This window comes from Caloranaerobacter sp. TR13 (assembly GCF_001316435.1).
GTDB lineage: Bacteria > Bacillota > Clostridia > Tissierellales > Thermohalobacteraceae > Caloranaerobacter.
In genome coordinates this window covers 57,672-173,014 of sequence record NZ_JXLL01000001.1, presented here as the reverse complement: position 1 = coordinate 173,014, position 115,343 = coordinate 57,672, and the positions used below count along the sequence as shown (strand labels likewise).

114 protein-coding genes, 2 tRNA genes, 1 pseudogene and 1 other annotated feature (2 of these 118 cut by a window edge) are annotated in these 115,343 nt (G+C 28.5%); of the genes and pseudogenes, 20 read left to right on the top strand and 97 right to left on the bottom strand.

The window, feature by feature from the left end:
- From lepA to gpr, 5 genes are all read right to left on the bottom strand, one after another.
- Positions 1 to 827, bottom strand: the 5' end (the start) of a protein-coding gene (lepA, locus tag TR13x_RS00795; RefSeq protein WP_054869978.1) for a translation elongation factor 4. Its footprint begins 985 nt before the window's first position; 827 of the gene's 1,812 nt are visible here — the first part of the coding sequence; its start codon is at positions 825 to 827; the stop codon falls past the left edge of the window.
- A gap of 92 nt (positions 828 to 919) precedes the next feature.
- On the bottom strand, positions 920 to 1,270 hold the full coding sequence (locus TR13x_RS00790) for a hypothetical protein (RefSeq protein ID WP_054869977.1): 351 nt from the start codon (positions 1,268 to 1,270) through the stop codon (positions 920 to 922).
- A 45-nt stretch (positions 1,271 to 1,315) separates the two neighbouring features.
- Positions 1,316 to 1,849, bottom strand: a complete 534-nt coding sequence (lepB, locus tag TR13x_RS00785) for a signal peptidase I (protein ID WP_054869976.1) — start codon at positions 1,847 to 1,849, stop codon at positions 1,316 to 1,318.
- A 67-nt stretch (positions 1,850 to 1,916) separates the two neighbouring features.
- The gene (gene spoIIP, locus TR13x_RS00780) at positions 1,917 to 3,209 is read right to left on the bottom strand and encodes a stage II sporulation protein P (RefSeq protein WP_054869975.1); all 1,293 of its coding nucleotides are present in this window, start codon (positions 3,207 to 3,209) and stop codon (positions 1,917 to 1,919) included.
- 110 nt (positions 3,210 to 3,319) lie between these two features.
- On the bottom strand, positions 3,320 to 4,294 hold the full coding sequence (gpr, locus tag TR13x_RS00775; RefSeq protein ID WP_054869974.1) for a GPR endopeptidase: 975 nt from the start codon (positions 4,292 to 4,294) through the stop codon (positions 3,320 to 3,322).
- A 207-nt stretch (positions 4,295 to 4,501) separates the two neighbouring features.
- Here gpr and rpsT point away from each other — a divergent pair, with 207 nt between their 5' ends.
- Complete coding sequence (rpsT, locus tag TR13x_RS00770) at positions 4,502 to 4,765, top strand: 30S ribosomal protein S20 (RefSeq protein WP_054869973.1); 264 nt, start codon at positions 4,502 to 4,504, stop codon at positions 4,763 to 4,765.
- Between the two features lie 57 nt (positions 4,766 to 4,822).
- Here rpsT and holA read toward each other — a convergent pair whose 3' ends face one another.
- Entirely contained in the window at positions 4,823 to 5,863 is a 1,041-nt protein-coding gene (gene holA, locus TR13x_RS00765) for a DNA polymerase III subunit delta (protein WP_054869972.1), read from the bottom strand.
- 25 nt (positions 5,864 to 5,888) lie between these two features.
- Positions 5,889 to 8,216 carry a DNA internalization-related competence protein ComEC/Rec2 gene (locus TR13x_RS00760; RefSeq protein WP_054869971.1) on the bottom strand — a complete coding sequence of 776 codons (2,328 nt, stop codon included), beginning with the start codon at positions 8,214 to 8,216 and terminating at the stop codon, positions 5,889 to 5,891.
- 182 nt (positions 8,217 to 8,398) lie between these two features.
- Here TR13x_RS00760 and TR13x_RS00755 point away from each other — a divergent pair, with 182 nt between their 5' ends.
- From TR13x_RS00755 to TR13x_RS00745, 3 genes are all read left to right on the top strand, one after another.
- Positions 8,399 to 8,878 (top strand): hypothetical protein, encoded by a 480-nt coding sequence (locus TR13x_RS00755; RefSeq protein WP_054869970.1) that lies wholly within the window; start codon positions 8,399 to 8,401, stop codon positions 8,876 to 8,878.
- A 192-nt stretch (positions 8,879 to 9,070) separates the two neighbouring features.
- On the top strand, positions 9,071 to 10,348 hold the full coding sequence (locus TR13x_RS00750) for an ArsB/NhaD family transporter (protein ID WP_054869969.1): 1,278 nt from the start codon (positions 9,071 to 9,073) through the stop codon (positions 10,346 to 10,348).
- An 11-nt stretch (positions 10,349 to 10,359) separates the two neighbouring features.
- On the top strand, positions 10,360 to 10,542 hold the full coding sequence (locus TR13x_RS00745) for a hypothetical protein (protein ID WP_054869968.1): 183 nt from the start codon (positions 10,360 to 10,362) through the stop codon (positions 10,540 to 10,542).
- A gap of 40 nt (positions 10,543 to 10,582) precedes the next feature.
- On the opposite strand, the gene TR13x_RS00740 is transcribed toward TR13x_RS00745, so the two are convergent.
- The 5 genes from TR13x_RS00740 to TR13x_RS00720 form a co-directional block, all read right to left on the bottom strand.
- Positions 10,583 to 11,317, bottom strand: a complete 735-nt coding sequence (locus TR13x_RS00740) for an MBL fold metallo-hydrolase (protein ID WP_054869967.1) — start codon at positions 11,315 to 11,317, stop codon at positions 10,583 to 10,585.
- Between the two features lie 102 nt (positions 11,318 to 11,419).
- The gene (locus TR13x_RS00735; RefSeq protein WP_054869966.1) at positions 11,420 to 12,208 is read right to left on the bottom strand and encodes an ECF transporter S component; all 789 of its coding nucleotides are present in this window, start codon (positions 12,206 to 12,208) and stop codon (positions 11,420 to 11,422) included.
- 113 nt (positions 12,209 to 12,321) lie between these two features.
- On the bottom strand, positions 12,322 to 12,618 hold the full coding sequence (locus TR13x_RS00730) for a hypothetical protein (protein WP_054869965.1): 297 nt from the start codon (positions 12,616 to 12,618) through the stop codon (positions 12,322 to 12,324).
- A 25-nt stretch (positions 12,619 to 12,643) separates the two neighbouring features.
- Positions 12,644 to 13,213: an N-acetylmuramoyl-L-alanine amidase gene (locus tag TR13x_RS00725; RefSeq protein ID WP_054869964.1), complete on the bottom strand. Its 570-nt coding sequence runs from the start codon at positions 13,211 to 13,213 to the stop codon at positions 12,644 to 12,646.
- Positions 13,214 to 13,390: 177 nt separating this feature from the next.
- Positions 13,391 to 13,582: a DUF4177 domain-containing protein gene (locus tag TR13x_RS00720; RefSeq protein WP_054869963.1), complete on the bottom strand. Its 192-nt coding sequence runs from the start codon at positions 13,580 to 13,582 to the stop codon at positions 13,391 to 13,393.
- Between the two features lie 187 nt (positions 13,583 to 13,769).
- On the opposite strand from TR13x_RS00720, the gene TR13x_RS00715 reads away from it, so the two are divergent.
- Positions 13,770 to 14,117: a hypothetical protein gene (locus tag TR13x_RS00715; RefSeq protein WP_054869962.1), complete on the top strand. Its 348-nt coding sequence runs from the start codon at positions 13,770 to 13,772 to the stop codon at positions 14,115 to 14,117.
- Between the two features lie 25 nt (positions 14,118 to 14,142).
- Here TR13x_RS00715 and TR13x_RS00710 read toward each other — a convergent pair whose 3' ends face one another.
- Entirely contained in the window at positions 14,143 to 15,825 is a 1,683-nt protein-coding gene (locus tag TR13x_RS00710; protein WP_054869961.1) for a response regulator, read from the bottom strand.
- 94 nt (positions 15,826 to 15,919) lie between these two features.
- Positions 15,920 to 17,182, bottom strand: coding sequence for a glutamate 2,3-aminomutase (eam, locus tag TR13x_RS00705; protein WP_054869960.1), 1,263 nt, complete (start codon positions 17,180 to 17,182; stop codon positions 15,920 to 15,922).
- A 317-nt stretch (positions 17,183 to 17,499) separates the two neighbouring features.
- On the opposite strand from eam, the gene TR13x_RS00700 reads away from it, so the two are divergent.
- The gene (locus TR13x_RS00700; protein WP_054869959.1) at positions 17,500 to 18,504 is read left to right on the top strand and encodes a hypothetical protein; all 1,005 of its coding nucleotides are present in this window, start codon (positions 17,500 to 17,502) and stop codon (positions 18,502 to 18,504) included.
- A gap of 10 nt (positions 18,505 to 18,514) precedes the next feature.
- Positions 18,515 to 18,994, top strand: coding sequence for a hypothetical protein (locus TR13x_RS00695; protein ID WP_054869958.1), 480 nt, complete (start codon positions 18,515 to 18,517; stop codon positions 18,992 to 18,994).
- A gap of 27 nt (positions 18,995 to 19,021) precedes the next feature.
- Here the strand turns inward: TR13x_RS00695 and TR13x_RS00690 are convergent, their stop codons facing one another.
- A complete protein-coding gene (locus TR13x_RS00690; RefSeq protein WP_054869957.1) occupies positions 19,022 to 20,653 on the bottom strand; it encodes an amidohydrolase in 1,632 nt (543 codons plus the stop codon).
- Between the two features lie 136 nt (positions 20,654 to 20,789).
- Between TR13x_RS00690 and TR13x_RS00685 the strand changes: the two genes are divergently transcribed.
- The gene (locus TR13x_RS00685) at positions 20,790 to 21,245 is read left to right on the top strand and encodes a phosphatidylglycerophosphatase A (RefSeq protein ID WP_200905810.1); all 456 of its coding nucleotides are present in this window, start codon (positions 20,790 to 20,792) and stop codon (positions 21,243 to 21,245) included.
- Between the two features lie 35 nt (positions 21,246 to 21,280).
- On the opposite strand, the gene TR13x_RS00680 is transcribed toward TR13x_RS00685, so the two are convergent.
- The 7 genes from TR13x_RS00680 to TR13x_RS00650 all read right to left on the bottom strand — a co-directional run bounded on the left by TR13x_RS00680 (position 21,281) and on the right by TR13x_RS00650 (position 37,932).
- Positions 21,281 to 22,429, bottom strand: coding sequence for a YARHG domain-containing protein (locus TR13x_RS00680; RefSeq protein ID WP_054869955.1), 1,149 nt, complete (start codon positions 22,427 to 22,429; stop codon positions 21,281 to 21,283).
- Between the two features lie 54 nt (positions 22,430 to 22,483).
- A complete protein-coding gene (locus tag TR13x_RS00675) occupies positions 22,484 to 23,725 on the bottom strand; it encodes an aminopeptidase P family protein (RefSeq protein WP_054870439.1) in 1,242 nt (413 codons plus the stop codon).
- Positions 23,726 to 23,808: 83 nt separating this feature from the next.
- Complete coding sequence (locus tag TR13x_RS00670) at positions 23,809 to 27,309, bottom strand: SbcC/MukB-like Walker B domain-containing protein (protein WP_161802917.1); 3,501 nt, start codon at positions 27,307 to 27,309, stop codon at positions 23,809 to 23,811.
- Positions 27,287 to 28,513: an exonuclease SbcCD subunit D gene (locus tag TR13x_RS00665; RefSeq protein ID WP_054869953.1), complete on the bottom strand. Its 1,227-nt coding sequence runs from the start codon at positions 28,511 to 28,513 to the stop codon at positions 27,287 to 27,289. Before TR13x_RS00665 ends, TR13x_RS00670 begins: the two co-directional genes overlap by 23 nt.
- Positions 28,510 to 32,097 (bottom strand): helicase-exonuclease AddAB subunit AddA, encoded by a 3,588-nt coding sequence (gene addA, locus TR13x_RS00660; RefSeq protein WP_054869952.1) that lies wholly within the window; start codon positions 32,095 to 32,097, stop codon positions 28,510 to 28,512. Before addA ends, TR13x_RS00665 begins: the two co-directional genes overlap by 4 nt.
- Complete coding sequence (addB, locus tag TR13x_RS00655; protein ID WP_054869951.1) at positions 32,090 to 35,491, bottom strand: helicase-exonuclease AddAB subunit AddB; 3,402 nt, start codon at positions 35,489 to 35,491, stop codon at positions 32,090 to 32,092. The genes addA and addB overlap by 8 nt, the downstream gene beginning before the upstream one ends.
- Positions 35,492 to 35,583: 92 nt before the next feature.
- A complete protein-coding gene (locus tag TR13x_RS00650; protein ID WP_054869950.1) occupies positions 35,584 to 37,932 on the bottom strand; it encodes an ATP-dependent DNA helicase in 2,349 nt (782 codons plus the stop codon).
- A 195-nt stretch (positions 37,933 to 38,127) separates the two neighbouring features.
- On the opposite strand from TR13x_RS00650, the gene TR13x_RS00645 reads away from it, so the two are divergent.
- On the top strand, positions 38,128 to 38,565 hold the full coding sequence (locus TR13x_RS00645) for an Hsp20/alpha crystallin family protein (protein ID WP_054869949.1): 438 nt from the start codon (positions 38,128 to 38,130) through the stop codon (positions 38,563 to 38,565).
- Between the two features lie 45 nt (positions 38,566 to 38,610).
- Here the strand turns inward: TR13x_RS00645 and TR13x_RS00640 are convergent, their stop codons facing one another.
- The 4 genes from TR13x_RS00640 to TR13x_RS00625 all read right to left on the bottom strand — a co-directional run bounded on the left by TR13x_RS00640 (position 38,611) and on the right by TR13x_RS00625 (position 41,729).
- Positions 38,611 to 39,255 carry an HAD family phosphatase gene (locus TR13x_RS00640; protein WP_054869948.1) on the bottom strand — a complete coding sequence of 215 codons (645 nt, stop codon included), beginning with the start codon at positions 39,253 to 39,255 and terminating at the stop codon, positions 38,611 to 38,613.
- 150 nt (positions 39,256 to 39,405) lie between these two features.
- Positions 39,406 to 40,014, bottom strand: coding sequence for a hypothetical protein (locus TR13x_RS00635; RefSeq protein WP_054869947.1), 609 nt, complete (start codon positions 40,012 to 40,014; stop codon positions 39,406 to 39,408).
- Positions 40,015 to 40,361: 347 nt separating this feature from the next.
- Positions 40,362 to 40,868 carry a GNAT family N-acetyltransferase gene (locus TR13x_RS00630; protein ID WP_054869946.1) on the bottom strand — a complete coding sequence of 169 codons (507 nt, stop codon included), beginning with the start codon at positions 40,866 to 40,868 and terminating at the stop codon, positions 40,362 to 40,364.
- 69 nt (positions 40,869 to 40,937) lie between these two features.
- Complete coding sequence (locus tag TR13x_RS00625) at positions 40,938 to 41,729, bottom strand: hypothetical protein (protein WP_054869945.1); 792 nt, start codon at positions 41,727 to 41,729, stop codon at positions 40,938 to 40,940.
- Between the two features lie 192 nt (positions 41,730 to 41,921).
- Here TR13x_RS00625 and TR13x_RS00620 point away from each other — a divergent pair, with 192 nt between their 5' ends.
- Positions 41,922 to 42,314 carry a hypothetical protein gene (locus TR13x_RS00620; protein WP_054869944.1) on the top strand — a complete coding sequence of 131 codons (393 nt, stop codon included), beginning with the start codon at positions 41,922 to 41,924 and terminating at the stop codon, positions 42,312 to 42,314.
- 346 nt (positions 42,315 to 42,660) lie between these two features.
- Here the strand turns inward: TR13x_RS00620 and TR13x_RS00615 are convergent, their stop codons facing one another.
- Positions 42,661 to 43,749 carry a PRK06851 family protein gene (locus TR13x_RS00615; protein ID WP_242851704.1) on the bottom strand — a complete coding sequence of 363 codons (1,089 nt, stop codon included), beginning with the start codon at positions 43,747 to 43,749 and terminating at the stop codon, positions 42,661 to 42,663.
- A gap of 188 nt (positions 43,750 to 43,937) precedes the next feature.
- On the opposite strand from TR13x_RS00615, the gene TR13x_RS00610 reads away from it, so the two are divergent.
- The gene (locus TR13x_RS00610; protein ID WP_054869943.1) at positions 43,938 to 44,168 is read left to right on the top strand and encodes an alpha/beta-type small acid-soluble spore protein; all 231 of its coding nucleotides are present in this window, start codon (positions 43,938 to 43,940) and stop codon (positions 44,166 to 44,168) included.
- Positions 44,169 to 44,191: 23 nt separating this feature from the next.
- Here the strand turns inward: TR13x_RS00610 and TR13x_RS00605 are convergent, their stop codons facing one another.
- From TR13x_RS00605 to TR13x_RS00540, 14 genes are all read right to left on the bottom strand, one after another.
- Entirely contained in the window at positions 44,192 to 45,577 is a 1,386-nt protein-coding gene (locus tag TR13x_RS00605; RefSeq protein ID WP_054869942.1) for a hypothetical protein, read from the bottom strand.
- Positions 45,578 to 45,664: 87 nt separating this feature from the next.
- A complete protein-coding gene (locus TR13x_RS00600; protein WP_054869941.1) occupies positions 45,665 to 45,940 on the bottom strand; it encodes a YkvA family protein in 276 nt (91 codons plus the stop codon).
- A 19-nt stretch (positions 45,941 to 45,959) separates the two neighbouring features.
- On the bottom strand, positions 45,960 to 46,436 hold the full coding sequence (locus TR13x_RS00595) for a DsrE/DsrF/DrsH-like family protein (RefSeq protein ID WP_054869940.1): 477 nt from the start codon (positions 46,434 to 46,436) through the stop codon (positions 45,960 to 45,962).
- Positions 46,437 to 46,514: 78 nt separating this feature from the next.
- Positions 46,515 to 46,898 carry a universal stress protein gene (locus TR13x_RS00590; protein ID WP_054869939.1) on the bottom strand — a complete coding sequence of 128 codons (384 nt, stop codon included), beginning with the start codon at positions 46,896 to 46,898 and terminating at the stop codon, positions 46,515 to 46,517.
- Positions 46,899 to 47,066: 168 nt separating this feature from the next.
- Positions 47,067 to 47,163 (bottom strand) — tRNA-Sec (locus tag TR13x_RS00585).
- Positions 47,164 to 47,217: 54 nt separating this feature from the next.
- On the bottom strand, positions 47,218 to 48,102 hold the full coding sequence (locus tag TR13x_RS00580) for a GerMN domain-containing protein (RefSeq protein ID WP_054869938.1): 885 nt from the start codon (positions 48,100 to 48,102) through the stop codon (positions 47,218 to 47,220).
- Between the two features lie 15 nt (positions 48,103 to 48,117).
- On the bottom strand, positions 48,118 to 49,569 hold the full coding sequence (locus TR13x_RS00575) for an ATP-binding protein (RefSeq protein WP_242851703.1): 1,452 nt from the start codon (positions 49,567 to 49,569) through the stop codon (positions 48,118 to 48,120).
- Positions 49,541 to 50,233, bottom strand: coding sequence for a response regulator transcription factor (locus tag TR13x_RS00570; RefSeq protein WP_054869937.1), 693 nt, complete (start codon positions 50,231 to 50,233; stop codon positions 49,541 to 49,543). Before TR13x_RS00570 ends, TR13x_RS00575 begins: the two co-directional genes overlap by 29 nt.
- A gap of 97 nt (positions 50,234 to 50,330) precedes the next feature.
- A complete protein-coding gene (selB, locus tag TR13x_RS00565) occupies positions 50,331 to 52,238 on the bottom strand; it encodes a selenocysteine-specific translation elongation factor (RefSeq protein WP_054869936.1) in 1,908 nt (635 codons plus the stop codon).
- A gap of 83 nt (positions 52,239 to 52,321) precedes the next feature.
- Positions 52,322 to 53,749, bottom strand: a complete 1,428-nt coding sequence (gene selA / locus TR13x_RS00560) for an L-seryl-tRNA(Sec) selenium transferase (protein ID WP_054870436.1) — start codon at positions 53,747 to 53,749, stop codon at positions 52,322 to 52,324.
- 31 nt (positions 53,750 to 53,780) lie between these two features.
- Positions 53,781 to 54,821 (bottom strand): selenide, water dikinase SelD, encoded by a 1,041-nt coding sequence (gene selD / locus TR13x_RS00555; protein ID WP_082394724.1) that lies wholly within the window; start codon positions 54,819 to 54,821, stop codon positions 53,781 to 53,783.
- Between the two features lie 14 nt (positions 54,822 to 54,835).
- On the bottom strand, positions 54,836 to 55,465 hold the full coding sequence (locus TR13x_RS00550) for a helix-hairpin-helix domain-containing protein (RefSeq protein WP_054869934.1): 630 nt from the start codon (positions 55,463 to 55,465) through the stop codon (positions 54,836 to 54,838).
- 51 nt (positions 55,466 to 55,516) lie between these two features.
- Positions 55,517 to 58,603 (bottom strand): M28 family metallopeptidase, encoded by a 3,087-nt coding sequence (locus tag TR13x_RS00545; protein WP_054869933.1) that lies wholly within the window; start codon positions 58,601 to 58,603, stop codon positions 55,517 to 55,519.
- Positions 58,593 to 59,927 (bottom strand): hypothetical protein, encoded by a 1,335-nt coding sequence (locus TR13x_RS00540; RefSeq protein ID WP_054869932.1) that lies wholly within the window; start codon positions 59,925 to 59,927, stop codon positions 58,593 to 58,595. Before TR13x_RS00540 ends, TR13x_RS00545 begins: the two co-directional genes overlap by 11 nt.
- Positions 59,928 to 60,321: 394 nt before the next feature.
- On the opposite strand from TR13x_RS00540, the gene TR13x_RS00535 reads away from it, so the two are divergent.
- Positions 60,322 to 61,641, top strand: coding sequence for a D-alanyl-D-alanine carboxypeptidase family protein (locus TR13x_RS00535; RefSeq protein ID WP_054869931.1), 1,320 nt, complete (start codon positions 60,322 to 60,324; stop codon positions 61,639 to 61,641).
- Positions 61,642 to 61,688: 47 nt separating this feature from the next.
- Here TR13x_RS00535 and TR13x_RS00530 read toward each other — a convergent pair whose 3' ends face one another.
- From TR13x_RS00530 to TR13x_RS00420, 24 genes are all read right to left on the bottom strand, one after another.
- Entirely contained in the window at positions 61,689 to 62,069 is a 381-nt protein-coding gene (locus tag TR13x_RS00530; RefSeq protein WP_054869930.1) for a RidA family protein, read from the bottom strand.
- A 20-nt stretch (positions 62,070 to 62,089) separates the two neighbouring features.
- Positions 62,090 to 64,564, bottom strand: coding sequence for a leucine--tRNA ligase (gene leuS / locus TR13x_RS00525; RefSeq protein ID WP_054869929.1), 2,475 nt, complete (start codon positions 64,562 to 64,564; stop codon positions 62,090 to 62,092).
- Positions 64,565 to 64,669: 105 nt separating this feature from the next.
- Positions 64,670 to 64,849: a binding site (T-box leader), on the bottom strand.
- A 30-nt stretch (positions 64,850 to 64,879) separates the two neighbouring features.
- Complete coding sequence (gene rsfS / locus TR13x_RS00520) at positions 64,880 to 65,233, bottom strand: ribosome silencing factor (protein WP_082394723.1); 354 nt, start codon at positions 65,231 to 65,233, stop codon at positions 64,880 to 64,882.
- Between the two features lie 51 nt (positions 65,234 to 65,284).
- Positions 65,285 to 65,809, bottom strand: coding sequence for a bis(5'-nucleosyl)-tetraphosphatase (symmetrical) YqeK (yqeK, locus tag TR13x_RS00515; protein WP_255351298.1), 525 nt, complete (start codon positions 65,807 to 65,809; stop codon positions 65,285 to 65,287).
- 58 nt (positions 65,810 to 65,867) lie between these two features.
- Positions 65,868 to 66,542 carry a nicotinate-nucleotide adenylyltransferase gene (nadD, locus tag TR13x_RS00510; protein ID WP_082394722.1) on the bottom strand — a complete coding sequence of 225 codons (675 nt, stop codon included), beginning with the start codon at positions 66,540 to 66,542 and terminating at the stop codon, positions 65,868 to 65,870.
- Between the two features lie 103 nt (positions 66,543 to 66,645).
- A complete protein-coding gene (locus TR13x_RS00505) occupies positions 66,646 to 66,960 on the bottom strand; it encodes a hypothetical protein (RefSeq protein WP_054869926.1) in 315 nt (104 codons plus the stop codon).
- The gene (locus TR13x_RS00500) at positions 66,960 to 67,661 is read right to left on the bottom strand and encodes an N-acetylmuramoyl-L-alanine amidase (protein WP_054869925.1); all 702 of its coding nucleotides are present in this window, start codon (positions 67,659 to 67,661) and stop codon (positions 66,960 to 66,962) included. Before TR13x_RS00500 ends, TR13x_RS00505 begins: the two co-directional genes overlap by 1 nt.
- An 85-nt stretch (positions 67,662 to 67,746) precedes the next feature.
- Positions 67,747 to 67,947: a hypothetical protein gene (locus tag TR13x_RS00495; protein ID WP_054869924.1), complete on the bottom strand. Its 201-nt coding sequence runs from the start codon at positions 67,945 to 67,947 to the stop codon at positions 67,747 to 67,749.
- 41 nt (positions 67,948 to 67,988) lie between these two features.
- Complete coding sequence (locus tag TR13x_RS11080; RefSeq protein WP_161802916.1) at positions 67,989 to 68,165, bottom strand: hypothetical protein; 177 nt, start codon at positions 68,163 to 68,165, stop codon at positions 67,989 to 67,991.
- Positions 68,166 to 68,221: 56 nt separating this feature from the next.
- The gene (gene yhbY, locus TR13x_RS00490; RefSeq protein ID WP_054869923.1) at positions 68,222 to 68,512 is read right to left on the bottom strand and encodes a ribosome assembly RNA-binding protein YhbY; all 291 of its coding nucleotides are present in this window, start codon (positions 68,510 to 68,512) and stop codon (positions 68,222 to 68,224) included.
- Positions 68,513 to 68,523: 11 nt separating this feature from the next.
- Complete coding sequence (locus TR13x_RS00485) at positions 68,524 to 68,706, bottom strand: hypothetical protein (protein WP_054869922.1); 183 nt, start codon at positions 68,704 to 68,706, stop codon at positions 68,524 to 68,526.
- 24 nt (positions 68,707 to 68,730) lie between these two features.
- On the bottom strand, positions 68,731 to 70,011 hold the full coding sequence (gene obgE / locus TR13x_RS00480) for a GTPase ObgE (RefSeq protein WP_054869921.1): 1,281 nt from the start codon (positions 70,009 to 70,011) through the stop codon (positions 68,731 to 68,733).
- 120 nt (positions 70,012 to 70,131) lie between these two features.
- Positions 70,132 to 70,890 (bottom strand): Spo0B domain-containing protein, encoded by a 759-nt coding sequence (locus TR13x_RS00475; RefSeq protein ID WP_054869920.1) that lies wholly within the window; start codon positions 70,888 to 70,890, stop codon positions 70,132 to 70,134.
- A 96-nt stretch (positions 70,891 to 70,986) separates the two neighbouring features.
- Positions 70,987 to 71,280: a 50S ribosomal protein L27 gene (rpmA, locus tag TR13x_RS00470; RefSeq protein ID WP_054870434.1), complete on the bottom strand. Its 294-nt coding sequence runs from the start codon at positions 71,278 to 71,280 to the stop codon at positions 70,987 to 70,989.
- A 5-nt stretch (positions 71,281 to 71,285) separates the two neighbouring features.
- Complete coding sequence (locus TR13x_RS00465; protein WP_082394721.1) at positions 71,286 to 71,633, bottom strand: ribosomal-processing cysteine protease Prp; 348 nt, start codon at positions 71,631 to 71,633, stop codon at positions 71,286 to 71,288.
- Between the two features lie 8 nt (positions 71,634 to 71,641).
- On the bottom strand, positions 71,642 to 71,953 hold the full coding sequence (rplU, locus tag TR13x_RS00460; RefSeq protein WP_054869918.1) for a 50S ribosomal protein L21: 312 nt from the start codon (positions 71,951 to 71,953) through the stop codon (positions 71,642 to 71,644).
- Between the two features lie 178 nt (positions 71,954 to 72,131).
- Complete coding sequence (locus tag TR13x_RS00455) at positions 72,132 to 73,466, bottom strand: GntP family permease (RefSeq protein ID WP_054869917.1); 1,335 nt, start codon at positions 73,464 to 73,466, stop codon at positions 72,132 to 72,134.
- A gap of 30 nt (positions 73,467 to 73,496) precedes the next feature.
- The gene (locus TR13x_RS00450; protein ID WP_054869916.1) at positions 73,497 to 74,627 is read right to left on the bottom strand and encodes a glycerate kinase; all 1,131 of its coding nucleotides are present in this window, start codon (positions 74,625 to 74,627) and stop codon (positions 73,497 to 73,499) included.
- Between the two features lie 125 nt (positions 74,628 to 74,752).
- The gene (locus TR13x_RS00445) at positions 74,753 to 75,901 is read right to left on the bottom strand and encodes a sugar diacid recognition domain-containing protein (RefSeq protein ID WP_054869915.1); all 1,149 of its coding nucleotides are present in this window, start codon (positions 75,899 to 75,901) and stop codon (positions 74,753 to 74,755) included.
- A gap of 21 nt (positions 75,902 to 75,922) precedes the next feature.
- Positions 75,923 to 77,428 carry an Rne/Rng family ribonuclease gene (locus TR13x_RS00440; RefSeq protein WP_054869914.1) on the bottom strand — a complete coding sequence of 502 codons (1,506 nt, stop codon included), beginning with the start codon at positions 77,426 to 77,428 and terminating at the stop codon, positions 75,923 to 75,925.
- 11 nt (positions 77,429 to 77,439) lie between these two features.
- Positions 77,440 to 78,150 (bottom strand): TIGR03936 family radical SAM-associated protein, encoded by a 711-nt coding sequence (locus TR13x_RS00435; RefSeq protein WP_054869913.1) that lies wholly within the window; start codon positions 78,148 to 78,150, stop codon positions 77,440 to 77,442.
- The gene (locus TR13x_RS00430) at positions 78,150 to 79,991 is read right to left on the bottom strand and encodes a TIGR03960 family B12-binding radical SAM protein (protein ID WP_054869912.1); all 1,842 of its coding nucleotides are present in this window, start codon (positions 79,989 to 79,991) and stop codon (positions 78,150 to 78,152) included. The genes TR13x_RS00435 and TR13x_RS00430 overlap by 1 nt, the downstream gene beginning before the upstream one ends.
- A gap of 36 nt (positions 79,992 to 80,027) precedes the next feature.
- Entirely contained in the window at positions 80,028 to 80,912 is an 885-nt protein-coding gene (locus TR13x_RS00425) for a M50 family metallopeptidase (RefSeq protein WP_054869911.1), read from the bottom strand.
- 11 nt (positions 80,913 to 80,923) lie between these two features.
- Positions 80,924 to 81,637 carry a murein hydrolase activator EnvC gene (locus TR13x_RS00420; RefSeq protein WP_054869910.1) on the bottom strand — a complete coding sequence of 238 codons (714 nt, stop codon included), beginning with the start codon at positions 81,635 to 81,637 and terminating at the stop codon, positions 80,924 to 80,926.
- A 147-nt stretch (positions 81,638 to 81,784) separates the two neighbouring features.
- On the opposite strand from TR13x_RS00420, the gene TR13x_RS00415 reads away from it, so the two are divergent.
- Together TR13x_RS00415 and TR13x_RS00410 are read left to right on the top strand one after the other, a co-directional pair.
- Positions 81,785 to 83,380 carry an MDR family MFS transporter gene (locus tag TR13x_RS00415; protein ID WP_054869909.1) on the top strand — a complete coding sequence of 532 codons (1,596 nt, stop codon included), beginning with the start codon at positions 81,785 to 81,787 and terminating at the stop codon, positions 83,378 to 83,380.
- A gap of 11 nt (positions 83,381 to 83,391) precedes the next feature.
- Positions 83,392 to 83,820, top strand: a complete 429-nt coding sequence (locus tag TR13x_RS00410; RefSeq protein ID WP_054869908.1) for a MarR family winged helix-turn-helix transcriptional regulator — start codon at positions 83,392 to 83,394, stop codon at positions 83,818 to 83,820.
- 24 nt (positions 83,821 to 83,844) lie between these two features.
- On the opposite strand, the gene mgsA is transcribed toward TR13x_RS00410, so the two are convergent.
- The 27 genes from mgsA to TR13x_RS00275 form a co-directional block, all read right to left on the bottom strand.
- Entirely contained in the window at positions 83,845 to 84,258 is a 414-nt protein-coding gene (mgsA, locus tag TR13x_RS00405) for a methylglyoxal synthase (RefSeq protein WP_054870433.1), read from the bottom strand.
- 28 nt (positions 84,259 to 84,286) lie between these two features.
- Entirely contained in the window at positions 84,287 to 84,574 is a 288-nt protein-coding gene (minE, locus tag TR13x_RS00400; RefSeq protein ID WP_255351291.1) for a cell division topological specificity factor MinE, read from the bottom strand.
- 18 nt (positions 84,575 to 84,592) lie between these two features.
- On the bottom strand, positions 84,593 to 85,387 hold the full coding sequence (gene minD / locus TR13x_RS00395; RefSeq protein ID WP_054869906.1) for a septum site-determining protein MinD: 795 nt from the start codon (positions 85,385 to 85,387) through the stop codon (positions 84,593 to 84,595).
- 20 nt (positions 85,388 to 85,407) lie between these two features.
- A complete protein-coding gene (gene minC, locus TR13x_RS00390) occupies positions 85,408 to 86,055 on the bottom strand; it encodes a septum site-determining protein MinC (protein WP_054869905.1) in 648 nt (215 codons plus the stop codon).
- Between the two features lie 100 nt (positions 86,056 to 86,155).
- A complete protein-coding gene (locus TR13x_RS00385; protein WP_054869904.1) occupies positions 86,156 to 89,491 on the bottom strand; it encodes a penicillin-binding transpeptidase domain-containing protein in 3,336 nt (1,111 codons plus the stop codon).
- Positions 89,492 to 89,509: 18 nt separating this feature from the next.
- Positions 89,510 to 90,001, bottom strand: a complete 492-nt coding sequence (gene mreD, locus TR13x_RS00380) for a rod shape-determining protein MreD (protein WP_054869903.1) — start codon at positions 89,999 to 90,001, stop codon at positions 89,510 to 89,512.
- A 10-nt stretch (positions 90,002 to 90,011) separates the two neighbouring features.
- Positions 90,012 to 90,854, bottom strand: coding sequence for a rod shape-determining protein MreC (mreC, locus tag TR13x_RS00375; protein ID WP_054870432.1), 843 nt, complete (start codon positions 90,852 to 90,854; stop codon positions 90,012 to 90,014).
- 28 nt (positions 90,855 to 90,882) lie between these two features.
- Positions 90,883 to 91,914 carry a rod shape-determining protein gene (locus tag TR13x_RS00370; protein ID WP_054869902.1) on the bottom strand — a complete coding sequence of 344 codons (1,032 nt, stop codon included), beginning with the start codon at positions 91,912 to 91,914 and terminating at the stop codon, positions 90,883 to 90,885.
- 26 nt (positions 91,915 to 91,940) lie between these two features.
- Entirely contained in the window at positions 91,941 to 92,636 is a 696-nt protein-coding gene (gene radC / locus TR13x_RS00365; protein ID WP_054869901.1) for a DNA repair protein RadC, read from the bottom strand.
- A gap of 15 nt (positions 92,637 to 92,651) precedes the next feature.
- On the bottom strand, positions 92,652 to 93,236 hold the full coding sequence (locus tag TR13x_RS00360) for a nucleoside triphosphate pyrophosphatase (RefSeq protein ID WP_054869900.1): 585 nt from the start codon (positions 93,234 to 93,236) through the stop codon (positions 92,652 to 92,654).
- Positions 93,237 to 93,244: 8 nt separating this feature from the next.
- Positions 93,245 to 93,496, bottom strand: coding sequence for a DUF4321 domain-containing protein (locus TR13x_RS00355; RefSeq protein WP_054869899.1), 252 nt, complete (start codon positions 93,494 to 93,496; stop codon positions 93,245 to 93,247).
- Between the two features lie 17 nt (positions 93,497 to 93,513).
- Complete coding sequence (locus TR13x_RS00350; protein ID WP_054869898.1) at positions 93,514 to 94,020, bottom strand: Gx transporter family protein; 507 nt, start codon at positions 94,018 to 94,020, stop codon at positions 93,514 to 93,516.
- Positions 94,021 to 94,034: 14 nt separating this feature from the next.
- The gene (locus TR13x_RS00345) at positions 94,035 to 94,418 is read right to left on the bottom strand and encodes a NusG domain II-containing protein (RefSeq protein WP_054869897.1); all 384 of its coding nucleotides are present in this window, start codon (positions 94,416 to 94,418) and stop codon (positions 94,035 to 94,037) included.
- Between the two features lie 183 nt (positions 94,419 to 94,601).
- Positions 94,602 to 95,579 carry an RnfABCDGE type electron transport complex subunit B gene (gene rnfB, locus TR13x_RS00340; protein ID WP_082394717.1) on the bottom strand — a complete coding sequence of 326 codons (978 nt, stop codon included), beginning with the start codon at positions 95,577 to 95,579 and terminating at the stop codon, positions 94,602 to 94,604.
- Positions 95,580 to 95,591: 12 nt separating this feature from the next.
- Positions 95,592 to 96,173 (bottom strand): electron transport complex subunit RsxA, encoded by a 582-nt coding sequence (rsxA, locus tag TR13x_RS00335; RefSeq protein WP_054869896.1) that lies wholly within the window; start codon positions 96,171 to 96,173, stop codon positions 95,592 to 95,594.
- 13 nt (positions 96,174 to 96,186) lie between these two features.
- The gene (rsxE, locus tag TR13x_RS00330) at positions 96,187 to 96,789 is read right to left on the bottom strand and encodes an electron transport complex subunit RsxE (protein WP_054869895.1); all 603 of its coding nucleotides are present in this window, start codon (positions 96,787 to 96,789) and stop codon (positions 96,187 to 96,189) included.
- Positions 96,790 to 96,814: 25 nt separating this feature from the next.
- Complete coding sequence (locus TR13x_RS00325; protein ID WP_054869894.1) at positions 96,815 to 97,396, bottom strand: RnfABCDGE type electron transport complex subunit G; 582 nt, start codon at positions 97,394 to 97,396, stop codon at positions 96,815 to 96,817.
- Positions 97,389 to 98,336: an RnfABCDGE type electron transport complex subunit D gene (locus TR13x_RS00320; RefSeq protein WP_369813260.1), complete on the bottom strand. Its 948-nt coding sequence runs from the start codon at positions 98,334 to 98,336 to the stop codon at positions 97,389 to 97,391. The genes TR13x_RS00325 and TR13x_RS00320 overlap by 8 nt, the downstream gene beginning before the upstream one ends.
- A gap of 15 nt (positions 98,337 to 98,351) precedes the next feature.
- Entirely contained in the window at positions 98,352 to 99,680 is a 1,329-nt protein-coding gene (rsxC, locus tag TR13x_RS00315) for an electron transport complex subunit RsxC (protein ID WP_054869892.1), read from the bottom strand.
- 177 nt (positions 99,681 to 99,857) lie between these two features.
- Positions 99,858 to 100,415: an ATP-binding protein gene (locus tag TR13x_RS00310; protein ID WP_054869891.1), complete on the bottom strand. Its 558-nt coding sequence runs from the start codon at positions 100,413 to 100,415 to the stop codon at positions 99,858 to 99,860.
- The gene (locus TR13x_RS00305) at positions 100,412 to 101,137 is read right to left on the bottom strand and encodes a PHP domain-containing protein (protein ID WP_054869890.1); all 726 of its coding nucleotides are present in this window, start codon (positions 101,135 to 101,137) and stop codon (positions 100,412 to 100,414) included. Before TR13x_RS00305 ends, TR13x_RS00310 begins: the two co-directional genes overlap by 4 nt.
- A 1-nt stretch (position 101,138) precedes the next feature.
- The gene (locus tag TR13x_RS11005; RefSeq protein WP_054869889.1) at positions 101,139 to 101,468 is read right to left on the bottom strand and encodes a DRTGG domain-containing protein; all 330 of its coding nucleotides are present in this window, start codon (positions 101,466 to 101,468) and stop codon (positions 101,139 to 101,141) included.
- A gap of 16 nt (positions 101,469 to 101,484) precedes the next feature.
- The gene (locus TR13x_RS00295; RefSeq protein WP_054869888.1) at positions 101,485 to 102,726 is read right to left on the bottom strand and encodes a [Fe-Fe] hydrogenase large subunit C-terminal domain-containing protein; all 1,242 of its coding nucleotides are present in this window, start codon (positions 102,724 to 102,726) and stop codon (positions 101,485 to 101,487) included.
- Positions 102,727 to 102,749: 23 nt separating this feature from the next.
- Positions 102,750 to 103,184, bottom strand: a complete 435-nt coding sequence (locus TR13x_RS00290) for an anti-sigma regulatory factor (RefSeq protein WP_054869887.1) — start codon at positions 103,182 to 103,184, stop codon at positions 102,750 to 102,752.
- A complete protein-coding gene (locus TR13x_RS00285) occupies positions 103,185 to 103,547 on the bottom strand; it encodes a DRTGG domain-containing protein (protein WP_054869886.1) in 363 nt (120 codons plus the stop codon). It abuts the gene before it with no gap.
- Between the two features lie 19 nt (positions 103,548 to 103,566).
- The gene (locus tag TR13x_RS00280) at positions 103,567 to 104,427 is read right to left on the bottom strand and encodes an SPOR domain-containing protein (RefSeq protein ID WP_054869885.1); all 861 of its coding nucleotides are present in this window, start codon (positions 104,425 to 104,427) and stop codon (positions 103,567 to 103,569) included.
- A gap of 27 nt (positions 104,428 to 104,454) precedes the next feature.
- The gene (locus tag TR13x_RS00275; protein WP_054869884.1) at positions 104,455 to 106,164 is read right to left on the bottom strand and encodes a sensor domain-containing diguanylate cyclase; all 1,710 of its coding nucleotides are present in this window, start codon (positions 106,162 to 106,164) and stop codon (positions 104,455 to 104,457) included.
- A 383-nt stretch (positions 106,165 to 106,547) separates the two neighbouring features.
- Between TR13x_RS00275 and TR13x_RS11330 the strand changes: the two genes are divergently transcribed.
- A complete protein-coding gene (locus TR13x_RS11330) occupies positions 106,548 to 106,676 on the top strand; it encodes a hypothetical protein (protein ID WP_255351290.1) in 129 nt (42 codons plus the stop codon).
- 232 nt (positions 106,677 to 106,908) lie between these two features.
- Here TR13x_RS11330 and TR13x_RS00270 read toward each other — a convergent pair.
- From TR13x_RS00270 to polA, 5 genes are all read right to left on the bottom strand, one after another.
- A tRNA-Leu gene (locus TR13x_RS00270) sits at positions 106,909 to 106,995 on the bottom strand.
- A gap of 60 nt (positions 106,996 to 107,055) precedes the next feature.
- A complete protein-coding gene (locus tag TR13x_RS00265) occupies positions 107,056 to 108,816 on the bottom strand; it encodes a peptide ABC transporter substrate-binding protein (RefSeq protein WP_054869883.1) in 1,761 nt (586 codons plus the stop codon).
- A gap of 108 nt (positions 108,817 to 108,924) precedes the next feature.
- On the bottom strand, positions 108,925 to 109,494 hold the full coding sequence (locus TR13x_RS00260; RefSeq protein ID WP_242851701.1) for a lytic transglycosylase domain-containing protein: 570 nt from the start codon (positions 109,492 to 109,494) through the stop codon (positions 108,925 to 108,927).
- 18 nt (positions 109,495 to 109,512) lie between these two features.
- Positions 109,513 to 110,136, bottom strand: a complete 624-nt coding sequence (gene coaE, locus TR13x_RS00255) for a dephospho-CoA kinase (RefSeq protein ID WP_054869882.1) — start codon at positions 110,134 to 110,136, stop codon at positions 109,513 to 109,515.
- Positions 110,123 to 112,798, bottom strand: coding sequence for a DNA polymerase I (polA, locus tag TR13x_RS00250; RefSeq protein WP_054869881.1), 2,676 nt, complete (start codon positions 112,796 to 112,798; stop codon positions 110,123 to 110,125). Before polA ends, coaE begins: the two co-directional genes overlap by 14 nt.
- A gap of 289 nt (positions 112,799 to 113,087) precedes the next feature.
- On the opposite strand from polA, the gene TR13x_RS11325 reads away from it, so the two are divergent.
- The 5 genes and pseudogenes from TR13x_RS11325 to TR13x_RS11205 form a co-directional block, all read left to right on the top strand.
- Positions 113,088 to 113,222 (top strand): hypothetical protein, encoded by a 135-nt coding sequence (locus TR13x_RS11325; protein WP_255351289.1) that lies wholly within the window; start codon positions 113,088 to 113,090, stop codon positions 113,220 to 113,222.
- Positions 113,223 to 113,269: 47 nt separating this feature from the next.
- Positions 113,270 to 113,389, top strand: a pseudogene (locus TR13x_RS11260) (hypothetical protein); the annotation flags it as partial.
- An 81-nt stretch (positions 113,390 to 113,470) separates the two neighbouring features.
- Complete coding sequence (locus tag TR13x_RS00245; protein ID WP_242851700.1) at positions 113,471 to 114,232, top strand: tyrosine-type recombinase/integrase; 762 nt, start codon at positions 113,471 to 113,473, stop codon at positions 114,230 to 114,232.
- Between the two features lie 15 nt (positions 114,233 to 114,247).
- Positions 114,248 to 115,198 carry a hypothetical protein gene (locus TR13x_RS11210; RefSeq protein ID WP_200905798.1) on the top strand — a complete coding sequence of 317 codons (951 nt, stop codon included), beginning with the start codon at positions 114,248 to 114,250 and terminating at the stop codon, positions 115,196 to 115,198.
- On the top strand, positions 115,182 to 115,343 hold the 5' end (the start) of the coding sequence (locus TR13x_RS11205) for a tyrosine-type recombinase/integrase (RefSeq protein ID WP_200905797.1). 1,002 nt of this gene lie beyond the right edge of the window; only the first 162 of its 1,164 coding nucleotides appear in the window; it begins with the start codon at positions 115,182 to 115,184; its stop codon lies beyond the right edge, outside the window. Before TR13x_RS11210 ends, TR13x_RS11205 begins: the two co-directional genes overlap by 17 nt.

The following is a 115,343-nucleotide window of genomic DNA, read 5'->3' as shown; positions in this document are numbered from 1 at the left end:
CCAACTCTTGCATCTCTAACATTTTTTATACTTGCAGCGACATAACCAACATCTCCAGCATTCAACTCACCTATTGGCACTTGATTAGGTGCAAATATACCAACTTCATTAACTTCAAAAGTTTTTCCAGTTGCCATCATTTTTATTTTCATACCTGGCTTTATACTTCCTTCGACTACTCTTATATAAGTTATAACGCCTTTATAACTGTCATAATATGAATCAAATATTAATGCTTTCAATGGAGCATTAATATCACCCGTAGGTGCTGGTATTTTCTTTACGATACTTTCTAATACATCCTCTATATTTAGTCCTTCCTTAGCTGATATCATAGGTGCATCTTCACAATCTAATCCAATCACATCTTCTATTTCTCTTTTTATTTCTTCTGGTCTTGCACTTGGTAAATCTATTTTATTAATAACCGGTATTATCTCTAAATCTTGTTCTAACGCTAAATAAACATTTGCTAAAGTTTGAGCCTCAACGCCTTGTGCTGCATCAACTACTAGAAGAGCACCTTCACAAGCAGCTAAACTTCTTGATACCTCATAGTTAAAATCGACATGACCCGGTGTATCTATAAGATTTAAAATATACTCTTCGCCATCTTTAGCCTTGTAGATCAATCTTGTAGTTTGTAATTTTATTGTAATTCCTCTTTCACGCTCTAAATCCATATTATCTAATATTTGGTCCTTCATCTCTCTTTCAGTAAGAAGACCTGTTTTCTCAATCAATCTATCAGCTAATGTTGATTTACCATGATCTATATGAGCTATTATAGAAAAATTTCTTACTCTTTTCTGTCTATCTTTCGGCATATCTATCCTCCTCATAACATGGAAGTAATTCTAAACAATTATAACATAATATATAATGTGTTAAAAGTATAAATTAACAAAACGTTGATATACTAAAACACCGGGCTTAAGCCCGGCTCATTTTTAAAAAATTCTACTATTAAATTTTTTATTTGTTTAACATAATTCAATACTATAGTTTTATATTTCTCATAGTATATATCAACATCAGATTTTTTTATATTATAAACATTACCCATTAATTGTATTTTGTATATACCATTTAAATAACTGTATTCAAACAATTTCTCATCATCAATTTGCAAAAGCTCAATAAAAGATTGATCAACGATTCTAAGTCCAATAAACAAAATCAAAATAACTAATAAAATTGTTAGTCTTCTTCTTTGTCTTATCTTATGCCTAAGCTTTCTTTCATTTAATTTTTCAAGTCTTGTTCCCATAATAATCACCAAGATTATTATGGACAAAGTTAAAAATATTTATACTTATTTATATAATGACCCAAATCTGTTGTCAAAAGGATAATACCTAAATACTGCTTTACCTTTAATAAGTTTTACAGGTACTGGTCCAAAATACCTACTATCTTTACTTGCACCTAACCTTCTATTATCCCCTAACACAAACACATAACCTTTGGGAACTTTCAAATCTATATTACCATGAGTATACAAACTACCTTTTAAATAATATTCATCTAGCACTTTCCCATTAATATATACCTTGCCATCTACTATTTTTATCTCATCATTTTCAACAGCTACCACGCGTTTAATGTAATCTTTATCTGGTACATCTGGTGCTTTAAGTACAACTATATCTCCTCTTTTCGGTTCTCCCATAATATATATCAACTTATTGGTAAATAATCTATCGCCCTCATGCAGAGTCGGATACATAGAATACCCAAGAACGTATGTAGTATTGAAAATAAAGGTTTTAATTATTATAGCTATAACAACAGCAAACAATATACTTTTTATCCATTCTAGTATTTCTTTTTTAGCTTCTTCACTCATGTAAACACCTCCAATTAGCACATACATTATTATAGCACTTTTATTCTAAAAAAAAAAGCACTATAATCTATTCGATAATACCTCTTAATGCCATATCTAAAACATTTCCAATAAGTTTTGCTGATCTTTTAGCTTCTTCAATCGTATTTAAATTACTACCTACTTCTATTAATGCATAATAGTCGTTTACATATTGGTTAAACTTACCATAAGGTTTTATCACAATTCCCTTACATAATCCAGGATACATCTTATCAGAAACTTCTTTCATGTATTTAGCAAAATTTAATATCTTGTCTTTATTTGGATTTTCAGGCCCAATAACAAATGTGTATGTGGCAACATCAACACCATTAATTTTAACCTTACTTTCAGCTAAAGCTTTTTTAATATAGCTTGCATCTTCTGGAATACCATCTCTATGTATATCAAAAATTATCTTTATATTTTTATCTTTATTTATTATATCCTTAACTGTTGATAAAGACCTTGTATATGATTGATTATATGAAGGTATATCATGATAGATATCAATATGCTTAACTTTATGTCCTTTTTCCTTAAGTACATCTGTTATAATATCACCTATCTTTATAACATTATAATCTCTTTTTGTAGTATGATATCTATTTGACCTTATAGGCAGATATGCTTCAGTTCCATGTGTATGATATATCAGTATATACGGTTTTTCTTTATTTACTTTTAGTTTTTTTATATTTTTTGTTTTTATATTTTTATCTGTTAAAATATTTCCTTCGTTTGTTTCATAAGGATCTTCAATAAATATTATATCTTCCTTTATCTTTACTTCTCCATTTTCATTCGAACTAGCTGACTGCTTAGCAATATTTTGATTTTCATCATCTGTCGTTTCATTTTTACTATAGTAATTTACACTATTTACAGGAGTAATATCTTCTCTATTTAAAATTGTTTCTATCTGTGCCTTCAAAAAAGAAGTCATTTGAAAATATGATTTTAAACTATCTAATAATTCATTAATAAGACCTTTATCAAAACTATTCATATATTTTTCATAATACATGACCTTCATATATGAATTAGAGTTAATGATTATTTTCAAAAAAAAATTATCTATATTATCAGTTTTTAAATAACGCTTTTTATTTTCTACACTAAATAAATCAGTACTATTTATTTTTTCTAAACTATTCTCATTCTGCCCATCATAGTACGAAATATAATTAAATGCCTCTACAACTTCTTCATTATCATCCTTGGCAAAATCGTTTGAAAGCTTAGAAATTATTTTAAATCCTATAAAAAACAGCGTTAGACATAAAATGGCTATTATAATATACCAAATCCCCTTGTCTTTATAAATCCTTTGGCTCATAGGTAACACTCCCCTATACTTCTCTAATGTTAGACTACTATATGAAATTATATTCGGTAGTTTTTGTTATTATGATAGAAAAAAAGCGACTAAGCCTAAGCTTTAAGTCGCTAATTTAAATACTTATTTACATCTTTTAAATCAATTCCTGGATGCAGTGAAATATTTAGTCCATTTGCAATTACTTGTGAAAGGTCATTAATCAAATCATCAATTTCTTTTGGAGTAACCATCACATTCCCCATATAAGGATTTAATACTTCTTTAATTAGCTGATATTTATCTTCACTTTCCATGTCTTCTAGCATAGAATAAAAATTACTTCCAACCTTAGCTTGTTTTTTCATTTCACTTACTATCATATCAATAGTATCATTTACCATTGTTGCAGCGTCAACGACAGTAGGTACACCTATTGCTATAACTGGAATACCTAAATATTCTTTATTTAAACCTTTCCTTTTATTTCCGACACCAGAACCTGGGCTAATTCCTGTATCAGAAATCTGAATAGTACTACTTACTCTTTCCATTTTCCTAGATGCTAATGCATCTACGGCTATGACTAAATCTGGTTTAATCTTTTCAACAACCCCCTTTATTATTTCTCCTGTTTCAATCCCAGTAAGGCCCATTACACCTGGAGAAATAGCAGAAACATTCGCCATTGTTTCATCTTCAGTCTTTTTGTAAGCTTCAAAGTAATGTCTTGTAACCAAAATTTTGTCTACTACTTTTGGACCCAAGGCATCAGGAGTTACATTCCAATTGCCTAAACCTACAACTAAAGTTTTATTACTTTTATCAAGTTTGTGCAAGGCCTTAAGTTCTTTGGCTAATACTTTACTAATTTCATCTTTTAAATCTTGGTCTGCTTTTTTTAATGCTGGTGCTTCTATAGTAATATAGTTACCTATTGGTTTTCCCATTTGAGCCATACCAGTTTCATTAACTATTTTTACCCTTGTTATTGTATAGTTTTCTTTTTCCTCTCTCTCAACTTCAACTCCAGATACTTCAATATTATTCTTTTCTTTATATAACTCTCTCGCTTCAACCGCCAAGTCAGTTCTTATTTGCAGCATTTTGACACCACCTTTATTTATTAGTAGTATCTTTATGTTAACTCTTTATTAAAATATTTATTCTTAATTTTTGTTTTCAAATTTATCTTTTTGACTGCATAATTTTATTGGTACATGGGAATAAAAGAAATAACATATTTTTCTTGCAATTTATATATGTTCATGGTAAAATATCATTTGTCAATTGCATTTGAAGGGGGTGAACCTATGGCAAATATTAAATCAGCTAAAAAGAGAATTAAAGTTATAGAAAAAAGAACTGCTATAAATAGAAGAAGAAAGTCAGAAATCAAAACTTACATCAGAAAGTTTAATGAAGCATTAGAAAACGGAAATATTGAAGAAGCTAAAAACTTACTTAGACTAGTTGAGAAAAAGCTTTATAGAGCTGCTTCAAAAGGAACTATTCATAAAAATGCAGCTTCAAGAAAGGTTAGCCGTCTAGCTAAGAGATTAAACGAAGCTGTTTAATTAAATATGTAGCACTTATATTTCGGGCAAAAGCCCGAATTATTTTTTTGAAAACTTTTAAATACTTCTCGAAAACTCAACAATTAGCATTTCAAGTGCTAGTCTATTCTCAATTTGACCTTTTTTGATACTTTCATCTATTTTTAAACATCTTTCGAATGCACTCTGTAATTCTTCAATTTCAAAATTTCTGCTTTGTTCAATCAATTTTTTTACAACAAAATTCTGAACTCCAAGTTTCTGTGCAATAACACCTTGACTATACCCTTTTCCTTCTAAAAGTTTTGCCATGAATAAAAGTCTAATTTGTTTGATAACCATATGTAAAATCAACTGTATTGGCTCATTATTTAATATCATCTCATTTAAAAGCGTTAGTGCTCTATCTGTCCTCTTTTGACCAACTGAATCAACTAATTTAAAAATATTATTTTCAAGACTTCGAACTAAAACTTTATCTATATCTTCAGTCTTAACTTGCTCTCTACATCCTAAATAATTACATGTTTTTATAATTTCGTTTTCTAAATCATAGAGTGTCTTATTGCTACTATATTCTAAATATCCGGTATTTTCTATGAAATACATAATATCTTTTTGTGTTATCTTTTTGTTGTACTTGCTAAATGTCTTAGATACCCATCTAGCCAAATCTTCTCCTTTTATTTTTGATAATTCAATAACTTGGCCAACTTTTTTTATGTTTTTAACTAGCTTTTTTCTATTATCAATTTTCTCTTCTCTAACAACAAATATTAAACAAGTAAAATTGCTTACTTTAGAAATATATTCATTTAAACGCTGTTCATCTTCTTTATCATTTAATTTCCCGCCTGTTAAAAATACTAAGTTCTCTATAATTACAATTTTTTTATCGGACATAAAAGGCAGTGTCTCACAAGCATTTACAATTGAATCTACACCTACTTCTTTTCCATCTAAATGTACGTAATTAAGAGACTCAAAATTTTTATCTATATATTTTTCTTTTATCTCATTTATTATCCAATCAATCAAATAGTTTTCCTTGCCATATATAAGATAAACTCTTTTCAAATCATTATTTTTAATATCATTTAAAATCTGTTTATAACTCATAGTAACACTCCCTTAGTCTTAAAATTTAATTACTAATAAACCCATATATATTATATTTACTTGGTGTAATTTGTATTGTAACTAATCCATCTTTATCAGTTCTGTATATTTGAATATTTTGCTTTTCATATCTTTTTAATACTTCTGGGTTAGGATGTCGAAAATTGTTGATGCCTACACTTATAATACCATATTCGGGTTTAACCGATTTTAAAAATTCTTCAGTTGAAGATGTATAACTACCATGATGGGGCACTTTAAGAACGTCTATGTCTATACTATTCTGACTTAATACTGTTTTTTCAGCTTCAGATTCTATATCTCCAGTAAATAGAACTTTTTTCCCATATGCATTTAATAGCACGACCATAGATAGGTTATTCTCATTTTCATATTTAGCCTTATTTATATCTTTATTAGGATATAAAACCTCAAAAAATACGTTTTTATTTATCTTTATTTTATCACCTCTAGTTAGTATTTTAACTGTTATATCTTTTTCTTTTGCTTTTTTAATAATATCTAAATAAAGGTCATTCTGAACATTTTCATATGATATAAATATATTTTTTATTTTAAGTCTCTCAGCTAATTTTAATAAAGCTTCACAATGGTCTTCGTGAAAATGAGATACAAAAACTCCATCCAAAGTAAAAATACCTTTTTTAACTAAATATGGATAAAGTATGTTTTCACTAACATCAAATTCACCTGTAAGCGAACCTCCAGTATCTATTAAGAAAAATTTTTCATTATTTACACTAATTAAACTACTATCACCTTGTCCAACATCTAGAAACTCTATTTTTACATTATTTTGTAAAGTAATATGAAATGCTATCAGTAATATAGTAAATAAAGCATATGTCAAAAAAGCTTTCTTAACCTTCATAGATAGTAAATCAAACTTTATATAACCTAAAAGTATAAATACAGTAAGGTAATAGTAAATAATACTCTCAAATGATGGTTGAGGTAATGTTAATGTTTTGTATGGAATCATATCAAAAAATTTCATTAAAAATCTAGTTAAATTCAATATTGTATTCAATATTATTCCTAAAAACAAAGCAATATTTATATTAAGATAAGAAATAAAAATTAAAATAAACCCACCTATGACTGAAAAAGATAACATCGGAACTAAAACTAGGTTAGTTATTATAGCAATTAAAGATATATTGTTAAAATAATATGATAGTAATGGCAATGCACCGATTTGTACAGCTAAAACAGGTGATATCAACTTTATTATCTTGTTATTCACCTTTAATAACAATTCTATTCTTTTTGTAAACAACACTAATGATAGCGCTGATACAAATGATAATTGAAATCCTATATTAAAAATCCATAATGGTTTAAAAACAAGTAAGGTAAATGCCCCAAATAAAATACTATTTACTGCATCATATCTTCTTAAAGTAAAATTAGAAATCATTAATACTGTAAAAATAATTAAAGCCCTTAATACTGATGGAGGAAATTCTACTATGTAGCCATAACTCCAAATTAACATTATTGTAATAATCGTAGATAATCTTTTGTCTATTTGTAATATAGCAAAAATAAAAAGAAAAAAAGCTGAAATTATTCCTACATGTAAGCCAGATACTGCTAGTACATGAGAAATCCCCATTTCTCTAAAGCTGTCAAGTGTATTTTTATCTAAATACGAACTTTCTCCCAAAATAATTGATTTAATTATTGAACTATTTTCTTCTGACAATGTAGTATCTAATATATTCAAGAATTTTTTCCGAATTAGTCGAGTTCTGTACTCTAAAAAATTCAAGTTGTTTTTAGATAATAAATTTATTGAATAATCTCTTGAATATATTATTAAATATATATTTTTCGTCTCTAAATAAAGTCTGTAATTAAATAACTTTGGATTTGTATTTGCCTTAGGTTTTTTTATAAGGCCAATTCCTTTTATTTTATCTCCTGCTTTAAAAGTCTTCTTACCATTAATATTTAATAATACTTTTTCTTTTACATGATAAGTAGTTCCATTAATTTTAATATAATCAGTAATTAGTACATATTTTGAATATGAAGGACTTCTAGTAATTTCCTTTTTTACTATACCTGTATATTCTATTTTATTATCATACAAAAATTGTAGTTTATCCTCTTTTTTCATACTATTAGTATTATAATATCCAGTAAAGAAAACTAATAAAGCTAATGAATATATAAATACCTTTTCTTTTGAAATTGATAATATAAATAAAACCATAGAAAACAGCAAACCTATAATAAGTAGCAATTTAGGTGTATTATAAAATTTATAACTAAAATAAATTCCAATAATATATGGAAATAAAAAATAATAAAATGGTCTTTTCATTCTCAAAACCCCATTAAAATTTACTTAAAATAATTATATCATGAACAAAATCTTCGACTTAAATAAATTTTTTAAATAAATGAGAAATATAGTTTCCTATTAATTAAAAAATTTTTTTGTTAAATGTTTCTAATTCCAAAATTGTGATATAATTATTTTAAGTTGATTAAGGAGGGCTGTTTATGAGAAGATATATGAAAGCAGAAGTAAACAGACATGATATGATACTTACGCAAATGGGAGCAAAAATCGATATAATAAATTCTTATATGTGCTATGTTACATTTGATTTAGACGGAACAAAAATTTCATATGTATATAACGTTAATAAAAATAACAATTATTTTTTGGAAAGGATCGAGCCTTATCCTGAACCCGCAGGTACTTTTAAATCCGAAGAAGATGTAATTGAAACAATAAAAATTGATATCGAACAGTTTAAAAATGCAAAAAACTCTAGAGTTTTTGATTTGTTTGTTGATATAAATAAAGAAATGAGTAAAACCATTAGAAATTTTGAAGACCTTTACCTTTATTATAATGTACCACGTGAATATGCTGATTCAATAAAATCTAAGATTGAAGAGATACAGGACATAATCAAAAAAGCTAAAAACAACTGTAAAAGAGTTTATTTTAAAAAAGACCCGGATACTCTTTAGTTATAAAACGGCCTTCGGCCGTTTTCGCAATTTTCAAAATATTTAGTATAAGTATGAATTTTAGAGATATTCTAAAATAATAATGAAATATTAATTAATTTAACATATCAGAGTTACAAATAGGATTTTAAATTATTTTAATATAGGAGTAAAATAATATTCGTGCGTACATATTTAAAAGGAGTTGTTTATATGCTAACCAATTTCCATGCTTATATCGCTGCGATTATATTTATATTAACTTATGCTTTCATTATTTCTGAAAAAATCAGCAGAACTGCAGTTGCACTATTAGGTGCAGCAATAATGCTGGGTCTTAAAGTAATTAGCCAAGAATATGCTTTTAAATCTATTGATTTTAATACAATAGGATTATTAATTGGCATGATGATTATTATAACTATAACTAAACGAACGGGAGTATTTCAATATATTGCTATTAAATCAGCAAAGTTAGCTAAAGGTGATCCGTGGAAAATTATTTTATCTTTTTCAATAATAACTGCTATTTCATCAGCTCTTTTAGATAATGTAACTACAGTGCTATTAATTGCACCTGTTACTTTGGTTATTACTGACACATTAAATCTCAATCCAATACCATTTTTACTACCCGAAATACTTTCTGCAAATATAGGTGGAACAGCTACATTAATTGGTGACCCTCCTAACATTATGATTGGTAGTGCGACTGATTTAGGTTTTCTTGATTTTCTCTTTAATTTAGGTCCAGTAGTAGTAATTATCTTTATGGTTGTAATTTTTATATTGAAATTAATATATGGCAAAGAACTTAAAGTCGATGAAGAGCACAAAAAGCATATAATGGATTTTGACGAATATAAAGCCATAAAAGACTATAATCTGCTTAAAAAGAGTTTAATAGTCTTAGGACTAACTATAATAGGCTTTACATTACATCAAATTTTCGAATTTGAATCTGCTACAATAGCACTTATAGGTGCTTCTATATTACTAGTATTAAGCAAAATAAATCCAGAAGAAATTTTAATTGAATTAGAATGGACTACTATCTTTTTCTTTGCAGGACTATTTATTTTAGTTGGTGCTCTTGAAGAAGTTGGTATTATAGAAGCTATAGCAGAAAAAGTAGTTTTCTTAACAAAAGGTAATCTTTTCTTAACTGCTTTAATGATTCTTTGGGTATCTGCCATTGCTTCTGCATTTATTGATAATATTCCTTTTGTCGCAACAATGATTCCATTAATAAAAAGCATTGGAGCTATGTCAAACATTAATACTATTCCTCTTTGGTGGGCGTTAGCTTTAGGTGCTTGCTTAGGAGGTAATGGTAGTTTAGTTGGGGCATCAGCTAATGTAATTGTTGCTGGAATGTTAGAAAAAACAAAGTATAGACTTACATTTATAGATTTTATTAAAGTAGGCTTCCCAATTATGATTATATCCATTTTAATTTCTACAGCATATTTGATAGTATTTTATATCTAGGAGGAATATTTGTGTTAAAAAAGAATAGGAAATTAATTGATTTGATACTCTTAGTATTTTGTTTGATAATACTTTTGGGTATTAAGTTTATCGAAACCCCTCATAATAAAAACATAACTTCCAATTTACCAAACAACGGATTAACTCAAAAAGTTCTTCTAGAAGAAGAAAGATTCTGGGGTATAAAGTTTTGAGGATTAGAGCGTTTCTCTAATCCTCTTTTTTCTTATCTTATTAAATATAATAAGCTTTCATTTCTTGGCTAAGTTCTAAAATTGAATCAAATGTTTGACTAGCTTCTATCTTTACTCTTTCTAAATTATATTCTGGCCAAAAATGAGTCAATATTAACCTTTTTACTCCTGCTTTTTTACCAATCTCACCAGCTTGTTTAGCAGATAAATGAGGAGCATTATCTTCTCTATCTTCTTCAAGTACTCCCGCTTCACAAAGCAGTAAATCAGCATTTCTTGAAAAATCTATTAAAGATTCATTATATGAAGTATCTGATGAATATACAAAAGTTTTTCCACCTTTTCTTACTTTAACAGCAAAAGTCTTAATTGGATGTTTCATCCTTCTAAAAGTAATCTCAATATCTTCCAAATTAATAACAGTATTTTCTTCGATAGGGACTATATTGAATGAATTGTTGAAATTAAGCCTTTTCACCATCTCATAGTCATCAGTAGGTACATATAAAGGTATAGTTATATTATATTTCCCCTTCATTTTATTAACACCTATTGCGTATTTCATAACCATAATATCGCTTATATGGTCACTATGTAAGTGAGTAAGTATAATAATATCAACGTCTTTAATATTACATATTTTAAGTAATCTAGATAGCACTCCATTGCCACAATCAATCAATATTTTTCTATTGTCAGCTTCAAGCAAATATCCTGAACAGGCTCCACCTGGTCTAGGATAAGGTCCATTATTGCCCAATACCGTTAATTTCATCTAATCCCTCCCAATATAAAACTACTTATATTTTATTCTTTCTTATCTGTTTTATGATTATAAGTATAAAGAAAAAGTCCCAGGCTGTAAACCCTGAGACTTTTATATGTTTTTAATATAATTCGTTCTTTTTAGCCCTAAAACAACAGGATAAGCAATTATTAAGCCTCCAACAAATTGTAGAATGTTAGCTGGTACACTGAAAATAGGAACTATCATATTTCCCTTCAAAATTCCTCCAGCTATATAATACCCTATAACCATCCATAACCCAGCTAAAGTCATTCCCATAAGATTACTTACGCTAATCATTTCTTTTCCTTTTTTCTTTAGTATTACACTTAAAATAACAACAAATAGTGGAATTAAAATAATAGCAACTAGCAATGAAGTTTGTACTTTATCTATTAAAGCCTGTAATTCACTAATACCTTTTAAATCAAACTTTTTAACTAAATAGTTTGCAAGTTCTGAGTTTTGAATATTTCCTAACTTAACAGCTAAATAATTTTTTAAAGCTACACCAAAGAATACCCATCCACCACCTATAATAACTGTTAGTAGCTTTTTAACTTTTGCTAAACTACCTTCTTCTATATCTTTAACTATAAACCCAACTATAGCTCCCATTATTCCTTTAATGATCAAAGTTGGAATTGCCCAATGTGTATATCCTAAATATATATCAGCTAAAGAAGAACCTAAACCTCCTGCTATAGCGCCATATTTCCAGCCTAATAGAATCGCAGCTACAAAAATCATGCTATCTCCAGCATGTATGTAACCTTCAGTAAAAGGAACTGGAATTTGAGGTATAATAGCTGTAGCTACAAATACAAGAGCTATCATTAATCCACCATAAGTTAATTTTTTTACACTATTGTTTTGCAAGAAAAGTCCCCCCTATTAATGTAATGTATTGTTTCTTAATATAATTATACCAAAATTGTACCGGTAGTCAAGGGAGGAATTGAATAATTGTATCGTTATTGTATCGTTACATTTTATGTTGTGTTATCATTTCTTGCTTTACTCTTATTTTTCTTTTTAATTCTTATCTTATATCCTTGATATACATTCTTAGTTCCACTATAAAAACCTACTGATGAAGCTGCCAAGAAAATCCCTATAATTATACCTTTTAGAATATTGTTAGGAGCAAAGTAAGCTATACCAATAATTATGCCTAGTATCAAAGATACCAAAGGGCAGAACTTTTTAGGTACACCTAAATCATAAGCTAATTTAGTTAAAAACATTATTAAAGGAACAACAGAAATATCATAAGCTTGAAAATCCATAACAAACCTCCTTTATGCTTTTACATTATAATATGAAGGAGGTTTTGAAAAAGTTATTGTATCTAATTACAGCTTTAGCAATAGCTTCTGCTATACGATTTCTTACAAAGTCTTGACTTAGTAACATATTGTCTTTGTAGTTAGTTATAAATGCACACTCCACTATTATAGATAATGTCTCTATTTCCCTTAAAATATAGTAATAATCTTCTCTTCTGCTATTTAATCTATAGTACACCCTTCTAGCAGTGAAACCTAAACTTGAGATGTTAAACAAAATATCCCTACTTAATTCTCTGCCGATTACTGATTTATAAGGGTGTATCACCTCACAACCATTAGCTTTTTTGTTATTCGAAGCGTTATTGTGTATTGATATTACTAAATTACATTTCAAATCATTTATTTTTTTAATTCTTTCTTTAGGTGATAAAGTAATATCTTTTCTTCTAGTCATTACTACTTGATAACCCTTTTTCTTTAGCAGTTTTTCAAGTCTAATAGAAATATCTAGATTTACATCTTTTTCACTTAAGCCATATCCAGCAGCTCCAAAATCTCTTCCACCATGCCCAGCATCAATACATATTTTCAAATTAACCCCCTCCTTAAATAGTTCTTAATACTTATATTTAGAGAGGGGGATAAATTTACTATTTATATTTTTTTCTCCCATATCTTTTTAAAGTAAAAGTAAGTATCACTATTCCTATGTAGATATATAATTGTCCTAATCCTTTTTCTAAAATTTCACTCTTAAACATCTATTTCATCACCCTAAGTTAGTCTTTTCTCTTTTAAATACAGCTATAAAATTTCTACCGTTAAGAATACTATTCATTGATACTAATTCCCAACCTTGTTCACCTAACTCATTCATTTTTTTCTCATGTTCTGGAGTTAATACTAATTTTACAGCTCCATGTGTTTTAAAATTCTCAATCTTATATTCAAATTTTTTCATTTTTGACCCCTCCAAAGATTAAAATCAATTTAGGTATTGAAATTAGTCTGTTAATGATTTAAAATTTAATTGCTAGTTAACAAAATCCACGAATTAAGCTAAATTTTTCACGGAATAATATAACTTATCATTCATATAATGCAGTAAACACATATATATTATAAATAAAAAACAGGGAGGTTTCTAGATGGATAAGAATAAAATACAAGTTAACGAACTAAACAAACTATATGATGAAATTTATTACAGCAATAATAATGATGTTGAACAAGCCCTAGAATTAATATCAAACCTCATCTCTGAAAAAGAATTTGAAGAGTCAGGTATTGAAGTTAATGACCTTTCCGATATAATACATATTGCTATAGAAACGTTAGAAGAAATAAGTGAAATATTCGATAACGAAGGATTAATTGATTCTTATAATTTTGTAGCTGAAAAGCTTGAAAATTTACAAAGTGGAGAGCTAGATGAAGTAATTGAAGAAGAATATAAAGAATACTTTGACGATGATGATAATCTCGAATTGTATTAATAAAAGCCCGTGTAAACCGGGCTTTTTATGTTAAAAGTCTCCTAATACGTTTTTCTAAATCTTCTATCGAAAATGGTTTTACTACATAATCATCAACTCCAATTTCTAGACAGCTTATTATATCCTTTCTTTTATTCCTAGAAGATAATACTATTATCTTTGTATTTAGAGTTTCAATATTATTTTTTACTTGTTTACAAACCTCAAAACCATCTAACCCTGGCAATATCAAATCTACTATCATTAAATCTGGTTTTAATATTCTACTTTTTCTAACAGCTGATTTGCCATCATTTACGTAACTAACATCATAATCCAAATAAGTCAACCTCGGTTTTATTATATTTATTATCAAATTTGCATCATCTACTATCAAAATCTTTTTCTTATTCTCACTAACTGAACACTCTTCAAAGTCCTCTATAGTTAGATAAATTGTCTTGTTTCTCCCCTTCTCTTTGGCTTTATATAAAGCTTTATCAGCTATATTCAGTAATTCATCTATACTTTGAGTTTCATTAGCTACAGTAGTAATACCAATACTGCAAGTTATTTTTATACTGCCTTCAAAATATTCGCTAACAAATTTGTGTTCTTCTATTACTTTTCTAAATCTTTCCATTATGTTGAATGCTTCTTCACCAGCTACGTCAGTTAAGGTTACAACAAACTCATCACCACCAAATCTAAAAATTTGATCAACTGCTCTAACATTCTCTTTTAATAACTTTGAAAAACTCTTTAGAATGTAGTCCCCCGCTAAATGTCCATAAGTATCATTTACATATTTAAATTTATCTATATCTAAAAAAGCAACAGAAAATTTCTTCTTGTATCTTATATAATTATCTAAATATTCCTTAATTCTCTCATTAAAATATTTCTTAGTATATACTCCAGTCAACTCATCTATAATAACGTTTTCTTTGTATTGTTTAATTCTTTTTAAAATTCTCTCTGTCCTAGCCAATAATTCTTCTATTTCAAAAGGTTTTACGATATAATCATCTGCACCTAATTTAAAAACTTCAACTTTGTCCTTAGTTACATCATTTTGCGATAAAAATATTACAGGTATGTTTTTATTTATATCCTTAATCTCAGCGAATACTTCAAAACCACTTTTATCTGGCATAAAAACATCTAAAATAATTAAGTCGATTTTTTCCTCTTTGATTAAAGGTATCGCTTCAGCTGGATTAGATGTGATAATTACATTATAACCTTCTTTCCTAAATGACTTATCTAATAGGTTTAATAAAGATACATCATCATCAACAATGAGAATACTTCCACAGTTCGTTATATTCTGGTACTCATCCTCAAGTTTAATATTTTTCTCTCTTTGTGTGTTTTTAACGTCATCGTCTATATTTTCAATGTATTTACTTTTGATGTTTTGAATCTCTTCATTCGCTTCTGCTAAACCTTTTAAAAGAATTGAAATATTATCTTTATCTATACCATTTTCAACATCCAAATACTCTTCATACTTACTTCCTATTTCTGAAATCTTTGTTAAACCTAAAGCACTACCTGTACTTTTTAAAGCATGAAAAAATTTCTTAATCTCATTAAGCAATTCTTTATCATTATTTAAACTATAAGCTAATAACTTATCAATTGCTTCTTTAATTTTTTTAGTCTGTTCAACAACAAAAATTTTTATACCTTTATTGACTAGTTCCTTTATTTTATCTCTTTCCATGTTTATTCACCTCTGATTATAATGTCTCTTAATTTTGTATCAAAATATTACACTTATATTTATTTTAAATCACAAAAGGCTAGAGTGAAATACTCTAACCTAAAATTTCTCTTATATCTTTTGTTGGGTGATTTTCATATTTTATTACTTTGCCTTCCCATGTTCTTATCATACAATAATCTTTACCTCTAGAAATCATATACTGTGGTAATATAGGTGTTTTACCTTGTCCCTTAGGTGCATTTATAATATAAGTTGGTATAGCCATACCTGAAGTATAACCTCTCAAGTATTCCATAATTTCTAACCCATCATCAACGGAAGTATTAAAATGTAATGTGCCAATTACGTGTTTAGCATGGAATATATAATACGGCTTAACTCTAATTTTCAATAGTTCATGATTTAAAGCTCTCATAACAAATTTATCGTTATTAATACCGTTTAATAAAACTGCTTGGTTGCCTAATGGTATACCTGCATTTGCTAATCTTTCACAAGCTTTTTTAGCTTCTTCAGTTACTTCTTTTGGATGATTAAAATGAGTATTTAAATAGATTGGATGGTATTTCTTTAACATATCAACAAACTCATCAGTAATTCTTTGTGGCATAGTTACTGGAGTTCTTGACCCAATTCTTATTATCTCAACGTGTGGAATTGCTCTTAACTCTTTTAGTATCCATTCCAATCTATGATCAGGTAATGTAAGAGGGTCTCCCCCAGTAATAAGTACATCTCTAATTTCTTTATTTTCTCTAATATACTTAATTGATTCTTCTATAACAGCAGTAGATTTATGTTCATCTTTTTGTCCGATATTTCTCCTTCTTTGACAATGTCTACAATACATAGCACATTCATTAGTAACGTTAATAATCAAACGGTCAGGATATCTTCTTGTTATACTACCTGCAGGATTTGTATATTCTTCTCCCATAGGATCACTTTCACCACTGTCGCCTGCTAATTCTGCAAAGATAGGTATAGCCATAAGTCTAATCGGATCAAATCTATCATCAGGATCCATCAAACTTGCATAATAAGGCGATATAGCCCATCTATACTTTTTACCAACTTCCTCAATTTGCTTTTTTTCCTTTTCAGACAAGTTTATTATTTTGCTTAAAGTTTCAACATCCATTATCCTATTAGATAATTGCCATTTATAGTCATTCCAGTCTTCCTGTGTTCCACCGAGCACATCTAATATTTTATTTTTTAATTCTTCAAACTTATCCTGCATATAAAGTCCTCTAGGTATAGATTCTCTAACCTCTAAATAATCATCAATCCTTGATTTTAACTCAGCCGCCCTTTTTAATGAAATTTCTCTCTTTTCTTTTAATTGATTCATAGTTTATCCTCCCTCCCTCTCTTTTTGTCTGAATATTTCAAATATTCTTAATTGTTTTTGGAGCATAAGTAAAATAGGTTATTTAACTATAGAAAATACCCCTTTTATATAACTATTTATTAGAATATATGAAAAACATATTAAATAATATTTACCATAAAGGGTTATATAGACTTAGTAGGGTCCATAGATTAGATAATTTGAAAAGAAATATTCAGATTTGCTTAAAGCAGTATATCTATTATAATATTATTTTTATAATTTGTCAATAACTCTCTTTTTTATCATTTATAGAAAGTACTAAAGGTGGTGAAAAGATGAAAAAAGGTGCTATTTCTTTCCTGATTTTAATATTATTTGTAATCGCAACTTTTATTGGTCAGCTATACTATAATGCTTCTGTTGTAAAAACAACTTTTAATGAAATCCTTTTGATAAGTAGTAATATTTCAGAAAAATTAGTTGATAACTTTTTCTCAAAAGATGAAAGATTAAAAAAAGATGCTCAAAATAAAATAAAAAAAATCGTCCTAAAAGATTTAGGATATGACAATTGGTTAGATTATATCGATTACATTGAAGTTAAAATTTATCCTGCCGATGTAGTAGATAATGAAAAAGAAGACTTGATTATAGCTCTTAACATTTCAAAAGATTTAGGCGTAATTGGAATATATAAAAAATATAATGATGGCTATGTTTATGTAGATAAAATAGAAAATCTTGCCTATATTGATAATGTCAGTACTTTAAGATATAAACCTAAAAATCTGATATTTATTATAGTTGATGAAGAATTAGAAGAAAATATAGGTGCATTTTTCTATGATAAATACACAAGAATTTTTACCAAAAAGAATAGTTCCTATGAAGAAGTATTCAGATTTTCTTCTAACTACGAAGGATACTTCTATGAAAAATGGACAAAACCAAAACTTAAAAATCCTAAATGGTATAAACTTGTTGAATATGGAAGTATTGAACAAATAACAGATGAAAATCTGGACTTACATATTAAAGCGTCTAAGATTATTCAAATTTTTGAAAGCGAAGAATCAAATATAGACTCTATCCCAGAAAAATTTATTTTAATAAAAGAAAAAAACTTAGAGTTAGATTATTTTTGGAGCGACAAATATAAGTATTTTATTCAAGGTGAAGGTATTACCAAAGATAATGAAGTTGTTGGAATTATTGAAAGTTCAGATCAATTTGCAGATTATTACCTAGATTTATCTGATAAGTACTATAAAATTATTGATAAAAATGGTAAAATTAAATACATAAGTAGCAATAATTTAAGATTGCTAAATTTAAAGTAAGGAGGTTCTTATGAAACGTTTTGGTATTATAATTTTAATTATTGTTCCTATACTAACTGGATGTATAAATCAGAATAAAAGAGATTTATTTAACTATGTAAATGCAGAACTTCCTCCAGTGGTTGAAATAGAAAATAATGCTCTTGAAAAATATAACAACCTAATTTCTAATAATGATTATACTTATAGTACGTTCTATTCAACTCTAAAAGATGAAATAATTCCAACATATGAAGATTTCTTGAATCAATTAATGAAAATATCTCCTAAAACTAAAGAATTAAAAGAGATACATAACATCTATATCGAAGGAGCAAAATATCAGTTAAAAGCACTAAAGCTATTACAAAAAGGAATTGAAGAAAAAGATAATGAATTACTTTTAAAATCAAGTGAATTTTTAAAAAAGTCAAAAGAATATATGGCTAAATATAAAAATGAAATTGTAACTTTAGCTGAAAAATATCATATGGAATATAAGCTTGATTAATTAAAGCGGTGCTAATTTTGCACCGCTTTAATTTCTGCTAAATATTACTTTTCCGTTTAATACTGTCATATCAACTTTAACATCTTTAATTTTATCCAACGGTATTTTAGTTATGTCTTCAGACAAAACAACTAAATCAGCTAACTTCCCTACTTTTATAGACCCTTTTATATTTTCCTCAAATGTGCAGTAAGCTGGATTTGTTGTAAATAGCTTTAATGCTGTATATAAATCTAATTTTTCATCTGGACACCATCCATCTTCTGGATTGCCATTTAAGTCTTTTCTAGTTACTGCACAATAAATACCATAAAGAGGATTAAATGATTCAACAGGTGCATCAGAACCTCCAGCTAAAAATACACCTTCATCATACATAGTCTTCCATGCATAACTATACTTTAACCTTTCTTTTCCTATCCTTTTCTCTGCAATTTTCATATCTGTCTTTATAAAAATAGGTTGTATATCTGCAATAACATTAAGTTTCTTAAATTTCCTTATTATATCTTTAGATGCTATTTGGCAGTGAATCAGTCTAAATCTAGCATCTTGTCTATAATGCATTTTATTTAGTTTAGAATATACTTCAAGTACTTGTCTCATAGCTCTATCCCCTATTGTATGTACTGCTAGCTGAAGACCATTTACATATGCTAAAGTAAGTATTTCCTCTATTTCTTTAGTAGTATATATTAACACACCTTTAGCTTTAATATCATCACTATAAGGTTCTTCTAATGCCGCTGTTCTAGAACCTAAAGACCCGTCTGCTAAAAGCTTTAGCGGTCCAAACCTAACAAATTCATCTCCATCACGAGTTTTTTTGTTTAACTCTAAAAAATCAATTAATTTTTCTTTTGTATCTAGTAGCATTTGAAGATTTATCCTTGCATTAAGTTTTTCCTCATTTTTCAATTCTTGATAAGCATCTAAAATTTTTTCATATGATTTTAAATGCGAAAAATCATCTGTTTGTATTGAAGTAATTCCTACCTTATTAGCATCATTTATAGCAGATTGAATTATTTCTTTTATCTCTCCTATGTCTTCTGTGAAAGGTATAAGATTATAAACTAAGTATACGGCATTTTCCCTAAGTATTCCTGTAGGCTCGCCTGTTATAGGGTCTCTATCTATTTTCCCACCTTCAGGGTCCTTAGTTTCTTTAGTTATTCCAGCGAGCTTTAAAGCCATTGAATTAACTACACATATATGGTAACAAGCCCTTGATAAAAATACAGGTCTGTCATCAATTACTTTATCTATATCATCTTTATTAGGCAATCTACCTTCAATAAAGTTTTCTTGATTCCATCCTTGACCTAATACCCATTCTTTAAAAACTTTAACTTTTTCATTATTAACAAACTCTTTTAGAGCCCTCTGCATATCTGATATAGAATCAGCATTAGACAAGTCTACTTTATACTTTGATAAACCGTAGCTAATTAAATGCATATGACTATCATTAAAACCAGGTAAGAGAGTTCTCCCTTTAAGGTCTATACATTTAGTATCTTTATTAATAAGCTTTTTACCTTCCTTGTAACTACCACAAAAAATTATTTTATTATCTTCTATTACTACACTTTCAACTTCTTTATAATCATCTTCCATAGTTAAAATTTTCCCATTAAAGAAAAACAATTTACTCATTTATATTCCTCCTAAAATTTTCTAAATAAAATTATAACATAATTAGATATTAGTTAATACAATCAGAAAATACTGCATAAAATATATATTATGAATCTATTTAGGGGGTTTTATTTTGAAAGAAATAGTTAAAAAAATGCTTAAAGAAAGAGGAGTTACTATTGAAGAAATGGCTAAGCTTGTCTACGAACTGCAAAAAGACTATGAAGATATTTCTATAGAAACTGCAATTTTTAACATTGAAAAAGTATTATCTAAACGTGAAGTGCAAAATGCAATATTAACTGGAATACAGCTTGATATTTTAGCTGAAAAAAATTTATTAGAAGAACCTTTACTGTCCATGATAAAAAAAGATGAGCCATTATATGGTATAGATGAAATATTAGCGCTAAGCATAACAAATGTCTATGGTTCAATAGGTTTTACTAACTATGGGTATATAGATAAGATGAAATTTGGAATTATAGGCAAATTAGATAAACTTGGTAAAACTACTGATAAAGTCAATACTTTTTTAGATGATTTAGTTGGTGGCATTGTAGCAGCTGCATGTGCAAGAATAGCACATTCAAAGGGAGAACCTAATTAAATAGACTCTCCCTTTTTAGAAATTATACTTATTATTTAATCAGCGTAACATAAGCCTGCAAATATTTTATAAGCATGTAATCCTTCACTTCGTATAATCGAAAAATTATCTACTGCAAACCAACCTCTTTCACCTGTAGCAGTTTCAATTAAACACCATTCTTTATCATCAGTTCCAACTATAGTAGCTTTCTGTCCTTCATGCAAAACAAAATAATCATCACTATTGTTCCTATTTCTTAATAACTTTATTGGTTTTTTCACAAATACATCATAATTAGTAATATAGATGTCTTGAGGTATTTCAACTAATTTATGCTCTTTTGTTAAAGTATAATATTTATCAAAAAACCAAGTCTGTAGTATCTTTCCCCTAGTTCTTACTGAAAACTTACCTGTGCCATCTATTTTTATACCATATTCAAATAGCCCTTCTGTATTTCCCATTTTGATAATGTCTTCTCCATCAAAATAATAGAAATACGATATATAATCATCACTAGGTCCATAATCACTTATTATAATCTCCTTGAAGTTATCATTCTTATCAATATCAACTATAGCAAAGTATTTGCTAGAATAGACTAGTTCCCCTTCTATCACTAAATCGTTGATATAAAGTTTATAACTATTCATATTTTCCAGCTTGAATAAAATTCTCTCTGTTTTGCCATCACCATTAATATCTACATTTACTTCTTTATTGCATCGATAGACATCATAATTAGTTTTATAATTTTCATGTTTTTCAAGAGACTTACTATACAAGTCCTCAAAGAATTTAATGAATTTTACATTATATTTCTCAATACTATTTAAACTACTAAATTCTACGATAGTTGTCGGTTTATACCAACTTTTTTTAGTAAAATAATTTTTATACTTTTCTTTTTTAAATATATGTCCTTTTCGTGCAAAAATTTCATTTCTAGCATATTCGAGAATCTCATGTGACAATCCTCGTAATTGTTGTTCTGTTAACTTTTCAATATGACTATTTGGAAATATAAAACTATTTTCTTTTTTTACTGGTAATTCATCAGTCTGACTTATCTTTTTATTCTCTATATTCTTATCATTAATTAAACCCTTTTTTACTTTATCTTTGTCAATACTATTGCAAGATACAATAGTAATCAACATAAATAAAATAAAAATTAACAAAATAACCTTTCTTTTTCTCATAAAAAACCTCCATAAAGTTTTAAAATAAAATCAAGGGAGCATACGCCCCCTCATCTATTTCTTCATAAACTCTTCTATTTCCTCTACTGTTTTAATAATATCTTTTGATAAAACTTCACAACCATCTTCTGCTACTAAAACATCATCTTCAATTCTTATACCTATTCCCTCTTCTTCAATATACAGACCTGGTTCTACTGTTAAAACCATTCCTGGTTCTAATTCTCTTTCATAACTACCTACATCATGTGTGTCAAGCCCTAAATAATGACTTACTCCATGATAGTAATACTTAACTATTTCACTATCTTCTTTTATTAAACCTATTTTTTTGCATTCTCTAATTAATACATCTTTTGTAATTTCATTTAATTTCTTTATAGGTACACCAGGTTTTATAGCTTTAATAGTTTCCAACTGTGCCTCTAATACAATATTATAAATTTGCTTTTGTCTTTCAGTAAATTTACCATTAGCAGGATAAGTTCTACTTATATCAGAACAATAATTTTCATATTCTACACCCAAATCAAATAATATTAGAGAATTATCAGCTATTTTACAGTTATTTTGTTCATAATGAAGTATTGTACCATTAACCCCAGAAGCAGCTATTGTTTTAAAAGCTAAGTTCTTAGCACCTAAAGATTTTACTTTAAAATCGAAATATGCTTCAACTTGATATTCCATCATACCAGGCTTTAAGTTTTTCAATACGTTTTCAAGACCTTCCTTAGTAATATTAACTGCTTTCTTTATCTTTTCTATTTCATCTTTCTGTTTAATAGTTCTTAAATCACAAATATCATTATAAATGTTTTTTATATTAATATATGGATATCTTTCTCTTACCTCATTTGCGAAAATAACAGCTGGATTTGTATTTAAATTCCATTCTCTACGCTCTAAATCCAAGTAAAATGCAGAAATATTATTTCTTACTATATTCATTGTTAGGAATTCTTGAAATTCTTCTTTAAACTGAATATTCTTAATACCTGATATCTTTTCAGCTTCATCTTTAGTCATCTTTTTACCAATCCATTTTTCCAACTTAGGATTAGATTTTTCTATGAACAGTGCTTCCTCAACTTTATCATTCTTTTTAACCATACAAAGAATAAAGTTTTCCCTTTCTAATCCAGTTAAGTAATAAAAATTCCTATTAGGTGTATAAGGATACTTCTGATCTGCACTGCGATAAGGTGCATCACCTGAAAATAAAATAACAATAGAACTATTTTCAACCTTATTCATAAGTTTTTTTCTATTGTCTACAAAAAACTTTTGCTCCATAATTTCACCATCCTCAATCAAATATTTAACAATATATTTCTCCAAAAATACTCTGTATCCTTTATTAGATATTTTAAATATTTTTAACTATACTCTATCTTCACTTTAGTTCCTGAAACGCCTGATACTGCTGGCTTAACAATTAATTTAACAGGTACTCTATCTTTTAGTTCATCAACATGACTAATTATTCCTACTGACAATTTTTCTTTTTGAAGTTTCTCTAGCGAAGTCATAACTACATCTAAAATACTACTGTCAAGGGTACCAAACCCCTCGTCTAAGAAGAAAAACTCTATAGAAGTATTTCCTTTTAGCTGTATTTGTGTTGATAAAGCTAAAGCCAAAGATAAAGATGTCATAAAAGTTTCTCCACCTGAAAGTGTATTCACATCTCTTTTTACACCACCATTATAGTTATCACATATGACAAAATTACCTTTGCTATCAAGTTCTAAACTATACCTATTATTAGTTATTTCCATCAATCTCTTTGAAGCTTCTCTAGCAATATACTTCAAATGACTTATTGCAACATATTCAACAAATCTATTCCCTTTTATAAGGTCTGAAATTTCATTTAGCATATCAACTTTTTTTTCAATAACTTTAAGTTCTCTCTCTAACTTTTTGACCTCTATTATTTCTTCTTCCATTTTCCTAATTTTTTCTCTTCTCATACCTAACTTCTCTATTATTTCGCTATAAGCTTCTTTTTTTCTTTTTCTATTTTCAATAAAGTTATTCCACTCGTCTTCACTTAAAGTTTCACCTTTTAATTCAGTTTCAACTCTTTTTATATTATCATTAACCTTTTTTACTTCATCATCATAATCATTTATCTCTTTTTCTAATTGTTCTAATTTATCTTTATCAATATAGCTTAATCTTATTTCATCAATAGTTTTAAACCCTAAATTACTCATAACAACTGTTAGCTCATTTTTAATATTGTTTTCTGTATCTTTTAGCGTCTTAACTGTTTTCAGTAACCCTTCCTTACTAAGCTGTAAGTCTTTTAGTGTTTTTTCTTTGTTTTTTAAATTATTTCTAGTTTCTTCTTCTTTTTTAATAATATCTTCTTTTACCTTTCTAACTTCATCTAAATATAGTAGAGGATTTTTACTTGGCGAAACAGTTTGAATCTTAATATTATTTTCCTCTATTATTGAAGTTAAATTTTGACCATCTCTCTTTATTAAATTCATTTCACTATTAGTCTTACCAAGTTCATCATTTAACTTTTTCATTTCATCTGATATTTCTTTAATTGACTCTCTTATTCTTTTAGCATTACTTTCTAATTCTTCATACTCTAAATCTTTTTTCTTAATCTCTTCAGATGTACTAATAAAACTTTTAATTTTTAAAGTATTTTTAACTTCTTTATGTTTCTCTTCTATCCCGCTATATTCCTCTTTGTTAGCTTCTAATTCTCTGAAAGTTTCTTTAATTAATTCATTATCTTTTCTAATAGTTTCTAATAAAACTGCTTTTTCTTTCTCTAGATTATTTAAATTTTCTTTTATTTCATCTACCTTTTTCCTATATTCTTCATATTCCTCGTTCCATTTCTTTAAATATGATTCATTCTTTTCTAAATCTCTTTTTCGATTTTCTATTTCTTGCTTAATATTTTCTAAATTTATATCTTTAATTAATTCATCTAGTTTTTGCATTTCTTCAGTTAAGTTTTCTTCTTTTGCTATAAGCTTATAAAGTTCAGAATTTAGTTTTTCTATTTTAAGATTTAATTCTTTTTGTGTTTTTTCAAGTTCCAATTTATTTTCTTTTATACTCTTAATTTCAGACACATCAACTACATCTGCTTTTTTAGGATGATGCATTGAACCACATACAGGACAAGGATCTCCTTCTTTTAAACTAACAACTATGTTATTCATATGACTTATTAACTCTAATTCGTCAATCTCTTTTTTCAGAATATCCAGCTTTTGTTCTACTAAATTTAATTTTTCTTTGAAAACTTTGATTTCTTTTTCAATATTTTGTTTTTGCCCTTTCAGTCCACTTAATTCTCTTAAAATTCTTTCTTTCTTCTGCAGATTTTCTATCATCTTTGCTTCATCTAGTAAAGATTTAGTGTCTTTCGGCTTATTAGCCTCAAGCTCTTTTATTTTGTTTTCGTAAATTTTATATTTTTCTTTCTTTTCATTTAGTAATTTTTCTATTTCTTTTAATTTTTCTTGGTTAAAAACTGTATCCTTCTTTAGTTTTTTGTTTTTCTCCTCTAGTTCATTTATTTTTTTACCTAATTCTATATATTTTTTTTCAAGTTCCAAACCTTTTATCACTTTATCTCTAAATTCACTACTTACTTTTATAGCTAACATTTTCTCTTCTATTGTTTTTAGTTCTTTATCCTTCTTATCTTCTTCTAATTTTAAATCTTCTAATGCTTTTTCACATAAATCAAAGGCTTTTTTAAGTTCCGAATATTTTTCCCTAAGTTTATTCCTTTCCAAAATTAGCTTTTCGTTTTTTTTATGTAACTCAACTACATTTTTTAGTTCTGTTTCCTTTTCTATAAGGCTTGGTAGTTCTTTATTCTTCCTTAAGCTTATTTCTGTATATTCCTTTTCTAAGCTTTCTTTTTCTTTCAAAACATTTTGTATATATAACTCTAATTTTTTTAATTCCTGCTCATTTTTATTAATCTCTTCTAGTGTTTTATCTAAGTTATTTATATAAGGTTTTAATCCTTGTGCATTTTTGCCTTTTAAATACTTTTCTCTTTTTAATTCAATCTCTTCTTTTTTAAGCTTTAATTTTTCTTTTACTTCCTTATATTTTTTTAAATCTACTTGTAAGTCCCATATTTTACTTAGTTTTTCATATTCTTTATCTAACTTTTCATTTTCTACTTTTAAATCTATTTCTTCTTTCTCTATACTCTTTAATTCTTCTTTTAGCAGCTTTAGGTTTTCTTCATTAACATCTTCGTATTTGTTTAACTGACCTTGTATAACGTTTAATTTTGCCTCTTCCTCTTTTCTTGCTTTTTTAACTCTATTAGTCAAATCTGTCCCATATTTTTCTAAACCTAGTATTCTTTCTAGCATATTACGTCTTTCACTACCAGTTAATTTTAAAAAATCACTAAATCGTCCTTGTGGCAATACAACAGACCTTATAAAATCGCTGTTATTTAATCCTATTAGCTTGATTATTTCTTCATTAATATCGGAAACTTTATCTATTATATTAGTCTCATTTCCATTCTCATCTAAATAACATAATCTTGCTAATGTAGTCCTTGTTCCACTATCGCTCTTTTTAAGTTGTCTTTCTACTTTTACTCGCTTTCTTGAGTGTCCACATCCAACTTCAAATATAAAACTTACATTTAATTTCTCACAATCTGTATTTATAAACTCTTTTGTACCTCTTGATATCTGACCATAAAGTGCTATAGTTATAGCATCTAAAATGGTAGATTTTCCACTACCAGTTGGACCGAATATCCCAAACAGTCCTTTTTCTGTTAGTTTGGAAAAATCTATAGTCTGCTCTTCTATAAAGCTGTTTAATCCTGAAATACTAAGAAGAATAGGTTTCAACATCGTCACCTTCTTCATAAATTATTTTCGTGAAAAGCTTTATCAAATCCTCACTAGGCTCTACATCTTTCTCTCTTATATAAAACTCAGTAAATAACTCTACTATATTTCTCTCACTATAATCCTCAAATTCTTCTATCACTTCAACTTTGTCTTTTATTATAGGAATAATACTTAATATATCAGGTTTTATCTTTTTGATTTCTCTAATTTCTGTTTTTGAAATAACCTTATCAGTAACAATTTCTAAATACGCCCATACTTCTCTATCTTTGTTTTCTTCGCATTTCTTTATTGCTTCTTCTATCCCATTTACCTTCCATACTTCTATAGGTTTATAGTTTTTTAAGTATACTTCTTCTATATTTGGCTTTTGTTTAGGTTTAACATCAATTATATATACACATTTGCTGTACCCTATTTCACTTCTGCTGTATTGTATTGGAGAACCTGAATAATACGCTTTTATTTTTTTAGATTTAACTTTTTGTGGTTTATGAAGATGCCCTAGAGCTATATATTGTGCTTTAAATGGAAGTTTATCTATATCAACAGTAAGACCTCCCCCTAACTGTATTGGTCTTTCAGAATCTGAAGTATCTCCTCCTGCCACGAAAATATGACTTGCTGCAATATTTATAGTATCATCTCTAAAGTATTTAGATAGATTTTCGAATATCTCTCCTACCTTATTTGAATAACTTTTCTGTATTTCATTTTCATCTAACATATCCCCTAAAACTTCATTTAACCTCTGTTCACTAGGATAAGGAAGAGTTATGATTACTATTTTCTCACCTTTTATTTCAAGTTCTAAGCATCCTTCACAAGAATTTACAACTTTATGTTTTCCTACTATACCAGTTTCAACTGTACTATTTGGCTTTCCTAACAGAATAATTCCCTGCTCTGTTGCCAAAGAATTTGCTGCAATAAGTCTTTCTGGACTATCATGGTTTCCTGCAATTACTAATACAATTCTCTCTCCACCTCTTGATAATCTCTTTAAAGCATCATAAAAAAGCTTTTCAGCTCTTGCAGGTGGATTACTATTATCATAAATATCTCCTGCTATAATGATTAAATCAACTTCTTTTTCGTTTACTATTCCCACTAAATCATCAATAAATTTCTCCTGCTCATCTAATCGGCTATAATTTTCTAAGTACTTACCTAAGTGCCAATCTGATGTGTGGAGGATCCTCATATTACTCTTACCTCCTTATCAAGCTCAAATAGATAAAGATAGCTTTCTTTTACTTTTTTACCTGTTATTTTTTCTAAAGCCTCTTTATACAGTTCAATTTGAACTTTATATTTTCTAATTATATTTTCTAAATAATCGTTATACACAAAATCTGTTTTGTAATCTACTAATACAAGTTCATTTTCTTCTTCAAAATAACAGTCTATTACCCCTTGTATCAGCAATTCTTCATCACAACTGCTTACATCTTTAATAACTTCTTTAGCTTTCTTCCTAAGTACAAAAGGAACTTCTTTATACAGCTTTTCTGCTGCTATAATACGTTGTCCAATATTACTTTTAAAAAAGTTTAAAATCTTAGATATATCAATAACTTTAGCTTCTTCTTTAGTTAGTAATTCTCTTTCTGTCATATCATCTATTTGCTGCTTAATATATTGCTCGTCTATATCAGCTTTAAATGATAAATGCTGCATCATAAAATGCATTATTGTGCCTTTTTCAGCTTTTGTAAAACCTTTTTTACTTTCTAAAAATCTAGGTTTTTTAATTAATGATGGTGTTTTCATGACTGCATCCTTAATGTCTTTAAAAGAAAGATTCTTTATGTCTGTAACAGAAAGCTTAGAAGGTATCTCAACAGATTCTTTAAACTTATACTTCCAATTAAACCTTAAGTCAATAACATCTCTGTATTCAGAAGCTTTTTCTAATTTAAAACTTCTAAGCTTTTCTAATATTTCTCTACGTTTTGCGAGCTCGTCACTTTTTTCCATCAAAACGTTGCTTCTATCTATAATATTTATTTTCCATTTTGAAATATGGTTATCTAATGTATTCTCATCAGTTTCTAAACCAGCTTTCTTGTGAATTAATAATCCATCTTTATGCTCTGATAGAGCACTCATTATCCAATCTAAATAGCAACTAGATTTTGTTAAATTATAAAGATTTGTGCCATCACACCACTTTAAACTTCTATTATTAATATTTTTGACTGAACCTAATAGGATAAGCTTATCTACAGCACGTGTCAGTGCTACATAAAGCACTCGCATTTCTTCTGATAGACTTTCTAGTTTCATTTTTTCTTTCATAGCTGTCAAAGGTAGAGTTTCTAAATAAATTCTCTTATCTAAATCTATAAACTTAGGTCCTATTCCTAAATCTTTGTGAAGCAAAATATCTTCTCTAGTATCCATCAGATTAAACTTTTTCCCCAAACCAGCACATATTACTACTGGGAACTCAAGCCCTTTGCTTTTGTGTATACTCATAATTCTTACAACATTTTCATTTTCTCCAATAGTTTTTGCTGCTGACATGTCTCCACTACTTTTTGTTAGCTTGTCTATAAACCTAATAAAATTGAAAAGACCATTAATTGATGTCTTTTCAAATTGACTTGCTCTATCAACTAAAATTCTTAGATTAGCTTGTCTCTGTTTTCCACCTGGCATAGAACCTACAAAATAATAAAAATTGGTTTCTCTTAATAATTTCCATATAAATTCGTCAAGTTTCATAAACTTAGCTTCTTCAGCCCATTTATCAAGTTTTTCAATAAACTTCACCAACCTATGCTTTAGTTCATCATCTTTTTCAACTACATATTCTTCTAAAGCCTTATAAAAAGCTCCTTCACTTTTATTTACTCTAATTGCAATCAAATCGTCTATTGAAAAATTAGCGATAGGTGACCTCATTACACTTAATAAAGGTAAGTCCTGCCTTTTATTGTCGATCAACTTAAGTAAATTTATAAAAATCTTAATTTCTAAAGCTTCCAAATAGCCAGTATTATCATCAGAATATACTGGTATCCCCTCTTTTAATAATACTTCAGTAAAAATTGAAGCCCAATTTTTAGTTGCTCTTAATAAAATTACAATATCTTTATACATTATATCTCTGAACTTCTGCTTTTTAGGGTCATACGTTTTTTTACCTATAAGTTCTTTTATTTTCGAAGCGATTATATTGGCTTCAACTTCTATATCCGTCAATTCTTCAAGCTCTTCATCAATATCAAGTTCAGATGCATCTTTCTCTACAATATTTATTTCTATACTTGAATCCCAAATATCACCGAAATCCAATCCTTTATATAAATAAGCATCTTCTGTATAGTCTATTTCCCCAAGCCTCTTTGACATTATTTTTTTGAAAATATAATTTACACCTTCTAATATTTCTTCTCTACTTCTAAAGTTTTTAGACAAATCTATTCTTACGTTAATATCTTCTATATTTTTTGAAAAAGTATCGTATTTTTCTATAAAAAGATTAGGATCAGCTAATCTAAATCTGTATATGCTTTGTTTTACGTCTCCTACTAAGAATAAATTATTATCTCTTTTTATACAGTTTAATATAGTTTCTTGCACAATATTGCTGTCTTGGTACTCATCAACAAAAATATATCGAAACTTATTTTGATATTCCCTTTTTACGTCTTCATTTTCCAGTATTTTTAACGTATAATGTTCCAAATCATTAAAATCAAGAAGATTTCTTTCTAATTTTCTGTTTTTATACATTTCTCCAAAATCTACAACTATTTTATAAAGGTATTTTAATATAGGATAAATTTCTTTCAAATATCTAACATTAACTTCTATATCATTAGTTATCATTTTATTTTTTATAGAATCAATTATCTTTTTATAATTATCTCTTAATTTCTTTACCTTTTTAACTTTTTCTTCATCTACTTCAAGTTTTCTATTGCCTCTTATAGACTTTAATTTTTTGTGCTTTATACTATTTATCTCATCAAAAAAGTTCTGTAAGCTTTTTGACAAGCCTTTTTCAAGTGAATCTATATTTTGCATATCATCGTATAAAGCTTCTAAGTACTCAACTGGACCATTTATTTTTCTGCAAGTTTCAATAGCTTTATTTATCATATGCTTAGCACCGTCAAGTTCAATATATAAAATATCTTTTATAGTTTTAATCCAGTTACCCTTTTCTAGTTCTTCCTTATCTACATTAAACATTTCGATACTTTCTTTTAACCATCTCTCTGGATACGGTTTACTCTGAATAAAATAGTATACTCTTAATATTAGCTCTCTAAGTTTTATATCTTCTTTATCTCTTCCATATCCTTCAACAAGTTTTATAAAATATTCGCTGCCTTTTTCATACTCTTTTTCTAGAATCTCATCTAAAACTTCCTGTCTAATAATACTCAATTCTGTTTCATCACCAATTCTAAACCTATGATCAATATCAACTAAATGAAAGTTTCTCTTTACAACATCTCTACAAAAAGAATGTAAAGTCATTATTGAAGCCTTATTTAATAAAGAAATCTGTTTTCTTATATATTCATCTTCACCATTTTCTTCTAGCTTTTTTGTCAATGCATCTAAAATTCTTTCTCTCATTTCTCCAGCTGCAGCATTTGTAAACGTAACTATCAAAAGTTTATCTATATCTACCTTATCTTCAGTTATTATTCTAATTATTCTCTCAACTAACACAGCAGTTTTTCCAGAACCAGCAGCTGCTGATACTAATAAGTTTCTATCTCTTAACTTAATCGCACTCAATTGGTCAGAGGTCCAACTAGGCATTTTGTTCACCTCTACTTTCCTCTGCTATTTTTTCTAATACTTCTTCATTAGTTAATTTTTTTATATTTCTATAGCTATTGTTTTCAAATTTTGTATCAAACTGACAAATAGAGATATACTGACAGTATTTACAAGACGTAAAGTCACCTATTTTACAAGGCTCAATCTTAATATTGCCTTTGAGAATTTCAATAGCAATTTCAGCAATAAGATTACGTACGTGTTTTATAAGTAATGTTAGCTCTTCTGTAGAAAGCGCTGAAGACCTTTTTCCTATTTCACCACTTTTATTTAAAGTAGCTGGAATAATCATAGATTTTCCGTTTTGTTCAATATCTCTATCCATTGCTTTAACTACTTTGACATCTTTTAAAATAATTCCATCTAGCTTTAACTTTTTCATTATTTCATTTTCTATTTCAGCTTCTTCAATCCCTTCGCCATTAACTAGAGGATCATCTATTCTAAAGTAAAAAACGCCACCAGGATATAATTCGTCCTTAACTAGCTTGTCTTTATTTTCTAAAATCGCATCTAGATAAACTATTAACTGTATCTGCAATCCATAATAGACATCTGATAAGCTGAATTTTTTATTTCCTGATTTATAATCTATTATCTTTACGTAATTTCCATCTGAATCTTTATACATATCTATTCTATCAATTCTACCTTCAAGTTTAATTTTTTCTCCATTTGGTAACTGAATAATAATTGGTGGAATCTCACTATTATTCCTATCAGCAAATTCTAATTCATATTTTAAAGGGTAAAATTCTCCCTTTCTCAAATGTTCAGTTAAAGTCCATGCAGCCCGTTTACTAATTCTTTTCAATTTTTTTACTAAGTATTTGTATCTGTGAGTACTTTGAAGTAAGTTGTTCTCAAACTCAGGTACTAACTCATCGATTACCATATCTACTAAATTATCACACTGCTCTTTGCCTAAATCTTTCCATGAAACATTTCTCTCTTTGAGTTTTTTAGCAAATACTTCTATAGAAGAGTGAAATAATCTACCCATATCAGGAGCTTTTATTTTAAATTCTTTTCTCTCTTTAGGCTTTAATCCAAAATTTACAAAATGTGAAAATGGACAGTTAACAAATTTCTCCAGTCTTGATATGCTAGACTTAAACGGCGCAGCATAAAGTGCTTTTGCCTTTTTTTCTCCTATGTAGCTTTCTTGATTATCGAAAGAAAGCCCATCTATCAGATTTTTTAATCTTTCTTTCCATTCATTATTATTAAAATACCAGCCATATACTTCCCACCATATATCATCTAAATTATCTCCATCTAAATATTCCCTTAAGCTTTCAATTAGATATTTATAAGTAGATTCAGGCATCGATATTAAATCTATATTTTTCTCATTTTCCTTTGTTATATCGCTAAGCTCGACTATATTTGGAAATAATCTTTTAAATCTCTCAATATATATTGATGGCCTTAAGGCTTTACCTTCTATGTCAGCTATCGGATAACTTACCCATAAGTATTCAGTTGGTTTAGCTATTGACTTATAAACTGAAAATCTCTCTTCTTGAATTCTTGAATCTATATCATTATTAACCTGAATAGAAGCTTGTTTCATTGAAATTTTATCTTCTTCTGTCAATATTCCTTCTTCTCTATATGCAGATGGCAGTAAACCATCATTTACGCCAATCATAAGTAGTGCTTTTATATCATGGCTTCTAGATCTTTCTAAATTACCAACAAGTACTTTATCAATAGTAGGTGGTAAAATCCCTACCTCATACTCTCCAAATCCTGCTTCTAAAATCTTTTTATAATCTTTAATACTTATTATTGTGTCATCTAGCATTTCAACTAATTGATCAAATACTTCTATAACTATGTTCCATATCTGCGTATTCTCGTTTACTTGTTCAAGTTCACCTGCTTCTTTTAATACTTGTATTCTTTCTTCAAGTTTTTCTTCGATATTTATTTCCATTAAAAACTCAAATAATACTTTAGTTTTATCGCTGACCTTCCTTCTTTTTTTCATTTCATCATTAAATTTTACAAAAGGATATATAAACTTCTTACGAATTTCATTTATGAAATCTAAATCATATTCTTCTTCGCCATAAGTAAAATCATCAAACCATTTATCACCTTCTATACCATAACTCAAAACATAATTTTCTAGCTCTTCATATTCACTACTATCTAGATCTGTGAAACCTGTTTTTATAAAATTGAATACATCTTCATATTTAAAATTTCTAATGATTATATCTAATGATGTTAATATAAGTTTGACTATCGGATTATTTAATATACTTCTCTTTTCATCAATAAAACAAGGTATTTTATATTCAGAGAATACTCTTTTTATAATCATTCCATATTCATCAATTGAAGATGGTACTACCGCTATGTCTTTCCATCTATACCCCTTATCTCTTACAAGTGAAATAATTTCTGAAGCTAAATGTTCAACTTCTGTGTATGGATTTGTAGCTTTAAAAATCTTTAAGTTAGAAACTTCATCTCTATATTTTTTATATGGATAAGAAAAAAATTCACCTTCTAAATATACCAATTCAGGGCTTTTTGCTAGTTTTAAATCTCTTCTAACATACGTAGTTGAAATTTTTGCTTCTTTAGCTATTTTAGATAATATATCATATGTTTTTCTGGTAGGCGCAAAAATATCATAATCTCTAGCAAAATCATCTAAATCTAGTGTTAAAGCTATATTTAATCTTGAAGCTTTTTCAAGCAGCTTTTGTAAAATATGATATTCCTGACTGGTAAAAACATCGAAACCATCTATCCAAATTTCTGCACCTTCTAAAGATGAAGTTTTATCTATATTTTCTATAAGTAAATCAAGTTTATCTTCTTCATCAAAATACTCTTTACGTTTCATAAATTCATTAAACTTTTCATACATATAAGTAATGTCTTTTAACTTTTTATTTAAAATATTATTCTCCTGAAATAAATCTATTTTATCTCTAAGCAGTTCGGGTGTTATCTCATTTCTTTTAAAGTCTTTAATAAGTGCGCAAAAGTCAGAAATAAAGCCATCCTGCTTTGAAGCCTTATTATATATTATTAAATCCTTTGAGTTCTTCTCAAATAATCTTCTTAAAATCATTGTTTTACCAAGCTCGTTTATTTCTACCTTTTTTAATCCACCAACTTGGCTAAATACTTTATAAGTAAGTCTTTCAAAACTAAGTATTTCAAGATCTATAATTCCTGGCATATCCATTTTAGTAATAAAGTCGTACTCTGTTTGTAGAGTAAATTGCTCTGGAACAAGTAAAATCAATTTATTATTTGTACCGCTTAATATTCTATCTTTTATCTCTTTAAAAATTTGATAAGTTTTTCCACTGCCTGCTCGTCCCAAAATAAATCTGAGTTGCATAAAATCACCTCTTTTATATAAGGGAAATATATATTTATTCTTCAAAATTATTACATTCCCTTTTAATAACTGTAATTTTATTTGAATTCTTGTTATTTGTACCAAAATTTAAAAACTTTGTCTTCAAGCTCTTTTGTATTTTTTACGATACAATGGTTATTCCACTCAATCGGCATTAATTTTTTATATACTCTAGTTGTAAATCTTTCGTCTATTAGCAAAATTATTCCTCTATCTGACTCTGTTCTAATTAATCTTCCTGCAGCTTGGATAACTCTATTAAAACCAGGATAAATATAAGCATAGTGAAAGCCATTACCTTTAAACTTGTTATAATAAAACCGTAAAATCTCTCTTTCAGGAGACAGCTGTGGAAGCCCTACACCAACTATAATAACTCCATTTAATCTATCTCCAACTAAATCAATACCTTCTCCAAATATTCCTCCCATAACTGCAAATCCTAGCAAAGTCCTTTCATTATTAGGTGTAAATAAACTTAAAAATTCTATTCTATCGGACTCTTGCATATCTTTCATCTGTTTAACAATATCAAAGCTACTATCGTTATCTGCAAATATTTCATAAACTTTGTCCATATATTCATAAGATGGAAAAAATACAATATAATTTCCTGTTTTCTTTGTTATTAAGCTTTTAATAAATTTAGCAACTTCATGATAGTATAATTCTCTTTTACTGTATTTAGTAGAAATTGTATCATTTATTAATAGAGAAAAATTATCTTTTGGAAAAGGAGATTCTAATAGCAATATTTTATCTTCATTATCTCCTCCTAATAATTCAAAAAAGTATTTAATAGGTATCAAACTAGCAGAAAAAAATATACATGAACGAGCTCTTTTTGTAATTTTATTTAAATTCTCAGAAGGGTCTAAACACATTAGCTTAACTTTGAAATCCTTCTTTGAATTTGCCAAATAAGTAACATACTTTTCAGAATACAGTTCATAGATTCTTATAAAATTTATGGTTTCAAAATACTGCTCTAATAAATCATTGAAAAAAACTTCATTTTTAACTTGATGTAAATTCTTTTCAACTATACCTATGAAAGTTTTTAACAATTTGTATATTTCTACGGGTTTATTATCTTTTACTAAATATTTATTTTCAGTAGTTTTACATTCTTTTCTAAGCTTAATTAAACTAGAATTAATTGTTTTTGTAATTTCAAATATTTCATTTGATACATCCTTAGTCTTTCTTTTTAATTCTAAAAACTTACTCTTATTTATCTCAGCTGAAAACATTTCTCTTGCTCTATCTACTAAATTATGTGCTTCATCAACTAAAAATACATATTTATCGTAATTGTCATAAAAGAAGCGTTTTAATTGTACTCGTGGGTTAAATGCATAATTATAATCACATATAACAATATCAGCCCATTCAGATAAATCTAACGAAAACTCAAAAGGACATATTTTATGCTTATATGCATATTTTTCAATAATATTTCTATTAAAATCATCTTCGTTAAAAATATCTAAAATGGCTTTATCAATTTTATCAAAATATCCTCTTGCTAGTTCACAGTATTCTGGATTGCAATTAGTTTCTTCCATCGGACATATCTTATCTTTGGCAGTTATCACAATGCTTTTTAGCTTCAATCCATTGCTTCTTAATATTTCTAGACTATTTTCAACAACAGTAGAAGTTGTATTTTTTGCAGTTAAATAAAATATTTTTGAACAAATTCCTTCTCCTATTGCCTTTAAAGCTGGAAATATAGTCCCCATAGTCTTACCTATGCCTGTTGGCGCACACACAAATAATTTATGATGGTTTAATATTGATCTATATACACCCACTGCAAGTTTTCTTTGACCTCTTCTGAATGAATCGAAAGGAAATTTTAGTTTATTTAAAGAAGCATCTCTTATTTTTATCCAATTCCAATAGTTTTCATAATGTTTTATAAAATAATCCATTATACTGTTAAAGAAATCTTCTAACTCTTTAAATTCAATATCAAAGAAAAAGCTTTTATACTTTTCTTTATCAATTTGAAAATATGTTAATTGTATTGAAATGCTGTTAATATTGTTTTCTAAACAATAGAAATAAGCATATATTTTAGCTTGAGCTAAGTGTAAACTATTGTATTTAAAATTTTCATTATCTATATCAATATAAGTTGATTTAATCTCTTCAATTACAACTTTATCATCACTTTTATATAACCCATCAATTCTACCACTAATCTCAATTAAAATATCATTATAATTAACAACATGTTTTAAAGGAACTTCACTTTGATAATCTTCATCTCTCATCAAACGTACTCTTTTATGAGCTTTTGTCCCTTCAACAGCTCTGTTTTTACCTCTAATAATATTTATAATATCTCCAGTTTTAAAAACAAAGCTTACTAAATTACGAACTGAAATTTTTATATGATTTACAGAGTTCATTATAATCCATCCCCTATATTTCTTAAATATAATTATAGACTAAAATAATATAGTTATCATCTTTATTAATAATTTTCTTGTTCTTTGATGTCTGATTTTCTATAATTATACACTGTTTATGTGACTAATTTACAAAATTTTGTATAAAATATATAGAGAAAGTACAAACCATAAGTTTATAAGGAGGTTAAAGTTATGCCTAACTTAACGCCTTATAATAGAAGAAGAAATCATATGAGAAGCTTTATTAAAAATTTCTTTGATGATGATTTTTTCTTAAGTTCCGCTGATTTTTTTAATACCAATGGATTATCAATGAGAGCAGATATAAAAGAAACAGATAAAGAATATATTATAGAAGCTGATATGCCTGGTTTTTCAAAAGAGCAAATTGATATTACAGTTAACAATGGGTATATAACTATTAAAGCAGATAGAAAAGATATAATCCATGAAGAAAGAGAAGGTTATATTAGAAGAGAACGTAGATATGGAACTTTACAAAGAACTTTTAGACTTCAAAATGTAAAAGAAGATGAAATAAAAGCTAAATATGAAAATGGAGTATTAAAGATAATTCTTCCTAAAATTAAGGAAGGAAAAGATGGTGTTAGAAAAATTGATATAAATTAATCTAAAAAGCGGCTAACTAACTGCTAGCCGCTTAGCTTTTTTATACTAAGCAATTTCTTTAAAATTTTCTATATATTTATCCGCTAAACTGCATATCTCATCTTTATATGGAAAAGAAAATTCATCTGCAACAGCAAAAACCTTCATTCCTGCTCTTTTAGCAGCTAGTACACCAGCATAAGTATCTTCGAATACTAAACAATCTTCAGGATTTACCTTTAAGTCTTCAGCTACCTTTAGAAAAACATCAGGATGCGGTTTACCTTTTTCGACTTCGCAGGATGTTCTTATAGTATCAAAATAATGAAGTATATTATGAGTTTTCAATACTTCTATTGCTAATTCTCTAGAATTACTTGTTCCAACACCTAATTTTGTACCTTTTTGTTTAAGATACTCTATAAACTCCTTTACACCTTTTTTTAATGGAACTCTGTTTTTATAAAAATCATAAGCCATAGCATTCCATTCTTCTTTTATCTCTTCAATTGATTCTTTTAAATTAAACCTTTTTTTAAAATATATTGCTGTTTCTGTAAAGCTCATTCCTTCGATAGCTTTTTGCAAATCTTCAGGTAGCTTAATACCTCTTTTACCCAGAAAATCTATATCGATTTGTTCCCAAATCCACATTGAATCTACAATAGTACCATCCAAATCAAATATTACTGCTTTTACTTTGCTAAACATAAATAAACCTCCAAAATTAATTGCTTTATTATTTATTCTATTATATTCTAATATTTTACCGTTAGTTTAGTCAATTCTAATAATTATTTAAATAAAATTCTTGCAACTCTTCATCACTGCAAAATTCTAAATCCTCTCCCTAATTATGCTTTAAAATCTAGGAATACTAACTTCATCTGGATATGGAAATCTTTCATTGTGATATCTTAAAAACAATAAATAATTCCTTAAATCCTTATAATACTCTTCAAAAGTTCCAATTTCCCGATTTCTATAAGCATGAATAGCATTACGTCTATGTTGTACATGTAAAACCCATTCGTCCCATTTATAATTTTCTTCCCATATTCTTTTCTTAAAAAAATGCCTCATTCTTTCTAAATCCAATACATCTGGGTCTATTAACTTATCACCCTTTCTTATTGCATCTATATCATCTTTATAGTCATTATAAAATATTGAAAGAAATAATTTCATAGTTCCTTCTACCAAACTTCCTAAATTAGCCCAAGCCAAAATTAATCTACCACTTTCATTTTCTATATCCTCATTGTTATTTTGTACCCACAACTTAAGACACTTTGATAATGAGACTTGCCAATCAAGCCGAGATTTACTTAGTAATTGTGCTGCTTCTAATGGAGCCCATTCAAATGCATTAGACCAAAAATCATTTAAACATTTATTAAAATTAATTATACGCTCAACTACTCCTTCAATTTTCATTGATTGTATATCTCTATTATCAATAAACATCATAAAGTTTAACTTCCTTCAAAACAAATCTTCTATTTTTAATTTCTAGAATTGCAAATATAAATCCTATTAGAATATATGAAAAAAATATTTTGTCTTATATCCACAAAAATTTTTATACATATATCTTTTCTTAATTAGCAAAAGAGCAAAAAAAGCCAAAGGCAATATAACCCTTGACGTTAAACTATTATCTTCTTCTTTTTTATATCTGAATATTTTTTGAATAATTATCTTTTCCCGTCCTTTCTACTTTATCAATTAAATAAAATCCTTCTTACTAATAAATCTATTTCCAATGTCATGATTATCTTTACAAACTATAAACAAATTTTTTATGAATAAATATGTTAATATTTCTTTAAATTAAACCCTAAAATTTGCACTTCATCTTCTTTATCTAGTCTCTTATCATAATTTTTTCTTAATTGAATCATATTAAGATGGTCAAAGCCACATTCTCTATAAAACTTCATCGCACTTATATTTCTTGGTATAACATCAACAAATATCGAAACTATATCTTTTTCAGTCATAATCTCGTCTAATTTAGACATAACATATTTTCCTATACCCTTTCCTCTATATCTTTCTACTATATATAAGTCTTCCAACCAAGCTACATTTTGTCCACCATATCTAACATAGAAAAACCCTATTACTTCTCCATTACAAAAGATATTATAAACACTTCCTGTATTTCTCCACTCTTTTAAAGTTTCTTTTCCTTCTTCAAGTGTATGCCAGTACTGCTTGGGTGCATTATTCAAATTCCTATGATAATTCAATAATTCTGTAATCATTTCTGCTGTAATTGTAAACATATCCTCGTTAAGTTCTTTTATTGATATATTCACCTTAATCCCCCGCTTTCATTGATGTATACATAGCTTTCGCAACTTAATTTTTAGCATTGATACCTAGTCTCAATCTCTAAAAAAATCAGATTCATAAGTTCCAAGTTTGTAATTTTCATCATCAACATAAATCATATTGTAATTATATGCATATCCTCCGACCATTTCTTTTCTAAGTTTTAAATTATTTTTAGTATCATCTATAGCTATATGCATATCAAAAAGCTTTTTCCCTTTCACAAAAAAACCTTTTACTCCGAATAATGAAATATGTATGTAATTTTCATTTCTATCTATAGAATTTATAAGATATCTAAACTCATATCCTCCTTGATATAACCGTCCATCTTCGAAATGTAAACCATTACCTTTAGAGTCAATCCAATAACCTTCTAAAGCTTTTTGTAATGATAAATTCCTTCTATTTAATTTCTTAGTTTTAATTTTTTTAGCTTCATCTTTATCAATTAACTCTGGATAACTCATATCTGAATAAATCTTTTCAATCTGCTCCCCTAGATTGCTTTCACTTTTATAATAGTTGTCATTATAAAATATTATATCTTTAATCACAGTAGTTTCATCATATTCTGCTTTTGCATTTGAATGAATAAATATTTTGATTTTATAATATATTACATTTTGTTTTTCTTTGATTTTTCTTAAATTTGATTCTTCAATTAAAGAAATCAAATTATCAATATCCTTTAGATTAGTAATCTTTTTATATTTTTCTCCAATCTGTATCTTAATAAAATCTATATCTTCTTTAAAAGTTAATTTAGTATAATTATCACATCCCACTAATATAACAGTGCATAGCCATATCATTAGAAAAATATATATGTTTCTTTTAATCACACTCCACCCTTCCTTTATTTATTTTTAAATTTTTTTAAATGTTTTAATATTTTTACTAAAAGATTTTCTTTACATTTTTTAAATGTTTTTATTTTAGTACTAATATTTTGTCTGAAGTATCCAATTTTGGTGTAAATTAACTTGTAATTTATGGTGTAATATATTATAACTTTTTCAAAAGAGGTGTCAATCTTGGGAAATAAATCCAAAGCCATTTTAATAATATTTTTCAGTTTGCTGCTTTTACCCTTACTTGTTACAGGATGTTCTAAAAAAAGTATCCAACAAATAAATGAACAAAATAAAATAACCAATGACACATCAAGAACAAATCCTAAAAATAAATATATATCCACTAATCAATTAAAAGATGGTATTTTAATCAGGGAAATAGATATTAACAGTATAAAAGATGAACAATTAAATATAGTAATTAAAAATGAAACTTTAGAAAATGGAGTATACGGTTTTTTCTATAAAGATGAAGTCAAATATTATGTATTCTTCAATGGAGTAAAAATAACAACTATACAAATATTACATTCAATATTAAGAACAAACTATTGTCTATTTCCTATAATATAAGTGATATCAAAGGATTTAGAAGAAAATCACTTTTTATGATTGAAAAAACTTTCAAAGAATCTTTCAATTCTATTAAGTTAATAAACAATGGTAAAAATGATTATTTTGTTAAAATATATATAAATTAGCTTTTATTCAACTCAATAAATCAATAACCTATTTTTTCTTTCTTCAAAATATAAAATAATTTTATATAACAATCTTTATTCATAAGCCTTTCTGTAATCTTTAACTATATATTACCATAAATCAAAAAAGTAGGTGAAATATTGAATTGATTTCATAAATATTTTATCAATAATTTAAAAAAATAACACCAAGGACAGTATACCCTTGGTGAAAACTTTTATCTTCTTCTATTTTTATATCTTAATATCCTTCTTACAATCTCTTTTCTTGCTTTCTCCACCTCATCAAAGTTCATATTTGGTACATAGTTTGTTTCTAGTAAGTCGTGTGTTTCTTTGGCTTTTTTAATAACCTTTATTGCATTTTCTATTAAGTCATTCATTATTTCCTTATCATATTCAAGTTCGCTTTGATATTTTTCTATTAGTTTCATATCCAAGAATTTATTCAAATCTATAACTTTTTTATTCTTATCTTTAAACATTTCGCTAGTTGTTAATCCAACATTTATACCTTTGATAAATACTGTCTCTATTTTTTCTGGTATTAGTGGTGTATGATATACTTCAACATCTAATCCTCTTCTCTGTGCTTCTTTATATACTCTTTTCAATAATGTACTCTTACCTGTACCTATATCACCTTTAATGTAATATATTCTCTCTGCATCTTGCAAAATAGTATCTGTAAATTCTACCCATCCTTTTGGTGTATATGCACTACCAAATAAATGTCTATCTTTTCCTGTTTTTTCACTTACTTTTATATCTCCAAATATTTCTTCAATCAATTTTTGAATTTCTATATTTACTTTTCCAAAATCCATTGCTTCACTATTTTTATCAACTATGTCTTCATATATAGGTTTTGCTGCTTCTAAATATTTATATGCAGTTCTAAATAATCTACCTACTTCTTTATTAGTTTTTAATACATTTTCTTTATTTTTTTCCATTTTGTCTACATCCCAGTAGTCACCTAAATGTATTATTTCATCTACTGCTCCTGGGTTTTTAGGGTCAACTACATGTGGTGCTGTACCATCAATCATTGCCACGTTTAGCTCTGGAATAACAATTCCATCAATAGAATTATTGTCAGATGAACAATGATGATATTCAACATCATAACCTAATTCTAATAAATCTTGAGCTACTCTCTTCATCATAGAAGACTTACCTACTCCTGGACCACCTTTTACAACAAAAATTCGGTTTGCATCGTCTTCTATTATATAGTCGTAGTACGAATAAAATCCTTTCGCAGTATTACCTCCTGGAAATACTCTTTTGATTTTACCTTTCATTATAATCCTCCTTTTCAATTGATATTCATTTTCGTCCATATCATATCTATTTTATAATTTATTCGTAATTCTAAATTTTTGTGTATGTCCAGTTTTAAGTCTTATATATAATTATTTGGTAAATTTATCATGATTTAATTAAACAAATATTAGGAAAACTATAAATAAAAAAGAAAGGAGTTGTTGAAATGGCAAGAAGAAATAGACCTGCGCCAGAAGCGCGACAAGCTTTAATGGAATTAAAACTAGAAATTGCAAGCGAACTAGGTCTTGATAAAATACACGAAAGAGAAGACATAGACCCAATTACAAGAGAAGTTTTAAAAAACGGTGGTAAATACGCAGGATATGTAGGAGGTTACATGGTAAGAAGAATGATAGAACAAGCAGAACGTGATTTAGCAAATAAACTTAAATAATACATAAAGTAGGGCGTATTGCCCTACTTTAATATTTCTACTGAAAATGAATCTATCCATATATCACTTGCTTTTTCTGATGTAATATAAATCTTTATATACTCTCCTGCATCTGTATTTATATTTAAATTATATAAAGTCCAGTTATTTTTAATAATATATATTTTTTTGCTAACCTTGCTGAGAATTTTATCGTTATTCGTTAATTCCAAAGTTATAATCGCATCTTGTGTTTGGTTTGAATTTATCCACATAGAAATATCTACATTCCTATTTTTTAAATAATCGAATTTTTCATTACTCAAATCAACTAATCCTATTAAGAATTCATCGTTTTTACCTTCAGAATTATTTACCTTAAGCGAATAACTACCTCGGAAAAATTTTTCTTCAGAAATACTTGCTACATTTGTTTCATTTAATGAATTAATTATCTCCTCATTAAAGTAACTTAAAAGCTCTTCATCATCATAAGTATTATCATTTTCTTTATCTGCTATATCATATTGCTCAAATACATCATTTTTTTGTGTTTTGCTTTTATCTTCTAAGTCACTTATAGTAATTTCTTCATTCATTGTAACTTTTGTTTCTTTATTTAACTTTATCATCTTGCCTATTGAAATAGCTGCAAATGGCAATAGCATAAGCGCAATTATAGCTAGAACAAGAGCACTTTTCTTAATTTTGAACTTCATTTTTCTCTTCTTTAGATTTGTTCTAACAGAATGAATCTTTCTTCCTTCTTCTCTTTCTGGATTAATTAATCTGTATATTTTAGATGATTTCAAATCTTTTAATACTTCATCAAAAGTTACATATCTTTCTTCCAAACACTTTACGATTATTTTCTGTATATCTGGTGGTATTTCTTTAGATATTTTTTCATTAGAAATCTCACTACCGCCAAAAATTATATGTAATAAATTAGCGATATCTTTTAAGATTTGACCATATGATACAAGTTTATCATCAGATAAAATTATTAGTCCTGTAAAAATCAATTTATCATTCTCATCTACTTTAATATTGTTATTTTGTACAGCTGATGATATAACTTCTAATGGTAAATATTTAATCTTATTTATTTTTTCTAAGATTAAAGTTGCATAATTAATTTGATTGCTAAGTGTAATTTTATTTTTTTGAATATGTTCATAAATATCTTCATAGACATCATGTCTAGTAATTATGTAAACAGCTTTTTCAGTTTCTTCAACCTTTTCTACTAAATCAAATTCTTCTTTTAATACAATTAGTTCTTCTTTTTTAAATAAACTCTTGTCAAATAAAATATTTACTAGATACTCTTCACCAGAAATTTTCCCTTTACATCTTAAAATTTTCTGGTATTTATTCTCAATATATATGTCTATGACGGTAAGATTTTCAAATATTTTACTCGACATATAATCTTCCTTTCGATTGATTATATGTCTATTTTACCATTTTTTATATGAATTGTCACAGTTTTTAGACATCAAATATGAATATATTTAATCTTTTTCGTCTTTAACTTCATATTCGACATTTTCTATTATTTTTTTCTCTTTATTCATATATTCATCTAAATCCTTAGCTAGTTTTGCTAAAATGTACATTATTAAAACAATATCATCAATTATACCAAATCCTAATATTGGTTCTGGTAATAGATCAATTGGACTAATTAAATAGATAAGCCCTAATATAATCCATATTTTTTTTGAAAATGGAACATTTGAATCTAATAAATATTTTATAGCTATAGATGCTCTTTTAATAAAAGACATATCGTCCCCCCATTTTTCTTTAAATGAATAATTGTATATCTGACTCTAAAGCATCTTTGAGATATTCATATACTTCTATAATTTCTACTTCTGGTATTAATTCTTCTTTTTTAAAGCCCATTACCTCTTGTGATAACTTACAACCATAGAATTTAACTCCTTTTTTCCTAGCACCATTTAAAAAATCAACAAGTAGTGGTTTATTGCTTTCTTTCATCATCTTTTTTAACATTTTCTGTCCCATTCCACCCATATTCATTTTTGATAAACTCAAATTTTCTATCCCCTTTGGTATAAAAAGGCTAAATATCTTTTGAAGAAAAGATTTCTTTTCAAATTCTATTTTATCTGGATCTCTTATAACTAATAAGCCCCAAAATGCAAAAAACATAGTTACATCTATACCTAAGTCCTTGGCACCATTAGCAATGATTAAAGAAGCTAAAGCTTTATCATAATCACCACTAAACACTAGTAAATTTAGTCTTTTTCCCATAAAAACACTCCCTTGGATAAATATATTACTTATAGCATTTTTATTATTCCCAAGAGAGTTTGTTTAATTCAATCATTTCTAAACAATAGTAAAGTCAACAAATGGTAACATCTGCTTTAGTTTCATTGCTATTTTGTGATCTTTTAAATCCTCACCGTCTGGTGAAGCACCCATAATAATATTAGTAATATTGTGCTTTCTAGCGAAATCAGCCATGGCTTTCACTACGTCTTTTGATCTTAATACAGTTAAATCAGCACCTACTTTTTTTGAAACATTAAATAAATATTCCAAAGCCTCTCCATCACTTGAATTGTTCAAGAAATTATCTTTTTCGTTAACTACATGTATTACAAATAATTTATCATTATCGCTTTTTACAGCTTTATATCCTTTCATAATTAATCTTTCACAAGTTCTTTGTTGTGTAACACAAACCATTATATTCTTTCCTGACCTCATAGGAAATCCCCTTTCAATAAGCAATTTATATTTAAATGTGAATATATTTTCAATACCCCACTACTATAATTATACCAATACTAAAATTAAATTCAAAGAATGTAACAAAAAATGCAAAAAATAAAAAAAGCGACTTCTATGTCGCATATTTTTCTAAATATCAATTAATGGCGGGGATATGTGGGAATCGAACCCACCCAGGACGCTCCTAACGCCCCGTACTGGTTTTGAAGACCAGAGGCGACACCAGCCGCCATCTACCCCCATTACTGCTGCAATATTAATTATAGTTACTTTTTAATATATTTTCAAGTATTTTTTACTTTATATTTATTAGAAAGTTTTTGTTCAATATTTCATTAATTTTAAATTTACCATTTTTTAAAATTAAAATAAACTCCTGCTCTTGTCTTTTCTTATTCATATCGTTATTATAGAACAATTCTAAAACTACATAGATATCAACAAATTTATCATAATTATTTATTTTATATTCTTTCACTAAATATTTTGAAATATTACCATAATAGTCTTGAAAATAAGATTTCATAGTATAATAATTTATATTTTTGTCTCCATTAATATGAAACAAATTAGCAACTTCAATATAATTTTGATCAATAATGTTATCATAATATTTTATAACTGTACTGATTGGACTAACATATTTATTATTGATAATTAATGAACTAGGCGCTTTAGGTTTATCAATAGTAAAATATTTATAAAATACTTCTCTAGCTTCACCCTCTATAAGTATTTGTACTTTTTCCACATTCTCAATCTGTGCAGCTGAATTAATAATAGAATATAACACTAGTGCTTCTTCTTTTTCACTCATACTTTCTTTTATTAATTCTTTTGAAAAATTCAAATATATAACTTTGCCAACAATATCTGTTGAAATCAGTCTTGCTTCTGGAGGTATTAAACTAGTTAATTCTTCATTTTGAGTTCCTTTTAGCAATTCTTCAATAATTATTTTTTCAATCGGCTGATCTCTTATATCAACTTCTCTAATTTCAGGAACTAAATAGTTCAAATCCTTATTTGGAAAATAAAGAGTTATATTATGAATATTTTTTTCAGGAAAGGGATTAATAGGCTGATAATTATTTAATTCTTCATATATCGTTTTTTTCTCGTAACAACCTGTAAAAAAGAAAATAAAAATCAAAGCTAATATTAAGATTTTACTTTTCATCTTAAACCCTCCGAATTAAGCTAAGTTCAAATCAATAGGTATCTTAATATAAAATGTACTTCCCTTTCCTAATTCACTTTGTACATCTATAGTTCCCTGATGTAAACTTACTATTTGATATGCAATTGATAATCCCAATCCAGTACCACCAGTACTTCTTGACCTAGCCTTATCAACTCTATAAAATCTATCAAAAATTTGAGGTAAGCTTTCTTTAGGTATACCTATCCCGTTATCTTTAACACGAATCACTACATAATCACCTTCAGTGTATAGTTTTACCTCTACTCTACCTCCTTCAGGAGTATATTTAATTGCATTATGAATAATATTTATAACAGCCTGCTGTATTTTGTTGGTGTCTACCTTTATCTGTATTTTTTCCTTTTCTATATAATCCAATCTTATTTTCTTATTGTCAGCTAAAGGCTTAAGTCTAGCAATTATCTTTTCTACCAAAAAGTTAATATATGTTATTTTAAAGTCAAGTGTTAATTTTTCCTTATCCAAATCAACTAAGATAAGCAAATCGTCAATTATGCTATTTAATCTATCTATTTCTGAGTCTATATCCTGCAAAAATTCTCTATAAACTAAAGCATCTACTTCTTTTTGATGTAATAAAGACTCAGAAAGTAATTTAATAGAAGACAGTGGTGTTCTTAATTCATGCGAAACATTCGCTACGAAATCCTTTCTCTGTTTATCAACTTGACTTAGTTTAGTACTCATAACATTAAAAGCATTAGCTAACTGCTTAAATTCATCATTTGTCTTAATTTCAACTTTCTGTCCTAAATTCCCCTGCGCCATTTTAGTTATAGCTTTAGTCATTTCAGATATTGGTTTTGTTATAAAATCGGCAAAAATAAAGCTCATTATCGCTACTAAGATTATGCTTGCTAAAGATATTAGTCTTAGTTTGTTATTTATTCTATCGACTACATTATATATATCATTTAATGATACTGATACAAATGTTGCTCCTATTACTTCATCATCAAGTATAATTGGGACTGCTACATACATTACATGCCCATACTCTTTAAAACTGTAAACATTTGAATTACTTATACCTGCAAGTGCTTTTTGAATTTCCGAATGATATAATCTAGAACCTTCAAACTCATTGTTTGAATCACTTTTTACCATGTTATCTTTATCAACTATTATTATTCTTGCTTTAATCTCTTTACTATAGTTTTCCACAAGCGTTTTTAATAGGTTATCTAATACTAGAATTTTGTTATTTGGTAAATAGAACTTAATTCTATTAGACAAAATATTAGACTTAGTTAATATTTCTTGACGTTTTTCTTGTATATAGGTGTTTAGAATATTCTGACTTATAAAAATACTAATAATCATTTGTGACATTAATACCAATAATAAATAGGTGGATACAAGCTTCCACCTTATACTAATAAATCTTTTTCTTTTATGCTCTGTTCCTAAAATAATAACCAACTCCCCATTTGGTTAAAATGTATTCAGGCTGACTGGAGTTTTTCTCTATCTTCTCTCTTAATCTCCTTATATGCACATCAACAGTTCTCAAATCACCAAAATATTCATATCCCCAAATAACTTCTAATAATTCTTCTCTACTGAAAACTTTACCTGGATTTGAAGCAAGCAATAAAAGTAAGTCAAATTCTTTTGCTGTTAAATTTATTTCTTTTCCTCTTACTGTTACTTTTCTACCTAAAGTATTTATTGTAAAATTATCAACTTTAATAACTTGTTCACCTATTTTTGTTTCTCTAGCTACTACCCTTCTAAGAATTGCCTTTATCCTTGCTTTTAATTCTAAAATATTAAAAGGTTTTGTAAGGTAATCATCAGCACCATATTCAAGTCCTAAAATTTTATTTATATCTTCTCCTTTAGCTGTTAGCATGATAATAGGTACTTGTGATTTTTCTCTAATTTTTTGACATACCTCGAGCCCATCAATTCCTGGAAGCATTAAATCTAATATAATTAAATCATAACTACTGTCTAATGCTTTTCTTAAAGCTTCATTACCATCATAAGCAGTATCTATTTTATATCCATCCTGTTCCAAGCTATACTTTAAACCTTTAACCATCAAGGGCTCATCGTCTACTATTAAAATATGATTGCCCATCTTATCACCTCAAATTGTTTATTTAAAATCAGTCTATATTGGAATGATTCTACAAAATTCATCAAAAATCCTTTTTTTCTTTCTCTTTTTATCTATTTTATAGTAAAACCCTCTTATCTTCAACGCGTTTAGTAATCTTCTTTCTGTCAAAATCTTCTAATAATGCTACAGCAAACTTTCTACTAGTTCCTAATATATCTCTAAATTGAGACAATGTTATTGAGCCATTATCTTCAATAAACTTTTTAAGTTTCTCCAGACATTCATCATATACTTTTTTATGAAATGTAATTTCATCAGTTGCTTTAACAAGTATTCCTTGATCTATCATTGCATCATATACTTGTATAACTTCTTCTTTTTTATATTTTAATTGAGATATTACTTCATCTTTTTTAGGCGGTGCATACTTTCCATTTATATATATGCTTTCTAACCCATTTTTTATTTCATTTTGCAAGTCATTAAATTCAGGAACAAAATCATTTAATGCAACTTTATCAAATATAATTTTAATTATACCATCTTCACTCAATTTATTTATCACTAAATCACCCAATTTAGGTTTAACATGCCCTAGTAATCTACTTCTTAGTTCCTCTTTTAGCATTCCCGATTTTAAAGGGTTATTTCTATGATATGTATTTAATTCTTCAATAACATCTTTAGTAAGTTTAGAGAAGTAATCCTTATGAATAACATGTTTATCATTTGATAAATTAAATCTGACTACTTTATTTTTTTCTTGTAATTCATTTATTAATAACTCTATTTTATCTTGAGGAATAACAGTATTCTTTGCTATATCTGTTATACTAGGAAATTTTCTACTATTTTCATGTACAAAATTTTCAACTATATCAATAGGCTTTCCTTTCTCTTTTAATTCAAACTCCTTTATTATAGCTTCGTCAAATCTCTTTCTTTTTGGTGGATTAGAATCTAATATCTCGCCACCTCCAATTGTCTCCATAGGCGAATAAAATCTAATGATAAACTTATCTCCTCTTTTAGCTACTGTTTCTTCTTCTAGCCTTAATTGAGCATAACAACTTTCTCCTGGATATAATTCTTCTCTATCAAGTAGTACTGCTCTTGTTAGTATTTCGCTAGTACCTAAGTATAACCTTAGTCTTGCACGATTTTTTATAGTTCTGTTAGAATCTTTTAAACAATGTAATTTTGCATCTAACATCATTGTAGATTTCATAGAACCTATAGGAGCTATCACATTTCCCCTATCAACTTCATTTTTCTTTATACCAGCCAAGTTTATTGCTACCCTTTGACCTGCATAAGCTTCATTAGTATTCTTACCGTGTACCTGTATAGATCTAATTCTACTTGTTTTATTTCCAGGGAAAATTTGAACTTCGTCACCCTCTTTAAATTTACCAGATATTAAAGTACCAGTAACTACTGTGCCAAAACCTGATATTGTAAAAGCTCTATCAACTGGTAATCTTGGAGTTTCTGTAAAATCTTTATCTTCTATTTCTTCTGTAAGCTTATCTATAGTTTCTATAAGCTCACGAATTCCTATTCCTTTTGTTGAAGATACTGGTATAACTGGACTGTTCTCTAAAAAAGTACCTTTAAGCTGATTACTTATATCATCTATTACAAGACTTAACCAGTCTTCATCTACTAAATCAGCTTTAGTAATTGCTACTAAGCCTTTTTTAATATCTAGTAAATTCAATATATCTAGATGCTCTTTAGTTTGAGGCATAACACCCTCGTCTGCTGCCACAACCAAAATTACAATATCCATACCAATTACGCCTGCTAGCATATTTTTAATAAATTTTTCATGTCCTGGAACATCTATAATTCCTGCTCTTCTTCCACTAGGTAAATCAAAATATGTAAAACCTAGCTCAATAGATATTCCTCTTTCTTTTTCTTCTTTCAATCTATCAGTTTCTCTACCTGTTAATGCTTTGATTAGAGTTGTTTTTCCATGATCTATGTGTCCAGCAGTACCTATAATAACATTTTTCATATAAACACCCCTTTAAAACCGTGATTGGTCACTCGTCATTCGTTATTCGTTAAATTAGAAAGCTAAAAACAAAATTCAAGTTCTCAGCTTTTGACTTTATCTAAATTATCGATTGTAACTTTTAATGCAGTAGCAATTATATCAAATTCATCTTTATGTATTGTTCTTACATCCAAATAGAGCTTATCTTTGTATATTCTAGTTATTATAGGGACTTCATACATTCTAAGACTTTTTTCAAGTTCAGAAGTACCTATTAAACGTGAACTTATTTCAATCGCTTTAGTCGGTAATTTTTCAAGAGGTAATGAACCTCCTCCAACTTGTGAAAACTGGTCAACTATATTAATTTCTAACTTATCATTTATTTTGGCCTTTATCTTATCAAAAATAATCTTAGCCTTTTCATTAAGCTCACCCATAGACATAGTTATCATATTAAGTGTAGGAATTTTTTTTATAGCTTCACTCTCATCAAGATAAAGGCTAAGGGTAGGCTCTAACGCTGCTAGAGTAAATTTATCCACTCTAAGCGCTCTAGTTAATGGATTTTTTTTCATTCTGTCAATATAAATCTTTTTACCTACTATAATTCCGGCTTGTGGTCCTCCTAAAAGTTTATCTCCACTGAAAGTTACAACATCTACGCCCTTTTTAATTGAATCTTGAACTGTAGGTTCATAACATAATCCATATTTTGATAAGTCAACTAAGACTCCACTTCCTAAATCTTCAATTACCGGTATATTGTATTTTTCCCCTAATTCAACTAGTTCATCTAATTCTACACTAGAAGTGAATCCTAAGATTCTATAATTACTTGTATGAACCTTTAATAATGCAGCTGTTTCTTCATTTATAGCATCTTCATAGTCCCACAAATGAGTTTTATTAGTTGTGCCGACGTCAACTAACTTAGCACCACTTTGCTGCATTACATCTGGCACTCTAAAAGAACCACCTATTTCCACTAATTCTCCTCTTGAAACTATTACCTCTTTATCCTTTGCCAATGTACTTAAAACTAACATCACTGCAGCTGCATTGTTATTTACAACTAATGCACTTTCAGCTCCTGTGATTTTAGTAAGAATTTCTTCTATATGGCTGTATCTAGAGCCTCGCATTCCTTTATCTAAGTTAAACTCCAAATTTGAATAGTTGGTAGCAACTTCAACAACATTATTAAGAACACTCTTACTTATAAGTGACCTACCAAGATTCGTATGAATAACTACCCCTGTTGCATTTATTACTCTTTTTAAATTAGGTTTAGCCTTGTTAGTTGCTTTCTTCACTATAATCAAAGGTAATTTTTCTATTTCTTCTTTAAGAGTATTTATATCGTATTTCTCATTTCTTATGCCTTCTCTAATAATATTTAGCTCTTCTCTAATAGTTTCAATAATATATTCTCTTGATATTTTTTCCATCAAACTATTTATTTTATTATCAGATAGTAATTCATCAACTTTTGGAAGCATTGAAAACAAGTTGATTTTGTTATTCATAATACACCATCCATTCTTAAATATTATAGCTTTATTCAACTATTATTGGATATTTTTCTTTACTAATAACCTCTCCAATTATTGCATAATCTACTGGATTATTTCTAAGTTCTTTTATAAGCATTTCTGCTTTTTCTTTATCTACCGAAATCAAAAGACCTCCAGATGTCTGTGGATCAAATAATATATCTTTTATTTCCTCTTTAATATTTTCATTGATATATGCTCTATCATTTACAAAGCTTTTGTTTTTATATGCTCCTTCTGGAATTAATCCTATTTTTGCATATTCTTTTGCACTTTCTAAAATAGGAACTTTACTACTAAATATTTTTATCGTAACATCACTACCTAAAGCCATTTCTAATGCATGACCTATTAAACCAAAACCTGTTACATCAGTACAGCTATTTACACCAACTTTCATCATAGCGTCTTTTCCAATTTTATTCAGCGTAGTCATAACCTTTACTGCTTCGTTGTATGTTTTTTGATCTGCCATCTGTGCTTTAATAGCTGTATTTATTATACCTAAACCTATTGGTTTAGTTAAAACTAATAAATCGCCTACTTTTGCATTACAATTCTTTATTACTTTATCTGGATGGATAAAACCTGTTACTGATAAACCATATTTGGGTTCATTATCCTCTACAGTATGTCCTCCTATTAAAAGTGCATTTGCCTCTTTAACTTTATCATATCCTCCTTTTAAAATTTCTGCCATAACCTCAGCAGGTAGACAATTTGGAAAGCAAATTATATTCATAGCTAGTTTTGGTTCTCCACCCATAGCATATACATCACTTAATGAATTTGTCGCTGCAATTTGTCCAAAAGTATATGGATCATCAACTACTGGTGTAAAAAAATCAACTGTTTGTATTATTGCTGTATTTTCATCAATTTTATATACTGCAGCATCATCAGATGTATCAATACCTACAATTAGGTTTTCATCATATGTTTTAGGTAATTGACACAGAACCTGTGCCAAGGTCTCAGGACCTATTTTAGCAGCTCAGCCAGAACTATTAGTCAATTCAGTAAGTCTTTTAAGTGTTTCTGCCATCTTTATCCTCCCAACTATTTAACTGTTATTAAATCTTTTATTGCTTCAAATGTTTTTTCTCCTATTCTAGGAACATTTTTTATTTCTTCTATATCATCAAATTTATTCTTAGTTCTATATTCGATAATTCTGGATGCTAACGTTTTGCCTATTTTTGGTAATTTCATAAGTTCATTAAGACTTGCATTATTTATATTTACTTTACCAGCGCTTACATTTGTACTAACTATAACGTTTTCTTCAGGATCGCTAATAAAACTTTCTTCGCCTTTTTTAGGTATGTATATCTTTTCTTCATCTACAAGTTTTTTAGCTAAATTTATTCTGTCTAGATCTGCTTCTTCCTTTAATCCTCCTGCTGCATTAACAGCATCTATAACTCTATCGCCTTCTTTTAAAATAACTAATCCTGATTTATAAACCTCACCGCTTATATGAACCATTATAGTTTTATCTATATTTTGTTCGCCAATATTCTTTTCTAAAGTACTAACATTTTCTGTATCTTCTATATCATTAATATCTTGTCCTACTTCATCTATCTTTATATCATTACTTCTTATTATTTTTATCGAAATAACTGAGATAATAGATATAACTAGTATAAGTATAACTATTTGTTCCTTTTTTGTAAAGGAAACCATCAAATCACCTCATATCCATTTAACATTATTAACATTATCATTTTTATTTTTTTAGTATTCTTCTTTATTAAACATTTCTGTTCTATTTAGTCTTTCCAAACCATCTTTTAAAGTATATGGAGCATATAAAGTTGAGATAAATATCATGTTTATAATTGTAAATATTATAAATAATCTTAAGAATGAAACTTTCCCTTTTTCATATCTATAAAACAATACTAATCCTAAAGTAATAATTCCTATAAAAAATGTAACTACTATGCTTTCATACCTCATTCCTATCAAACTTGGCATTTTAAATGTAGCAATCTGACTGATAAAATTAATTGAAGCAGCTATATAAATAGCTTTACCGTTAGCTAGCCATTCATTCTTCTTAAAAATCTTAAATAATATCAAAAGCAAAACTCCTGGTATTACCCAATGTATTTTTGTCAGCAATACAATAAAAGCTAAAAATAAGTTTTGAATTATTCTACTTGATCTTACTAAAAATTGATTTTTAAAACTATTAAATCCAAAATACTCACTTGAACTTGATACCTTTAAAATATTTTTATTTTTACCTTCTAACCAAGCTATATATATATCTTTCCTATCAGTATCTATGACTGAATTTATTACTTTGTTATTCTTAGTTTCGTAAATTAAATCAGTTTTTCTAAGTTTTCCATTAAAAAAGCTTAAGAAATATATATAATTTTTACCTAGATGATTTTCAGCATTTATAGTCATGTATAAATCAATACCATCTATTTCCTTATTATTAACTATAGTAGGTACTTCCTTAATTTTTGCTATAGCTCCTCCTGCATCGTGTAATTCTATTTTTTCTTTTTTGACTATAATGTTCTTTCTATTACTCAAATAAAAAGTTAAATAGTAATAATCCTCTTGTTCTTTAAAAAATATATACCCTTTAGCTTTATCTATTCCAAAAGCTAGCTGAGAATCTTCTTTTAAAGTGTATAGTTTAACTGGTTTGCTAAGTTTACCATCAGCATTAAGCAAAGCATATTTAATTAAAATACTCCCTTTATCCTTTTGCTTATATAAAATAAATATCCTGTCTTTATAGTCTACTTGAGCTAAAACGTTTAAAATATTTTTATCTTCGATATTATTTTCCCATTGTTCAGACTTTACTATAATTTTATCTTTGCTACTTGCAATGATATACTTTTTACCTTGATTTTCTAGTATATCGAAATCATTTATGTTTTCTAATACTTTTTCCGATCCTTCAGATTCATTAGTCAAACAAAATAGATTTTTTTCATAAGTATAATAAACTTTATTTTCGCTTAACACATATTTACTATTTTTTTCATAAGGAATTTTTAAAAGCTTTTCATCTTTAACTTTACCATCTTTATCTAGTACAATAATTTTAATTCCTTTTTTATCTTTTACTAAAATATTAATATTATCATCAATTTGAAAATCTAATATTTTTTCAATATTTTCACCTGTAACCTTCACTTGATTTTCCCAAGGTTTTAACAGAGGTTTTACGGCAATTGTTTCTTCTGCTTCATAGCTGCTATTGTATATCAATATAGATAATAGCATTACCACTATTAAGATTGATGTAAATATAGGTCTTCGGCCAAGCTTCTTTTTTAACTTTTCATTTTTATTTATTGACTTAACTGCAAATATAAATACTAGACCTATTAAGAAAATAGCTGAAAAATAAATAGGTATAGTTTTTAATGCATATAACTGTTCTTTAGAGATAACATTTTTGCTTATATCCTTTGCACTGAAAGCAAAATAATCTATTAAGCTAAGCATTAGCATTCCAGCTTCTCCTAATCTTTCCTTATCAATATTGGAAATATCATCTTCAACTGTATGTATTAAATTGCCAGCTGGATGTGTTATAGTAACAGCTGGAATTCCTCTAAGATCAAAGCTTAAGTGGTCACTATTACTCGAAAATGAATCAACACTGCACTCTATCCCGCGTTTCTCTGCTACCTTAACTATTTTGTCTACTAGTTCGCTACTTACAAGCTGTCCTACTGTTCCTCTTTGCTGCGATGGGAAAGTATCAATCTCAAGTTTCACTTTTTCTTTAGAGCCTATCATATCTATGTTAAAAACTTTAGTACCTATAAGTGGAAATGGACGTGAAAATACATAGTATTTTGATCCTTGAAGTCCACTCTCTTCTCCATTAAATGCTGCAAAAACTATAGTTCTCTTTGGCTTTTTCCCACTTTCTTTTATAGCTCTAGCTAGCTCTAAAAGCATACCTGTTCCTGAAGCATTATCCAAAGCTCCATTAAATACCGAACCGTCAGGGTCTGTACCAACATGATCAAAATGCGCACTTATAAGAATAACTTCTTTTTTTAGCTTTTCATCATTTCCTGGAATATAACCTATTACATTTGAAACTTCTACTTCTTTAAACACTAAATTAATATCTATATTTACACTATATCCTTTATTACTAAAATCAACCAATTCTTTAAATACTTCTTTTCTTACTACTATATCAATAAATTTGCCTTCAACCTTTTTATCTGCCTTTTCCCCAATATAAACAGTTTTTATTAATAAATTCTTTTCTTTTCCTTTTAAATCCATAGTTGTGGGTCTTATTACAGCCTTAATACCTTTTTCAACTAACATTTTGGCTTTTTCTAAATCTCTTAAGTCGTCATAGAATAGTACTATATTATCTTTACCTGTCTCAATATCATCTAATGAACCTATATACTTTATTTTGCCGCTAACTTGACCGCCTTTTGAGTAGTCTCTTGTATTTTCAATAAAATCTTTTCTTAATTTATATCTCTTAATAACATTACCTTCTCTATCTAAAACCTCAAATTTTACTAGTTTGTTTAAAAAAGGTGAAATAATCTTGAATGTTTGAAAGTAACTTCCATTGCTATTTATTGGCTTGAGCCCTATTTTTTCAAATTCTTTTGCTATATACTCCTGTGCCATTTTATTTCCTTCTGTACCAGGCAGTCTTCCTCCATACTTATCTGATGAAAGTTCAGCTATATGCTTATATGCATTATCTTTATTAAAATTATACGGGTCAATATACGACCCGCATCCTGTTAAAAATATAATTAAAGTTATAATTAAAACTATAAATTTATAATTATTTTTCACTATTTTCACCCTCTAAAGCATTTATATAATCAAGCCATTCTCCTTCTAGTTCATATAAATCCTTTTTATATACGCTGTAAAGTGCTTTATCTATTTCTTCATATAAATTAGTTTTATAGTATTCCATATATTTATCAAAACCGTATTTGTTTATAAGGTACTTTGCAAAAGAAAATATTTCAGGATAAACTATATCTCTGTTAAAACTACGATCTATTAATAAACCTGTAGTTAAATATTCTAACGGCACATAATCATCAGAATTTACAACATCCTTAATATTTATCCCACTATATTTTGAATCTACATCTAAAGCACCATATAGCCCTAATTGTGTAAATTTACTTAATGGTAATCCTACTTGGTCTATCAATACCCTATAAATGAAATATTTATAAACACTATCTTCATTTTCTTTATTATAAACTTCATATATATTCCCTAGCCAAAAATCAACATCCCACTGTTTATAGCTTTTCTTTATTTTATCACTCATAAAAAGATAGTAGTCTATCTTTCCATCATAACTAATATTTAGTTTTTTAGATATTTCTTCATAAGTTTTCTCTCTTTCTTCAATTATTTTATTAATATTTTTTTCTACATTATCGTCTAACGGACTATAATGGAAAATAAAATGTTCACTTTCTTTAGTTTTAAAATCATCCTTCCAAGAATTTTCGCCAATCTTATTTATAAGCCACTGTGTATCAGTTTTATCAAACATTCCTACATATTTTTCGTTTTTGTTTACTTTAATAACATATTCTGCGTTTCTCGAAGGTGTTGATACATACAATATGTAAGGCAAATATTTTTTATTCAATGCTCCATTAACAATCAAATATTTTTTCTTGTTCAAAGGGTTTGGTATAAGATATTTAAAAATAACAGATTCATCTTTGAAAACTTTATCGCCAACTACAAGACTTCCATCTATTACTTTCATAGGAAGCTTTTCGTTTATTTTTTCAAAAAGTTGATTTGTTTCAGGATTTCCTAATATAATGATATGCCTATTTTTTATGTCATCTTCATTAACTTCAACATCACTTTTAATAATAAATCTGTCTCTAATTTCTTTTTGAAATCCCTGACTATATGACTTAGCTAAATTATACAAAACAGCAGTATCTTGTTTACTGCCTATTGTTCCATAAACTACTACAACTTCATCTCCATACAATACCTTATGAGAATAATCTCTCATTCCAGTCATACTTTTATCAATTTTCTCAGAATCTGTACTAGTAACACCCCCACATCCCGTTAATGCTGATAATATAAAAATTATAGTTAATAGGTAAACAAGAAATTTTTTCACAACGATATCCCCCATTTCCTATCATATCGGTTTTATACTTAACTGTTAAAAAACTAAATTAATAATATCTTATTCTATATATTCTAAAAAAATCCTTTTTTTATAATCCATAGGAAATTATATTTCTCATTAAATTGTGGATAACTTAAAATATAATTTCCGTAATGGATTTCATCAAAATCTTCCTTAATTTGTTTAAATTGAAAATTTTGTTCTAATCCATAGGAAATTATATTCCTTACATTGCAATATAACTCTACTGCTAAAGTCCTAAAAAGCAAAAATATATATTTTAAAACAATGTATACCTTAAAAAATAAAATAATTTCTGCTATACTATAATATAGTTGATTAAATCGTAATTCTTTAAAAAACATAGACTGAGGTGATATCTGTGAGAAAAATCATAGCACTATTTGCAACAATCTTTTTACTAATAAACACACCTGCATTATCTTATGCAGATAAAAAATTAGATATTTCAGCAGAAGCTGCTATATTGATTGATGCTAAAACTGGTAAAATATTATATGAAAAAAATGCAAATAAACCAATGTTCCCAGCTAGTACTACAAAAATTATGACAGCAATTTTAGCTTTAGAATATGGAAATCTTGATGATACAGTAGTTATTGATGATAAAACACCTTATGAAATAAGTGGAAGTCACATAGCTTTAGAACCTGGAGAAATGATAACTTTAAAAGACCTATTATATGCATTGTTAATAGAATCTGCTAATGACGCTGCAACAACAATTGCAAAATACATTTCAGGTTCTACCGAAAATTTTGCAGAATTAATGAATAAGAAAGCTAAAGAAATTGGTGCTAAAAATACTCATTTTACAAATCCTCATGGACTACCAGATAAAAACCATACAACTACAGCGTATGATTTAGCAATGATGGCTAAATACGCAATGCAGAATGATACTTTTAGAAACATTGTAAAAAACTACAAATATACAATACCACCTACAAATAAAAAAGATGAACCTAGATATTTAAAATCAGCTAACAGACTACTTTATGGAACAGGCCCTGGTAATAAAATAGTTGTAGATGGTAAAACAGTAAATATAAAATATGACGGAGCAGATGGAATTAAAACAGGATACACATACGCAGCACAACAGTGTCTTGTTGCAACAGCTAAGAGAGGAGATTTAAGATTAATCAGTGTAGTTCTTAAAGCAAAGGGAACTAATGTTTATGTAGATACACATAAACTTTTAAATTATGGTTTTAATAACTTTACTACAAAACAATTATCTTTTAAAAATGAATTTATAAAAAATATTGATGTCATAAAAGGGGACAAGCCTTTTGTTACTGGTATAATAAATAAATCTGTTTTTTCTATAATTCCTGTAGGAAGAGAAAATGACATAGAAAAAAACATAATTTTACCTGATAAAATCACTGCCCCAATCACAAAAGATCAAGTAATTGGAAGAATAGAATATAAATTAGATGGTGAAGTAATTGCAACTGCAAATATTGTATCTGCAATGGAAATAAATCAAAAAGGAATTATTAGAGTTGTCGAAACAACGAATGGGAAATCATTATTTAAAAAATGGTGGTTTTGGTTTATTGTATTGTTTATAATATGGCGAATATTTATCGGTTATAGGAGATATAAGAGAACTAAAAGAAGAAGATTAAGAAGAGAAATTACTTTTAGCTATAATAACCGTTATAAATATTAGAAAAAATATTAGAAGCTGCGATATCGCAGCTTCTAATATTTTTTGTATTAAATTATAGCTATTGCTTCAACTTCAACATTGCCATCTTTAGGTAATCTAGCAACTTCAATACAAGATCTTGCCGGTTTATTTTCACAAAAATACTCTTCGTATACCTCATTTATTTTGCCAAATTGATTCATATCCTTAATATATAGAGTAACTTTAACTACATCATTTAAAGTTGCGCCACCTTCTTCAAGTACAGCTTTTAAATTTTCTAGAGCTTGCCTTGTCTCTTTCTTTATATCATCCTTAATAAGTTCACCTGTTTCTGGATTAATAGCTAGTTGACCTGATGTAAAAATCATGTTACCTGCTACTATCCCTTGAGAATAAGGCCCAATAGCTTTAGGCGCCTTATCAGTTGAAATTACTTTTTTATCCATTTCCACTCCTCCTCTTTATTTTACTTTGCAACTATATTAACTAATTTTTTAGGCACAACTATAACTTTTTTAACCTCTTTGCCATCTATAAAGCTTTTAACTCTTTCGCTATTTAATGCTAATTTTTCTAAGCTTTCCTTATCAATATTAGCATCAACTTCGACTTTATCTCTCACTTTTCCATTTACTTGAATTACTACTGTTATTTGGTCTTTAACTATAGCTTTTTCATCATACTCAGGCCATTTTTGCTGGTGCACACTTCCTTCATTGCCAACTGAATTCCAAAGTTCTTCAGTTAAATGTGGAGCAAAAGGTGCTAATAATAATATTAGATTATCAATTGCTTCTGCTAGAATAGCGCTCTTATAGTCACTAGATTCTGTATTATCCTTATATTTATATATTTCATTAACAAGTTCCATAATGCTGCTTATAGCTGTATTAAAGTTAAATCTATCTTCTACATCAATAGTCACCTTCTGAATTGTAGAATGTAAAACATATCTTAAATTCTTATCAGCTTTATTTAATTTATCAATATTGATTTCACACTTATTATTATATACTCCTTTTAACTCTTCTACTAACCTATATACTCTGTTTAAGAATCTATAACATCCTTCTACACCTTGGTCACTCCACTCTAAATCTCTTTCAGGTGGAGCCGCAAATAATACAAATAACCTTGCAGTATCAGCACCATAATTAGAAATTATTACTTCTGGGCTTACTACATTACCTTTAGATTTAGACATTTTTGCTCCATCTTTAAGTACCATACCCTGTGTAAGCAGATTTTTAAAAGGTTCATTTACTGGTGAAAGTCCCATATCATATAATACTTTAACAAAGAATCTAGAATATAAAAGGTGTAATATAGCATGCTCTACTCCACCTATATACTGATCTACCTTCATCCAATAATTCGCTTTATCTTTATTAAATGGTTCATTTTCATTTTTTGGATCAGTATATCTTAAGAAATACCATGAAGAATCAATAAAAGTATCCATAGTGTCGGTTTCTCTTCTTGCCTTTTTACCACACTTCGGACAGCTAGTATACATAAACTCCTTACTTGTTGTTAAAGGAGACTGTCCTTTACCTGTAAATTCTACATCTGTTGGCAGCTTTACTGGAAGATCTTCTTCTTTAACAGGTACTATTCCACAGTCATCACAATATACTATAGGTATTGGCGTACCCCAATATCTCTGTCTTGAAATTAACCAGTCTCTAAGCCTGTAATTTACAGTAGCTTTTCCAACTTCTAATTCTTCAATATATTTTGTTATTTTAATTTTAGCAGTTCTATTATCTAAACCATTGAATTTATCAGAGTTTATCATTACACCTTCGCCAATATATGCTTCTTTTAAATCATCCTCATCAAAATCTCCATCAACTGGTTTTATTACAGGTCTTATTGGTATGCTATATTTCTTAGCAAATTCAAAATCTCTTTGATCGTGACCTGGTACAGCCATAATAGCACCAGTTCCATAGTCTATTAATACATAGTTAGCAATATAAATAGGTATTTCTTCTTTAGTAACAGGATTTACAGCATATCTTCCTATGAAAACTCCTTCTTTTTCTGCAGTTGTTGAGGTTCTATCAATTTCTGATACATGTTCCATTTTCTTTTTAAATTCAAGTACTTCTTCTTCGTACTCTGTTCCCTTTACTAGTTCATTTATATATGGATGTTCTGGTGCCATTACCATATAAGTTACGCCATAAATTGTATCTGGTCTAGTTGTAAAAACCTTTAATTTTTTATCGTAATCTTTAATTTCAAAATCTATTTCAGCACCTTCACTCTTACCAATCCAATTTTTCTGCATTATTTTAACTTTTTCTGGCCAACCATCAAGCTCTTTTATATCTTCAAGTAATCTTTCTGCATAATCAGTAATCTTAAAATACCATTGTTCTAGTTCTTTTTTTCCAACAGGCGTATCACATCTTTCACAAGCTCCGTTAACAACCTGCTCATTAGCCAATACAGTTTCGCAAGAAGGACACCAATTTACAGATGATTTTTTCTTATAAGCTAATCCTCTTTTATATAGTTGTATAAAAAACCATTGTGTCCATTTGTAATAATCTGGTAAACAAGTAGTCGCTTCTCTATTCCAATCATAACTAAGCCCTAATCTCTTTAATTGTTTTTTCATTTCATCAATATTTTCTAATGTCCACTTGTTAGGATGTATACCATGTTTTATAGCTGCATTTTCAGCAGGTAGACCAAACGCATCCCACCCCATAGGATGTAATACGTTAAAACCTCTCATTCTTTTAAATCTTGCAAATACATCCCCTATTGAATAGTTACGTACATGACCCATATGTATTTTACCAGATGGATAAGGAAACATTTCTAGTACATAATATTTTTGAGCTTCATCTTCACTAGCTTTAAAAGCATTATTATTTTCCCATATTTCTTGCCATTTTTTCTCGATTCTACTAAAATTGTAAGCCATCATACCCCTCCTTCACTTTTTTATAAATGGCTAACAGCCATCATCTTATAGGCTATTACTAATAATAAACTATTATATAATAAAAAAACTTCTAATCCCTAATTGCTTAGGGACGAGAAGTTATCCCGCGGTACCACCCTAATTGGCTTGTAAGCCCACTCGTAGGTCCTATAACGGAGACCAACCATTTTCACATAAAGCAAGTTCAGTAAACGGTTATGCCAGTTCGCACCAACCACTGACTCTCTGAAATAACCTAATTTACCTACTACTCTTTATTTAATCCTTATTCTATTTACTTTATTATAGATAAATTTAAATTATATTGTCAATATCAATTTCTTTAGCATCTATCCACAGTCTATCTAAATTATAAAATTCTCTATCTTCTTTATGAAAAACATGCACTACTATATCGCCGAAATCAAGCAATACCCATCTACCTTCTCTATACCCTTCTTTACTAATTACATCATATCCTAATTGATACATTTTATCTTCAATTTCATCCGCTATCGCTATAACCTGTCTTTCATTATTACCACTTACAAATATAAAGTAATCTGCTATGGTTGTTATATTTGATATATCTAAAAGTTTGATATCAAAAGCTTTTTTGTTGTCTGCAGCTTCTAAAATTACTGATATTCTATTATCTATATTTGTCACTACATCAAACCTCCTAGCTGTTATAATCTATGTATTTTTTAAACTTTTTCTTTAGATTCTCTTAAGTAAAAAATTTCTCGCCTGCACAGTTTTAATATCTAATATCCATCCATTGTCTACAACATATTTTATCGTATTATTCATTGCCATCAGCACTGCTTTATCTAAATCTAAAAAAGCTAATTCTCTCAATATTTCTACTGATGGAAAATCTCTATTAGGTTCAATATAATCTGCTATATAAATAATTTTCTCTAATAAATTCATGTTTTCTTTACCAGTAGTATGATACTTTACTGCGTTTAATATTTCTAAATCTTCAATTCCAAATTCATATTTTGCTATTTCTGCACCCAAAGGACCATGAAGTAAAGCAATATTAACATCTTTGACATCATCATGAATTATACCAAATTCAAATGCCATTTTCAATAATTCTCTATCATTCTTAAGTTTACCGCAATCATGAATCAAACCAGCAAGTCGTGCTTTGTATTTATCACATCCATAAACATCAGCAAGTTTTTCTGCTGTTTCCATAACCCCAATGGAATGTATAAATCTTTCCTCATCAATATAGTGTTTTAGCTTTTTCTTTAATTCGTGTATTATAGTACATCCCTCCTATAGTTATTTACCTATACAATTTATTTTTATAAATATATCTTTCTACTGTTTCAGGCACAAGATACTTAATAGTTTTACCATCTCTTATTCTATCTCTTATTTCAGTAGATGATATTTGTAAAGATGTCACCATCGTAGTATATATTTCTACACCATATTCATTTTTTATTTCTTGTATTTTGCTCTCAAGCTTAGCCATTTCAAATCCCGGTCTAGTTGCCGCTATAAAATTGCATAGCTTTAATAATTCACCAATACTTTTCCAAGTATGAAGCTCGAAAATAGAGTCTGCACCGGTTATGAAATATAACTCTGCATTATTACATACTTTTCTTAACATTTTAATAGTGTCGATAGTATATGTAGTTTCTTTTTTTTCTATTTCTATAGTAGATACTTCAAAATAAGGGTTTGAAATCGTAGCTAATAACGTCATTATATATCTGTGTCTAGCAGAAGTTATTTTTTTATTATCTTTATGAGGAGGGTTTCCTGCTGGAATAAAAATAACTTTATCTAATTCAAACTCATTTCTAATTTCTTCTGCTATAACTAAATGTCCTATATGTATTGGGTCAAAAGTACCTCCCATTATTCCAATTCTTTTAAGTCCTCTACATTCTATATTTTTTTCATTATTTTTGTTTTTAAATGCTAATTCAGCAAACGTATCAATATCCATTTATTACACCTCTTACTTAAGTTATGATATTATATATTATTTTAAATAAACACATAAGTCAAATATTTCTTATCACAATTATTTATGAACAAAACTAGGAATATCAATTCCTAGTTTTAAATAAAGCTTCTAATTTATCTACTATAATCCTAGCCATAAGTTCGATATCTTTTTTAGTAAAACCTTTTATATTTTCTTTTTCAAGCTCTCTATAAGTTATATTTGTTATAGCCAATATAAGCTGTTCTTTATCTTTTGTATTAGCAACTTCTAATATATTTTTAGCAGTATCAATTAATATTTCTTGCACTTTTGCCTTTTCTTCCGAAGTAACTTTAAAATCTTTTATATAAGGTATTAACTTAGCAACTGCAATTCCAGCTATAAACGTGATTACAATTATTATTAATGTTTCCATTAGTCTTCCCCCTTCAACAAATCATATAATCTCATAATTAATGCAACACCCTGTTCTCTAGTCAAGTAGTCCTTAGGTTTAAAATTCCCTTCACCATCACCTTTAATTAAACCTAACTCTGCTGCTCTTTTAATATATTCATATGACCACATATCAGGAGTTACATCCTTAAATGGCATGTTATACTTCAATCTTTCATTAACAAGTTTCAATATTTCCCCCTTATCAACAAGCAGGCCTGGACATGTTTTATCACTATATTCTCTATGAAATACCAAAGTCGGCACTCTATCCTGTTTATTTTTTATATTTTGAATTATTGCAGCTATTAGTCTAACACTTGCTTCTAACTGTATGCCTTCTAATTTCTCTTCATCAAAATTACCGATATGTTCAATAGAAATTGCACCATTATTTCTGCCATATATTGATGCAGGACTTTTCTCTAAATCCCTTCCATCCCATATTGTTCCATCTGGTGCTACAGTGAAATGTTGAGCTATATCAATAAATCTTCTTACCTCGGTATGATATCTCCACATGCCTAGAATAATCTTTTCTTTATCTTCAGCTTGTACATAATCTTCCTTAGTTGGTTTCCATGTATGATGAAAATGTATTTCATAAATTTGTCTTTTGAATTCATATTTATCTAAAAACATTTCAATTTGCTCTATAGTATATTGTTTAAATCTCCTCATACCATCACCTTTCAAATTTTTTATTATATCTTCTCAATATATCTTATTCAAATATAAAAAAAAGGTACCATATTAAAGGTACCTTTTAATACAAGCTATTTTCATCAATTAACTCTTTCATCTTAGTTATTTCATTTTCATCGCTAGAAACTATTGTATCTATCTTTTCAGTTTCAAAATTTTTCAAATATGCTTTAAATTCACCATTTTCCCCATTTTCATATTTTATACACTTAAAGCCACTATCAAATAATCTTTCTAATTGTTTTAAATTTCTTTTTTCCATAGTATCACCCCTTTCACAAAAAAAGCAAAGAGATTGGCCTATTATTCCAATCTCCCTTTTCTACTATCATTCATGTTTGTTATATTTTTGCTTATTAATCCAGGTATGTTTGGAAACTCACCTACAACAACACCTGTAATGTTTTGAGCTTCCTTTATTGCATTATCAGCAACAGTGCTTTTCTTTACGTAATTATTCTTATCCATTCTATTATCCATATATAACCCTCCCGTTTTTTCAATATTTTATCCAGGGTTATATATATTTATTCATATTATGGAAGCTCTATTTTTTTACTTTCTTTAGATTCTCTATATAAAACAAACTTATTTCCTATACTCTGTACAAATTCTGAATTAGTTAATTTTGCAATTTCATTAGCTGTCTCTTTTGTTTCTAATAAACTATTATTTAATATTTTAACTTTAATAATCTCTCTAGCTTCTAAAGCATCATCTATTTGTTTTATTAAATTTTCAGATATACCATTTTTTCCTATCTGAATAATTGGATCTAAACCATTAGCTATACTTTTTAAATAACTCCTTTGTTTGCCTGTAAGCACCAAACCACTCCTTATACTTCTATTTCCTTCTTTGACTTTCTTCTATGAATTTCATAATCTTTGTTACCTTTTTTCCAGCCACTTCTAATTTTCTCTTGTGGTTTGTAATTAGAATTTATTACTATTTCTCCTTTTGCTATACAATAATATGTTGATTCGTTTAAATTACAATTTCCACAGTTAAAACACTCCATTTATTCTATTGCCCCTCCATCTCTTTAATCAAAAAATTCAAATTCGTAACCACATATACTAACTATCTCTCCATCTTTTATTCCTAACTTCTTCAATTCATCAACGATTCCCCGCTTTCTCATAACTTTTTGGAAATGCCTTAATGAATCTAAATCATCAAAATTAGTTGAATTAATTAGTTTCTCTATTGGATCACCTTCTACTATATATTTATCTCCCTCTTTCTTTACAATAACTTTATTTTTATTTTTATTAAATTCATAAAAATTAATATCTTCTACAACTTCAACTATCGGTTCTGGGTCTCCAATTTCCTTAAGTTTATTCCATATTGCATATTTGAGCTCGTCTAATCCCTTTGAAGTAGCAGCAGAGATTGGAATTAATTCAAGCCTAAGTTTATCCATTTCTTCTTTGATCCTAGAAAAATTTTCTCTTGCCTGGGGCAAATCCATTTTATTAGCTACAACAATTTGAGGCTTATCTGCAAGTTTAGGGCTATATTTCTTTAATTCCTCATTAATTTTATAGAAATCGTCAATTGGATCTCTTCCTTCTAAACCAGATGCATCTATTAAATGAACTAATAGTCTTGTTCTCTCAACATGTCTTAAAAACTCATGTCCTAGACCTACACCTGCATGTGCTCCTTCAATTAAACCTGGAATATCTGCTATAACAAAACTATTATCATCTGAAATTCTAACAACACCCAAATTTGGCGTCAATGTTGTAAAATGATAGTTTGCGATTTTAGGTCTAGCATCTGTTAAAGTGGATAACAACGTAGATTTACCTACATTAGGGAATCCTACTAGTCCTACATCTGCTAAAAGTTTTAGTTCTAATGTTATCCATCTTTCTTCTCCCTTTTCGCCTGCTTCTGCAAAACGAGGGGCCTGTCTTGTAGATGTAGCAAACTTAGCATTACCTCTACCACCACGTCCTCCTCTTGCAACAATGAACCTTTCTCCATTTTTAGTAAGGTCTGCTATAACTACACCAGTTTCTATATCTTTTACTATAGTTCCTGGTGGAACTTTTAAAATTAAATCTTTACCTTTTTTACCATATTGCTTCTTAGATTTTCCATTTTCGCCATTTTCGGCCCTATAGTGACGTCTATATCTAAAATCCATTAATGTCCTTATTCCTTCATCGACTTCTAAAATAACATTTCCGCCATCTCCACCATCTCCACCTGCTGGTCCTCCAGATGGCTCATATTTTTCTCTTCTAAATGCAACTGCTCCGTGTCCTCCATTCCCACCTTTTACAAAGATTTTTGCAACATCCACAAACATAATCATCATCCTTACTTAAATATTAATAATTTCATTATACCAATTCAATTAAATGTGTCAACTATATTTATATTATAAACAAATCTATATGAATTTATCTTAACCAAGATATAATTAAATCTATGTAGAAGTTAGTTCAGTTATACCAACTAAATCAATCCTGTACTTAATGCAATCGTCACTAATATCAACATTATGCAAAAACTCATTTTTATTTTCTAAATCAAACTTACCTTTTATAATAACTTCAAGTTTGTCTATATACTCTGAAATCTCTATATTTATTTCTCTATAATCATATTTATTGCATTCTAAAATTTTATCTATAACATATTCTAAACTTTTAGTTATATTTCTTAAATTATCTACTTTACGGTAAGAAACTTGACTAAAATTATTTACATTAAATACAAATATTATTCCATTATTATACGCCTCTTTAATTTTTCTTTCTAATAGTAAACAAATCGATGTTATTGTTAATTTATACACTTTACTGATACTTAATGCTATTTTTGATAAATCATTTATCTTTTTAATTGCCATATCATATTTGCCTAATTGCAAATATCCATATATAACTTGCAAAACATTCATCCAATCATGTCGTTGCTCTCTATTCAAGTTTTTTAATTTTCTCGTAAATTCTCCTTGAATTTTTAATATATTTTTACATTTCTCTTTACCAATACAAGACCTAGATTTACTTAATTCATATATCGACAGTATCTCAAATACAAAAAGAAAAAGTAGAATTAGAATTTGAGTAGTTTTATTAACATTATGATTTGTCAAAGTTAGACTAAAGTATATAAATAATACTAATAAACTCAATATATTAAAAATTAACCCCTTATTACCTCTAAATTTATTAATCAATTTTAAAAGACACCCTCCCCCTTGTGACTTTACCACTGTAGTTATTTTATCATAAAGAGTTATTTCGTGACAAAAAAACCTACCGATTTCGGTAGGTTATCTTGCTAAAGCTTCTTTTGGATAAACACTCACTTGTTTCTTATTCTTGCCTTTTCTTTCGAATTTAACTATACCATCAACTAAAGCAAATAAAGTATCGTCTCCGCCTCTTCCTACGTTATTACCTGGATGAATCTTAGTTCCTCTTTGTCTAACTAATATATTACCAGCTAGAACAAATTGACCATCAGCTCTTTTTACGCCCAATCTTTTTGATTCACTATCACGACCGTTTTTAGAGCTACCTACTCCTTTTTTATGAGCGAATAACTGTAGGTTCATCTTTAACATCATCTTTACACCTCCCCATATTCGAGAGTTAAGTAATCAGGATATTCTTCTAATAATCCTTTTATTCCAACTATCATAGTCTCAAATACTATGTCTGCCTTCAATCTTTTCTCTTTTGTTAAATTATTAGGTATAGTCACGCTTAAATGACCTTTATCTTCATCTATACAATATTTAATATCGTTTCTATCTATATCACAAACCTCATTCAATGCAATAAGTGCTGTCTGTGATAATACAGATATTGCTGCACATACTATATCTCTACCATACTCATCATAACCTGCGTGACCATCTACTTTATATCCCATTATACTTCCTCTTTTGTCTTTATAAACAGTCACTCTTGTCATAATTAACACTATCCATTAATCTTTTCAATCACAACTTTAGTGTATGGCTGGCGATGCCCTTGCTTTCTTCTGTAGTCTTTCTTAGCCTTATACTTAAATACTATTATTTTTTTAGCTTTTCCATGTTCTACTATTTTCGCATCTACTGTAGCTCCTTCAACGAAAGGCTTTCCTATTTTTACATCTTCACCATTTGAAACTAATAAAACCTTATCGAACTTAACAACTTCTCCTTCGTTTCCAGCTACCTTTTCAACAAAAAGAGTATCTCCTTCTTGAACTCTGTACTGTTTACCGCCAGTTTCAATTACAGCATACATTCCTTCACACCTCCTCTATCCTGTCTCGCCAATGCTAGGTACTAAGTTTTTAAACCTGCATTGTGCGGCTACCTACAAGTACAAATTCTATCAAATTCTTATCATTTTGTCAACCTAAAATTATTGATATATTAAAACAAGGTGGAACTTTATTAGTCCCACCTTGTTTTAATATATTTTATACAAGAATTATAGTTAATATACTAATGAAAATCATAGTTACTATACCTTGAAGTAACGTACCCATTGAATGTGTTTTATATGCTGTTGTTGTGTCTAGATTTGAAAATTGGCTTACTACCCAAAAATAACTATCATTTGCATGTGAGAAAGTCATTGCTCCAGCACCTGTAGCCATAACAACTAAAGCTTTTGCAATAGCACCATCTAGACCTAATGAAGGTAGCAATGGAGCTATAATAGCAGAAGTTGTAATTAATGCAACTGTAGATGAACCTTGTGCTGTTTTTAATGCTGCTGCAATAATAAAAGGTAAAAATATGCCAAGATTAAAATTTGATAATGTTTGACCTAAGTATTCTCCTATTGGAGTAGCTTTTAATATAGCACCAAATGCTCCACCTGCTCCTGTAATCATAATTATAGTAGCTGCATTTTTTAAGCCTTCTCCAACCCAACCGTTAATATATTTTTCATCCCAACTAGGTAATAGTTTAAATGATATAAATACACCAATTAGTAAAGCTACTGTAGGATCTCCTATGAAATCTAATATTGTCTTTAGGCTTCCATTTCCAAATATAGCACTAGGGAAATCAGCTATTGATTTTAATGTTATCAAAATAATTGGTATTAAAATAGGAGAAAAAGCTTCAAATGTTTTTGGTAACAGCTTTTCTTCTGTATTCACATCGATTTCTATATCAGGTTCTATCCAATAACGTGAACAAAATTTAATTGACCAAATATAACCGACTATTATTGCTGGTATAGAAGTTATTAACCCAAGTAATATTACCATACCTAAATCCGCACCAATTGTACCTGCAGCTGCAATTGGCCCTGGTGTAGGTGGTACTAAAGTATGTGTTGCATATAAACCTGTAGATAAAGCAACAGCCATAGTTGCCATTGAAATTTTTGATTTTTTAGCCATAGACTTATTTAATGAAGAAAGAATTACAAAGCCACTATCACAAAATACTGGAATTGAAACTATAGCACCTGTTAAAGACATTGCTAAAGCAGCTTTTGCCTTTCCCACTAATTTTAAAACTGTATTAGCAAGAGTTAATGTACCTTTAGACTTTTCAAGAATTGTACCAATAATAGTACCTGATATAATTACAATTCCTATATATCTTAGTATCCCCCCAAACCCATTTGTAACTGTTTTAACCACATCTAAAAGAGGCATTCCTGAAAACAAACCAACACCAAAAGCTGCTAATAGAAGAACTAAAAAAGGATGCAATTTTATTTTGGCAGTCATGAAAATAATAAATAATATTGAAAGCAAAAGTACTACTAATAATATAGGTCCAGTTAACATAACTCCTCCCCCTTTAATATAAAATTAGTTTTACTTCATTACAAAAACTTTAACTATTTGACTTGTTGTATTTTTTATCCACTCAGAAGTACATTCAATTGCATTTTCTAAAGTTGTTGGTTTTTGAATAATACTAAAAACTGCATCTATCCCCTCCTTTAACACTAAATTTGCATCATGTTCAACAGTACCTGCGATAGCTATTACCGGTATACCTAATTTTTTTGCTTCCTTTGCAACTCCTATTGGTGTCTTGCCATTTACTGTTTGCCCATCTATTTTGCCTTCACCAGTTATAACTAATTTTACTCCACTTAGTTTTTCTGCAAAATTATTTGCTTCAAGCACAATTTTAATTCCTGGTAATAGTCTTCCGCCTAAAAATGCAACAATTCCAGCACCTAGTCCTCCAGCAGCACCTGCCCCAGGTATATTCTGAACATCTATTCCTAACTGATTTTTAACAACCTCTGCAAAATGTTTTAGGTTTCTATCCAATAATTCAACTATTTCTTCATTAGCTCCTTTTTGTGGAGCATAAATGAAAGCTGCCCCATTTGGACCATATAAAGGATTTGTCACATCACAAGCTACTTTAATCTTAGTTTTCAGTATTCTTTTATCTAAACCACTAATATCTATTTCCTTTATTCTAATTAACTCCTTTCCACCAAATCCTATTTCTTCACCATTTTCATCTAAAAATCGTATTCCTAAAGCTTGTGCCATTCCAACACCAGCATCATTAGTTGCACTACCACCTATACCAATAATCAATTCTTCCACTCCAAAATCCAATGCATATTTTATTAACTCACCGGTTCCATAAGTAGTAGTTATCATCGGATTAGCCTTATCTTTTGGTACTAACGGCAACCCTGAAGCAGCTGCCATTTCAATTACTGCCCTTTTCCTATCACCTAAAATACCAAAAAAAGCATTTACAGGAGTTCCTAGTGGACCAGTTACTTTTTTATAAACAATTTCACCTTTATTTGCATCTACTAAAGCTCTTACAGTGCCTTCCCCACCATCTGCCATAGGTACTTTAATTACTTGTGCATTAGGCAAAACTTCTAATATTCCCTTCTCCATATATTTTGCAACTTCTAGTGCTGTAAGACTTCCTTTAAATGAATCAGGTGCGACTAATATTTTCACATTTTTCAACTCCTTATTATATTATGCTTATTAAAATTATATAAATAAAGATTTTTATTTACTACATACAAAAAATAAGAAAATACACCCTGTAACACAGAGTGTATTTGTATAAATTGCACATCTTATTTTAAATATAAATATATGTGATAAGCCCAAAGTAAAATAAACAAGTCTTTTGCTTTTTTAGGATTCAATCCAGTCATTTTTTTTATTCTATCTAACCTATATAATAATGTATTTCTATGTATAAATAATTTTTTTGCTGTTTTACTAATATTTAAATCATTCTCAATCAATGCTTCAATTGTATGACCTATTTCTTTTTCAGAGAAAATTTCGTTCAGATTTATATTTGCAAGATGTTTTATGTAATAACTCATTATATTTTTATCTATCAAAGGTAAAAAGAAATCATAATTCAGCTGATTTATGTAATATATCCTATTTTTATATACATAAGAAAGTTTTTCACCTACTTTTAAAGCATATTTTGCACTTTGGTAAGATAAATAAAGCTTTTCAAGTCCTTTTAAAGGCTGTCCAATACCAAAAAAAGGTTTATAATTTCTTTTAACCAATTCTTTTTCTAAACTTTTAGCTATTTCTAATATTAGGCTATTTACACTATCAGCATCATCAGACTTAAAAGCTTTAATAATTACTATAAATTCTCCTCTTATAAAGACACAATCATCTTCCTTAAAATCTAAATAATCATATAGCATTAATATTTTATTAGTTAAAGTTTTACAATTGTCAATTGTAGGTTTTACTAAAATTACACCTCTATAAATACCCGTTTTTATCTTTAAAAGCTCAGCTCTGTCTTTTATTACTTCCTTATCTTCAATACTATTACTTAATAATTGTTGATAAAAATTTTCTCTTGTTCTATTTTCAAGTTCTATTTGTTTATTTAAAAACTCTTGTTGCAACATTAGTTCAACAAAATTTTTCACAAGCTCACCATAGCTACTTACTTCGCTAACTTCACCTGTAATTCCTACAACCCCTATTATATTTCCATGAAAATATATTGGTAAATTAATTCCAGATTTTACTCCTTTATATAGATAAGTTTCTTGCTTCATAATTTTTATTGGTTTCTTTTCCTTAATTACATTAAAAGCTACTTCATGAAATGTATTTATCCTTTCACTGTCTCCACTTGCAATTATAATCCCTTGATTATTCATAATATTAATATTTTTTCCTAAAACATCCATGGTTTTATCAACAATTTTTTGAGCTAATTCATAATTTAACTTCATACATTCCCCTCCATAAAGGGACTATTTGCTTTTTATATTCTCATATAGTACTTTTATGTTCTCTAATTTACCCATGCTTCTTATTTTAACTTCCTTTAAATTAATACTATCTATATAATTTATGAAAATTTTAATTCCAAATTTGTCTTCAATAAGTTTAATATTATTCTCAAATTTAGAATCTATCGTTTCTTTATAAGATACATTTAAGTCAAAAATAACAGCACTTGAACTTGTATGAATTTTTATTCTCTTTATTTCTTTTTCTATATAATTTAAAATTGAACTGTCAGAAATAATTTTCCCTTTTCCTTCACAGTGAGGACAATTTTTATAAAGCTTTGAAGACAACTTCTTTCTATCTTTTTTTCGAGTCATTTCTAATAATCCTAATCTAGTCATTCCTAATATCGTTGTTTTCACCTTATCTTTTTTAAGCTCATTCTCCAAACAATCAATAACGTATTTTATATCTTCACTATTCTTCATATCAATAAAATCTATAATAATTATACCACCTATATTTCTTAACCTTAATTGTTTAGCTATTTCCTTTGCAGCTTCAATATTTGTTTTTAAAACTGTATCTTTTAAATTAACACTCCCTACAAATTTACCCGTATTAACATCTATTGAGGTAAGAGCCTCTGTTTCATCTATTACTATATATCCACCACTTTTTAGCCATACTTTACGTTCTAATGCATTCTTAATCATCGCTTCTATTCCAAAATGCTTGAAAATGTCATAACATTCGTCAAAATAATGTATTTTAGATTTCAAATGTGGCATTGTTGCATCAATTAGTTCCAAAATGTTCTTATACTTTTCTCTATCATTAATAACTAATCTCTGTACATCATCACCAAAAAAATCACGTACTATTCTATCAATTAAATCTAACTCTTTATATATTAACCTTGGTGCATATCCTATTTTACCTTCCCTTTTTATTTTCTCATAAAGTTTTATCAAAAACTCAATATCTTTAATAATCAACTCCTCTTGTACACCAGCACTTGCTGTCCTTAATATAACCCCCATATTTTCTGGTTTATTCTCTTCAACTATTTTCTTTAATCTATCTCTTTCTTCTTCCTCTATAATTTTTTTCGATATACCAATTTGATTTGTTTCTGGCATCAAAACCACATATTTCCCGGGTAAAGTAATATGAGTTGATATCCTTGGACCTTTGGTACCTATTGGTTCTTTTACTACCTGAACAATCAGTTCCTGACCAGGTTTTACAACATCTCTAATTGAAATATCTTTAAAACTTATATCTTCAAAGCCTAAAAGATCACTTGGTACAGCATCCTTAACATACAAAAAAGCATTTTTGTCCAAACCTATATCTACAAAAGCAGCTTCCATCCCTGGTAATACATTAATTACTCTGCCTTTGTAAATATTTCCAAGAAGTCTTTTATTCTCTTCTTCAATATACAATTCAACTAAATCTCCATTTTCCAGAATTGCTACTCTATTTTGATTTAACCCCATATCTATTATAATCTCAGCCATAAAATCTTCTCCTATTCACAATTTAAAGGTGACACTAAGTTACCATTTTTCTGAGAATATAACTCTAATCTATGGATTTTTATGCTATCATCTACTATTTCTATATTTCCAGTCTTATTTATTATGTCTATTATATATTTAGGCTTTAAATTACCTTTACTACCTGATTTTAGAGTTGTTCTAATTATAATTCTTTTATCTTCAACAACTAGCAAATTCAAATTTTTAATACTACTTCTTATATCAACTTCTTTAATTGTTTCTTTTTTGTTTTTTATTTTAACTTTTTTTATATAAATCTCATCTTTTTTAAGTATTTCTCTTATGCAATTTTCCATATCTTCTTTGCTAATACCATCAGTTGTACAAAACTCTATAACATAATCAGACCATTCTATTAGTGACATCAATGATTTACCAGTCTTTATATATTTACTAGAAAGAATTCTAACTCCTCTAGGTAATACATCATTAAGCCTTTTGATAAACTCATCTTTGTCAATATCGTTTTCTAACTCAACATCCATATATTCACCATCACTTGTTACCCCAATTGGAAGAGCTGTAGCCAATGAAAATTTTGGATGTGGATTAAAACCCTGACTATATCTTACTGGTATACCCGCTCTTCTAAAAGCTCTCTGGAACAATCTCATCAAATCTAAATGTGAAATATATTTCATTTCGTCCTTTTTTGAAAATTTTACTCTAATCGTACTCATCAACAAACACCACCTGTAAAGCTAATATTAATACCGCACCCAGTACAACCTTTCCTACAATCTCTAGTTAATATGCCATTTTTAGCCTTTTCATTTTCATTAATTAAATATTTTTTAGAAACTCCTACATCAATAAAATCCCAAGGCAGTATTTCATTATATTCTCTATGTCTATTTGCATAAAAGCTTGGGTCAATTCCTGCTTCTCTAAAGGTTTCCATCCATTTTTCATAATTAAAATAATCAGCCCATCCGTCGAATTTACAACCTTTTTGCCATGCTCTTATTAAAACTTTTGATAATTTTCTATCTCCTCTAGCAAAAACAGCTTCAAGAAAACTTAATTCTGGGTCATGGAAGTTGTAAGTAATCTTCTTATCTTTTATATTACTTCCTAAATATTTTTGTTTCTCTTTAAATGTTTCAATAGTATCTTGGCCAAACCATTGAAAAGGTGTAAATGGCTTTGGAACAAAACACGATGTACTAACTGTCACTTTTAAATTTCCTTTTCTTTTATCCTTAGGTAATCCAAAATAAGTATCTTTAACTTTATAAGCTAAATCTTTTATTCCAAGAATATCATCATAATTTTCATATGGAAGTCCTATCATAAAATACAACTTAACAGTAGACCAACCTAAATAAAAAGCATCTCTTACTGAGTTTATTAAGTCTTCTTCATTTATACCCTTGTTTATTATATCTCTAAGTCTTTGACTGCCAGCTTCTGGAGCAAAAGTAAGTCCTGTTTTACGAACTTTCTGTATCTCTTGAATTATATCAAGTGAAAAAGAATCAAGCCTTAAAGATGGTAATGAAAGACCTATCTTCTTATCTTTAAATTTATTAATTAAGCTCTTTACTAATTCTTCAAGTTTTGAATAGTCGCTTGTTGATAATGAAGATAAAGAAATTTCTTCATGTCCTGTTATTTCAACTAATTTTTGTGCATGATCTAATAGCTTATCTACACTTCTTTCCCTTACAGGTCTATATATCATTCCTGCTTGACAAAATCTACATCCTCTAGTACATCCTCTAAAAATCTCCAACATAACTCTATCATGTACTGTCTCAATATATGGAACTATAACTCTATCTGGAAAGTAAACTTCGTCTAATTTCTTAATTATTCTTTTCTTTATTACACTAGGATATCTTTGTGCTTTTGGTGTAAATTCTTTTATAGTACCATCTTGATTATATGTAACTTCATAAAACTTTGGTACATATACACCTTTAATTTGACTTACATCTTCTAAAAATTCTTCTCTTGTTCTATTATTTTCTTTCCATTTTTTATATGCTTCAATTATTTCTAATATCAGTTCTTCTGATTCACCAATTACAAAAAAATCAATTATATCAGCTAAAGGTTCTGGATTGTAAGCACATGGTCCACCCGCTATAATAAATGGATCTTCTTCTTTTCTATCTTTAGAAAGCAAAGGTATATGACCTAAATCTAACATATTCAAAATGTTAGTATAACTCATTTCATACTGCAATGTAAAACCTACAAAATCAAATTTATTTATTGGGTCTTTACTTTCCAAAGCGTAAAGTGGAATATTATGCTTTCTTAATTCATGTTCCATATCAATCCATGGTGCAAATACTCTTTCACAAAATACATCTTCCTCTTTATTTAAGAGGTTATATAATATATGTAGCCCAAGATGCGACATGCCAACCTCGTAAATATCTGGAAAAGCAAAAGCAAATCTTACCTTTACTTCTTTTGTATTTTTCTTATAGCTGTTTATCTCATTACCAATATATCTTGCTGGTTTTTCAACTCGTGAAAGAATTTTATCTAATGTATCTTTATTTATCATCTCATCACCCTTACTATTAAAATATCTAAATATATTCTACCACTTTTCCTTTTTATTTAGTAGCTTTTCTATAGTTATATCATAACCATATTTAATTACTCCCTCTATAATTTGCTTTTCATAAAGTGTTGCAATTACATTACCTTCCTTATCAATAACAATAATTATATGATACTTGTTAGGAAGGAAATTCTCAATAACTGATTTTATTTTCATATCATTTAAACAAATAATATGTTGTACTTTATATATGCCAGATTCTAACACTCTCTGATTTTTACAAAATATTTGTTTTAAGAAAATAAAAACTGCCATATTTTTTTCTTTCTTGGCAGCTATAATTATAAAGATAAAAAATAGAATCAAATAAATACCATACACATTTCTCATAAACAGCAATACACCAATAAGAATCATGACTACAGATAGTATATAGGTAATTTCTAAAACACATATTGTAGCTTTTTTTATTCCTAAATTTAAAGATAATATTGCTCTAAGTATTCTGCCACCATCTAAAGGTAAAATAGGTAATAAGTTAATAAAAGCCAAAATCATATTAGTCTTAATAAATAGAACAATAATCTGATTTTCAAATAAATATTTTTTCGTAAATATCAAAACAACAACTAATAAAACATTTATAGCTGGCCCAATGACAGCTATTTTAACTTCCTTTAACGGTTCTGTACCAATTAACCCTTCTATTCTTGCAACTCCTCCAAATGGAAAAAGTTCAACACAATTCACTTTGAAACCTAATTTAAATGCCAAATAAACATGAGCAAGTTCATGTATTAAAATAGAAAAAAATATTACAATTACTTCACTAAAATACCCAAGTATAAAATATAACACAAAAAGTATAAATAATAAATAATTTATTTTTATTTTAAACTGACCTATACGAAAAATTGTCATTTAATCCCCCATTAATTATTTAAATTGCTAATACTTATACTTACAAAATCTAATGGATTTATAGGAGTACTATCTTTCCATATTTCAAAATGCAATAATTTATCTCCTTTACCATCTTCTTTTAATGTACCTAAAACCTGTCCTTTAGTTACTCTCTGGCCTACTTTTACATATATATTGTCTAAATGTGCATAAACTGCTTCTATTTCACCAAAATCAACTCGGATACATTCACCCAAAATTTTGTTATTATAAATCTCACTTATTATTCCATTCCCTATTGAATAAATCTTTTTATCATTTGAAAGTATATCTATACCTCTATGAAAAATAGTTATATCGCCTTTCTTTACTTGACCGAATTTTTTATAAACTATACCTGTAGCCGGCGCAAAAAATGAATCTATCTTTACATCATTTTGATATTTAAAAACTGAAGTTGCTTTATCTAGCTCCTCACTGCTTCCTTTCGCATACTTCAGTACTTTGTAACCTAGTTTTTTGAAATCATAATCGTATTTTACTGTGTCTTCGACTAATCTAATAACATTATTTGTAAAACTTGTATTAAAAGATTTAATAAGTATTATTAGAAGAACAATTATTATACTAACCAACAGTTGGTAAAACAACTTTTTGTAACTATTTTTCTGTTTTGACCTGTTTAAATAATCTCTTTTAACTCTCATAGGAAAAAGTTTGAAAATAAGTTTTCGTTTTCCCATATATTTCATCCCCTAAATATTGAATTTACTATATTATTATTTTTTTAACTACTTTTTTATTACAATTAAAAGTTGACTTATAATTTAACTAGTTTTACAATTAATTTAGTTAATATTTAACTTAGTTAAATTTAAGGGGGTAATATAATGAAGTATCAAGAAACAAACCAAATAACTGGTAATAGACGCTGGATAGCTTTAGCTGCTGTAATGGTAACAATGTTTTTTTCATCTTTAGACCAAACAATAATTTCTTCTGCTATGCCTACTATTATTGCAGATTTAAGAGGTTTTGACATATATGCGTGGGTATTTACTGCATATATGATGACATCTGCTATAACTGTTCCTATATACGGTAAATTATCAGATATTTACGGACGTAAACCCTTTTACGTATTCGGTCTTTCTGTATTTATGATAGGTTCTGCCCTTTCAGGCCAAGCTCACACAATGATGCAGCTTATTTTTGCAAGAGGATTACAAGGTCTTGGAGGAGGGGCAATGATGAGTATGCCCCGTGCCACAATAGGAGATATATTTAATCCTAAAGAAAGAGGCAAATGGATGGGGCTTATTATGTCAGTTTTTGGGCTTGCTAGTATTATTGGACCATATCTAGGTGGATGGATTACAGATAATTTTAATTGGCGATGGGTATTTTACATCAATTTACCTGTAGCTTTAATTTCGATTATAGCAGTATCTTATGCACTTCCAAATGTTAGAACTAAAGAAAAACATAGTATAGACTGGTTAGGGAGTGCTTTTATGATTTTAGCTTTAATTCCTATCTTACTTGCTTTTACTTGGGCTGGTTCAAAATATCAATGGACTTCTAAGCAAATTATTAGTCTTTTTGCTATAGGTATAATGTTCATGATTTGTTTTATTCTTATAGAAAAGAAAGCTAAAGAACCTTTATTAAGTCCTTCATTATTCAAAAATTCAATTTTCACTTCGACTGTACTTATGGGCTTATTAGTATCAATGAGTCTTTTTGGTACTGTTATGTTCTTACCACTTTTTGTTCAAGGTGTAGTTGGATTATCTGCATCTAATTCAGGTGCTTTGTTAACACCAATGATGCTAAGTTTTATAGCTGGAAGTATAGTCGGTGGTATTATTATCAGCAAAACAGGTAGATATAAACTTCAAGCTATTCTAGGTTCCATAATAGTTATAATTGCAGTATTTTTACTTTCAAAAATGGATGTAAATACAACATGGATTACAGTAATAAGAAATATGATAATTTTAGGTTTAGGACTCGGTACTGTTATGCCTTTAGTAAATGTTGTTATACAGAATGCTTTCCCTTATAAAATGCTTGGTGTTGTAAATTCAACGCAGCAATTTGTAAATTCTCTAGGGGGTATTGTTATAGCACCTATTTATGGTACAATATTAGCAAATGCTTTTGCAAAAGAACTACCTAGAAATTTACCTGCAAAATTACTAAAAGCAATGAATTCTATGCCAAAATCAGTAAGTTCAGCTATATCAAATCCTCAAGCTTTAATAACTGCACATGCTCAAGAGCAGATTAAAACAATGTTTTCAGCTTTTGGAAATGCTGGCTTGAAACTTTATAATCAGTTTATTCATGCTGTCAAGCTTTCTTTATCAACTGGAATTACAAAACTATATTCTTTTGGAGTAGTATTTGCTGTTTTAACTTTATTAGCTGCTTTTTGCTTGAAGGAGATTCCATTAAAACATGATGAATTCTATGATGAATAGGAGTGTAGTTTATGAATATTGAAACAAATAATAAAAATGGAATGATTGACAGTCTAAGTAGTTTATTGGTAAGTCTTAATAAAAAATTAGCATCTGAATTACAAGATAAAATTTCAAAAGATATTACTTTATCTCAATTAATTATATTAAAGCAAATTAATAGAGGAATCCATACTGTCAGTTCTTTGTCTGAAAAATTAACTATCTCTGCACCTGCAGCTTCAAAACTCATAGAACAACTTCATAAATCTGGATTTGTAATTCGTAAAAGATCTGATAAAGATAGAAGAGTAGTATTTATTGAACTTACTGATAAAGGAAAAGAGATATTAAAAAATAATGAGCAAATAAGGAATGAAGTTTTCAAAGAAATGTTATCACCGCTATCCAAAAACGAAATAGATACACTTATAAACATATTAAAAAAAATAATTGAATAAAATATTGAAGGCGACATCAATCAACTATTGTCGCCTTTGGTGTTTATTTATAATTTTCCTCCAATCTAAATCTCCTCTTTGCATTGATTTAATTAACAACTCAGCAGTAGCTATATTAGTAGCTAAAGGAATTCCATGTACATCACATAATCTCATTAATGCTAGAATATCTGGTTCATGAGGTTGAGCTGTTAACGGATCCCTTAAAAATATCACCAAGTCTATTTCGTTGTTTGCTACTAAAGCACCTATCTGTTGGTCTCCACCTAAAGGTCCAGATAAAAATCTATGAATATCAAGGCCTGTAGCTTCATTTATAAGTTTACCAGTCGTTCCTGTTGCATACAATTTATGGTTTTTTAAAATATCCTTATACGCTAATGTAAAATTAACTATTTGCTTTTTCTTTTTATCATGTGCTATTAATGCTATTTTCATATATTCTCCAACCCTTCTATTAATATGTCTATTTTTCAATTGCTTTTTCCTTCATTTTAATAATTGGTATGTTGGCTACTAAAGCAGGTATAGGGGAATTGTCACTTTCCCTTCTTGTACGTGTTAACTTAATATCTAATCCTTCTTCATCTATATCCATATAGTCAGATATCACTCTTATTATATCACCTTTTATCATTTCTAAAAAGCGTGGAGATACATTAGCTCTATCATGAATAAGAACTAGCTTTAACCTTTCTTTTGCAACAGTTTTACTGTTTACTTCGCTCTTCCCAAATAATTTTAGTAAATCCAAAACAATACCCCCTTACTACTATTTTCCGAATATCAACTTCTTAAGTTTAGAAAGCATTCCCTCATCTACTTCTAAATCTAGTAGTGGTATTTCTTCTCCTATAATTCTCTTTGATATATTTCTATATGCTTTACCAGATAAAGCTTTTTCATCGCCAACTACTGGTTCACCTTTATTAGTAGATATAACAATTGCTTCATCATCAGGAACAACACCAAGTAATTCTATTGCTAAAATATCTATCATATCATCAATATTCATCATATCTCCTCTTTTTACCATATCTTGTCTAATTCTATTTATAATTAACTTAGGGTTATGTAATCCTTTGGCTTCTAAAAGCCCTATTATTCTATCTGCATCTCTTACAGCTGAAATTTCTGGTGTTGTTACTACAATAGCTTTATCTGCTCCAGCAATAGCATTTTGAAAACCTTGTTCTATTCCTGCAGGACAATCTATCAAAACATAGTCAAACATTTCTTTTAAATCTTCACATAATTCCTGCATCTGCTCTGGAGTTACTGCTGTTTTATCTTTTGTCTGTGCTGCTGGTAGTAAATACAGTCCATCATATCTTTTATCTTTTATTAATCCCTGCTTAAGCCTGCAAACTTTCTCTACAACATCAACAATATCATAAACTATTCTATTTTCAAGACCCATAACAACATCTAAATTTCTCAAACCAATATCTGCATCTACTACAACAACTTTTTTACCATTCATTACAAGTCCTGCTCCTAAATTAGCTGTTGTTGTTGTTTTACCAACTCCACCTTTACCTGAAGTTATTACAATCACTTCTCCCATTTTTTCAGCCTCCCATTAATTTATTTTTTAGTTAAGTAAGGTTCTATTAGCATTTTTCCATCCTTTATATTTGCTATCTCTGGCCACTTAGGTTTATCTTTTTCACCATCAGGACTACGTGCTATAATTTCAGCTATTCTAAGTTGAGTAGGTTGCAAACTAAAGGCTGCAACAATCGCATTTTTATTTCCATCGCAACCAGCATGTGCAATGCCTCTTAACGTACCTAAAATTATAATATTGCCTTTAGCTTTAACTTCAGCACCAGCGTTTACATCTCCTAGTATAACTAAATTCCCATCATATTCTATATATTGACCAGACCTTATTGTAGCCCTGATAAATTTAGTCTTACCTTCTTTAATACCTTCGAAAAATTTTTGTGTTTGCAAATTTATTTCAGATATTTGCTTATTATCCTCTTCTAAATTATATCTTTCATCAACACTAATACCATATTTATCTTGAATTAATATTGCTAGCTCTTTTTTTTCATCAAGTGAAAGTTTCTTTCCTTCAATACATTTAACCTTTCCTCCTTGAAAGAAACCCTTAGCATTCTCTAATTTTTCTTCTAGCTGTCGTTTTATGTTTTGAAAGTTGCCTTCTTTTATATAAATATAAATTCCTTCTTTTTTTCCTTTAAAAATTACTAAATTTTCATCCATGTCTAACGCCTCCGCAATAATGCTGTTAACTAAAAATATTCTTCAAAATTATTATAATTCCTTCTTCGTTAATAGAAAAAAATAAATTAGTAAGGTAGCACTACCTTACTAATTTATTTCGATATTCAAATTTTTCATCTACATTATTTAACCCTAGATACTGAGCTATAACTTCTTTAGCAACAGGTGCTGCATAGCCTCCATGTCCACCTTGAAATATTACTACTGCTACAGCTATTTGTGGATCATCGTAAGGTGCAAATCCTACAAACCATGCATAAGGGTCGTATTTTTTACCTGTTACAGGATTTGTACCTGTATTTTGGGCAGTACCTGTTTTACCGCCTACTTTTATAGGAAAATTTTTAAATATTGACCTTGCTGTACCCTCAGTAGTTACTAAGCCCATACCTTTTTTAACTTCATCTAAATAACTATAATCCTTCAATTTTATCCTATATGCATCATCTTTATTATCATTATAGTCAATTATTTCTCCATAATAAGTTTCTATTTTATCAATAACACTTACCTTATGTCTTATTCCACCATTAGCAAGTGTTGCTATATAATTCGCTATCTGAATAGGTGTATATGCATTATGTCCTTGTCCAATAGAAATGTTTAAAGTATCTGCTTGCTTCCAAGATGCTTGGTTTAGATAACTATATTTTATAATATCTGCTATATTTATACCTTTATCATTTTCTTTATATGGGTCTATACCTAATTTCGATAAATTTTGTATAACTTCACTTCTAGTAAGTGTATTTTCTAATTCAACCCAACTAACTATAGTGTCAATCATATTTTGTAAATCTTTTTCAGAAATATCATCTTGTTTCAAATAATTCTTTAAATTATTATTCAAAAATCTTCTCAAACTTCTTTTAATAGTAATTATTTTAATTTGCGGATTCGGAACTCCGCCAGAGGCTTCATTTGGTATATTAATTTCTATTCCTGTTTTATCATTTAGCCCAAATTCCTGCGCTAGCCTTAAAATATCATCAATTTCTACTTTAGCTCCCAATTCTCGACCTGTTCTTAAGTTTTTACCTAAAGTAACTGTATAAAAATAATAGTTGCATGAATCTCTTATAGCCTCATATAAATTTTCTGGTCCATGAGTAAGCCTTCTATCATTCCATAACCAACATCCAAAAGTTTTATTACCTAATTTTAAATATCCCATATCAATTATTTTTGTCTTTGGATCAATTCCAGCTTCTAAAGCTGCTAAAGCTGTTATCATCTTAAAAGTTGAACCAGGCTGTATTGCTGTTTGTATAGCTATATTATATAAAGGTCTAGGTGCAAGAGGATCTTCAGGATTTTTCGGCATTAGACTTTCCCAATCATCTTCATTAATTCCTGTTGCAAATAAATTAGGATCATACGCAGGATAACTTGCTAAAGCGAGAACTTCTCCTGTCTTTACATCTATTGCAACTACTGCACCTGAGGTTGCATCTTTAAAACTCTCTCTATAATTATAATTCCCCCATTTGCTTTTAAATTCTCCACCTTTTTGTATCTCTTCTATTGCTTGCTTAAGTGCTTTTTCAGCAACTTGCTGTAATTTTGCATCTATAGTCAAGTAAACATTATTCCCTGGAATAGCCTTTTCTTCTTTTAAAACTTTTATAGTATTACCCAAAACATCTACCTCTATATACTTAGACCCGTCTTGCCCTTTTAAGTATTGTTCAAATTTCTGTTCAATTCCTGTTTTACCTATAATATCATTAGGAGAATATCCTAACTTTTTAATATATTTCTCTATCTCATAACTCTGTGATATTTTACCCAAATATCCAAGTATATGAGCTGCTGTACTACCCATAGGGTAGTATCTAACAGGTTCAACAGATACATAAACACCTGTTAAGTCTAGGTTGTTTTCTGCTATTTTAGAAACTGTACTAGGTTTAATACCATAAGCAATATTAATAGGCTGATAAGCTCTATAACCTTGTTTTTTTAACTGTTCTATTATAAGCATTATATATCTTGCTTCATATTTACTTAGTTCTGAGCTTATTTTATATTTATCTCTTAATAAGTTAAATGCATCATTAGCACTGCTATCTTCAGGTAATTTATATTTTTTAAGCCAATTTCTTTTATTCCTTATAGGAACGTATTCAAAATCTTTAACCGAAATCTTAGGATTTATCTCATTATTAAGAACTATTTCCTGGGCAAAGTACTTTATATTTTTATCCTTTATTAAATCATAAATAAGCCCTGTTTTTTTTCCAATTTCAATTAAAGCTTTTTCAGGTGGTAATTGTTCATTAATCTCTTCTTTTTGACAAAATATTTTTTTACTTTTCTCATCTATATATTTAAACGAAACTTTTTTCTTTTCTCTATCTATTTCAATATCTATAGGTACATAAGACCCTTCATCTTTTAAATTATCTATTAAAACTTTTGCAGGTATTATCTCTTGTTTTTTATTTGACTTATTGCTGTTTGTAGTAAAAACTGTACTAATCAACTCATCTATAGATGTCTCTATTACAATATTTGTAAAATCATCTTCTGCAGTTGAATCCATAGTAATTTTACCAAAGTTTTTAATTAAATCTGCTTTTATCTTTTTATATTCTTGATCAAACTTAAACATATAATCATTTATTTCAAACTTTTCGACTAACCCTCTATTATCAAGAAACGAAAATATTAATCTCCTTATAATAGGATTTCTTATTACTTTACTAAAAATCTTTTCATTTTTTTCTACCATTAAAATAAAATCCGCTTCTGGATTTTGTTTTAATGGTAATTTGTTCTCTAGTTTCCATTTCCGTATATCGTATTTTTTATCGTATTCAAATTTGACTTCTTTTGAACTACTGTCTATATTAATCAAAATAGGAACCGTTATACCATTATTCTCTAAAATAGTTTTAATTCTGTCTGCTACACTTACAGTAAAATTATTATCATTACTATTATGGGTATAATATAGCTTTACAATATCCTTAATTAATTTGTTTTCTAATATAATTTTAATAATTTCCTTTTCTGGTTCTTCAGAACTTTTAATATATTCACTATCATCTTTATAAGTTATTACATCTAATTTAATTGGAAATTCATCCGAATAATTTTCTCCCTCTTCTTCTAAAATCTTAATCAGTTTTAAAGCTACTTCATTTCTATTTTTATTTATTTCATCTTTAACAATCTGAACTGTAAAACTTGGTCTATTACCTGCTAATAATCGACCATATCTGTCTCTTATTTCTCCTCTTGCTGCTGTAATTGGTATCTGTTTAACCCTTTTATTGTCAGAAATTTCTCTATATTTATCTCCTAATACTATAGTAAGTGTTGATAATCTAAAAGCAACTAAAAGGAATACTATTGAAATAATAATTAACAAAATATTATATCTATTTTTTATTTTTTCTTTTAATGTCAATATTACCACCTTCCGCTTCTATCTAAAACTTATAGAAGGTTTTTTTTGTAATTTTACAACCAGCCTGTAAATAAATATAGAAAATAAGCTATTGTATATTAATTCAATAAAAATTATTTTTCTTATTAAATAAAAATAATTATAGTTAACTGTTAAAAAATACATAAAGAAAGAATATATTAAATGATAAAAAACAGTCGAAAAAGCAGTTAACACCAAAGGCATAAAAGAACTGTCTTTATATATTTTATCATTTATTGAGCCAATTAGATATCCTACAATAAAATAAATAAGTGCATTAATTCCAATAACATTAAAGAAAAGTATATCCTGTATAAAACCAGTTATTAAACCTATAAAAGAGCCTACCTTTTTCCCTTTTAATACAGAAATGCATATTAAGATAATCAAGGTTGTATTTGGCAGTATACCAAATACTCTAAAATGTTGGAAAATAGTAGTTTGTAGTACAAAATTCAAAATTATTAATAAAATCATATTAAAAGGCATCCTCTATCCCTCACTTATACTCATTAACACCTGTAATTACATAAACATAATCTAGTTTTTTAAAATTAATAGAAGGCTCAACTAAAATTCGTTTTACTAGATCATCTTCCTTCTTTATAACTTTTTTTATTTTCCCTATATAAAGCCCTTCAATAAAGACTTCTCCTAATCCTGAAGTTATAAGCTTGTCACCTTCAACAATATCAGAATTCGAATCAAATAAATATCCACTCATTTCTCCACTTATACTTCCATTTAAAATACCACCATCTTGAGTACGGATTACTTTAAAACTAACTTTACTGCCTTCATCAATTATAGTTAAAACTTTAGACCAATTATCACCGACTTCAATTACCTTTCCGACCAATCCTTCTTCAATAATACCTCCATCTAGCTCAACAGCTTTAATAATTATACTTCCTTCTTGAACACCATCTTTTCTTCCTTTATCAATTATAAATCTATCAAACCAGTTTCCTGGATCCTTACCTATAATTTTACTTCTAATAAAAGCATATTTTGATTTTTGCAGCATGATAGCTTCATTTTTCAAGTATTCAGCACGACTAATAATGTCTTCCATCTTTCTATTTTCTTCTTTTAACCTTAGTATTTCAGCTTTCATTCTTTCATTTTCTTCTTTTAATTTAAATATATTAGTTACTGACTTTATTGTGTTTGTGATTTTTTGGTCAACTGTATAAAATAATTTCTGAAATGGAGTCACTATTTTCCCAGTTAGATTCTCTATTGATGTCATATTTTGTCTATCTTTAGAAGTTAATCCTATTATAATAATTAGAATGATAGCGACTAAAGCCACTATCATTCTACTTCTATACTTTTTCATTTTATACACACTTCACCACCAACCATTATTACCTATTTGTACTAATTAATACTCTCCTTAAAGTCTCTATTTCTTCAAGTGCTTTACCTGTTCCTAAAACGACACAATCAAGTGGATTTTCTGCAATATGAACTGGCATTCCAGTCTCTTTCTTAATCAATCTATCTAAACCATCAAGTAATGCACCACCGCCAGTAAGCATAATACCCTGTTCCATAATATCAGCTGCTAATTCAGGTGGTGTTTTCTCTAAAGTATATTTTATTGCATCAATTATGCTTGAAACAGGCTCTTTCATGGCAGTTAAAATTTCAGCTGCACATATTTCTATAGTTTTAGGTAGACCAGTCACTAAATCCCTACCCCTTATTTTCATTTTTTTATCTTTAGTTTTTGGACTTAAATCTGCTGATCCTATCTGTATTTTTACTTCTTCTGCAGTTCTCTCTCCAATCATTAAATTATATTCTTTCTTAATATAATAGATAATTGATTCATCTAATTCGTCTCCACCAATTCTTATTGATTTGCTTGTTACTATTCCACCAAGTGAAATAATAGCAACTTCAGTAGTTCCTCCACCAATATCTACAACCATGCTACCTGTTGGTTCTTGTACTGGAAGACCTGCACCAATAGCTGCTGCCATAGGTTCTTCAATAAGGTGTGCTTCTCTAGCTCCAGCTTGTCTAGCTGCTTCCTCAACTGCTCTTTTTTCAACTTCTGTTACTCCAGACGGTACGCATACTACCACTCTAGGCTGTACAAAAGAGCGTCTCGGATAAGCTTTTTTAATAAAGTGTTTTAACATACTTTGAGTAACATCAAAATCTGCTATAACACCATCTTTCATTGGTCTGATTGCAATTATATCACCAGGTGTTCTACCTATCATCCTCTTAGCTTCCTCACCAACAGCTAAAACCTGATTTGTTTTTGATTTAATAGCTACAACTGAAGGCTCTCTAATGATTATCCCTTTTCCTTTAACATACACTAATGTATTCGCAGTTCCTAAATCTATTCCCATATCTCTTGAAAAGATATTTAAGATGCCCATCTTCTTTTGCTCCTCCCTATTTCATCTTATATTATGTTTTTCTCTTTTAAACTTACGTATTTTCCATCCCCAATAATTATGTGATCTAACAAATCTATCCCTAAAATTTTTCCCCCTTCAACAAGTCTTTTAGTAATATTTATATCTTCTTTGCTAGGTGTCGGATCACCACTAGGGTGATTGTGTACTATAATTATCGATGCACTACTTCTTTTTATTGCCACTTTAAATACCTCTCTGGGATGTACTATTGAAGAGTTTAAACTACCAACAGAGGTATCTTCTATAGCAATTATGTTATTTTTTGTATCTAACAGAATAGTTTTAAAATATTCTTTTTTAAAATATCTCATTTCTTCCATTAGAATATTAACTACATCATGCGGACAAGTTATCTTTATTCTACTTTCCGTATTAAAAGAAGATAACCGCTTGCCAATCTCAATAGCTGCAATAATTTGAGCAGCTTTGCACTTTCCAATTCCATTAAGCTCTGTTAGCTCCTCAAATGTTAATTCAGCTAAATACCTTAGTCCACTTTTGTCCATAGAAAGTATTCTTTGTGATAGTTCAATAGCTGTATACTTTCTATTTCCTGTCCTTATGATTATAGCTAATAATTCTGAATTTGATAATGCTTTTGGACCAAATTTAAATAACTTTTCTCTTGGCCTTTCTTCTTCTGGTAAATCTTTTATAGTATAGTTCTCCACTCCACCCATTTATATCAATCCATCCTATAATAGTCTTACTCCAAAATATTTTTCTAAAATACTATCTAATTTTGATATTGGTAAGCCGACTACATTCCAATAAGAACCTTTTATCCATTCTACAAATATTGAGCCATAGCCTTGTATAGCATAAGCGCCTGCTTTATCTAAATATTCTCTGGTTCTAATATATCTTTTTATTTGATCTGAAGTCAAGTCTTTAAACTTGACAATTGTTTCAGTATAGTCAATAATTTTATTATGTGTGCCTGTCTCAATAATTGCAAACCCTGTAATTACAGAATGGGTTTTGCCACTTAATTTAAATAACATTTCAAATGCTTCACTTTCACTACGTGGTTTGCCTAAGATTTTTCGTTCAAAAACAACAATAGTATCAGCCGCTATTACTATTTCACCATTTGTCATTTTTAGTGATACATCATTTGCTTTTTGAAATGCTAGAGACATAGCTGTTTGCTTTGGCTCATCAAAATCATTAACTAACTCTGGTATATCACTTTGAACAATATCAAAATCAATATTAAATTTAGATAATAATTCTTTTCTTCTAGGTGAACCAGAAGCTAAAATTATCCTCTTTTGCATATTATCACCTATAATTTCCTGTATATAAATACCGAAATTATCAAGCCAATTACACTTGCAATACTAACATTTATAGCTAAACCAAAAGTTAAATTGATTACTTTTAAGTCTAATTGTATTGGTGATTTAAATCCTATTGCATAATTATATGCCAATAAAGGTATCTTATCGCTTAACAAATCTCCAATTATCCCACCAATTACAATCCCCGTAATCAATAATAAAAATAAAACCCACGGGTTTCTATTTCTAGTTCTCATCATAACCCTCCTTAAAATCATAAATTAAATATTTTTTTTAAATGTTTTGTCGTATAAAAGGTGCTTAAACCAACAAAATATCCAGTAAATAAGCTAACTAAATTCATAACTGGTAAATACGAAAATATCTTAATATTCTCCATCATAATGCTTGCAACACTTATTTGCCCTATATTATGAAAAACAGCTCCTATAATACTTACACCTATAACACTAAACATCTTTGACAAAAATCTATATACAAAATACATTGCAACTAAACTTAGTAAGCTTCCAGTTAAACTATAAAATAAACTTGTTACACTTCCAGTTGCCAAACTAAATGTTATACTTCTTAGTATTGCTACTATCAAAGCTTCTTTATACCCAAATACAATTAAAGTCGATAAAACTACAATATTAGCTAAACCTAATTTTGCTCCAGGCACGATAAAAGGTAATGGTATTAAAGATTCAAGTATGCTTAGCGCAAGTCCTAATGCTACCAATAACGATAAAAAAATAAGTTTTTTAATATTATTCACTTTACTCACTCTTTCTAGTAGCTTACATCATCTATTTTATCATTTGCTTTTTTTTCTCCCACTATTTCAATAGTCAACTTATTTGGTAAGCAAACTATAATTTCTCCAGGTTTTGATATCCAGCCTTGCTTAACATCTAATTTATCAGGACAATCTGCATCTATTACTCTAACCTTCCCTTCACCAATTTCAATCTTGTTATAACCGTATTTTGTTCTTATATCAATAGTCTTTCCAATCATGTTTTTACCAAAAGTAATTTTTTTAATAACTTTTCCATTTACCGTAATCCTTATATACTTATAATCTGATTTACTTATGTCGCTTTTAACTATACTAAGACCTATTATACTTGATAATATTATAAAAAAAATAAGATACTTGTCCCATTTTGTCATACTAAACACCTTTCAAAATCTATGAAATGTAAATGTATACAGAACATACATATTATCTCAATTTTAGTTTACCACTTATATTACCTAAATACAAGTAACAATTTTTTCATTAAAAATGCGACTATGACGCATTTAGTTGAAAGGGAATAAAAAACCCTGCTATAAATATAGCAGGGTTTAAATTTAGTTAAGCTCAATTGCATCTTTAGGACATTTTTCAGCACATAAACCACAACCTACGCACTTGTCTTCTAATACTTTATGTTTCTCTTTCAATTCTCCTTCTATAGCATCTACAGGACATTGTCTCTTACAAATTGTACATCCTACACATTTTTCTTCTTCAATATGAGCTTTCTTTCTTTTTTCAAAGTTAGCTGATATAGCTTTAGTTGGACATTTTTCTGCACAAATCATACAATTAGTACATTTATCATAGTTAATTTTGGCTAAATTATTTTCAAATTCTATTGCATCGAATGGACAAGATTTTACACAAATCTTACAGCCAATGCATCCAACAGTACATTTTGATTTAACTTCTTTTCCGAACTCTTTGCTATTACAATCTACAAAAACATCTTGTTCATATGGCACCATATCTATTACAGCCTTTGGACATACCTCAATACATTTACGACATGCAGTACATTTCTCTGGGTTTATCTTTGCTATTCCATCAACAATTTCAATTGCACCAAACTGGCATGCCTCAATACAAGTTCCTAATCCTAAACATCCATACTGACAAGACTTACTTCCTCCAGCAACCATAGCAGCTGCTTTACAATCTTTAATTCCTAAATATTCATATTTCTCTTTAGCATTGTTACAAGTACCTTGACAAATAACTCTAGCTACTTTCTTTTCTCCTGCCTCAGCAGCTACTCCCATAATTTCACCTAATTTTTCAGCTGTCGCAGCACCTCCAACTGGACATCCATTTACAGGAGCTTTACCACTAGCCACTGCATTTGCAAAACCGTCACACCCAGGAAAGCCACATGCACCACAATTTGCACCTGGTAATGCTTCTCTTATTGCTTCAACCTTTGGATCGACTTCTACAGCAAACACCTTTGAAGCAATTGCTAAACCAACGCCAAATAATAGTCCTAAACCACCTAAACTTAATATTGCATATATAATACTAATAGACATGATTATCACCTCCTATACAAGACCAGTGAAACCTAAAAATGCTATTGACATTAATCCTGCTGTTATTAAAGCAATTGGAAATCCTTTTAAAGATTCAGGTACATCAGCTAATGCTAATCTTTCTCTAATACCTGCGAAAAGTACTATCGCTAAAGAAAAACCTATAGATGCACCTAATGAATGAATAATTGTTTCTATTAAATTATAGTTTTCTTGAATATTGATTATCGCCAATCCTAATACTGCACAGTTTGTAGTAATAAGTGGCAAATATACTCCTAAAGCTTGGTATAATGTTGGACTTGCTTTTTGAATAAACATCTCAACTAACTGAACTAGTGCAGCAATAATTAAAATAAAAGCTATAGTTTGCAAATATTCTAATCCTAAACTTACTAATATAGTATGATGTACAATATAAGTTATAATAGATGATAAAGTCATTACAAATGTAACAGCCATCCCCATACCAAAAGCAGTTTCTACCTGCTTAGATACTCCAAGGAAAGGACAAATACCTAAAAATCTTGAAAGCACAAAGTTGTTAACAAGCATTGCACTTATTAATATTGTAAATAATCCTCCTATACTCATCTACAAACCCCCTCTATACTCTAGCAGTCTTTCTTGACTTTAGCCAGTTAAATAATCCTATTAAAACACCTAATGCTAAGAAAGCTCCAGGAGGTAATATCATAATTATAGCTGGTTTAAAAGCTTCACCTAATACTTTAATTCCAAATATACTTCCCGCTCCAAGTAACTCTCTTATAATTCCTAAAAGAGTAAGAGCCCATGTAAATCCTAATCCCATACCAATTCCATCTACTACTGAATTAACAGGATTATTCTTTGAAGCATAAGACTCAGCTCTACCCAATATTAAACAGTTAACAACAATCAAAGGTATAAACAATCCTAAAGACCTATATAAATCAATAGCATAAGCATGCATAAACATTTCAATTAAAGTAACAAATGTAGCTATTATTACTATATAGGAAGGTATCCTTATTTTACTTGGAATAACTTTTCTTAACAAAGAAATAACCAAGTTCGAACTTATTAATACAGCAGTTGTCGCTAACCCCATTGCCATACCATCTACTGCAGTTGTTGTTACAGCTAATGTTGGACACATACCTAAAAGCTGCACAAATGTTGGGTTTTCTTTCAGTAAACCATTTTTTAAGTTATCTTTTAATTTCATCTCTACACCTCCAAGCCTGAAAGTACTACTGTGCAAGCTTATTAATAAATATTTCTCTAGCTAGATTAACACCGTTCGTAACAGCTCTTGATGTTATTGTAGCACCAGTAAGTGCTTGTATTTCATTTTCGCTACTCGGATTTCCTTTAACTACTACTAGCTCTTTTGTAACTTCTTTGTCTTTAAATTGGTTTTGGAACTTAGGTTGAGTTGCATTAGCTCCAAGACCTGGAGTTTCCTTGTGACTTACTACTTTTATACCAGTTACTTTATTTTCTAATGAAATTCCTGTTATAACTTCAACATCTCCTCCATATCCAGGAGTAGCTGTCTTTATAGCATACCCCACTAAACTGCCATTTTCAGAATAGCCACCATAAACCTCTCTTACATTTGGATTGCTATTAATTATTTCACTTAATACTTTCTCATCTAAAGGTTTAAAACTTTCAGCTTGAGGTAACACTTCTTTTCTTGCCACTTCACTTGCTTTATTTTCTACACTCGCAATAACGTCTTTAGTCATATCATTAGTAAAACCTAGCACTAAAGCTGCTATAGAAGTTATTAGTAATAGTATTAAACCTAATTTTATAATATCACCCATTTTGCTTCACCTCACCAAACACTCTTGGGCTAGTATATTTATCTAAAAGAGGTGCTACTACATTCATAAGAAGTATTGAGTATGAAACCCCTTCAGGATAGCCACCATAGAGTCTTATTACTGATGTTATAACACCGCAGCCTATTCCAAAAATAATCTGTCCTTTTGGTGTTACAGGAGATGATGCATAATCAGTAGCCATAAAGAAGGCACCTAGCATAAGTCCTCCTGCAAATATATGGTATATCATGCTAGTTAATCCTCCATCAAAGATCAGCATCATAACTGCAACTGTACCTATATAAGTAAAAGGAATACGCCAGTTAATAACACCTCTATAAAGTAAATATGCACCACCTAAGATTAAAAGTATTGCAGATGTTTCTCCTAAAGATCCTCCTACATTTCCGAAAAATACATCCTTTAAAGGTGGTAAAATCTGATTAGCTGCTTCTCCTTTTAAAATAGCTAAAGGTGTTGCAGTACTTACCGCTTCTGCCCCGGGAGCTACCCAATTAGTCATAATAACAGGCCATGATGCTAAAAGCATAGCTCTTGCTGCTAAAGCTGGATTCATAAAATTGTGCCCTAATCCACCGAAAGCCTGCTTTACTATAGCAATTGCAAAAGCTGAACCTATTACTGGTATCCACCAAGGCGCCGATGCAGGTATATTAAATGCTAATAATAACCCTGTGATAACTGCACTTAAATCATTTACAGTTATAGGCTTTTTCATTAATTTTTGAATTAAAGCTTCTGTTACCATTGCAGTCAATACTGCCAATACAATCAACTTTAACGCATTAAATCTAAAATAGTAGATACTAGCTAAAGTTGCTGGTAATAAAGCTATTATTACATCTAACATGATTCTATTGATTGTTTCATCTGATCTAAGATGTGGAGAAGATGAAACTATTAACTTATTATCCACTATTCTCCCTCCAATCGCTTACCTTTTTTTTCTTCTAGAAATTAGTTCCCTCTTAGCTACTCTTATTGATTGCAATAGAGGCCTTTTTGATGGACAAATAAAAGAACATGAACCGCATTCAATGCAATCTAATGCATGATAATACTCAGCTTCATCATACATGCTTTTTAATGCAAATTGACTTATAAATAGAGGTTGTAAATTAACAGGACAAATATCAACACATTTACCACATCTAATACATTGTTTAGGCTCAGATATCTTAGCCTCTTTTTCATTTAATACAAGTATACCTGATGTTCCTTTAATAACAGGTACTTCATCAGTAAACTGAGCAATACCCATCATAGGTCCACCCATAATTATTTTTCCTGGTTTTCCTTTATATCCACCACATTGCTTAATCACTTCTATAAATGGAGTTCCTATCTTAACGATTAGATTTTTAGGTTCATTTATAGCACTACCTGTTATTGTAACTATTCTTTGTATAAGTGGCATACCTGTCTGAATTGCATCTGCTATAGCTGCTGCAGTACCAACATTATTAACTATAACACCTACATCCATTGGTAATCCACCAGCTGGTACTTCTCTTCCTGTAACAGCGTTAATTAATCGTTTTTCATCTCCTTGTGGATACTTAGTAACTAAAGTAGCCACTTCAATGTTTGGTTCATTTTTTACAGCGTTCTGCATTACTTCTATCGCATCTGGTTTGTTGTTTTCAATTCCGATAAATCCCTTATTTACACCGACAGCTTTCATAATAGCTTTTAATCCAAATACTACCTTCTCAGGATTTTCAAGCATCAATCTGTGGTCAGACGTTAAATATGGCTCACACTCTGCACCATTTAATATTATAGTATCAATCTTTTTATCTGGAGGTGGTGATAATTTAACATGAGTAGGGAACCCTGCACCTCCAAGCCCTGTGATACCTGCTTCTTTGATGATATTTAAGATTTCTTCTTTAGTAAGTGATTCCAAATCACCTTTCGGTTTAACGTTTTCATCTACTTCATTGCTGCCATCTGATTCTATCACTACAGATAATACTTGTGTACCTATAGGACTTGTGTAAGGTACAATTTTCTTCACTATTCCTGCAATACTAGAATGGATTGGCGCAGAAACAAACGCTTTTGGCTCACCTATCTTCTGTCCAATTTTAACCCTATCTCCAACTTTTACAATTGGTTCACAAGGTGCGCCTATATGTTGCGCTAATGGAATGATAACTGTTTGTGGTTCTTTTGCTTTTTCTAATGGAATTTTCTCAGTATACTCTTTAAAGTGTGGCGGGTGTACACCACCTTTAAAGGTAAGATTTTTTAACTTCATGCATCTCACCTCTTATTTATAATTTTAATAATTTTTAAACAAATCTTGTATACAAAATACTTAAATAAATAAAATTTAACACAAATATAGGACCCCCACTTATGGGTCCTATTATTTTTAACTTAATTATAACACCTTTTACCTAAATTGTACAGAAAATAGATTGTTTATTTATTGTCATTCTTCCTGACTATTCCTATAAAGACTCATTATATTTTCGTTGATATAATCTTTTATCCACAGCATTATATGAGCTTCGTTTATTGGCACATCTCCTAGTATATTCTTTACTTCTTTAGTATCAAAAACAAAACAATTTCCATTATAACTATGTTTGTAAACAATTTCTATATTCTCATTTGCATTTATTAGCGAAATTATTGTCTGTCCAATATCCCCTATTGGTGCTCTATCTATATGGCTATGTTTAAAAATACATGTTATTTTAGTTCCTTTACCTATTTCAGAAGATATTTTAAAATCTCCTTCGCACCTTAAAGCAGCAGCTTTCATCAAAGGAATCCCTAAGCCTACTTTTCTAGTCGTTCTAGATGTTACAAAAGGGTCTTCTACTTTTTTCAATAGCTCTTCATCCATTCCTCTTCCATTGTCTTCTATATTTATAATCAATAGATCTTTTTCTGTATCCTCAAAAATACTAATACTTATTTTTGTCGCCTCAGCTTTCACTGAATTTTCAGCTAAGTCTAAAATGTGAAGTGAAAGCTCCTTCATCCTTTATTCCTCCAACTCTTATTTAGATATTCTATTAAAGAATTTATATCCTTTTTTTCTAGATCTAAAAACATAACTGGTTCGTTGATATCTCCAAGATAATGAGCATCAGAATTTTTAAGTATATTATATCCATTTAAACTATTTAAGATTTTAGTTGATAAAGAAAAATAGTTACTTGAAACTTCAACTGTTTTTATATTAAGCTCATTAGGTATAAACCCTAAATTTGCAAGTATACTATAAGACTTTTTATCTACATGCGCTGGTACAAGAGCGCCATTTAATCTATTAACTAAATCATTAATTTCTTTAATCGTATACTTAGTACTATTTAAAAGAAACTTATCAACTTTGCCTATAATATTATCATTTTCATCCATTAACAGTTGTCTTCCAAAAAGCTTTTCATTATTTTTAATATTAGGTAATCCTCTATAAATAAAATCTTGAAATTCCTTACTATCCTCAGTATTTCTAAAATAACATAATATATGAACTTCTTCTTTTGTAGTTACCTCTATACCAGGTATAACTAAAATATCCCTTTTTTTAGCTACTTTCATAATAACTTCTACATTTTGCACGGTATTATGGTCTGTTACCGAAATTATATCAAGCCCTTTAATATACGCCATATTGACAATGTTATTTGGTGTCATATCCTCATCTCCACATGGAGATAAAGCTGAGTGTATATGCAAGTCATAAGTCAATCTCATACTAAACACCTAATTCATATAATCTACACGCTAACTCATATGCACTAAGTTTTGATCTTAAAACTGGTATTCCAACTTCATTAGCTTTTTTTATAGTTTCATCTTCAACTTCCATGCCTTCAGCAATCAAAACAGCTGACAGACCTACTAAAGTAGCTACAGCAATTACATTTAAATGCGTTTGAATGGTAATCCATAAGTTATTTTCATTAGCATTAGCCATTACTAAGCTTAATAAATCACCTATATAAACCCCATCTACATTGTTTTCAATATTTTTATTAGCTAAAACTTCAAGCTCTAATTTTTTAATTATTTTATCTAATCTCATAAATATCCTCCCTAGGCTAATCTTTGAATATACAGTCTTCTATCTTACCATACTCTCTTACTATATCTTCAGCTAAAGCTCTACAAGAAGGTGCTCCACATGAGCCACAATCAAGTCCAGGCAATAAATCAGTAAGTTTTTTTATTTCTTCTATTTTCTTTATTGCTTCAACTATATTTTCATCTAGTTTCATAGCTCCTTTAGACTGAATTTTCTCAGTCCAGCAAGCAAAACCCGAATTATATAATTCTATAGCATATTCTTTTGAAACTTTTATCTGATCATTACGTTTTTCTGCTAATCTTCTAATTCTACTCTTAGCTATAAAAGGATTTTCAACACACAATGGCCCACCAACACAGCCACCAACACAAGCTAAACCTTCAAAATATTCAATGTTATTAAGCTTACCTAATTCAATTTCTTCCAAAACTTTTATAACATTATCTATACCATCAACTGCAATATAATTATCAACTCCAATAGATTTACTTTGCCCTCCAGCTCTAGCCCAGTCTATTCCATAAGTAGAAGCTGTTTTGAAAGTATCAGTCTTTTCAACAGTATTTGAATTTTTTACTATATCACCATATATCTGCTTTATAGAAATAGCACCATCAACATGCGAATTTTTTATCCCTATTGGATTTTTAATACTTGTAACTTTAGCAGGGCATTGTGTTATATAAAATATACCTATTTCATCAGACTTTAGACTGTAATTTTCCATAGCATTTTTTCTTGCTAATCTAGCTGCTAATTCCATAGGTGTTTCGATCCTTATTATATTATCAATTAATGACGGAAATCTAATTTGTATCAATCTTAATACTGCTGGACACAAAGATGAAATAAGTGGTTTTGGTTGTTTATTGTTCTTCAAGTTTTCTCTAATAATCAAAGTTATGATATCTGCTGCATATCCTTCATCAAACACCTCATCGAAACCTAGCATTTTAATCCCATTAAAAACTTTATTAATATCTTTATCTAAACTAAACTGACCATACAAAGTCATAGGAGAAATAGCTATTTTATATTTATACTTATCTAATTTTTTCAAAGTATCTAATTGTGTCTGTTGAGCATGATATGGACATACTCTTATACATTCACCACAATCTATACATCTATCTTTTATGATTATAGCTTTTTTATTTCTTACCCTTATAGCCTCCGTTGGGCATCTTCTCATGCAATTTGTACAACCATTGCATTTATCCTTATCAAGTACAACTGAATGAAAGTACTCTTCCATAAAAATCACCTACTAGATTTTGTTTATTTACTTATATAAATCCTCATATAAACTTCTGTTTTACCATTAGGACTAGACTTTATGTTAAATTCATCAGCACATCTTTTCATATTCGGTAATCCCATTCCAGCGCCAAATCCTAATTCTCGAATATGATTTGGTGCTGTTGAATAGCCCTCTTTCATAGCAAGTTCAATATCTTTAATACCAGGCCCTTTATCTATTGCATAAATATCAACATACTGCTCTGTTATTATAACTTTTATTTTCCCACCATATGAATGTATTACTATGTTCATCTCTGCTTCATAAGTTGCTATAGCTACTTTTCTAACTATTTTTGCTTCTATTCCAAGCTGTTTCAAAATTTTCTTTATATTACTAGAAGCTTCACCAGCTCTTGTAAAATCATTTTGTAAAATCTCATATTCAAGCTTTATAGAATTCTTCTCATTCATCTACCTTGTTGCTCCTTCTATAGAAATACCTCTTAATCCTTTTTCATATAGCTTCCCACATGCCGTATACAATGTATAATCAGTCAATAGAACAGTTATATTGTGTGATTTTGCCATTTCAATAATTTCTTTGCTTGGTTTTTTGCCTCTTACAAATACAATAGCATACAAGTCTATCATTTCAGCAGTTCTAATAACTTGTGGGTTTGTTAAACCTGTAAGTAAAACTGATCCATCATCTACAAAAGCTAAAACATCGCTCATTAAATCCGATCCAAAAGCAGAAATAACTTCTCTATCTAGATATTCCTCACCAGTTAGCACTTCAGCATCTAGTATTTCCTTTATCTCTTCTAATTTCACAATACCACTCCTATTATAGCTAATTAAAAATTTTTATAAAATCAAATAACATCTTATAATACTTATCATAACTATCTTGAATAGTTTCTTCATTACTTATTAAGTTTTGTAAAATCTGATCTCTTTCTTTTGCATTCATTCTGATATTATATAAAATATCATTAAAATCAGGGTTTTGTATATCCTCATTTATATTGTTTAATAATTTATTTATCTTATCATTATTTTTCTTTATTGTTTTAATTATTTCTTCTACATCTTTTTGTACAAGAGCATAATACCATAAAGAAGTCTCTTCATCAAACGCCTTTTTAAATGTTTTAATAATTTCATTTATCTTATCAGCAGTTTCCTGCTCATTACTATCATACTTTATTACAAGGTTATCAACAGTTATTTTATTTACAAATGCATCTTTATATGATTCTCTAACACTCATTAACACTTTATCACATATTTCCCTATTAAGAAAAGTCCCATAAAATACTTTATAGTTACTTATCTTAACAATATAACCATCTACCTCTTTTTCTCTTAATTCTTTCCTTAAAGCCTTAGCATTTTCAATATTGCTAAAACTACCTAATTGAATATTATATAGATCAAATCCTTCAACTGTTAATTCTAAATTTTTTAAATCATCAATTTCTTGTTTATCTACATCTTTAACTACATTCTCATTAGTCTCATTGTTACTCAGACCATTTTCAACTTCACTTAAAGGTTTAGTAGCACTAATATCTTCAAAATGAGGCAATATTATATTTTGAACAATCAAAATACCTATAGCTATTGATATAATGGGTGCTAAGATGAAAAATACAAATATTGTCAACAACTTATCTTTTTTACTTTTCTTTTTTCTTCTCGAACTCCTCAATATCTCGCCCCCAATCAGCTAAGATAGCTACATACTTGCTACATATTTACTAATTCTATTTCTTCCTTGTTTTTTTGCTCCTATATACATGGCTCTGTCTGCGTATGCTAATAGGCTTGCACCAGAATCTGCTTCCTTTGGAAATTCAGCTAATCCACCACTTATTGTTACTTTTATCTCATTTCCATCTGCACTATAAAACTTAGTATTTTCAACAACCTTCCTTATCCTCTCTGCTATATAATAAGCATGTTGTTGATCAGTATTTGGTAATATTACTGTAAACTCTTCTCCACCGTATCTAAATACTTTATCATTTGCTCTAACATTATTTCTAATTATATTTGCTATTTCACTAAGGATTTTGTCCCCTGTCTGGTGTCCATAAGTATCATTTATTTTTTTAAAGTGATCAATATCAAAGATTATAAGACTAGTTTTATTACATTTAATACAATTTCTAATAGTACAGGATGCACATATATCCGTTAATGAATCTAAAGTATTAAAAAAATATCTCTGATTGTATAATCCTGTCAACTCATCTTTTATAGCATTGTTATATATTCTCTTATATAATCTTGCATTTTCTATAGCTACCACAATTTGGCTTGCTAGATTGTCTAAAATATATAATTGTTCTTTAGAAAATCTGCCTCTATATTTACTACTAATTAATACACATCCAATTATTTCACTGTCTAAAATCAAAGGTTCATATATTAACGAAACCAAATCTTCTGGCACTTTTACAGAATCATCTATATATTTACTCTTCTTAACATCATCAAGCACAAAACTTTCTTTTAAATTTAATATCTCTTCAAAATGCTTAGTTAGGTAATTATCAATTATTTTGCTATCAAAATTTATATACTCTTCTGCATTAAAATCTAGGGTCTTTGCAGTACAGCTGCTTTTATCAAATTCAATCAAAGCACAATAATCACAGTTCACTAACTGTTTTATCCCAATTAAAATATTAGATATTGTCTCACTTAAATCCAACTTAGAAACTATTGATGCAGAAACTTGATGAGATAAACTTAATCCTTTATTTATAAATACTAAATTCCTCATTAATCTAAATAACGAGTTGAAAGTTATAATCAACAAAATAAATACAATTAAACCAACAAAACTATATTGCTGGTATGAATATGACATTAATATTGATAATGGAATAACTATAAAATTAGTATAAAAATCCCATTTTAAAGCTTCCATTATATTTGCTAATTCATCGTTAATCTTTCCTATATTTTGCATCAAAAATATAATCCAATTTGTAACAAAAATTGTTAATCCAAATATTATACAATTTATTATATCATCAATACTATTAATGTAATTTATCTGCCTTCCTGCTGCTTTTATTATATAATGAGACAATATAAACATTGTAAAAAACATACCCATATTAAAGTATGTTCTTTTTGCTTGTTTATGATAGTAAAGATAATTTGATGTCATAAATACTATAAAAATTAACCATAAAGTCGGTACAAGCCCACTAATAAAATAAGAACCCAACATTACTGCCGAACCTAGTGTTATAGTATAATCATCAATTTTTATACTTATTCTCTCTAGTAAAATTCCTGATATACTCAAAACTGCAAATAATGAAACATCAAAGTAATAATACTCTTTATTAGTAACAGCTAATAAAAAAAGTAATCCGAAACCAATAGTCCCAATAATAACTTCATAATGCTCTCTTAATTTACTTAGCATATTAAAACCCCTTACCCCAATTATTTATATAGTATTATTCAATAAATGTTCCTTTTTTCCTTCAAAATATTATTAATATTTATTATTTAAATTTTAACAGTTAACTTTTTCTGTGTCAAAATAGTAGTTTTATTTATATAATGTATTAACCTAAAAAATAGATTAAAATAAGGAGGTTTATTTCATGTCAAAAGGTCTTTTTGATGGTTTATTTGGCGGTGGAAATGAAAGCTTACTTTTCTTCTTCTTAATACTTGTAATTCTATTTGGTGGCTTTGGTCACAATTACTAAAATAAAATCAAAATCTTTTTCACCCATTTTAAACTCTAATCATATTATATAGTGACCAAGAAAATATAGGTAAAATAAGGAGGTTATATATATGGCTGAAGGAAAAGGTCTTCTAGGCGGATTATTCAGTAGTGACGGCGGCAGCGAATTGTTGTTCTTCTTCCTATTGTTAGTTATAATATTCTGCAATTGCTACGGAGGATTTGGTTGTAACAGATAATTTTACAAAACATTCTAATATTCAAAATAAATATCTATAATAGCTATACTTCAAGTATATGTAAATGCCAATATAGGAGGGATATATATGGCTGATACTCAATGCGGATATGGCTACAATGACAGCTTATTGTTCTTCTTCTTACTATTAGTTATATTATTCTGCTATTGCTATTAAAAGAATACTCTTAAATAAAAAAGAAAGGGAGCTTAACGCTCCCTTTATTATCTTATGGTGCCGTGGGCGGGACTCGAACCCGCACAGGCTTTTGCCTACTACCCCCTCAAGATAGCGTGTCTGCCAATTCCACCACCACGGCGCTTATCAAACACTTTCTTAGTATAGCTGCTAATCATGTCTATGTCAAGTTATAATCTAATTAATCATTCTCTTTCTGTTCTTGAAATTCTTTTGGAACAAACCATTTGTCGATATTACTATATATATTTGCATAGTTAGGCGTTATTTCACCTTTTATTTTACCATCAACAAGTATTGCATTATTTCTAAAAAATAAACTTACATAAGGTAAATCATCAACTATTAGCTTCTGAATTTCTTCATAAACATCTTTCTTTTCTGATCTAGTAGTAGCTCTAAAAGCTTTTACTAAAAGTTTATCCATACTTTCATTTTTATAATTAATAAAATTACTTCCTTCTTTTATTTGAGTTGAATGAAAAGCAAAAGATAAATCAGGAAGTAAAGATAATTCCCAGCCCAGAAGTACTAAGTCAAAATTGCCGTTTTTAATCTGATTAATCATGTCATTCCATTGTTTTTCTGCAGTTTCCGCATCTATATTATCAATTGTAGCATCATATTGTGGAATTACTTCTATTCCAATTGTTTTCAAATCTTCTATTATCATATTCGCAGTTTTTAACCTTAATGGATTATACGAATTTGTTAACAGCCTAACCTTTAATTTCTTACCGTTTTCATCCTCTAAAATCCCATCGTTATCTATATCTTTCCATCCAGCTTTATTCAAGATTTCTTTAGCTTTATCTATACTATAATTGTAAACATTTTTTTGAGATAATAACCAAGAATCTGGATAAATTGGTACATCTGTTTTTGTCGCATGGCCTAAATAAACTTTATTAATTATATTATCCCTGTTTATCCCATATGCAATTGCCTTTCTTAAAGCTAAACCTTTCTCACTATTAATAAGTTCATTTTTAAAATTAAATCCTAGAAACTCATATTTTTGAGTAATATATTCATATATTGATACTTTATTGTTTTGAGCATATTTTTCCCAATCCACACCTTCTGTTCTTGTTAAATCTAATTGTCCAGTCTCAAAAGACACTACTGCTAATTCATTATCAGATAATATTTTTCCAATAATTTTAGAAATATAAGGTCTGCCTAAATGCCAATCATCATTTCTTACAAGCTCAACCCATTTTAACTTATTATATTTGCTAAATTTATATGGCCCTGTGCCTATAGGAACTATATCTTCACTTAAAACTTTTAAATATGTTTTCTTTTTTGTCTTAACTCCTTCATCTACAAACTGGTGTTTAGGTATTATTGGAAATGTCAAACTTTCAAGCGCATTGCTATAAGCTCTATCAAAATTTATTTGTAAGTTCAAGTCATCAATAATTTTAACATTTAGAATATGCTGTATATCTGTAGGTTTAGCAGCCTTGAATGCAGCTGCTAACATATCTTTGTATAAAGCATCATTTGCAGCATATTTTATTACATCTATTGTAAACTTTACATCAGAAGCAGTAAACTTATACCCATCGTGCCATGTGATATTATCTTTAAGCTTAATATCTACAGTTTGACCATCTTTGCTGATTTTATAATCTTCTACTAGTACTTTTTTTAAATTTAAGTTTTCATCAAAATCAAATAAACTTTCATATATCAATTTATTAAAATAATATAAACTCTTGTTACTACTCAATAATGGATTAAATGTTTTAATATAAGAGATAGGTACTACTATTTCACCACCAAAGGTTGGTTCATAAACTTTTTTTTGGTCTGTACTTTCGCTTCCGTTTTGCTTACCCTTAATATCGTCTAGTTTATTATCTATCCCACAGCCAATTAAACTAATTGTTAACATAAGCACTATAAATGCTACTAATAATTTTTTATGTCTCAAAAAAACTCCTCCTTGTTTTTTCTTCATCTCTTGTCAAAAATTAAGTATATACACATTTAATTATAACAGCTATTTTTTTTCAAGTTCAATAGGTTTAGATTTTATTAATTACAAAATATTTTTATATAAAAATCTATAAATTTTATACGTTTTGAGTACTTTTTCAACATATTCTTTAGTCTCTGTAAAAGGAATATGGTCAAGTTTCTTACCATCACTACTATACATAGGATTCTTTAACCATTTCTCTACATTTCCACTCCCTCCATTATAAGCAGTTAAAACTAATCTTATATCATTATTAAACTGCTTATGCAACTTGTTTAAATACCAACATCCTATCATAATATTAATTTCAGGATCATATAGATAATCTTCATTATAATCTAATATGCCTATTTCTTCTGCTGCCCATCTCCCAGTAATAGACGAAATTTGCATCAATCCTTTAGCTCCTCTATGTGACTTCGCCTGTTTATAATACTTGCTTTCAACTTTAATTATAGAAGCAACTAAAATTGGGTCAATATCATATTTATAAGAATATTTCTTAATATACTCTTCATAATACAATGGATATATAATTTTTCCTATCCATTTTAAATTCATAAAAACTGCTATAATTATTACTAAAACACATATTATTGATGAAATTTTGCTGTATTTTTTTAAAGGCAAAAAAATCCCTCCGAAAAATTAATACCTATTTAATAATTTTATAATCTGGTCTTTCAACTCGCTTATCCCTCTATTATTATCTATAATAATATCTGCAATTTTTAGTTTTTCTGTCATAGGCATTTGAGCACGTATCCTATCTAATGCATTTTCCATATCTAATTTGTCTCTCTCAATCAATCTACTTAACTGATTCTCTTCATCTGCATATACTAGCCATATTTCATCAAACTTTAACCCTTGCTTTTCTAGTATATTTTTTTCCTCTATCAACAAAGGTATGTCTAAAAATATTACTTTGTTTCCATCTGAATACTGGTTTGTTTTATTTATCATTTCTTGAATTATCCTTGGATGAATAATTTGATTCAATTTTCTTCTTTTTTCTACATCTTTAAAAATAATTTCTCCAAGCTTTTTCCTATCAATTTGTTTGTTTTCTTGTAATATACCTTTTCCAAACTCTTTAATAATATCTAAATATGCTATCTTACCAACTTCTACTACCTCTCTTGCTATTTTATCAGCATCAATAACTATATATCCAAGTTCTTTTAATAAATTAGTAACTGTACTTTTACCAGTAGCTATTCCACCTGTTATGCCTATAATTTTTATATGGTTTGCTTTATTTTGTTTCATACCAGCTATCACCTATCTTCATGTCAACTTTTAAAGGAACGCTTAATTTAAATGCATTTTCCATCTGTAGCTTAAGTATTTTCTTAACTTGTTCTAATTCATCTTTATGAGCCTCTATAATTAACTCATCGTGAACTTGTAATATTAATTTTGATTTTAATTTTTTCTTTCTCAATTCATTAAAAACATTCACCATAGCAATTTTTATTATATCTGCTGCGCTACCTTGTATAGGAGTATTCATTGCCATTCTTTCCCCAAAAGATCTTATATTAAAATTCCTTGACTTTAATTCTGGAAGATATCTTCTTCTATTCATAATTGTCGCTACATATCCTTTTTCTTTTCCTTCTTGTATTATATTATCCATATATTCCTTAACTTTTTTGTATTTTGCAAAATAGTTTTCTATATAAAGCTTTGCTTCCTTTCTACTAATGTTCAAGTCTCTTGCTAATCCATAATCACTTATGCCGTATATTATGCCAAAATTTACAGCTTTAGCTCTACTTCTCATTAGAGGTGTTACATCTGCTTTTGGCACATTAAATACCTCAGCGGCTGTTTTAGTATGAATATCCTCATTATTAAAAAATGCTTCTTTTAAGTTTGGATCGTCTGTAATATGAGCAAGTACTCTTAATTCAATTTGTGAATAATCGGCATCAACTAACTTATACTCTTCACTACTTGGTATAAATACTTTTCTAATTTTCCTTCCCTCTTCTGTTTTTATAGGTATATTCTGAAGATTAGGCTCAGTACTACTTATTCTTCCAGTAGTAGTTATTGTCTGATTAAAAGTTGAATGTATCTTATTAGTTTCTTTATCCACTAAGGAAATTAAACCGTCAACATATGTTGTTTTTAATTTCATTATGCGTCTATATTCAAGTATTTTTTCTATAATAGGGTGTTTTTCTTTTAATTTTTCTAGCACTTCTGCATTTGTTGAATAACCTGTTTTCGTCTTTTTAATTACTGGTAATTCTAGTTTTTCAAATAAAATACATCCTAACTGCTTAGTTGAATTTATATTAAACTCTTCACCTGCTAAGCTGTATATTTCATTTGTAAGCTCTGCCATTTTTGTTTCAAATTCTTTGCCTAGCTCATTTAATTTTTTAATATCTACAGCAAATCCCTCAAACTCCATAAATGCTAACACTTCTATTAAAGGTAATTCAACTGTATAATACAACTCATTCATTTCATATTCTTGTATTTTTTCTTTTATTACATTTTCAATTCTCCATATTATTTCTAGTTGAGTAGAAAATATCTTAGCTCTTTCTTCCAAAGGAATATCTATTATCTTTTTTCTACTTTTTCCTTTGCCTAGAATATCATCTTCATCTTCTACAAAAACAGATAAGTATTCCTTAGCTAGTTCTTTAATACTGTAACTATTTTGTGAAGGATTTATTATATATTGACCTATCATACTGTCGAATGCTATTCCTTGTAAATATATTCCATTTTTCAAGAGCACTAAAATATCTTCTTTTAAATGATGTCCCTTTTTTTCTATTTCCTTATCTTCAAATATTTTTTTTAATTTCAATAAAACTTTATCTTTAAATTCCTCTTCAACTAAATCTATATAATACGTTTTTTCTATTTCAGTTTTAACCGTAAGGCCTATTATTTTATCCTCTTGAATAAATCTTAAAAATATATTTTTACTTTTATTTATGCTCTGTATTATACCGTCTATCCTTTCCAAATTTTGTACTATTTCATAATTACAACCAATATTTATTTTTAAATCATCAGATATCTCACTAACACTTGAATTTTTTCCAATTTTACTCAACAAACTGTTAAATTCAAGTTTCTTATATAAGTCTATAAGTTCATCGTAATCAGGTTCTTTTTTCTTTAGCTCTTCTATATCTATATTAATAGGCACTTCTGTTATAATTTTAGCCAATTTTTTACTCATAAAAGCTTGAAGTCTATTCTCTATTAATCTCTCTTTAAGTTTCTTACCTGAGACATTTTCTAATTTCTCATATATCCCTTCAAGCGAACCAAATTCTTTTATAAGTTTAATTCCTGTTTTTTCACCAATTCCAGGGACTCCAGGAATATTATCTGATTTATCTCCCATGAGCCCTTTCAAATCAATTAATTGTGCTGGACTTATTCCATATTTTTCTTTCACACTTTGCTCATCATATATTTCCAGATTGGTTATGCCTCTTCTAGTTATCAATACTTTAGTCTTTTTTGTCGCCAACTGTAAATAATCTTTATCACCAGTAACTAAAATAGTTTCTAATCCTTTCTTTTCACCTATTGATGCTAACGTTCCTGCAATATCGTCTGCCTCAAATCCATCAATTTCTAGAGTAGTTATATTTAGTTTGCTCAATACTTCCTTTAGAATATCAAACTGCATAATCAACTCATTAGGAGTTTTAGCTCTTTGTGCCTTATATTCCGCATACTCCTTATGCCTAAATGTTGGTGTTTTTTTATCAAATACAACACATATATATTCAGGAGAATATTCTTCGACTATTTTATTTAACATTGTTAAGAAACCATAAACTCCATTAGTATATATTCCATCTTTAGTTTGCAATGGAGGTAATGCATGAAATGCTCTATGTAATAAACTATTACCATCAACCACCATGAATCTTTTTAATGACATTTAACCAGCTCCTTAATACTTCTTTAATATATAGTTAATTTCTTATATTAAGTATATAAGAAATAGAATAAATAGTAAACAAATAAAACCCTTGATGATACATTGAATAGAGTATAATCTTTATAGGGTAGATAGTAAAATATATATACTATTTACCCTATATTTTTTATAAAAGAAAATAATTAAATTATGTATAAGAAACTAGTTGATTAAATGTAATACATACTAGAATTGCGAACATACGTTTGATGCAATATAGTTAAAAGTATTTCGAATGGTAGGTGAAAATATGAAAGTACAAGAAGTATTACTAGAAGGAAATAAGCGAAGATATTTACTTTTAGATGACAGAGGAATACCAATAATACCTGTAGCGAGATATTTAATATATCTAGACAATACAGGTAAGAGAGCAATACTTTAAAAGCATATTGCTATGATTTAAAACTATTCTTTGAGTTTCTAGAAGAAATAAATAAAGATTATAGAGAAATTAATATCAATGACTTATCTAACTTTGTAGGATGGCTAAGAAACCCCTATGGAGATAGTAAAATAATTAGTTTAAAACCAATAAAAGCAAAAAGAAGTGAAAAGACAGTAAATCATGTAATAACAGTAGTTAGTAATTTCTATGACTATTTATATAGAACAGAAGAAATCAAAAATGATTTGATAGAAAAACTAATAAGGCAAATATATGCAGGAGGTAGAAGAAGATATAAAGATTTTCTTTATCATGTAAATAAGGACAAGCCTATAAATAAAAATATACTTAAACTTAAAGAACCAAAAAGAAAGCCTAAAGTTTTAACTAAAGAAGAAGTTGAAAAAATATATGAAGCAACTACAAATATAAGAGATAAGTTTTTAATTAAACTACTGTTTGAAACAGGCTTGAGAATAGGCGAAGCCTTATCTCTTTTCATAGAAGATTTAATATACGACCATAAGAATGGGCATAGAATTAGACTAGTAGATAGAGGCGAACTACCTAACGGTGCTAAACTCAAAACTGGAGAAAGAGAAATCTATATATCTCAAGAATTAATGGATTTATTTGACGATTATGCTTATGAAATGCTTGATGAACTTGAAATAGATACAAATTTTTTGTTTGTTAAATTAAAAGGAAAAAATGCAGGTAAACCTATGGAATACTCTGATGTTAGCGATTTATTTAAAAGAATCAGAAAGAAAACAGGTATTGATGTCCACCCACATCTTTCACGACATACTCATGCAACTATTTACTATCAGAAAACAAAAGACATAAAGCAAGTTCAAGAAAGATTAGGACATTCTCAGATACAAACCACTATGAATATGTATCTTCATCCTTCTGATGAAGATATAAGAAAAGATTGGGAAAAAGCACAAGATGCCTTTAAAATACCAATTTCAAAAGATAACAATAAAAATTCAGTTTTATAAGGAGGCAAATGAAAAGTGAAAAATACTTTAAATGTACTTGGATATTCTAACAATTCAGAGTATATGCAACGAATAATAGATACTTTATCAAGTTATACAGAAAAGTTTGTAAATGAAGATGGTTCTGTTATATATAAAGATGTTAAGACTACATACTTTTTAGATAATAACAAATGGCATATAAATTTTTTCGGCAATATAGAGCAGTTTAAAGAGCAATACGAGAAATATAAATATCCAAATAAAAATATAGCATTTAACTTTAACAATCCTAATATAAACAATGAAATAAAATTTATTGTTTACAATAAACTATTTAATGACGAATGGAGTTTAATTTCTATACTAATAGTACAGCAACAATTTATTAGAAGATTATCAGAATTTATTAATGAAAAATACCCTAATATCAATTCACTTCTTGAACTTGATATAGAAAAAACAAATATTAAATGGATTGATTGGTTAGAAAATAAAGGTATTAAGACTATAAGAACTGTTTATACAAAAAGCATAGATAAAAAATATATTAATAAAACTGCAATAGCGAATTTTTTAAATGGCATTTATAATTACTTGTTTAATCTTACTGATATAAGAGAAGAATGGGAAAAAGATAGATGGGATGTAAGGAACCTTGAAAAATATGGGATAAGTTATAATAAGTCAAGAACAGAATATTTTATAGATTTTAGTAAAATTAAAAATAAAACAATAAGAAACGAAGTAAAAAAATATTTTAAGCAAAAATTATTGAGTAATAGCAGATTTACTTGGGCTACAGCAATGTTCTATGCAAATTTTTTACCTAACTTTATTAATTTAATGCTAGAACTAGAACCAACATGGAATGATTTGAAAAACTTAGAAAGGTATCATATAGAAAAATATATTGAATGGCTAAGTGCTTATGTCAAGGAAAATCTGACACAAAGAAACGCTAATCCTAATGATTATAATAAGTAAAGCATTACGTACTATAAAAAAGTTCTTATCTGATATTCAATTAAAAGAATATGATATTGCTCCTAAAAAGAATGTTAGAATACTTATTTTCTCTGAAGATAAACCAAAACTAAAGAAAAAGCCATACGATCAGATAGATTATATT

Excerpts from the sequence above, each read along its gene's own strand:
- TR13x_RS00650 (WP_054869950.1), bottom strand. The coding sequence starts at position 37,932 with ATGAACTCTGTAAATCATATAAAAATTTCAGTTCGTAATTTAGTAAGC.
- TR13x_RS00430 (WP_054869912.1), bottom strand. The coding sequence starts at position 79,991 with ATGATAAATAAAGATACATTAGATAAAATTCTTTCACGAGTTGAAAAA.
- addB (WP_054869951.1), bottom strand. The coding sequence starts at position 35,491 with ATGCAACTCAGATTTATTTTGGGACGAGCAGGCAGTGGAAAAACTTAT.
- rsxA (WP_054869896.1), bottom strand. The coding sequence starts at position 96,173 with ATGAGTATAGGAGGATTATTTACAATATTAATAAGTGCAATGCTTGTT.
- TR13x_RS00505 (WP_054869926.1), bottom strand. The coding sequence starts at position 66,960 with ATGGAAACATTAATAATAATTGTAATCACGTTTATAGCTGGAATTGCA.
- TR13x_RS00325 (WP_054869894.1), bottom strand. The coding sequence starts at position 97,396 with ATGGGTGATATTATAAAATTAGGTTTAATACTATTACTAATAACTTCT.
- TR13x_RS00740 (WP_054869967.1), bottom strand. The coding sequence starts at position 11,317 with ATGAAATTAACGGTATTGGGCAATAATGGACCTTATCCTAGACCAGGT.
- TR13x_RS00295 (WP_054869888.1), bottom strand. The coding sequence starts at position 102,726 with ATGGAAGAGTACTTTCATTCAGTTGTACTTGATAAGGATAAATGCAAT.
- TR13x_RS00570 (WP_054869937.1), bottom strand. The coding sequence starts at position 50,233 with ATGGGCAATCATATTTTAATAGTAGACGATGAGCCCTTGATGGTTAAA.
- rplU (WP_054869918.1), bottom strand. The coding sequence starts at position 71,953 with ATGTATGCTGTAATTGAAACTGGCGGTAAACAGTACAGAGTTCAAGAA.
- TR13x_RS00610 (WP_054869943.1), top strand. The coding sequence starts at position 43,938 with ATGGCAAGAAGAAATAGACCTGCGCCAGAAGCGCGACAAGCTTTAATG.
- TR13x_RS00710 (WP_054869961.1), bottom strand. The coding sequence starts at position 15,825 with ATGGAAAGAGATAAAATAAAGGAACTAGTCAATAAAGGTATAAAAATT.
- TR13x_RS11005 (WP_054869889.1), bottom strand. The coding sequence starts at position 101,468 with ATGAGATTAGATAAAATAATTAAAAAATTAGAGCTTGAAGTTTTAGCT.
- rpmA (WP_054870434.1), bottom strand. The coding sequence starts at position 71,280 with ATGTTAAAGATGAACCTACAGTTATTCGCTCATAAAAAAGGAGTAGGT.
- TR13x_RS00760 (WP_054869971.1), bottom strand. The coding sequence starts at position 8,216 with ATGAAAAGACCATTTTATTATTTTTTATTTCCATATATTATTGGAATT.
- eam (WP_054869960.1), bottom strand. The coding sequence starts at position 17,182 with ATGAATCAATTAAAAGAAAAGAGAGAAATTTCATTAAAAAGGGCGGCT.
- radC (WP_054869901.1), bottom strand. The coding sequence starts at position 92,636 with ATGGGTGGAGTGGAGAACTATACTATAAAAGATTTACCAGAAGAAGAA.
- TR13x_RS00690 (WP_054869957.1), bottom strand. The coding sequence starts at position 20,653 with ATGAGTAAATTGTTTTTCTTTAATGGGAAAATTTTAACTATGGAAGAT.
- TR13x_RS00445 (WP_054869915.1), bottom strand. The coding sequence starts at position 75,901 with ATGAAGTTAAATTATGAATTAGCTCAAAAAATTGTTGATAAAACCATG.
- TR13x_RS00695 (WP_054869958.1), top strand. The coding sequence starts at position 18,515 with ATGAAACGTTTTGGTATTATAATTTTAATTATTGTTCCTATACTAACT.
- rpsT (WP_054869973.1), top strand. The coding sequence starts at position 4,502 with ATGGCAAATATTAAATCAGCTAAAAAGAGAATTAAAGTTATAGAAAAA.
- addA (WP_054869952.1), bottom strand. The coding sequence starts at position 32,097 with ATGCCTAGTTGGACCTCTGACCAATTGAGTGCGATTAAGTTAAGAGAT.
- TR13x_RS11330 (WP_255351290.1), top strand. The coding sequence starts at position 106,548 with ATGGCTGAAGGAAAAGGTCTTCTAGGCGGATTATTCAGTAGTGACGGC.
- TR13x_RS00640 (WP_054869948.1), bottom strand. The coding sequence starts at position 39,255 with ATGTTTAGCAAAGTAAAAGCAGTAATATTTGATTTGGATGGTACTATT.
- TR13x_RS00645 (WP_054869949.1), top strand. The coding sequence starts at position 38,128 with ATGCCTAACTTAACGCCTTATAATAGAAGAAGAAATCATATGAGAAGC.
- TR13x_RS00455 (WP_054869917.1), bottom strand. The coding sequence starts at position 73,466 with ATGTTAACTGGACCTATATTATTAGTAGTACTTTTGCTTTCAATATTA.
- TR13x_RS00290 (WP_054869887.1), bottom strand. The coding sequence starts at position 103,184 with ATGAATGAGAAGAATTCTATAAAGCTTGAATATGAGATTTTACAAAAT.
- gpr (WP_054869974.1), bottom strand. The coding sequence starts at position 4,294 with ATGCTGCAAATAAGAACTGACTTGGCGGTTGAAGCGAGAGAGTTATAT.
- TR13x_RS00685 (WP_200905810.1), top strand. The coding sequence starts at position 20,790 with ATGCTTAAAGAAAGAGGAGTTACTATTGAAGAAATGGCTAAGCTTGTC.
- rnfB (WP_082394717.1), bottom strand. The coding sequence starts at position 95,579 with ATGTCTATTAGTATTATATATGCAATATTAAGTTTAGGTGGTTTAGGA.
- TR13x_RS00345 (WP_054869897.1), bottom strand. The coding sequence starts at position 94,418 with ATGACAAAATGGGACAAGTATCTTATTTTTTTTATAATATTATCAAGT.
- TR13x_RS00360 (WP_054869900.1), bottom strand. The coding sequence starts at position 93,236 with ATGCAAAAGAGGATAATTTTAGCTTCTGGTTCACCTAGAAGAAAAGAA.
- leuS (WP_054869929.1), bottom strand. The coding sequence starts at position 64,564 with ATGGCTTACAATTTTAGTAGAATCGAGAAAAAATGGCAAGAAATATGG.
- selB (WP_054869936.1), bottom strand. The coding sequence starts at position 52,238 with ATGAAAAATGTTATTATAGGTACTGCTGGACACATAGATCATGGAAAA.
- nadD (WP_082394722.1), bottom strand. The coding sequence starts at position 66,542 with ATGGATATTGATACGTTTGCTGAATTAGCATTTAAAAACAAAAATAAT.
- TR13x_RS00500 (WP_054869925.1), bottom strand. The coding sequence starts at position 67,661 with ATGAGGAGATTTAAACAATATACTATAGAGCAAATTGAAATGTTTTTA.
- lepB (WP_054869976.1), bottom strand. The coding sequence starts at position 1,849 with ATGAGTGAAGAAGCTAAAAAAGAAATACTAGAATGGATAAAAAGTATA.
- holA (WP_054869972.1), bottom strand. The coding sequence starts at position 5,863 with ATGAGTTATAAACAGATTTTAAATGATATTAAAAATAATGATTTGAAA.
- mgsA (WP_054870433.1), bottom strand. The coding sequence starts at position 84,258 with ATGAAAATAGCATTAATAGCACATGATAAAAAGAAAAAGCAAATAGTT.
- mreD (WP_054869903.1), bottom strand. The coding sequence starts at position 90,001 with ATGCCTTTTAATATGATTTTATTAATAATTTTGAATTTTGTACTACAA.
- TR13x_RS00730 (WP_054869965.1), bottom strand. The coding sequence starts at position 12,618 with ATGGATTTTCAAGCTTATGATATTTCTGTTGTTCCTTTAATAATGTTT.
- TR13x_RS00590 (WP_054869939.1), bottom strand. The coding sequence starts at position 46,898 with ATGAGGTCAGGAAAGAATATAATGGTTTGTGTTACACAACAAAGAACT.
- TR13x_RS00415 (WP_054869909.1), top strand. The coding sequence starts at position 81,785 with ATGAAGTATCAAGAAACAAACCAAATAACTGGTAATAGACGCTGGATA.
- TR13x_RS00700 (WP_054869959.1), top strand. The coding sequence starts at position 17,500 with ATGAAAAAAGGTGCTATTTCTTTCCTGATTTTAATATTATTTGTAATC.
- TR13x_RS00440 (WP_054869914.1), bottom strand. The coding sequence starts at position 77,428 with ATGGCTGAGATTATAATAGATATGGGGTTAAATCAAAATAGAGTAGCA.
- TR13x_RS00530 (WP_054869930.1), bottom strand. The coding sequence starts at position 62,069 with ATGGATAAAAAAGTAATTTCAACTGATAAGGCGCCTAAAGCTATTGGG.
- TR13x_RS00355 (WP_054869899.1), bottom strand. The coding sequence starts at position 93,496 with ATGAGAACTAGAAATAGAAACCCGTGGGTTTTATTTTTATTATTGATT.
- TR13x_RS11080 (WP_161802916.1), bottom strand. The coding sequence starts at position 68,165 with ATGGATAATAGAATGGATAAGAATAATTACGTAAAGAAAAGCACTGTT.
- TR13x_RS00755 (WP_054869970.1), top strand. The coding sequence starts at position 8,399 with ATGAGAAGATATATGAAAGCAGAAGTAAACAGACATGATATGATACTT.
- TR13x_RS00615 (WP_242851704.1), bottom strand. The coding sequence starts at position 43,749 with ATGAAAGGTAAAATCAAAAGAGTATTTCCAGGAGGTAATACTGCGAAA.
- TR13x_RS00790 (WP_054869977.1), bottom strand. The coding sequence starts at position 1,270 with ATGGGAACAAGACTTGAAAAATTAAATGAAAGAAAGCTTAGGCATAAG.
- TR13x_RS00665 (WP_054869953.1), bottom strand. The coding sequence starts at position 28,513 with ATGAGGATCCTCCACACATCAGATTGGCACTTAGGTAAGTACTTAGAA.
- coaE (WP_054869882.1), bottom strand. The coding sequence starts at position 110,136 with ATGAAACAAAATAAAGCAAACCATATAAAAATTATAGGCATAACAGGT.
- TR13x_RS00680 (WP_054869955.1), bottom strand. The coding sequence starts at position 22,429 with ATGAGAAAAAGAAAGGTTATTTTGTTAATTTTTATTTTATTTATGTTG.
- minD (WP_054869906.1), bottom strand. The coding sequence starts at position 85,387 with ATGGGAGAAGTGATTGTAATAACTTCAGGTAAAGGTGGAGTTGGTAAA.
- TR13x_RS00715 (WP_054869962.1), top strand. The coding sequence starts at position 13,770 with ATGGATAAGAATAAAATACAAGTTAACGAACTAAACAAACTATATGAT.
- TR13x_RS00465 (WP_082394721.1), bottom strand. The coding sequence starts at position 71,633 with ATGACAAGAGTGACTGTTTATAAAGACAAAAGAGGAAGTATAATGGGA.
- TR13x_RS11325 (WP_255351289.1), top strand. The coding sequence starts at position 113,088 with ATGAAAGTACAAGAAGTATTACTAGAAGGAAATAAGCGAAGATATTTA.
- rsxE (WP_054869895.1), bottom strand. The coding sequence starts at position 96,789 with ATGAAATTAAAAGATAACTTAAAAAATGGTTTACTGAAAGAAAACCCA.
- TR13x_RS00720 (WP_054869963.1), bottom strand. The coding sequence starts at position 13,582 with ATGAAAAAATTTGAATATAAGATTGAGAATTTTAAAACACATGGAGCT.
- TR13x_RS00310 (WP_054869891.1), bottom strand. The coding sequence starts at position 100,415 with ATGAAGGAGCTTTCACTTCACATTTTAGACTTAGCTGAAAATTCAGTG.
- TR13x_RS00670 (WP_161802917.1), bottom strand. The coding sequence starts at position 27,309 with ATGTTGAAACCTATTCTTCTTAGTATTTCAGGATTAAACAGCTTTATA.
- TR13x_RS00305 (WP_054869890.1), bottom strand. The coding sequence starts at position 101,137 with ATGAGATTGACTTATGACTTGCATATACACTCAGCTTTATCTCCATGT.
- TR13x_RS00595 (WP_054869940.1), bottom strand. The coding sequence starts at position 46,436 with ATGGGAAAAAGACTAAATTTACTAGTGTTTAGTGGTGATTATGATAAA.
- TR13x_RS00410 (WP_054869908.1), top strand. The coding sequence starts at position 83,392 with ATGAATATTGAAACAAATAATAAAAATGGAATGATTGACAGTCTAAGT.
- TR13x_RS00580 (WP_054869938.1), bottom strand. The coding sequence starts at position 48,102 with ATGAAAAGTAAAATCTTAATATTAGCTTTGATTTTTATTTTCTTTTTT.
- mreC (WP_054870432.1), bottom strand. The coding sequence starts at position 90,854 with ATGAAAAAGTATAGAAGTAGAATGATAGTGGCTTTAGTCGCTATCATT.
- spoIIP (WP_054869975.1), bottom strand. The coding sequence starts at position 3,209 with ATGAGCCAAAGGATTTATAAAGACAAGGGGATTTGGTATATTATAATA.
- TR13x_RS00420 (WP_054869910.1), bottom strand. The coding sequence starts at position 81,637 with ATGGGAAAACGAAAACTTATTTTCAAACTTTTTCCTATGAGAGTTAAA.
- TR13x_RS00495 (WP_054869924.1), bottom strand. The coding sequence starts at position 67,947 with ATGGAAAAAAGAAATTTAAAACAATTAGAAAGATTATTTGATAGTGGC.
- TR13x_RS00275 (WP_054869884.1), bottom strand. The coding sequence starts at position 106,164 with ATGCTAAGTAAATTAAGAGAGCATTATGAAGTTATTATTGGGACTATT.
- TR13x_RS00600 (WP_054869941.1), bottom strand. The coding sequence starts at position 45,940 with ATGTCTTTTATTAAAAGAGCATCTATAGCTATAAAATATTTATTAGAT.
- TR13x_RS00635 (WP_054869947.1), bottom strand. The coding sequence starts at position 40,014 with ATGATGTTTATTGATAATAGAGATATACAATCAATGAAAATTGAAGGA.
- TR13x_RS00485 (WP_054869922.1), bottom strand. The coding sequence starts at position 68,706 with ATGGAGTGTTTTAACTGTGGAAATTGTAATTTAAACGAATCAACATAT.
- TR13x_RS00425 (WP_054869911.1), bottom strand. The coding sequence starts at position 80,912 with ATGACAATTTTTCGTATAGGTCAGTTTAAAATAAAAATAAATTATTTA.
- TR13x_RS00675 (WP_054870439.1), bottom strand. The coding sequence starts at position 23,725 with ATGGAGCAAAAGTTTTTTGTAGACAATAGAAAAAAACTTATGAATAAG.
- polA (WP_054869881.1), bottom strand. The coding sequence starts at position 112,798 with ATGTCATTAAAAAGATTCATGGTGGTTGATGGTAATAGTTTATTACAT.
- TR13x_RS00435 (WP_054869913.1), bottom strand. The coding sequence starts at position 78,150 with ATGAGTACGATTAGAGTAAAATTTTCAAAAAAGGACGAAATGAAATAT.
- rsxC (WP_054869892.1), bottom strand. The coding sequence starts at position 99,680 with ATGAAGTTAAAAAATCTTACCTTTAAAGGTGGTGTACACCCGCCACAC.
- TR13x_RS00370 (WP_054869902.1), bottom strand. The coding sequence starts at position 91,914 with ATGGGCATCTTAAATATCTTTTCAAGAGATATGGGAATAGATTTAGGA.
- TR13x_RS00605 (WP_054869942.1), bottom strand. The coding sequence starts at position 45,577 with ATGTCGAGTAAAATATTTGAAAATCTTACCGTCATAGACATATATATT.
- selA (WP_054870436.1), bottom strand. The coding sequence starts at position 53,749 with ATGAATAACAAAATCAACTTGTTTTCAATGCTTCCAAAAGTTGATGAA.
- TR13x_RS00750 (WP_054869969.1), top strand. The coding sequence starts at position 9,071 with ATGCTAACCAATTTCCATGCTTATATCGCTGCGATTATATTTATATTA.
- obgE (WP_054869921.1), bottom strand. The coding sequence starts at position 70,011 with ATGTTTGTGGATGTTGCAAAAATCTTTGTAAAAGGTGGGAATGGAGGA.
- TR13x_RS00550 (WP_054869934.1), bottom strand. The coding sequence starts at position 55,465 with ATGGTTTCCTTTACAAAAAAGGAACAAATAGTTATACTTATACTAGTT.
- minC (WP_054869905.1), bottom strand. The coding sequence starts at position 86,055 with ATGGATGAAAATTTAGTAATTTTTAAAGGAAAAAAAGAAGGAATTTAT.